This is a genomic window from Aliidiomarina haloalkalitolerans (genome assembly GCF_003987315.1).
Taxonomy (GTDB): Bacteria; Pseudomonadota; Gammaproteobacteria; order Enterobacterales; family Alteromonadaceae; genus Aliidiomarina; species Aliidiomarina haloalkalitolerans.
The window spans coordinates 171,861-287,203 of the sequence record NZ_PIPI01000002.1 but is presented as its reverse complement, the minus strand read 5'-3'; the positions used below and the strand labels follow the sequence as shown (position 1 = coordinate 287,203).

Here is a 115,343-nt window from a genome sequence, read left to right as displayed (position 1 = left end):
TTGAAGGTGCGATTCAGGGAGTTACCCTGGACTTACAAGAAGTAGGTGCGTCAACGGTCGAAGTTGGGCGCGATTCTGAACTGACCGAAACGGCTGTTAAAGATTTCGTAAAGGCTTACAACAACCTGCAGTCCACTATGGCAGACTTGACGCGCTTCGGTGGTGAGGGTGGCGTCAGTGGCCAATTACTAGGTGACCCAGCGCTTCGGACTATTCAACAGCGTTTGCGGAATGTCATGGCAGGCGGAGTCGAAGACGGCGCCATGCGGATGCTGCGTGATGCGGGCATTGAATTAGAAATAGATGGCAAGTTAAAGCTCGACGAAAGCAAGTTGTCTGAACTGACAGCTAACCGCATGGTTGATTTACAGAATTTCTTTGCTGGTGCGAACACTGCCGGTGGATTGAGTGGCGCGTTGAACACGTCGATTGAGCAATTACTCCGTGACGATGGCCCACTGAAGAATAGTAAAAGCGGCCTTGAAGCCAATAATCGTCGTTTAGATGACCGCTTTTTTCGTATGGAAGAAAGTATCGACAAGTCCATTGAACGCTACCGAACGCAGTTCGCGCAGCTCGATAGCATGGTGGCACGCATGAATTCCACAAGTGCGTACCTGATGCAGCAGTTCGATATTATGAACGCCCAACTGGCTCGGAAGTAACGGAGGAATAACCTGATGTATGCAATGCGCGGTGCGGCCGCTTATGGTCGAGTGAGTGTAGAGAGCAACGTGCTTTCAGCGAGTCCTCATCAGTTAATTTCGATGCTTTTCGATGGCGCTCAGAGCGCAATTCGGGCGGCTAAGCTACATATGGCGAACGGCAACGTCGAAGAAAAAGGCAAGTCGATTGGTAAGGCTCTGGACATTGTGACGATGGGCTTGCTTGCTGCTCTCGATAAAGAGAAAGGCGGAGAGTTGGCAGAGCGGTTGGAAAGTATTTATGAGTATGTGGCGACCTTGTTGTTAAAAGCAAACGCGCGCAACGACGAGAAGCTACTCGACGAAGCTGCGCAATTGCTCAATGAAATTGGTTCGGCATGGAAGGAAATTGGTCAGCAAGCTGCTGCGGCACAGGGAGCGTAAGCATGGGCGCGCGCGCACATTTAAAACCAGTAATGGATGGAGGCGATGTGATAGAGTCTTATCAGCGCTTATTAAAGTTTTCAAACAGTATGCTTGCGCATGCGCGTAAAGATGACTGGGCCGCTCTTATTGAGAGCGAGATGGTGTATGTAGCAGAAGTTGAAAAGCTGCAGAACTACGAAATTGATGCCATGCTCGACGAGGGTCAGCAGGAACAGAAACTTGAATTGCTTGAACAATTGCTTGAGCAAGACAAGGAAATTCGCGAGCGCTTATTGGCGCGTCGGCAGGAATTAGAAAAGCTAATTTCGTCGGCTTCGCAAAAGAAGAAGGTTGAGGACGCGTACTTGTCGTCTTAAACCGGGTATCGCAACAAGGGGGTTCTAATGAGTGGCATTACACCGTTGTTAGACACCTTGTTGCATCAAGTGCTTGGCCCGAAAGGCGATATTTCGGCGCAAAAGCAGTTGAACCAACCTGTACGCAACGTCGAACCAGGCGAAGGCCCCCGAGCTCTACAAAGTGACTCCCGCACCGATTCCCGTCCTAACTCTCAGGCTCATGCAATTCTCAGCCAAGGCAAATATGCCGATACGCGGTTACGTGGGCAAGTTCCGCCACCTCCCGCAACACCAAGCTCTGCTGCGACTACATCGGCACAACTGCATTTAACGCAAACCGGTCGCACGATTGCTGAAATTATCGGCCAGTACCCGGCGTTAGCCAAAGCCGTGGTGGCGAAAGCACCATTAATCACGACAGCAGAAAATCCAACGTCACAGTTACTCGGAGTGCGTTTACAGCAGGCGGTGCAGCAAAGCGGTTTGTTTTACGAGCATGCCTTAAAGCAATGGTATCGTGGGCAATTACCGCGTGAGCAACTGGCTTTGCAACCGCAGGCGTTAGCCTTGCCACAATCACCGACCCAGACCGAAGCCAAAGTCATCGCGGAAAGTTTACAAACTACCGTGCGGCAACAGTTAGAAATGCTTGCGCAGCCAACGTTACGTTGGGAAGGCGATTTGTGGTCTGGGCTTTTTCTTGCACTAACGGTCACCATTTTGCAGCGTCGCGACGAAAGTCGTGATGAGAATAATGAAGAGCAACGCAAACGCCAAAATGAACGCGGCTGGAAGACCGAAATGGTGCTCGACGTGCAAAAACTAGGACCGTTGCGGCTTGCGTTTCAACTCAAGAATAATTGTCTCGACCTTCAGTTTACTGCTGAGGAAACGATTATCGACCAGCTTGAAGCTCACGAGGAGTCGTTACGCAAACGCATGCAGCGGCTTGGCCTCGATGAAGTGCAAATTCGTACGACCATCGAAGAGGTTGTTGTGAGCAAAACAGTTGCGGACTCGAGCAGTGGTTTTGACGACGAATCGAGTCATTTGCCAGCTTCAGTAGCAACGGAGGCAAGCCATGAGTGACGAGAAAAAACGTCGCAGCGCCGTGGCACTTCGTTATTTTGCTGGAACGGATGGTGACTCGCAGCATAGCCAAATTCTTGCCCAAGGCTACGGTGATTTTGCCGAGCGCATTGTCGCTGAAGCGGCAGCCCACGATATTTATTGTCACAACGCGCCGGAGTTAGTCGCACTTTTAATGCAATTGAACCCGGACGAATACCTACCTGACTCTTTGACCCAGATCATCGCCGAGCTCGTGCTTTGGCTCTATGATGTCGCCGAAAATCATCCCGAGCGGTGATGATTTTTCACGCTGTTGGTTAATCACTTACAATTCTGGCTATAGACAAGAGCGAATTAACCCTCCATGATGACTAAAAATAATAGTTAAGACGATATCTGCTCATAATTTAATACACTTTTGGTGAATAATTGATCACCGATCATCAAGTACTTAGCGATCGATCGGGGATCATTTACATAGTTAGGGGTTTCCCCCTAAATATCTTTCGTCTATATTACTATATAAAGTAATCGTAAAGATGAAAAAAAGTCATCAAATTACTGGTAAGGGAGCTGAGCACGTGACCGAGCCAGTAATACAAAATAATAAAAATAAATACTGATTGCGGTTGTCCTCCGCTCGGAGATTCGAGGAGATAGGGTTGTGTCATTTGCGAAAACATTGGAAGAGTTCCAAGAATTAAACGTGGCTTACTTGTTTTTAATGCAGCGGATGTTAGCCGAAGACCGTGAAGCAGCGATGTTTCGGTTGAAGTTAACCGCTGAAATTGCTGACTTGTTTGAGTCTTTGTCTGTTCGCGAGATTAGTTGGTTAGCCGCTCAGGGGCAGTTCATCATGCGTCCTTGTGCTGAAAACGCCCAACAGCTCGAAGCGATTTTGCGCAATAAGCGTGAAACCGGCCTGACTGAAACGCACCTAGCTATGTTAATGGCTGCAACTCGATAAGACTGAACGTAATTATGTCTGAGAAAAAGTTATTAGAAGAAATGAACGAGGTTAAGCTAGCTATCGAGTTAATCGAGCTGGGTGCCCGTTTACAAGTATTAGAATCTGAAGTAGCCCTGAACCGCGGGCGTCTTGTGCGTTTGTACAAAGAAGTTCGCGGTGAATCCCCCCCAAAAGGTTTGTTGCCGTTCTCAACTGACTGGTTTATGACCTGGTTGCCGAACGTGCATTCGTCGCTGTTCTATTCGATTTATCGACAGCTGCGCGAAGATCAAGGTATCGACCGCATGCCAGCCTTTACGAAGGCCTATCGTTTATACAACGAGCATGTTGAAAGTACTGGCGGCGAGCAAGTGCTCGGTTTAACACGCGCTTGGACACTGTTGCGCTTTTTTGAAAGCAATATGTTTCAGTTAAGTAAGTGCAAGTGTTGTGAGCTTGAGTTTGTCAACCATGCCCATACGCCAGACGAGAATTACCAATGCGGCATTTGTAATCCGCCGTCGCGCGCTGGAAAGCCGGGTCCGGAAAAGAAAAAAGCACGTAAAAGTAAGCAAGAATCTGTGATTTAGTCATTAAGTTTTACCGCCACTGGCCGATAACCCCAGTAGATGCAGCCTGACAGTGTTTGCGAGCAGGCGATGATAAGAAGGGGTTCCATGTGTTAGTAGCGCTCGGGTTTTTAATAGTCACGTTTTCTGTATTTGGCGGCTTCGTGTTTGCCGGTGGTAGCCTCGGCCCGCTCTGGCAACCGTTCGAGATTCTGATGATCGGCGGTGCAGGCGTTGGTGCATTCATTGCAGCGAACAATGGCAAAGCGATTAAAGCGACCTTTAACGTCACCAAAAAGTTAAAAGCCAGCACCAAATACAATAAAGAAGTTTACATGGAGCTGATGTCTCTGTTGTACAAACTCCTCAACAAAATGCGCCGCGACGGTATGTTAGCCGTAGAGCGCGATATCGAAGCACCTGACGAAAGTCCAATCTTTAATGAGCATCCTATCATTCTCGAAGACGAGATGATGCGCGACTTCCTGACTGATTATCTGCGTTTAATGATTAGTGGCAACATGGATCCGCATGAGCTCGACGAACTGATGTTGCACGAAATTGAAACCTTTGAAACCGAAGCACACGTGCCCGCCGATGCGATTTTCAAAGTCGGTGATGCCATGCCTGCATTCGGAATCGTTGCTGCGGTACTTGGGGTAGTAAAAGCGCTGATGACCGCCGATGCGCCACCTGATGTCATGGGTCAAATGATTGCTCACGCACTAATTGGTACCTTCCTTGGTATTTTGATGGGTTACGGTTTTATTAACCCATTGGCTAGCCGTGTTGAACGCCAAGTGGCAGAAGCAGTAAAAACACTCCAATGTATTCGGGTCACGTTACTCGCGAGCATGGGTGGTTATGCGCCGCAACTTGCCGTCGAATTTGGACGTAAAGCCTTGCATACCGTAGAACGTCCAAGCTTTAACGAACTTGAAGACCACGTTCGTGGCAATAACCAAGCTGCGGAATAACGGGTATGGCAGATAACGACCGTCGCCCCATTGTCATTCGCCGCAAAAAGGTGGTTCACAAGCACCATGGTGGCTCGTGGAAAATAGCCTTAGCGGATTTTATGACGGCTTTAATGGCGCTGTTTTTGGTCATGTGGATATTATCCATGGCCAGCGATGAACAGCGCCAAGGGGTGTCAGAGTACTTCCGTGCGCCTTTAGCCGTGGCTATGGCGGGCGGTGACCGGATGACTTCTGCCAGCAATGTCATTCATGGTGGTGGTCCAGACCCGATGCATGCGGAAGGTGAACAAGCGCGTATAGATTATCGTATGGAAACACGCCCCGCCGACGTCCGTCGTCACTTCCAAAATATTCAGCGACAAATTGAGCAAGCGATTCAAGAAGATCCAGTCTTGCGCCAACTACGCCCGCAATTGCGTCTTGATTTAACCCGCGAAGGTTTACGTATTCAGTTGATGGACACCGAGCAGCGGCCGATGTTTGAAGTGGGCAGTGCCAAAGTTGCGCCCTATATGGAACGCTTGTTGCGTACACTTGCTCCAATTATCAACCAAGTCGAGAATAAGCTGACGATTACTGGCCACACCGATAGCTTGCCTTATGCAGACGGTTATTCTGGTTACAGTAACTGGGAGCTTTCTGCGGATCGAGCCAACGCATCGCGTCGTGAGCTGATCGCCGGCGGCCTAGAGCCAGACAAACTAATTTCGATTTCTGGTGTGGCCGATCGCATTCCATTAACCGGCGTAGAGCCACGTGACCCGATGAACCGTCGCATTACGTTAGTCTTGCATACCCAGCAGTCGGCGGAATTTATTCAACGCCAGGGACTATTGCCGGGTGACGAAGAAGCTTTCCAACAGTTACTTGAGTCTGAGCTTGATGAAGCGACATTAGAAGGCAGCATGAGTCAGTTTTTCCTCTAAAACACCTCCTTTCGATTGAAAAGCGCCCCTAAACCGGCGCTTTTTTTCCATTCAAAATCATTTGCGCTCTGCGACAATAGCAGCTAACTCCCGAATAGTGCCTGAGCAAGAGCGAGCATGGCTGAGCAAAGTACAAGCGACGATTCCGAAAAAACAGAACCCGCCACACCCCGAAGGTTGCAAAAAGCTCGGGAAGAAGGCCAGGTTGCTCGATCGCGCGAACTTACCACCTTTGTGCTTTTGCTTGGCGGGCTGATTGGTCTTTGGGGCATGGGGTCGGTGCTGTATTCACAAGTTGGCTTTGTGATGGAACAGTCATTTTTGTTTGAGCGGCAACAAGCCTTTGAAGTGGGTCCCATGCTCATGAATGTGCTGTTGTTGGCGCGCACGGCATTACTAGCGTTGATGCCCTTGTTCATGTTGATGGTTGTCTTGGCTTTAGTGGCACCGGCGTTACTTGGCGGTTGGGTGGTTTCTGCGAAAGGCATGAAGCCACAATTGTCGAAATTAAACCCGGCGAAAGGGTTAAAGCGAATCTTTTCGAGTCAGGCCTTAGCGGAACTTGGCAAGGCGATTGCGAAAACGTTGCTGGTAGGTGGTGTTTTGGTGGTCTTCTTAATGTCGCGCCACGGTGAGTACATGAACTTAATGCAGCAGCCGGTGCAGCAAGCGCTTGCAAATGCATTGCAGCTGGCGGCGCAAGCGGCATTGTTAATGGTACTGACGCTGATCGTCGTGGTGTTGATTGACGTGCCATACCAGCTGTACAGCCATGCAAAAAAACTGAAGATGACCAAAGACGAAGTGAAGCGGGAGCACAAAGAAACCGAAGGTGACCCGCATGTCAAAGCGCGAATTCGTCAGCAGCAACAAGCCATGTCGCGCAACCGGATGATGTCGAAAGTACCCGAAGCGAACGTTGTTATTACGAACCCGACGCATTACGCGGTGGCATTGCAGTATGACGAGCTCAGCATGAGTGCGCCGCGTGTTGTGGCTAAAGGTGCTGATGCTGTGGCTGCGAAAATTCGAGAATTAGCGAGCGAGCACCAAGTGCCAATGCTCGAAGCGCCGGCCTTAGCGCGGGCTCTGTACTTTAATGTGGATTTAGATCGGGAAATTCCCGGAACTCTGTATACTGCGGTCGCTGAAGTATTGGCTTGGGCATTCCGTTTGAAACAAGTGAAAAGTGGTCGCGGCGAAGTTCCGCCGAAACCAAAGGCGTTAGATGTACCGAAACAGATGTCGGAAGGCAAAGTGCATCCACGCCAGCAGGAGGATAGCGAATGAAAGGTTTCCAGCTGACCCTGGGACAATTAAGCAAATCACTCGACGGGCGCATGCAGCTGTTCATCGGGCCTGTTTTGATCCTGCTGATCTTGGCCATGATGGTCTTACCATTGCCGCCATTTGTGCTCGATATGTTGTTTACTTTCAATATCGCCTTAGCCCTGATGGTTTTGTTAGTCAGCATGTTTGCCGAAAAGCCGCTCGACTTCGCTGCTTTCCCAGCAGTTTTGCTCTTCACCACCTTGTTGCGATTGTCGTTAAACGTGGCCTCGACGCGTGTGGTATTGATTGAAGGTCACAATGGTGGCGATGCTGCTGGTAAGGTTATTGAATCGTTTGGCCAGTTCTTAGTCGGCGGTAATTTCGCTGTCGGTTTGGTGGTCTTCCTGATCCTCGTTATTATCAACTTCATGGTTATCACCAAGGGTGCGGGCCGGATTGCTGAAGTTGGTGCGCGCTTTATGCTCGACGCTATGCCCGGCAAGCAAATGGCGATTGACGCCGACTTAAACGCGGGTCTGATTGGTGAAGAAGAAGCTAAACGTCGTCGCCAAGAAGTTGCCCAAGAAGCTGATTTTTACGGTTCAATGGACGGTGCTAGTAAGTTCGTTCGCGGTGATGCGGTTGCTGGCTTGGTGATCATGGTGGTGAATATCATCGGTGGTTTGATGATAGGTACCATGCAGCACGACTTGAGTTTCTCACAAGCGAGTCATACCTACATTCTGTTGGCAATTGGTGACGGTCTTGTTGCGCAAATTCCAGCGTTAGTGATTTCTACCGCGGCAGGTGTCACGGTGTCGCGGGTCAACACCGAGCAAGATGTTGGCGCGCAAATGGTCAGCCAGCTGTTCGTGAACCCGAAAGTCATGATTCTTGCGGCCTGTGTGATTGGCTTGCTCGGTATGGTGCCGGGTATGCCAAATTTTGTGTTCTTGTTATTCACTGCTGGTTTAGGCTTTATGGCTTGGCAGCTGATGAAGAAACAAAAACTAGCAGCGGCTGCGGCAGCGCACGTGGAAAAGCCGCCGGTGGCGCAATTTGAATCCCCGGAAGCCACCTGGGCCGATGTTCAGTTAGTTGATACCTTAGGGATGGAAGTTGGGCATCGTCTCATTTCGTTGGTCGACGACCGTCAACAAGGCGAACTACTTGGTCGCATTAAGAGTGTGCGGAAAAAATTTGCTCAAGACGTCGGCTTCTTGCCGCCGGTGGTGCATATTCGCGACAACCTTGAACTGAACCCGAACACCTATGTGATTACGCTGAAAGGTGGCGAGGTTGGTCGTGCAGAAATTTACCCGGAGAAATGGTTAGCGATTAACCCGGGGCAAATTACCGGTGAAGTTCAGGGTATTGCGACGACAGACCCGGCCTTTGGCCTCGAGGCCGTTTGGATTGATGCAAGTGAGCGCGAGCATGCACAAATTTATGGCTACACAGTGGTCGATGCGAGCACTGTGGTGGCGACACATTTGAACCACTTACTGCAGCGCTTTGCCAGTGAATTGCTGGGTCGCCAAGAAGTTCAACAGTTGGTGGACAAGTTGGCTGAAGAGAATAAAGCCTTGGTTGAAGACGTGGTACCGAAGTGCGCAACGCTCACCGTTCTGCAACGTATTTTGCAAAACTTGCTCGACGAGGAAGTTTCTATTCGCGACATGCGCACCATTTTTGATACCCTTGCAGAGTTTGAAGGGCAGAATGTTGATGCTCACGAGTTAACGGCGCAGGTGCGTTTAGCTTTGGGTCGGGCGATTACCCAGAAATGGTTCGGTGGCGCCAAAGAGTTGCATGTGATTGGCTTAGACGTGCGCCTAGAGAACGTCTTAATGCAGGCAATGACCAGTGGCGGCGCTCTTGAGCCGGGCTTAGCGGCAACGCTACAACGTGAGTCTGCGAATGCGTTGCAAATGCAAGAAAACATGGGCGAGCCGCCAGTGCTCGTGGTCCAACACAGCTTGCGACCGTTAATTGCGAATTTCTTGCGTCGTCAACTGCGTTATTTAGTGGTGATGTCGCAGGCGGAGATTCCGGATGACCGGACGATGAAAATTACCGCCATGATTGGAGAGAGTAAATGAGTGTAAGGCGCTTTGTAGCGGCCAACAACCGAGAAGCTATGAAGCAAGTGCGTGATGCACTTGGCGCAGATGCCTTGATTTTGTCGTCGAAGGCGACGGAGGACGGCTATGAAATTCTGGCCATGGTCGAGGAAGAGCTCGAAGAAAAAGTCGCCGAAGTCGATGCGCCACCACAAGATTTTGCCGCTCTTGCCCAGCGTTTACTGCATGAAGTGAATGACATGCGGCGGATGCTGCAAAACGGGCAAGCAACAGGCAAGGCAGCGGCGAGCAGCTCAGCTATGTCCTCTGCTAGAACCGCGCCAAAGCATGCGGTGCAAGAGCTCGCGGCAATTATGCAACATGCGGGTTTTTCAACTCAGCTGATTCGTGAATTAGTTGGTCAAATTTCGCCGCTCGAACGTGATGTGCGTAGTTGGCTGCAACGTGAACTACAACAGCGTTTACTGCAACCTGAATTTCCTGCTGAATTATTTCAGGACGGTGTCTTGGCCTTAGTCGGTCCAACGGGTGTTGGCAAAACCACCACAACTGCGAAACTAGCTGCAAATTACGTCATGCAGTTTGGTTCCGACTCGCTGCTTTTAGTCACGACCGATAATTACCGGGTTGCCGCGCGCGAACAGTTAAAAGTTTATGCAGGCCTGCTCGATGTTGACATGTATGCGTTGGAAGAAGGTGAGTCACTCGACAAGCTCGCGGAACAGATTAAAGGCAAACGCTTGGTGTTAATCGACACCATCGGCATGAGTCAGCGCGACCAGCGCTTAACGAATCGGATTGCTGAACTGCAAGCAACAAAGGCCGAGGATGTGCCGTCGACGCGGTTAGTTTTGTTGTTGAATACGGCCAGTCAGCTCGGCACTCTAAATGAGACGGTTGAGCGCTTTCAAGCCTCAGCCCGTGCGGCCGGCAATCAAATTCGTGACTGTATTCTGTCGAAAGTTGATGAGTCGGTCTGTTTAGGTGCGGCGCTCGATGTTGTGATTCGTCATGGCCTGACCGTTCACTTTGTTGCCAACGGCCAACGAGTGCCGGAAGATCTTGAGCTAGTCGATCCAGCCCAGCTCGTTGCACAAGCGTTACCAGAGCTGAGCGCGGAAGACCTCGACTTCAGCCAATGGCTGCAAAGTTTTATGCCAGCGTCGACGGTGCAACCTGCACAACGGACATTACAAACGCAGGGCCAGACGGTTTCGCACATTTATCAGCAACTGAGTCAGTTGTTACCGGGTTTCTCTGCGCTCGAATCGCTTTGGCAACTCAGTGAGCAGTCGCCGCACGAGCAAGCTGCGTTGTATCAACGTTGGCTGCATCAGGCTCACGAATGTATGGCTAAGGTGCAAGCGAACGCAATTCTTTGGATTCAAGACAAGCCGGTCAGTGGGCGCAATTGGCGATTACCGAATCTTGCGCTTGGTAGCGACGCTGAACTGTTACCTTTGCCACTTACCGAACAATTGAGCCCAGTGCACTATGCGCAGGCGCTCGAGTTAAAGCGCCATGTGTTTGCGAGCTTGCCCGCAAACGAGACGTTACATGAGCTTGCTGCCCAGCATCAACATTGGCTTGCGGTACTCAATCGTAATCATCGGGTTTGGCATGAAAGCAGCGATGGTTGGCTACGCCAGTCGGTGTTGCAACTGCGCGACACGTTAGAGCCGATGCCGCGTCAAGCGATTCGCTATCGTGGCGAAGCCGCACATTTACATTTGCAACGTGGGCATGTGCGCTTGCAGCAGGAAGACTTTGCGGTTGAATTGGTTTATGGTGAAGTTCGACTCGATGGCAAGAAGACTGTGATCGTTCGCCGCTTTTGGGTGCTGCCTGCGGGTTTAACCGAAGCCACACAGCTGAGTTTAATTCGCCAGCAATTGTTGAGTGATGAAATCGCTAGCTTAACGCGTTTTGTGCAAGGTCAGTTGACCCCAGAAGATCTGCAGAATATGCCAGTTGACGTTGCCACGATGCTAGCGACAACGTTAGCTGCGACGGCTTTGTATCTTGAGCAAAGTCGCGAACCGGAAGCGGGCGTGCTGCGGGGCCGACTGTTTGCCTTAGCTGGCAAGCGCGGTAAAGCGAATGCGCGTAAATTAGCTCAAGGTGTTCTACAGTTATTTAGAACCAGTGCCGCTTTGCGAGTGATGTCGTTAGGTGCCAGTAATCAACAAGAGGTGGCTTCGTGAACGCAGCAGTAGGCGATGATCAAGCAGCAGGATTGCGGCAGTGGGCCGGGAAGCAGAAACGTCGTGAAACAACCGAGCCTGCGACAGCAGATGTCGCATCAGCGGCGGGTGAAGGCAAAAGTATAGGGACCAAGCAGACGCTAGTGGTGGTTGGTTTGCCGAGTGCTAGTTATGAAAACTCGCAATGTGTTGTTGAGCAGCTCGAGCGCTACGCCGCTGCCGGTAAGCAGTGGGTCGGTGACCCGCAGCAATGGGACATCGTGGTGGCCGAAATGGCACGCCAACCGTTGCAGCAACTCGCGGCTGAGTGTCAGCGTTGGGTTTTGTGGGTTGAACCGGACATCAATGGTTTTCAACGCGCTTATTATGGGTTAAAAACGTTACAACAAGCTGGAGCACCAAAGCGTGTATTGCTCATGCATCCGCCAATTGCGTCAAGTCGCGGCTTGATCACTAACGTAGAAGGCGTTGCGGAACGATTTTTTGGTACCCAATTAATTCGAGTGCAGGTGCCGCATGACATGGCATCGACAGTCAATGAATCCTAACTTAACGAGTCAGGAGCATTCTAGGTAGGCATGTATACGGCTCAAGGAAAATTGAATCGCGAATCAGTGGTTCGACAATATTACCCGACTGTTCGGCGGCAAGCGCTGTCGCTGCAGGTGCGCTTGCCTGCGGGCGTTGATATTGATGATTTGATTCAAGCGGGCCTAGAGGGTTTGCTCGATGCTTTAGGGCGCTTCGACCCGCAGGCCGGCGTCGCGTTTTCGACGTTTGCCCACCAACGGATTCGCGGTGCGATGATTGACGAATTGCGTTCGCGCGATTGGTTGCCGCGCAGTGTCCGGCGCACCGCACGTGAGGTGGAAGCCGCCGTACACAAATTGCAGCAGCAGCTTGGTCGACCGCCGGAAGAGCGAGAGATCGCTGGTGCGCTTAGCATGGAGCTTGAGGACTACCGCAAGGTTCTACTCGATACCAATAATGGTTTGGTGCTGTCCTACGACGACGTTGTGACCGAACAAGACGAACCGCATGCCGGCGATGACGAGCAATGGTCGCCGGCCGATGCACTGTTTAGTGGCGAGCGTAAAGCCCTAGTGGCGAAAGCGATTGGCGCCTTGCCAGAAAAAGAAAAGCTGGTCATGGCTTTGTATTACCAAGAAGAATTAAACCTGAAAGAGATTGGTGCGGTTCTCGACGTCAGTGAGTCGCGGGTGTCGCAATTACATTCGCAGGCGATTAAGCGCATTCGTGCGGTGGTTTTAGCGGACGACCTGTAATTTGTACATAGCAAAGATTTGAGCAAAAAGAAAAGCGCCGGTAAGGCGCTTTCTTGATCGGGCTAACTATCGTTTACTCAGCTTGGCGTTTTAGTTCACTCGCTGAAAGCTGGTATTGCGATAATAGTTTGTCGGGTAAATGCCAACTTGAGTGAGCACCGGGCGTAATGTCCAAGTCACTTCGAGAGTTGCTGCATTGCCGTCACGATCACGGGTGAAATGTACGAACTTTTCCCGTTGTGCACGATTGCGATAAGACGCCCGCCAGGTGTCATGATGCCAGTGCTCAAGGTCGAGAATCGATACACCATCGTCCCAAAAATGTAGCGCCAAGCCACCATTCTCGGTAGCGAAAACTTCTACCTCGCCATACTGTGCATCGTGATAGCGGCCAAGTAGTTGTTCGTGACTAAGGCTTGGCTTTGTGCCGGTTTGGCGAGCGGCGTGAATGGCTTCGCGTTCTGCCATGGCCGCGTCATAACTACGTTGGTAGCGAGCTAGCATGTCGGCCGACCAGTCGCGCCGTTCAAGGCCAGCAATGCGGTCGATAATGTCGTTGGCGACGGCAACTTGGTAACTTGAGAATGTATTTGTTACCACCACGATACCGAGATCAAGTTCCGGTACAAGTACGAGGTTGGTATTGAAGCCGTCAGTTGCACCACCGTGTTGGCTGCGTTGTAAGCCCCGATAGTTATCGAGCGTCCAGCCTAAACCATAGGCACGAATGGGTTCGCTGCGGTCACCGCGTCCGGTCGCAATTTGCGGATGGTGCATTTCGCGCATCACTGCTTCACTCAGTAAGCGTTGGCCCTGATAAACCCCGGGCTCGCCAAGTTGCAAGCGAATCCACTGCGCCATGTCATTGACGCTGGTATTCACCGACGCAGAAGCGCCAACATTGTCAAAATTGCGACGTTGAATTTCGACTAATTCGCCGTCTATCCATTGGTGTGGCCAGGCGATATTGGCGTCGTTCGCAGCAAATTGGGTAATTGAGGTGTTTGAGCGTTGCATGTTTAACGGTTTAAACAAACGCTCAGCCATGAACTCGTCCCAACTCATGCCACTAATAGCGGCAACGACTTCACCTGCGACTGAGTACATGACGTTGCTGTAGACATAGCGTGAACGAAATGGCGCTTCGAATTCGTGGTGGCGCATGGCTTCAATCACGGTTCTGCGGTCAGCGGTTGGCATGAACTGCAAGCGATTACCGGTCATGCGACCGACGCCGACCCGGTGAGTTAGCAAATCACGAATGGTGACTTCGCGGGTAACCCATGGGTCCGCGAGTTGGAACCATGGTAAGTAATCAATGACTTTATCGTCCCAGTCGAGTTTTCCTTCGTCGACTAACATTGCCAGCGCTGCGGCGGTCATGGCTTTGGTGGTCGAGGCCACACCAAAAAGAGTGTCCGCATTCACGGCAGCGGCTTCGCTCTGGCGTAACACACCATAACCTTCAGCATGAATCACTTGATCGCGATGAACAATGGCGACGGCCATACCGGGCACACCCCAATCTTGCCGGCCTTGTTCAATTTGTTCGTTTAACCCTGCCAAAGCGTCAGTACTAGCACTAGCCTGAGTAACTTGTGCAGAAATGGCAGTTGCTGGCGTTGTGCTGGCTGCAGAGCTTGCAGCTGGGCTTGCACATGCAGCTTGAGTGCTCGCGACTAATACACCCGCGATTAATATCGAAATCGTTTTGAATCGTAGCATGACATTATCCTTTTTCTTTTCCGCTAGCCTATCACATTGTGGACCGTAGCCGGAATGCCATTCCAGCTACGGTCCCTGCCGGGCGCGCACAATGAGGAATTAGAGGCGGTAGCGGAAGCCGACTTCGAGGATGACGCTGCGGCCCCAGCGGGTTTCGAGCTCGGCTTTAAGTTCGCGCATGGACGCTTCGTCGAGTGGCTGGCTGCCAATGGTGTCGGCGCGCAGGTAAATTGCATGACGACGAGCATTGACTTCTATATTGGTGAATTCGATGCGTTGATTTTGGTAAACAAACTCGAAAGAGCTAATGTCGCGCTCAATCCGATAGTTTTGATAAATAGACGAAAAAGCAAATGCCAATGGAATGGTGATAATGCCAACCGACACTAATGTCACGATTAAGCCTTTGCGTGCGCGTTTTACTGGCGCATAGCCGAGCACTAAGAAGGTTAATGCGGCGGCACCGGCAATGCCGACGAGGTTGGTCGCAAGCAGCAGTCCTGCACCCCAAATCATACTGATACTGCCCCAGCCTAAACCGATACCCGCAACACAGAGTGGCGGTACGAGAGCAACGGCAATGGCAACACCGGGTAGGCTACGCATGACGCTAGCGCGAGCATAGGCATATGCACCGGCGATACCACAAGCGATTGCAACACCGAGGTCGAGCAAGGTCGGTTGCAAGCGCCCAGCAATTTCTGGGGTGATTTCTTTCACGGGCACGAGCATGGCCAGCGACGCTGAAACCAGTAGCCCAAGCACCACGCCAATGCCAATGGTTTGCAATGCTTGCGTAGTAAGTGAGCGGTCACTTCGGAGCAGTCCCATAGCGACTGCAACAATAGGGGCCATGAGCGGAGCAAGAACCATGGCGCCGATGATCACGGCTGTGCTACTTAAGAACAAACCGAGTGTGGCAACCACCGAGCTGAGAATCATTAACGCAATGTAGTGAGGATGTGCAACCGCACTGTCTCGAACCTGCAAAAAGAGTTCGCGAAAGTCTTCTTCAAGAGCATGCGTAAACAAAGGCAAATGCCGCGTGATCATGGAGATTCGTTCTTCGTTATGCGGCAAATTATCAGTGCGCATGGTGTCTTTGTTATCGTCGATGGGCTCATGAAAATCATGATACTCATCGCTCATATTAATGCGCACAGCACGCGGGTACATTTCCAGTTCGACGGTGTCGGTTTTGCGCAAACGACCGTCTAAAACAACTCGGACAGGCTTCGGTGTGGTTAATGTCAGCCGCTTGGTTTTGATATAGCCAATGCAGCTCGGTAATTTACGTTGATTCTTGCGCCGCAAAAGCGAGCCGAACAGAAATTCCAGGTACTGCACAACCGACTTTGGTGCGATGGCAACACAAGAAACCCGATTATCTTGTACTGAAATGGTGGTGTCGAGTAGCCGCGCGGCTGCCGAGTAGATGTCATTTTCAATCGCGACCATGCCGGAAATAGCGGTGTGTAATTCTTTTTTCTCAGTCGTTATGGTGACCGGGAATACGCTAATCGTGAATAGGTTACGGATACTTCGCCACAGCAGCGCAAGCCAATACATGGCATAACGCCAAGGCGACTGTTCGCGTTGCAGCCAAGTGCTGCTGCGCTGGTTGACGAACGGTGTATTACCAATGGTCACCGAGCCCAGCACAACTTCGTTGTTGCAACGTAAAATGTCGATGGCTTCCGGGTCGTCTTCGAGCGCTAGGCGAATCGCTGCTTCGGTGTCTTTCGGCAAGCTAAACCAGGTTGCCAACGGCCCGCCTTGAATCAAAGGCACAAAACCGAGTGACAAGTTCAAGGTTTTCGCAATATCGATAAACTGGTGGGCCGTTTGGTCGGTCACCAAGGCGACGACATGGTCAGCTTGATCGCTAAACATGCCCGGCGTGGCCAAAAATTCGTCGAGAGGCACGTCGATCAATTTGATATTATGTGTCAACGCAAAGGTATGAATTTTTTCAAGCAGTGCAAACTGGTCAGCGGGATACACGACCAGTGCCTTTTCCATAAATGCCATAGAATCAATCCAACAGTGAGATTAGCTATGGTTATAGCGCAGACAAGCACGACAATAAAGCGCTTTCAGGTTAATCTATGCGGCAGACAGAGAGTTACAAGGAGCTCACGTGCTGAGTTATCAACATGGTTACCATGCCGGCAATGCTGCCGATGTACACAAACATTTAATTTTGCTCGCGACTATTTTGCGCATGCAGCAAAAGTCGAGCGCCATTCATTATTTCGATACCCATGCCGGCAAGGGCATGTACGATTTGCGCGATGCACAAGCGCAAAAAACTGGGGAATATTTGCACGGCGTGCAACTGGCTCTGAACTTAAGGGATGATCTGGCGACACAACCACAGTGGCAGCATTATTTCTCGGCATTGGCGGCAGTCAATCAGGGCGATGACAACACACTTGAGTTTTATCCTGGCTCTCCAGCTTTGGTTGCAGACTTAACTCGCGAGCAAGACCGCCACACGGTATTTGAGTTGCATCCGCAAGAGCATCAATTATTAACCGCACAAGAGTCTCGACAAACCGGTTATGTCATATACGGTGATGGCCTGCAGGGCATCTTGCAGCAGCTGCCACCAAAAACGCCGCGGCTGTTGGCATTGATCGACCCAGCGTATGAAAATAAAGACGAATACGCTGCGGTGGCAACAACCGTAAGCAAAATCATGCAGCGTTGTCGTCATGCTGTCGTATTAGTTTGGTATCCCTTATTGCCTGCTGCGCGCCACGAAGAGCTTTTGCAACGACTCGCGACGGAACTACAACAGCCGATATTGCAAAGTGAATTCCATTACAAAGCCATGAGTGGCGAACGTGGCATGTATGGGTCAGGGATGTTGGTGATTAATCCGCCATGGCAAATTGAAGCCGAAATTGAAACATTGTTGGCGCCTTTGTTACCGGCTTATGCACCGATTTATGGTGCACCAGCGCAGCTTCAGCAAACCTGGTTACGCAAAGAAAACGACTAAAAACGGACAGCAATATGAAGAAGTATCAAGTGATGTTGGCGGCATTAGCCGCTGCAGTATTAGCCGCTTGTGGTGGTCAATCACCAACGGCTGAGCCGATTGCCGCGGGTACGCAAGTGCAAGTGCGAATCATGGAAACAACCGATTTGCATGCTTATATGGTCGGCTATGATTATTTTCGTCAGCAGCCAACGGCAAGCTATGGTTTAGCCCATACAGCAGCGCTCATTCATGCCGCCCGCGCCGAACAGCCGAATAATTTTTTGGTCGACAACGGTGACTTAATTCAAGGCTCGGCACTGGGTGACTGGGTTGCTGCCCAAGGCAGCGCATACGTTGATCAGTATCGCCATCCGATTATGCGGGCGTTTAACTACTTACAATACGATGTTGGTAACTTAGGTAACCATGAGTTTAACTTTGGCCTTGAATTCCTTGAGAGCACAATCGCAGGCGCCGATTTTCCCTATGTGAGTGCCAACGTATTTTGGGCTGATTCGGCAGAAAATGCAGGGAAACAATCTCAGGGTTGGGATAATCCGTTGGTTGAACCCTATGTGATTGTGCGCAAAGAACTGGTTGCTGACGATGGTACCCTGGTACCTGTTCATGTCGGTTTTATTGGCTTCTTGCCACCGCAAATTATGCGTTGGGACCAACAACACCTCGAGGGACAAGTGCGGGTGCGCGATATGGTGGCGGCCGCCGAATATTATGTGCCGAAGATGCGTGCGCAGGGCGCCGATTTAGTTGTCGCTATCCCTCACTCTGGTTTACGACTGTACGACACGTACCCCGAATTCGCTGAACAAGCAACCTACCAACTTGCCGGTGTCAGTGGCTTAGATGCGCTGATGTTCGGTCATCAGCATCAATTATTTCCGGGCTCAGCGGCCTATGATGATTTACCTGAAGTCGACAACGAACGCGGTTTCGTCCGCGGCGTACCGGCTGTATCTCCGGGTTATTGGGGTGACTACCTTGGTATTATCGATTTCCATTTAGAATACGATGGTACTGCGTGGTCAGTGATCAATAGTCAGGTCGAAGTGCGCCCCATTAGCGAAGCAAAAGACACCCGACTTGAAGCAATGATGGCCGCAGAACACGAGGCAACAGTGGCCATGCTTAATGAGCCTTTGGGCGAACTCGAAACCGCAGTCACGAGTTTGTTTGGCCGCATCCGCCCAGGCTCAGCCGTGCAGATGATCAATGATGCACAACGTTGGTTTGCAGAAGGATTACAAGCCACGGGCGAATTGCCAAGTGACTTACCGCTATTGAGTGCAGCCGCGCCGTTTCGCAATGGATTCCAAAGTGCTGACGATTACACCATGATCGCTGCAGGAGAATTCACTTTGGGCAGTCTCGTCGACCTCTACGTGTATCCGAATACCTTGCAAGTGGTCGAGTTAACAGGGGCCCAGCTCATTGAATGGTTAGAAATGTCGGCATTGGCATACCGTACCATTCGTGCAAACGAAGCAGAAGCGCAGGAGTTATTCAGCCGCTACCCAAGTTTCAATTTCGACGTGATCGATGGCTTGTCCTATCGCTTTGATCTTTCACAACCTCCGCGTTACTCAAATCAAGGTAAATTAATAAATACGCAATCCCGTCGCGTACATGACGTGCGTTATCAGGGCGAGCCAATTGATCTGGAACGTAAGTTTTTAGTGGCCGTGAATAACTATCGAGCGGGTGGCGGTGGTAACTTCCCTGGGCTTGATGGTCGTTCAATTGTCTACTCGACAGGCGAAGAAGTGCGCCAAGTCATTGCTGCTTACGCAAGAGCTAAGACATTGGAAAATAATGGAAATCTTGCGGTAGCAGTGGCGGATAATTGGTCTTTAAAATTGCCCGAAGGAGCAACCGTTCGCTTCCGTGGTAACGGGTCAGAACTTGCCGCAGAAGAAGCACAAAAAATTCCCGGATTGCGAGAAGTTCGCCGAGGTGATGATGGTTTTGTTTGGTATGAACTAAACGTTCAGCCTTAACTGCCGATAAATCCTTCGATGGGTGGCGTGAGGGTTTCCACGCAATTTCCTGAAAAATGCAGAAAATTAAAGGGTTCACGTTGATCTTCAAGGCGCAAATGTTATACTCCGAAGTGGCGTGCATGTTATTAAGTTATTGAATGCATCGAGTAGCGCGGTACATTTGTTGCGCAGATATCGTTAAGTTTTGGTAAAACAGTGGCAAAAATTCACTGTCGCGCCAGAATAAGGGTTTACTACCCCCCCAAGCCTCCCGGGTAAGTGGAGCGGCTAAAAGGAAAGAAGGATATACCCTTATGAAAAAATTTGTCGGAATCGCACTACCTGCAGTGATTGCTGGTCTGCTTGCAGTTAGCCCACAAGCAGCTGCAGATGACGGTTACTATGCTGGAACGGAAGATATCTCAGTAGGCTTGCGTTTACACCTTACCAAGTACAGCAATAAGCGTTTTCATGTCGACGGCATGGGCAACTTAACGCCGTTCAGTGGCAGCCTACAGAGCCCTCAGCCAGGTTTAGAAATTCAGGTTCCTTTGACGAAGCGTTTTGCTGTTCGTTCATACTATGACTACGTAGACGTTGAAACTGATAACGCACAAAACAAAGGCTATGGCCGCATGATGGGTTCAGACGTTTTGTTTTTTGCTAATCACAACTGGTATTTCGGTTTAGGTATTAATCAAACCAAAGTACAAGAGCATCGTGATCGCATGGTTCGCGGAACCTTAGGTTACCGTCATGAAATTTCTGACCGTTTGTTCTTAAAAGCAGAATATGCGGCGCAAACAAAGTCAGATTTTAACGACCAATCGTTTATCTTAGGTATGGCTTACACCTTCGGTAACAGTGGCCCGTTGTTTGACAACACACGCGATCGTCGCCGTGCAGAGCAAGTCGTTGAAGAGCCAACAGAAGACCGCACTACCGATACAGATGGTGACGGCGTTCCAGATTACCGTGACGAGTGTCCAAACACGCCACGTGGCCATGTTGTCGATAGCCGCGGCTGTACTGTGTACACCACTCAGCAGGTTTCTGAAGAATTACGCGTTGGTTTCGCATTTGACTCAGCTCGAGTCACAAGCGATTACCAAGGTGATATCCGTCGCTTAGCTGACTTCATGAAAGAGCACCCAGACACACAAGTCGTTTTACACGGCCACACCGACTTAATCGGTACTGCCGAGTACAACCAGCGCTTGTCAGAGCGTCGTGCTGCAGCGGTACGTGACATCCTTGTCAACGAGCATGGTATTGCACGTAGCCGTGTACAAACTCGCGGCCACGGTATGAGCCAGCCAGTTGTGAACGAAATTAGCTTACCAGCTAACGCTCGCAACCGTCGTACTGAAGCGCGTTTGTCAGTAGAAATTCGAGTTCCACAAACTCGTTAATTCTAAATTGACGCACAAATCAAAAATCCCTCGCTCCGGCGGGGGATTTTTTTTTGCATTTTTTATCTCGACTGTGCATTAATAAAAGCCCATTCCAAATAAAAAGAACAACAATGGAAAAACATGCTTCTCGATTTCGAGCCTTAGGCCCGGGTTTACTGATGGCGACTGCCGCCATTGGTGGTTCGCACCTAGTCGCCTCAACGCAAGCTGGCGCGTTGTTTGGCTGGCAGCTTTTCGGACTGATCATTTTAATTAACGTGCTGAAATATCCGTTCTTTCGCTTTGCTGTGGATTACACCATGAATCAGCGCGAAAGCTTGGTGCATGGGTACTTTCGCCAAGGTCGCAGCTACCTTGTTATTTTTACGGTACTAGCAGTTGTTGCCGCCATCGTGAACACCGCAGGGGTGTTGTTACTAACAGCAAATCTACTGAAGTTTATGCTGCCCGGTAATCTAGATATTGTGGTGGTGAGCGCCTTACTTGTGCTGGGTTGCGTGCTCTTTCTTTTGCTTGGGGAATACCGTTCGCTCGACCTACTTGCCCGAGTCATGATGGTCGTGCTGTCGCTTTTAACCGTTGCTGCGGTGCTTTACGCTCTTGTCCAACTTGGGCCGCAGGGGAATGTACCAACTGACTATGTTAGCCCATCGCCGTGGAATTTCGCTGCCTTGGCATTCTTGGTCGCGATGATGGGGTGGATGCCTGCGCCCATCGAAATCTCGGTGATTAACTCAATTTGGTTGCAAGAGAAACGTCGCGTTGTGCCCTTGTCACGGCGTGGTGGCCTGTTCGACTTCAATGTTGGCTTTTGGGCAACTGCGGCTTTGGCACTTTGCTTTTTGGCGCTCGGTGCGTTAATTCAACACGGATCAGATCAAGAAATTGCCATGGGTAGCAGTGCCTTTGCGGAGCAGTTGGTTGGCATGTATGCAGCTAGCCTTGGTGAATGGACGCGCTGGCTGGTGATACTCGTCGCCTTCTTTTGTATGTTTGGCACGACACTGACTGTCCTCGACGGTTATGCGCGAGGACTGCATATTGCGACACAGCTACTTTGGCAGGGCAAAACGACCGATCGAGTGCATGGTTACAGCACAATCTTGCTCATGCAAGCGCTCGCTGGCCTAGGTATTATCGCTTTCTTCCGTGGTGCACTTGCACCCATGTTAGCGTTTGCGATGACCGCCGCATTCTTAACGACACCGCTATTCGCTTGGTTAAATTTCGTACTAGCGCGGCGAGCGGCAACACCACAACAAAAAACCACGAAGAAATATAAACTTTTGCATGGTTGGGCATGGCTTGGCCTCATTTACCTGGTCGGTTTCGCCGCCTTCTACCTCGCTTGGCTGCTCTTCTGGCGATGACTAAGTAGCTGAAACACCGCATTAGGGACCGTAGCTGGAATGGCATTCCAGCTACGGTCCCTAATGAGTTTTATTTGCTGTGCTAGTATGAGACGCTGTAAATTATTGGAATTCACATTGTTAACTAGGGATTTAAGACATGAATAAGTTCATGCATTGGCTGTATTTGGTGATTATTTCTGTATTGGTGATTTTGCTTTGGCAAAGTCGCGACAATGCAGTACCTGCTGAAGATACGGTAGAAATCGAAGAGGTTGTGGTCACCCAGTCAGATGACGAAGCGCGGAAGATGATCGGCTACTTGGAGGCTCTAGTTGCTGAACTGCAGGCCGAGAACCGTTCGCTGACTTTGATGCTGACGGAGCGCCTAGAAGCGCAAGCCGCCGCGCGGGCACCCGCGGAGCCAGAGCCAGAGTTAGAGCTGGACTCGGAACTTGATGTGCAGTCAGCAGCGGACGAAGCGACGAACAACCGTAATAACGAACGAGCGTTAGAGCGTGCTTTGCGCAATGCCGCCGACGGATTCTTAAGTGGGGACGATTTCGCACTACGTGCAGAACATGAGCCGGTTGACCCGAATTGGGCGTATCCGCTCGAGCAAAACCTGCAAGATTTGTTTATCACCGATGAGAGCTTGCGCGATTTCAATATCGACGAGCTGAAGTGTTACACAAGTTTCTGCGAACTGAAGGTGTCGAGTTTAGGCGACGCGCGATTCGACTCGAGCGCACTGCATCGTTCGATGCGCGATCAAGAATGGGCACCAACGAACATTCGTATGATGTCCTTGACCACATCAGAAGGCCGCAATGCAACGGTCTATTTCGATTTTAGTGGTGACGGCGATGAGCAGCCTTAATTTCCGACACCTTGCTGCGGCAGCACGCCACAAGGTTAAAAACTAACGGCATTGCAGGGGTTTACCCTGCATTGCTGCTTAAATTGGTCTTATCTGTCAACTTCTGTCCTTTCTTGCTAGGTATTCCGCTGTTAAACTCGATATAATAAGTTGTGTATGCAACTTGCTATTATGCGAGTTCTACCCGAGCAAATTAACCCCAAAAAAATCTGCTAACCCCAGAAGAGGACGTCATGAGTAAACGCGCTGCATTTAATTGGCAAGACCCATTCCTTATGGATTCGATGTTAACGGACGAAGAACGAATGATCCGTGACAGTGCACACGCCTATTGTCAGGAAAACCTGATGCCGCGAGTGCTGATGGCGAATCGGGAAGAGCGTTTTGATCGCGAAATCATGACCGAAATGGGTGAAATGGGTTTGCTCGGTGCAACGATTCCAGAAGAGTTTGGTGGTGCGGGTGTCAACCACGTGTGTTACGGACTTATCGCTCGTGAAGTTGAACGTGTTGATAGCGGCTATCGTAGTGCCATGAGCGTACAGAGCTCGTTGGTCATGTACCCAATTAATGAATTTGGTACGCAAGCGCAAAAAGAAAAGTATTTACCGAAGCTTGCCAGTGGTGAGTGGGTCGGTTGTTTTGGCTTAACCGAGCCAGATGCTGGCTCAGACCCAGCAAGCATGAAAACCCGTGCGGTGAAGGTTGACGGCGGCTATCGCTTAACGGGTAGCAAAATGTGGATTACCAATAGCCCAATCGCCGATGTCTTCGTGGTTTGGGCCAAACTCGACGGCGTTATTCGCGGCTTCGTGTTGGAAAAGGGTATGGACGGCTTGAGCGCACCAAAAATCGAAGGCAAGTTCAGCTTGCGTGCATCGATCACGGGTGAAATCGTGATGGACAACGTTTTCGTACCCGAAGAGAACATGTTCCCAGAAGTGACGGGTTTGAAAGGTCCTTTTAGCTGCTTGAACAAGGCGCGTTACGGTATTTCATGGGGTGCGCTAGGTGCTGCAGAATTCTGTTGGCAGGCGGCTCGTCAATACACCATGGATCGTATCCAATTCGGTCGTCCGTTGGCAGCCACTCAGCTGATTCAAAAGAAATTAGCGGACATGCAAACTGAAATCAGCTTAGGCCTGCTTGGTTCTTTACAAGCCGGTCGTTTAGCGGACCAAGGTTTATTAGCCCCAGAAACCATCAGCTTAATCAAGCGTAACAGCTGTGGTAAAGCGCTCGATATCGCTCGTGTAGCGCGTGATATGCATGGCGGTAACGGAATTGCGGACGAATATCATGTCATTCGCCATGTGATGAACCTTGAAGCAGTGAATACTTACGAAGGCACTCACGACGTGCACGCCTTAATTCTAGGCCGTGCGCAAACTGACCTTGCTGCATTCGGTTAATTATCATGAGCCAAACGGTGCAACCTTTACAGGAGCGCCTAAATACGGCGCTCTTTGGTAATCCTTTACCGCAAGTAGACGATTTACCAGACCTCGACGCGCTGGGCATTACCCCAGCGCAACTCTTTGACTGGGTAGACACGCAGCTAACCAGTCGTGTGCTCGACCTCCATTCCCGCGAACTACAAGCAGCCGGCGAAAGCTTCTATACCATTGGTTCCGCTGGCCACGAGGGTAACACCGCAATAGCGGCTGCCTTTCGCCACAATGACATGGCGTTTCTCCATTACCGTTCCGGTGCGTTTTTCATTCAGCGCTTGAAGCAGGTGCACGGCAGCACGCCGATTTACGACATGTTGTTGAGTTTTGCCGCGAGTAAGGACGATCCTATTTCTGCTGGCCGCCACAAAGTACTCGGTAGCAAAGCAGCGTTTGTACCACCGCAAACCAGCACAATTGGCTCGCATTTGCCGAAAGCGGTGGGTATGGCGCACAGCATTGGTTTGGCTAAACGCCTAAACCATGACGGTGAAGTGCCACATGACGCTGCGGTACTGTGCAGCTTCGGTGACGCATCGGCCAACCACTCAACCAGCCAGGGGGCGATCAACACTGCCTGTTGGACTGCTTATCAAAGTATGCCGCTGCCGCTGGTGTTTGTTTGTGAAGACAACGGCATTGGAATTAGCACAGCCACACCGCACGGTTGGATTGAGCAAAGCTTCAGTCGGCGCCCCGGCTTAAATTATGTCAGCTGTGATGGCCGCAACTTACTGTCGGTTTATGCAGCGGCGAAAGAAGCCGAGCGTATTGCGCGCAAACGCCGTCAGCCAGTGTTCTTGCATATGAAATGTGTGCGCCTTTATGGCCATGCAGGTTCTGACGCTGAAATGACCTACCTCAGCAAGGATCAAATTGCCCATAATGAAGCCAATGACCCGTTGCGTACGAGCTTAGCGTTGCTTGAGGCCTATGGCATTGCCACCCGAGCGCAAATGCAGGACTACTTGAATGCGCTCTTTACGCGCGTGCGAGCGGTCGGCCGTGAAGCGATCTATCGTGACAAGCTGAAGGACAGTCGCGAAGTCATGGCTTCGATTGCGCCACAGCGCTCGGAGCAGCCAATTCCGCCGCCACTAAGCGGTGAACAACGGCAACAGCTTTTTGCTCATGAAAAACATAACATCGGCAAACCGCAAACACTGAACAAGTTGCTGAACTGGGCGTTGCATGACCTGTTTGCGCAATACCCTCACGCCATCATGATGGGTGAAGATATTGGTAAAAAAGGCGGCGTGTATGGTGTGACGAGTCGCTTAGTCAATCAGTTTGGTCCTAACCGCATTATGAATACCTTGCTCGACGAGCAAAGTATTTTAGGCATGGCCATTGGTGCAGCTCACAATGGCTTCTTGCCAATGCCGGAAATCCAATTTTTGGCCTATGTGCATAATGCCGAAGACCAAATTCGCGGTGAAGCGGCGACCTTATCGTTTTTCAGTTCTGGCCAATACACCAACCCCATGGTTATTCGTGTTGCAGGCTTGGCTTACCAACGTGGTTTTGGTGGTCACTTCCATAACGACAATAGCTTTGCGGTGTTTCGTGACCTACCTGGCGTTGTCGTTGCTTGCCCGTCGAATGGTGCGTCAGCGGCTAGAATGCTGCGTGAAGCGGTTCGTTTAGCGGATGAGCAAAAGCGGGTGGTGATCTTCCTTGAGCCCATCGCCTTGTACAACCAAAAAGACTTGTACGAAGCGGGTGATAACGGCTGGATGTTTGATTATCCAGACCCACATGAGCGCATTGGCTTAGGTGAAGTTAGTGTCCATGAGAGCAATACTAAAAGTGCGAGCGGAAAGGCTGACTTATGTATTGTCAGTTATGGCAATGGCTATTATCTGTCACGCCAAGCGCAAAAGGAGCTGGCTGATAATGGCGTGAAAAGTCGTGTCGTTGATTTAAACTGGCTGCATCCATTACCCATGGAAAGTCTGCTGATGGCGATTAGCGATTGCCCGAATATTCTGATTGTTGACGAATGTCGGGAAACCGGCTCGGTGTCTGAAGAATTGTGGACGCGGTTGCAAGAAGCCGGTGTGCAAGCTCGACTTGGTCGTTTATGTGCGGATGACTCATTTATTCCATTGGCGAAGGCCGCTTACCATGTGTTACCCGCAAAAGATGGCATTGTCCGTGCTGCACAAGCGCTGATTTGGGGGCAGGACTCTCCAGATGCCGATACGATTGCAGGCTTGCGAGCAAATTCGAGCAAAGGCGGTACGTTAAAGCCGGGCGCTAAAATCGGTAGTAAAGGGCAAGCAGGAGAGAAGTCATGAGCCGTGAAAAATTACGTGCTTTAGTCGTTTGCCCTGGGCGGGGAACCTATAACCGTGCTGAGTTGGGCTATTTGGCGACTCATCATGGTGACCGTAAGGATATGCTGGATCGGTTAGATGCCATCCGTAAAGAGCAGGGCGAAACCCCTATTCAAGAGCTTGATAGTGCCAAACTGTTTAAGAGTCGCGAGCATTTGGCTGCGAACAACGCTGCCCCCCTAATTTACGCCTGTTCGTACAGTGATTTTTTAAGCATTGATCAAGACCGTTTTGAAATCGCTGCGGTGACGGGTAACAGCATGGGTTGGTACATTGCTTTAGCGTGTGCCGGCGCCCTCGATGCTGAAAAAGGCCTTGAACTGGTTGGCGGTATGGCCGCGCTTACTGGTGGTCAAGAAGGGGGTGGTCAAAACTCTGGCAGCCAAGATCTGGGAGGTCAGTTGATTTACCCAGACGTGAATGACGACTGGCAAGCGGATGCTGAGCGTCAGGCACTGATAGAGTCGCTGCTGCACCATAGTGACGACGATAAGCGTTTATACCGTTCCATTCGCTTTGGTGGCTACCAAGTACTGGCGGGACCAGACAGCGCAATTAAGCACGCCATGACGGTACTACCGCCGCTGGATGATCGTTATCCGCTGGTATTGCCGGGCCACAGTGCCTTCCACACGTCACTGATGGCGGATGCAAGCAAAAAAGCACTCGAAGTTTTTGCGAAGGACTTCTTCAGCGCACCTAAAGTACCGATGATTGATGGCCGCGGCGTTATTTGGCAACCGCTTGGTACCGATGTTGAAGCGTTGCGCCAATACACCTTGGTCCACCAAGTTTGTGAAACCTACGATTTCAGTCAAGCAATCCTGACTGGGGTGAAAGAGTTTGCACCGGATGTGATTATTTTGACCGGTCCAGGTGCGACCATGGGTGGTGCGGTAGCGCAAGCATTGATTGCCGAAGGTTGGCATGAAATGCACAGTAAAGCGGACTTTATTGCCCAGCAGAAAGATGCGCAGGCGAAAGAAGAATACCCGTATATCATCTCGCTAGGCATGGAACAGCAGCGCGCGCTCGTGAGCAAATGAGCACGCTGATGCCCCACAAGCGTTAGCGCATACAAGCCACAAGCGCGTTAGCGCTTATAAGGGACAAGCGTTAGCGCTTATAACGGACAAGCGTTAGCGCTCACGAAGGACAAACGCGCTAGCGGTTATAGGGGAATAATACAGTCCACCGGACAGACCGGAATGCACTGAGGTTGATCGTAATAACCTTCACACTCAGTGCATAAATCTGGGTCGATCACATAAATACTGCTACCCATAAAAATTGCTTCGTTTGGGCACTCCGGCACACACATATCGCAGTTAATGCAGTCATCAAGAATTTGTAACGACATTAAGACACCTCGGTGATTTGTATCGGCACTGTCGTTTGTGGCTCAGCAACAGCAAATAATTGACGAAGTAACATCGCATGTTCAAGTGGCAGGTTGTCGTGATCAGTAGGTAATGGCAGCCACACCACATGTCCAGAACCCGGTGCAGCCACAAGTTGCATACCGTGCTTGTCTTGCAGGTTTTGCAAAGTAAAGCTGTGGTTACCCGCTGTGGTCATCAGGACTAAGGCGTCACCAAGCTCGAAGCGATTTTTAACGTCAACTTTCGCAAACGTTACACCACTGCGCACGTCAATATTGCCGGTAAATTCACCGACAAACTGTTGCTCGCCTTCGCTATGGCTTGTTGCATAGTTCTGTAACTCGGATTGCGACACATGGCGACGCAGAAAGCCTTCGGTAAAGCCGCGATTGGCCATACCATTGAGCTCATGCAATAACGCTTCATCGAATGGTCGGCCAGCGACGGCGTCGTCGATGGCGCGCCGATAGACTTGTGCGGTACGAGCAACGTAATAGGGCGACTTGGTACGGCCTTCAATTTTCAGTGAATGCACGCCCATAGCGGTCAGCTCGGCCACATGCTGTACCGCTCGTAAGTCCTTCGAGTTCATAATGTACGTGCCATGCATGTCTTCAAACATGGGCATGTATTCGCCGGGTCGCTGCGGTTCTTCAAGCACCACGGCATCCTGTAGTATTTGCGGTAGCGGGTTAATTTGGCCAACGGCGTCTTCGATTGCCGGTGTGACCTTGTATTGCCAACGACAGGAGTTGGTGCAGGCGCCTTGGTTCGGGTCGCGCTTATTGAAATACCCTGACAATAGGCAGCGCCCGGAGTACGCCATGCATAGCGCACCGTGGACGAAAATCTCAATTTCCATGTCGGGTACTTGGCGACGAATTTCGGCAATTTCTTTTAGGCCGAGCTCACGAGAAAGAATGACCCGTTCAATGCCTTGTTGTTGCCAAAACTTAACCGCTGCCCAATTGACGGTATTTGCTTGCACGGACAAGTGCAAAGGCATGTGTGGGAAATGTTCACGGAGCAGAAAAATAACGCCAGGGTCAGACACAATCAGCGCATCAGGACCCAATTCAACAACTGGGCGAATGTCTTCGACAAAGTTAATCAGCTTAGCGTTATGCGGGGCAATGTTGCAGACCACATAAAGCTTTTTCCCCAGAGCATGAGCTTCTTGAATTCCAATCGCTAAGGTATCGAGATCGAACTCATTATTGCGCACGCGCAAACTAAACCTTGGTTGGCCGGCATAGACTGCGTCTGCACCATAGGCAAAAGCCATGCGCAAGGCATTGAGGTTGCCGGCTGGCGATAATAATTCTGGAATATGTGTCATGGTTTAACTCGTAGAACTCACCCTAGCTTACAATTGCGGCTATTTTAAGCAGGCCCATGAGAGACATGTTGATCTGGCGCAAAGCAGGGAGCGTTAGCGCTGAAAAATACCCCTGTCGAGGTATGCCTCCACCCCTTTTCGGCTATAAACTAAACTCAGTAAAACGCATACCATGTGTGTGTACGCCGAGCTGCGTTATCTAAACCTTCCAATATTGAAGGCATGATGCGACAGCCGTGGCAATTCCGCCACCAGGGTGAGTTTGGAAACGAACTGACCTCCCGAAATTTGGAAAGGTGTGAACATGCTCACAGATAAATATTCGCGTCGCTTTACGTACCTGCGCCTGTCGGTTACGGAAAGCTGCAACTTCCGCTGTAATTACTGTCTCCCTGACGGTCCCGATTGTGTGTCTCGGAAAGAGGAACTGACCCTCGAAGAAATTCGTCGAGTGGTCACTGCTTTTGCCCAAGCCGGAACGCGAAAGGTGCGCATTACTGGAGGCGAGCCGGCGTTGCGCAAGGATCTCACCGAAATCATCGCAACCTGTAAAGCGGTGCCAGGCATTGAGGAAGTTGCGATTACAACCAACGGTTATCGCTTAGAGCGAGACCTCGACCGTTGGATCGACGCCGGGCTTGATGCCATCAACGTGAGCGTGGACAGCTTAGACGCTGGCACCTTCCAAATGATTACCGGTGATAGCCGCCTCGATAGTATTTTGCGAGGTATCGACCTTGCCCTTGAGCGTGGCCTGAAACGGGTCAAAATTAACAGCGTATTGCTGCGAGATTATAACGCTGCTGAGCTACCGCAGTTTTTAGAGTATGTAAAAACTCGTCCGGTTGCTCTGCGGTTTATCGAGCTGATGCAAACTGGCGACAACCGCGCCTACTATCAGCGTAATCATGTTCGTGGCGAAGACATCAAACAGCAGCTGCTCAATGACGGTTGGGTGCAAACCATTAAGCCAACCACAGCTGGCCCTGCACAGGAATTTACTCACTCGGACTTTGCCGGTCGTATGGGTTTAATCATGCCCTACAGCAAAGACTTTTGTGATGACTGTAACCGTTTACGCGTGTCGTCGCGCGGGCAATTATTTATGTGCTTGTTTGCCTCAGAGCACAATAATTTGCGCCCGTTTTTGCAACAGGATGACCCCGCTGCACTGATTCAGCATCTGCAAGATGTGTTGCAAGGCAAAGCTGCGAGCCATCATTTGCACGAAGAATTCACCGGAGCAACTCGGCACTTGGCGATGATCGGAGGCTAAGCATGCAACCGTTCAGCTGTATTCTTCTCGCTGGGGGGCTCTCCTCTCGGATGGGGCGTGACAAAGCCTTGCTGCAGTTACCGAACACTACCGATTCGGCTTCGAATGATGTCAATGACTTGCTGCAACATATGATGCATCTTGCACAACTTAGTGGTGCGCAGCAAGTTGTGGTGAGTCGCGATCCCAACCTCCGGGTTGCGGCCCATGCGGACTACCAATTCGTTGCTGACCAATTTCCGCGTTTGGGTCCTTTAGCAGGACTGCATGCTTGTCTACCTCAGTGTCACTACGAGCGCGTGTTAGTGTTGCCTGTCGATATGCCCTTGCTATCGGTCGGATTACTTACGAACCTGGCAAGCAGCACAACTTCAAGTTATTTCGCAGGTTATGAAATGCCATGTCTGTTGTATCGAAGTGACGCCTTGCAGCATTTTTTATTGGAACAGTTAACTTCGCAAACAGCACGTCGCTCGGTGCGCAGTCTTTTGCATTGGTTAGATGCGGAGGCGCTGCCCATTCCAAGTCACACCATTCCAAGTCACACCATTCCAAGTCACAACATTCCTAGTGACAACAATGAGTTCACCTTGATGAACACCAATTCACCGAGTGACTGGCAAATGTTTATCGAGTTACGAGCGCACCAGCGAAACACACAAAGCAGAATGCAGGACGGAGAACGCGGGAGGAACGAACCATGAGTCACAAAGTAAAATCATTTTTACCGCTAAAAATTGCAGTTATGACGGTGTCTGATTCGCGTACAGCTGCGAACGATAGTACCGGTGACATGCTTGTGCAAGCGCTCCAAGAACAAGGTCATGAACTGGTAGAGCGGACAATCACAAGCAATGACTGCTATCAAATTCGTTATCAGCTGAGTGCGTGGATCGCGAGTGCCGAAGTACAAGTGGTACTGATTAACGGCGGTACCGGCTTTGCTGCGAACAATGCAACTGTCGCAGCAATTACGCCTTTATTCGATAAAGTCGTCGATGGCTTTGGCGAGATCTTTCGCCAGCTAAGTTTCCAAGATATTGGCAGCGCAGCTTTGCAGAGCCAGGCGATAGCGGGCCTCGCGAACGAGACTTTAATTTTCGCCATGCCAGGTTCAGGCGGTGCAGCGAAATTGGCTTGGGAACAATTGATTAAGCCGCAACTCGACGCGCGCCAAGGACCATGCAATTTTGTCGCCCACGTAAAGAATAGCCCGGTAAATAGCTGCAACCCCACTCAACACCTTTTGAATGGATAATTCATTTATGAACGACAACAAACTGACCCACTTAGACGCTGCTGGCGCTGCGCATATGGTCGATATCACCGACAAAACCGTTACTCGCCGTGAAGCCATCGCGGTTGCGCGGGTCATAATGAATGGCGATGTGATGGCGCAACTGCAACAAGCTGCAGCTAAAAAAGGCGACGTACTGGCGACGGCGCGCATCGCTGGCATCATGGCCGCCAAAAGAACGAGCGATTTAATTCCGCTTTGTCACCCATTAGCCCTGAACAAGGTTACCGTCGATTTTGAACTCGACAGCGTGAATAACGAAGTTCGGATTCTGACTCGCTGCGTGGTTGAAGGGAAAACAGGCGTGGAAATGGAAGCGTTAACAGCTGCTAGCGTGGCAGCGCTAACCATTTATGACATGTGCAAGGCCGTCGACCCAGCGATGACAATCACAGATATCGGTCTACACGAAAAGCTTGGCGGTAAGCGCGGTCATTGGCAACGAGAGAGCGAGGGGAGTCGTTAACATGATTAAAGTATTGTTCTTTGCAGTTTTGCGTGAACGCTTAGGCACCAGTGAAGTCGTCGTCCAAGACTTTCACGGCAGTACGGTTGCAGACCTTATTCAGCACTTACAGCAGCGCTCGCCAAAGTGGCAACAAGAGCTTGCTTCACAAGACGTTTTAGCCGCAGTGAATCAACAACTCGTGAGTCATGCGCATGTTGTAGAAGCGGGTAGTGAAGTGGCATTTTTCCCACCGGTGACGGGTGGTTAACTCGGTTGCTTAATAACAGTTACTAATATGGAAGCGAGAAGACATGCAAGATGTGAAGATTCACGTACAAGAAGCTAACTTTGATGTCGGAGACGAGTACCGCTACCTCGCTGATGACGCGAAATTTGGCGCTGTGGTTACTTTTACGGGGCTTGTCCGTGAACTTCAAAGTGGCAACTTAACCGCTATGACGTTAGAGCATTATCCCGCCATGACTGAGAAAGCGTTGACTGCAATTGTTAGCGAGGCGCAAGAACGTTGGCCACTCGGTCGCGTAACCGTGATTCACCGGGTTGGTCGCTTAACCTTGAATGAGCAAATTGTGTTTGTTGGGGTCGCTAGTGCACACCGTAATGCGGCCTTTGCAGCTGCTGAATTCATCATGGATTTCCTGAAAACTCGCGCGCCGTTCTGGAAGAAAGAACACACAAATGACGGTGAATACTGGGTGGCCGCCAAAACCACCGATGACCAAGCAGCGGCTCGCTGGCAGTTACAGGCAAAGAAGGATTAATCCGATGCGCATACGGGTTTTCGCTATTATCATAACTGTATTACTTAGCTTGAGTTATGCGCACGCCAATGAGTTAAGAGTGGCGGCGGCTTCCGATTTACGCTGGGTGATGCCGCAGCTCGTGGCAGAATTTTCTCAGCAAAACCAGCTCACAAGTGGTCAGGTTCAAGTTATTTATGGGTCTTCCGGACGCTTGTTTGGCCAAATTCAAAATGGCGCACCATTTCATATTTTCTTCGCTGCCGATGAAAGTTTCCCAGTTGCATTGGTTGCCGGTGGTGGGGCTGAAGGGAACGTTTTTGTTTATGCACAAGGCGGATTAGCGCTATGGTCACGCCGACAAGCATGGGATTCAGAATTAGAAGCAGGAGCCGATTTACTCCGCAGCCGCGGTCGGATTGCGATAGCGAACCCACAACATGCACCTTATGGTCGTTTGGCATTCGCATGGCTACAAAGCTTAGCCGAGTGGCCGCAGTTGGAAAGTCGTTTGGTGTATGCTGAAAGCGCGGCGCAAGCAGCGCACTTTGTCCGCAGTGGCAGCGCCGAGGTTGGCGTGCTTGCAAAAGCGTTAACCGAGCATGAGGAAATGCAACATGGCCATATTCGTCAGCTTCCCGAAGCACCAAAAGTACAACAAGCTATGGTGATTACCCGAGCGGGAGCAGACAACGAGTTAGCGCATTTATTCTATGCCTTTATTGCGAGTGATCAGGGACAGGCGATCTTTGCCCAAGCTGGGTTTTATCCGAGTAAGGAGCAAGAATGAGCGCAAATGATCTGCAAGCCATCTGGTTAACCTTGCAACTTGCGGCAGTGTCGACGGTCATTCTCTTGATTCTATCCTTGCCCTTAGCTTGGTGGCTCAGCCAAACCACGAGCCGCTGGCGAGCTCTTGTGGAGGCGACTGTGGCTTTGCCGCTGGTCTTGCCGCCGACCGTACTTGGTTTCTACTTACTGGTTGCTCTGGGACCAGAAGGCTTTATTGGTGGTAGTTTAGAAGCACTCGGTATGCAGCATTTGGCGTTCAGTTTTACCGGTTTGGTCATTGGTTCGGTGGTGTATTCGTTGCCGTTTGCAGTGCAGCCATTGCAAAATGCGTTTGCCAGTGTGCCCCGCGAGTTATTGGAAGCTGCCGCGTGCCTGCGCGCTCGCTTTTTTGACCGCTTCCGGCACTTAGTGTTGCCGCTCGCAAAACGCGGCTTTATCACCGCCGCAGTACTTTCGTTTGCCCACACCATTGGCGAGTTCGGTGTCGTCCTGATGATAGGTGGCAATATCCCGGGTGAAACGCAAGTGGTGTCAATTGCTATTTATGATCATGTTGAAGGGCTTAATTACGGTGCAGCTAATCAGTTGTCGTTGTGGCTGCTAGCGTTTTCACTGGTGGTGTTGTTAATTGTGTATAGCCTCAACCGTGGTCAGGCGGTAATGAAGTTGCGGGGGGCGTAGTGATGCAGAATGCAGAGACTCATGCAGACCTGCATGAAAACCAGAAAACGAACCACACAGCGAACGCAGACTTGCAAAAGCAAGAATTCCTGCGCCTCGACATTGACGTTCACCGTGGTGATTTTCACTTACAGGCGAAACTCGATTTACCCACGACAGGTATTAGCGCGATATACGGCCCATCAGGCTGCGGTAAAACAACGTTGCTTCGCGTGATTGCAGGGTTAGAAACACAGGGTGTGAATGGCCGCATCCAGTTTGCTGCAGAGTCTTGGTTAACCGCACAGCAAGTTATGGCGGTCGAAGATCGCAACATTGGTTTTGTTTTTCAGCGACCCGCTTTGTTTCCGCACTTAACTGTATTGGAAAACCTTGAATTCGCTTGGTGTCGAGCGCCGCAAGCGCGCAAGCAGCACTTACGTTCTGGCCCGTTATGGGTTGCCGAGCTCACCGGTATCAATGAATTATTGCAGCATAAGCCAGCGCAACTGTCGGGCGGGCAGCAGCAGCGCGTGGCCATTGCGCGGACGCTGCTCAGCTGCCCCCAGTTACTATTGATGGACGAGCCGCTTGCAAACCTCGATCGCAAGGCTAAGCTCGAATTAGTCCAGGTGCTCCAACGTGTACAAAACGTCCTGCAAATTCCAATTCTCTATGTTTCTCACAATGCCGAAGAAGTGCTCAGGCTAGCCGACTATTTAGTCTTTATGGAAAAGGGGCAGGTGATTACCCATGGTGAGTTCGTGTCTGTGTTGCAGTCTGACGAAGGCTTTGCCCGCTTAGGTGGGGAAAATGTATTGGCGGCCACAGTAGTTGAGGCGGTGTCGGATGCACCGGTGGAAGGGTCTGCAGGGGTAAACGAATTGCTCCACCTAACCATCGCTGGTCAGTCGATGCGACTGCCGAACCCAGATTGGCAGCGGAACCAGATTGCGAGTTTAAAGCAGCGACGCCTGTTGATTGCGGCCGAATCGATTGGCCTCGCCCGCACGCCACCCAGTGACACAAGCATTAGCAACGCGTTGCCCGCACAAATTATCGCTCTCAAGCCAGCACTGCATCCAGCCGAAAGTCGAGTATTACTTGAGCTCGCGGATGGTCAGCGCTGCAGCGCGCTAATTACCAAACATTCACTGCAACGCCTGCAATTTCAAGAAGGCGAGCAGGTAGTCATGCTGATTAAAGCCGTTGCCAGTCACTAAAGAACCGTTTGAATTATGGGGCTGGAAGAAATTGCTACGAAGAATGTAAATCTATTTTTGAAAAGTTGTTACCAACGGTAGAATTTACCCTGATCTAAACCTATAGTAGTAGTCTCTCGGCCAGTAACTTAACGGCCAGTAACAACAAGCAGGTACAGGTGTGGCAGGGAATATTTCAGCAGAATCGATGTTTCTGCGACTGGCCGATGCGTTAACGCGTAGCGGTTATAGTGACTTTTTCAATACCTTAGTTCTCGAGTTGGGGAAAATACTCGACGTCGAGTATGTGCTGATAGCAGATACAGTCGAAAACCCGATGACCGCCCGAACTTTAGCCTTGATGTCGCATGGTGAATTACTCAACAATATTTCCTATAACCTCAAAGGCAGTCCGTGTGAAACTGTGCCTGAACGCGAATCGTGCGCTTATGAGGGCGGAGTGGCGGAGCTCTTCCCTGATGATCATTTGTTGGTTGAATTAAACGTTCAAAGTTATATCGGCATGCCGCTGCTCACGTCCGATGGCCGCAAACTTGGAATTCTCTCGGCCATGTCGACTCAAGCGGTTCACTTTGATGAATTGGCACGGGAAGTACTTCGGATTGCTGCCGCTCAAGTCGGCTCAGAGCTGGAGCGCTCGAGTCAACAGGAGCAAATCAAAGCGTTAACTTATCGAGACTCATTGACCGGCTTAACGAATCGACGCGGATTACACGAACTGCTTTTAGACCATCATCCAGAGACGATCTTTCTCGCGGATGTGCGTCGTTTTAAGGCCATTAACGACGTGTATGATTCCGGTGTTGGCGATGAGGTGCTGCGTGCAGTTGCCGACCGTCTGCGCCAGTATGTCAGTGCTGAGACTATCGTTGCGCGAGTTTCGAGTGATGAGTTTGCGATTTTGCCAGCGGCAGCTGATTTAGCCTCGCAAGTTACGGCAGGCTTGTCCTTCATTGAACAAGCCGAAGCCTATGGTAGAGAAATTGCCTTGTGGTTCGAAGCCCCTATTTTGGTCGATAACAATGAGTTTCATATCGATTTTACAATCGGCTGTGCCAGTCAGCCCGCGGCCATGTCAGAACACGACAAAACTTTGACGGGAGCTGAAATTTTGCGGCGTGCAAGCGTCGCTGTCGCCGACGCGAAGGCGCGCCAACAAGATTTTGCATTTTTTAATACCAGCATGATGAGTGCTATGGAGTATCGTCAGCTGTTGTTTGAGCGCTTTCGCAAAGCGCTGCGAGAAGAGCAGTTCGAACTCTATTATCAGCCTGTCTTTGCTTTAGATGAACGTAAAGTAGTTGGCGCTGAGGCATTATGTCGTTGGTACGACGATGAATTTGGTTGGATTAGTCCGCTCGATTTTATTGCAATTGCGGAAACTCGCGGGTTGATGCAGTCGCTGGGAGATTGGGTATTAAAAGAAGCGTGCCGACAATTAGTCGCGTGGAATACTGCGGGTCATCCATTACCGGGTCGCCTGGCGGTCAACATTTCCAATAAACAATTGGAGAGCAACGATGTGGTTGAGCGCTTCCAAGCCATCACCGCAAACGTAGCCAAAGAAAACCTGCTGTTGGAACTTACCGAAACCGCAATGATGCGGGCGCCAGAGTTAAACTCCAAGCGCATTCGTCAACTTCACGACGTCGGCTTTCATTGGGCAATTGATGACTTCGGAACAGGCTACTCGTCACTTTCCTATTTAAGCCAGCTCAAAGCTTCGGTGTTAAAAATCGATCGGTCATTTGTGTCAAAAATTGGCAACAACCCTCAAGATGAAAGCATTATCCAAGCGATTATCGCAATGGCAAAAGCATTACAGATTAACCTTATTGCCGAAGGCATCGAAACGGATGCGCAGCTTGAGTACCTGACAAAACATGGTTGCAACGATGGGCAGGGCTATTTACTGGGTCGCCCAGTCCCTGCGAGCGAATTCGCGCAACTTTGGCTTACTTAAGGGCTTACTTAATCGGCGCAGTTAGCACTTCAACAGAAACTTGCTCACCCGGTTGCACTGAATCTTGCTCCTGACTAAGCAGGATTAAGCAGTTGCCATGAACTAATGAACTCAGCATCCCAGAGCCTTGTGCTCCAGCGCTGTAGACTCGGTTTACGCCATTTTCGCAGCGTAATATACCGCGTTGAAAATCGGCACGGCCGGGCCGTTTTTTCAATAACTCACCAGCTTCCGCAGTGATGATCATAGGTTTATATTCACGCTCACCTGCGAGCCGGCGCAGGGCAGGTAAGGCAAGTTGTTGAAAGGTCACGGTTGCGGAAACAGGATTTCCAGGCAGGCCAAAAAACCAAGTGCCGTTGACTTTACCAAAGGCAAAAGGCTTGCCTGGTTTCATGGCGACTTTCCAAAAGCCGACAGCACCGAGTTCATCAATGACTTGCTTTGTGTAGTCGGCGTCACCGACAGAAACACCACCTGAGCAGACAATGGCATCGGCTTTCGCAGAGGCTGTCATAAAGGCATCGGCAATTTCTTGTTTATTGTCGGGAATCAGCCCCAAATTCAAAACATTAAAGCCCATGCGTTCGATCATGGCGTGCAGAACGAAACGGTTGCTGTCGTAGATTTGGTCAGCGCGTTTAGGCTGGCCGGGCTGAACGAGCTCGTCGCCAGTTGAGAACAAGGCAATAGTGAGCTGTTGCTTGACTGCGACTTCGGCAATCCCGAGTGATGCTAACAGGCCGATATCGACCGGTGTGAAGCGGTGACCAACGGCAAACACTGCGGCACCAATTTTGAGTTCTTCACCTTGGCGGCGGATGTTCTGGCCGACTTTGGCATTCACTTGAAAACGAATTTGCTTCGGACTGCCTGCTAAAACCTCAGTGTCTTCCTGAGGAATAACAGTAGATGCCGAAGCCGGAACTTGTGCACCAGTCATAATGCGGATGCATTCACCGGGCTTTAATTCCCCCTGAAATGAATGCCCAGCGAGCGCCTGGCCGACTAAGGTTAATGTGCTACCGGGTTCGCTTAAATCATCCGCACGCAATGCATAACCGTCCATGGCCGAATTGTCGTAAGAGGGGATATCGACGGTCGAGTCAATCGGTTGAGCTAAAATGCGATCGACGGCGTCGCTGATCAATACGGTCTCGATTTCTGCGGTCGGTTGAATGCTGTCCAACATTTGTTGCACAGCTTCACGAACAGATAGCATACTAATTCCTTAACTGCCTTGCTGATTAACCATCCAAACTGCAGCTTCAACGCGCGAACGTAAGCCCAGTTTTTTCAATAAGTGCTTCACGTGAACTTTCACCGTACCGTCAGAAATATCCAACTCGCGGGCGATTACTTTGTTGCTCATGCCTTTGGCAATCAGCGAGAGAATTTCATATTCACGATTCGTCAGATTGTTTAAATCGGCTTGCTGACGCGGTGCCGGTTTACGAATTGCGGTCGCCAGAATTTCAGTCACGGCTTCACTTAAAACCATTTTACCGTCTAGTGCGCGACGCAATTGCTCGAGCAACTTTTCTGGGTCCATGTCTTTTAATAAATAACCGTCCGCACCCGAGCTGATCGCTTCGACGACGTCTTCGTCTGCATCGGAAACAGTCAGCATAACGATCCGTGAAGTCACGCCAACTTTACGCATACCTTTGAGTGTTTCCAGTCCGTCCATACCGTGCATATTCAAATCGAGTACAATTAAATCTGGATCGAGATCTTCCGCAAGTTGAATCGCATCTGGCCCGTTGTTGGCTTCGGCAACCACCTCTATGTCACTTTCAAACTCAAGGAGTTGTTTTAAGCCTTTCAGTAACAGTGGATGATCGTCCACTAACATCACACTGGATTTGTCTGTCATGTTTCTATCCCCAATTAAACTTACCGGAGGTATATCCTCGGTGCCGCCTATTACCTCTTAGTGTGGCCTGTAAAACTTTGACCTATATCATAGTTTTTGACCATATCCACACTAAATATAGGGATACCTCGCTTCCTTGAACTCGTTATTAGCTTAATATAAATATCTGAAAATTAAAGGCTAATTACCAACTTATTGTGACAATTACCTACTAGTGGGTACTCCATCATTGGCGGTTGCCCCTCTCCTCGGGAACATTGTGATAACCCCTCGTAAATCGCACACTTAGCGTCGCCAAGAGAATGGCTGGAGTGAGGAGCAAAACATGTCTGATTTAAAACGCTGGGAACCCGAGAACGAAAAGTTCTGGGAAAGCGAAGGAAAACGCATTGCGAACCGAAATCTATGGATTTCGATTCCAAGTCTATTGTGCGGCTTCGCCGTATGGATGTACTGGAGCATTATCACGGTTCAGATGATGAACCTCGGTTTTCCATATAACCCAGGAGAACTTTTAACCTTAACGGCAATTGCTGGCTTAACCGGTGCGACATTGCGAATTCCGGCAAGCTTTTTTGTGCGTTTGTGTGGTGGCCGTTATACGATCTTCTTGACCACTAGCTTACTCATGATTCCGGCATTTGGAACGGGCTTAGCCTTGCAGAACCCAGACACACCATTGTGGGCATTCCAATTGATGGCGTTACTGTCGGGGATTGGTGGTGGTAACTTCGCCGCGTCAATGTCGAATATTAGCTTCTTCTTTCCGCGTAAGCAGCAGGGCTCTGCACTTGGTATGAACGCCGGTTTGGGCAACTTTGGCGTGACAACCATGCAATTGCTCGTGCCCTTGGTCATGACCTTTGGTGCGTTCTCTTGGCTAGGTGCTGGCGACTCCATGATCCTGCAAAAAGCGAGCGGGACGTTAATTGGTAGTATTCCTGCTGGCAGCGAAACTTGGATTCAAAACGCTGGCTATGTCTGGTTGGTTTTACTCATTCCGTTAGCATTTGCCACTTGGTTTGGCATGAACAACATTAACACTGAAGAAGTCACACCGAATTTGCCAAAGGCACCGGTCTCGTTTGCGATTATTTTAGCCATGTACGGCATTGGCTTTTTAACTGCAATCGTCGGTTTATGGTTAATGTTGCCAGCCGACGCGAATGGCTCTGGCTTTGGTGTGCCGAAAGAGCTAGTGCTGGTTTTAGTATTGGTCAGCACGGTTATGCTGCTGAAACTCTTACCGGGCGCAATTCGCACTAGCTTAAATCGGCAGTACAAGATCTTTAACAACAAACATACTTGGGTCATGAGCGTTCTGTACATTATGACTTTTGGTTCGTTCATTGGTTTTGCGGCAGCCTTCCCGTTGTCGATTCAGGTTATCTTTGGTTACAGCCATATTATAGTTGACGGTGTCATGACGCATAACACACCGAACCCAAATGGCCCGAGTGCATTAACTTACGCATGGATAGCGCCATTTATCGGAGCCTTAATCCGCCCAGTGGGTGGTTGGTTATCGGATAAACTTGGCGGCGCGTTAGTGACACAAATCTGTGCCTTGATCATGGTGATCTGTGCGTTAGGCGCAGCTTATTACATGCGCTTGGCGTATCAATCTGAAGCGCCAGAACAGTATTTCATGCAATTCTTCCTGCTGTTCTTAGGTCTTTTTGCAGCGAGCGGAATTGGTAACGGCTCAACTTTCCGTACAATTGCAGTGGTATTTCCTAAAGAACAAGCGGGTCCAGTGCTTGGTTGGACTTCAGCAGTTGCTGCTTACGGTGCATTCTATATCCCGCAAGTGTTTGGTGAGCAAATCAATGCTGCTACACCGGAATATGCGATGATAGGTTTTGCGATCTTCTACGGTTTTTGTTTAATTCTAAACTGGTTCTATTACTTGCGGAAAAATGGCGAGTTTTATAATCCGTAAGTCGCATCAGTCTGACACTTGAACGTAAAGTCCCGCTTTCTTGAAAAGCGGGACTTTCTTTTGTGTACCGAGAACGAATATAATCAAGGAAGTTGATAAAATTAGCATCTTCTAATATAATAGGTTTCCGAAAACAATGAACATTTCAGTTGAGCAAATGCAGATGAACGCAACAAGCGCTGAGAGCTTGCTAAAGTCTCTCGCCAATAGCCATCGATTGATGGTGCTGTGCCATTTGGTCAATGGCGAAATGTCCGTGGGTGAACTTGAGAAAAAACTCGGGTTGTCGCAATCGTCGTTATCACAGCATTTAGCCAAATTGCGCGAACAGCACATCGTTGGTTTTCGCAAAGAAGGTACCACGGTGCTTTATCGTATCGAAGACGAGAAAGCGATGAGGGTGCTCGAGACACTTTATGGAATCTATTGTTAGGCAGGATGCAAGAAAAGGTCGTTCGCGGTCTTTTTTTAGCTTGATTATATTAGAACAATCTAATATAAAGAGGTGTCGCTGACTTCGCTGAAAATTAACTTACAAACAGAGAGTTACTGCTCAGTAAAGTACGCGAGTTCGTCAATAATAAGCTAGTCTAGTTCAAGCTAGGCTATGCGTTTGAGTCAAGGCGTTGGTCTGAAGAGAGAGGTTTAGGCTATGAATATCGATCGTGCCGTAATGGCTTTTGCTGGAACCGTCGTGCTTGTTTCGGTTTTACTTGCATGGCAAGTGTCACCAGCTTGGTTATTGTTAACAGGGTTTGTTGGCTTGAATTTATTACAAGCAGCGTTCACAGGTTTTTGTCCATTGGCCAAGATTTTGGCGAAATTCGGACTTAAGCCAGGCAACGCATTTAAATAAATAATAAGAGTTCGCAGTCGAGGAGTAACGCATGGCGATACAACAAGGTCGTGGTAAGCCACAAGGCAATATCATTGGTTGGTTCCTGAATAGCACGTTTCCACCAATCTTCATTGGCCTTGCGTTACTGCTCGGTGTTGTTGCACTCATTCTGACACCGCGCGAAGAAGACCCGCAGATCATTGTGCCAATGGCCGATGTGATGGTCACGGCACCGGGGCTGTCAGCTCGCCAAGTGGCAACACAGGTCACTGAACCGCTTGAGCGTTTAGTGTCACAAATTGATGGCGTTGAATACGTCTACTCCTCTTCGCATCGCGACCAAGCGGTCGTCACCGTGCGTTTTTACGTGGGTGAAGACCGCGAAGACTCGTTGGTAAAGCTCTATAACAAGCTTTATTCAAACCAAGATATCATTCCGGCTGTGGTCTCGAACTGGGTCGTTAAACCGGTTGAAATAGACGACGTGCCAATTGTTGTCGCTGCCATCTACAGTACCGATCCAGAACAACAAGATGCTTTTGCACTGCGCCGCGTTGCTGAACAAGCGACCCAGCGGCTGAAATCCATTCGCCAAACCAATCGGGTTGAAGTGACGGGTGGTCAAGCGCGGGTCATTCAAATCGAACTCGATAGTGTTGCTTTAGCCGCCCACAGTACAACCTTGGCGGACATCTCACGGGCAGTTCAAGTGAGTAATACCCAAGTCACCGCTGGGCAGCTTCATCAGCAAAACCGAGTAATTCAGATTGAAAGCGGGCAGTTCTTTGCGAGCGCGCAGGAACTGGCAAATTCGGTTGTCAATGTGGTCAACGGTAAGCCCGTGTATTTGCGCGATGTCGCCCGCGTTGTCGACGGTCCAGAACAAGCAAATAGTTACACTTTCTTCTATCCAGGCATGGCATTTGCTGGCGCCGAGTCAGCGACGGTTGCTGACAAATACCCAGCGGTGTTTATTTCGGTTGCGAAACAACGCGGTTCAAATGCGGTGCGAGTTGCTGACAATGTCCTCGCAGAGCTCGAAGCGTTGCAAGCGGAGTGGCTTCCTGCCGGTGTCGAATACTCGGTCATTCGTAACTATGGTGAAACCGCGGACGATAAAGTCAAAGAGTTAGTCAGTAGCTTGGTGGTTGCGATTATCGTTGTGGTTGTATTTGTCGGCTTATTCTTAAGTTGGCGAGCAGCAGCTGTGGTTGCCATTGCCATTCCAATTGCCTACGGGGCAACGCTTGGCATGGACTTGCTCTTTGGTTACACGATTAACCGCGTCACCTTGTTCGCCTTGATTCTCGCGCTGGGGTTAATTGTCGACGACCCAATCGCAGCCATTGATAACATTGAACGTCATATGCGCGAGCAAGGAAAAGCCACCAAGCGCGCGGTGATTGCAGCTATGGTTGAAATTCGCAGTGCGCTGTTAATGTCAACGCTAGCAATTATTATCGTCTTCACCCCGATGTTCTTTATTACCGGCATGATGGGGCCGTATATGGCGCCAATGGCATTTAACGTGCCGGTAAGCGTTATTTTCTCGACGATTACGGCGTTTTTGATTACGCCTTGGTTGGCCTGGAAAATTATGGCGGGAGCGAAACAAAAGGGCGCCTATGATCCGAGCTCTTCGGTGCTATACAAAGGCTACAGAGCGATCCTCGAGCCCCTCTTGGCTAGTCCGAAACGCAGCAAGATGTTCTTGTGGGCGGTCGCCGGTTTGTTTGTTGTTGCCGCGATTTTGCCGGCAATGCGGTTGGTGCCTTTGAAATTGCTCCCGCATGACAACAAAAACGAATTCCAACTCGTGGTCGACTTGCGCGAGGGTGAAACACTTGAATCGACAGCCATGGTACTTGAGCAGTTTGCCGATTACTTGCAGCGCGTCCCAGAAGTGGCCTCGGTGTCGAGCTTTGTCGGTTTAGCGTCGCCAATGGATTTCAACGGCATGGTTCGTCATTACTTTCATCGCCAACAACCTTGGCAAGGCGAATTGCGTGTTGTTTTAGCACCGAAGCAGCAGCGCAAAATGCAGTCACATGAAATGGTCAATCGACTACGCGATGAGCTTGAAGCGATTGCTGCGCAGCATGATGCTCGGCTCAAACTTGTGCAGATGCCACCAGGTCCGCCTGTACTAGCGACGGTCGTTGCCGAGATCTATGGCGACCAGCAAACAGATTATCGTGAGCTTGAGCATGCCGCACAGGTTGTTGCGGATCGTCTTCGTCGCGAAGATATGGTGAGTGAAGTCGATACCTCGGTACCTTACGATTACACGGTTTGGCGCTTTGTTGTTGACCGTGAGAAGGCGGCTCTGTCAGGCATTAGTGCGACCGATATTCACCAAAGTATTCATGCCGCCACTGCTGGCTGGGTGATTGATTACTTGCAGCAGCCAACGGAGATTAATCCGTTACCCATTGAAATTCGCTTACCACCGGGCGCACGTGATAATCCCGATCATTTGCTGTCTTTGTATGTTCGTGGCCAGCAAGGGATCGCACAAATCGACGAAGGTCAGGGGCTGCGCACAGCTCCCGCTCCGTTAGTGCAACTGGCCGAGCTTGGGCGTTTTGTTGAAGTGAATGCTGACCGACCCATCCTGCACAAAAACTTACGGCCAGTCACTTATGTCTATGCCGAAGCAGTTGGTCGTGTGCCGGCTGATATCGTGGCAGATGTCATGGTTGACCAAGGTAAAGAAGGCGACAACTTTGTTCCGCATTGGCGTCGCCATTACTTTAATAATGGCTCGGGTTTGGGCTGGGATGTCCCAGACAATATCAATGTGGTTTGGAGCGGCGAAGGTGAGTGGAAAATTACGTTGGACGTATTCCGTGACCTCGGCATCGCTTATGGCGTAGCGTTGCTCGGCGTGTATTTAGTGATGGTCTTACAAACTGGCCTTAAGGGCGTGTCGGGCATCATGATGCTGTCTATTCCTTTAACTATTATTGGCATTATGCCGGGCTTCTGGTTCTTAAATATGTTTGCCGCAGATATCAATGGTTATCCCAATCCGTCGCTATTCACGGCAACGGCAATGATAGGGATGATTGCGTTAGCGGGGATCGTAGTTCGTAATGCCTTAATTCTTATTGAATTTATTCAGCAACGATTGCGGACACCATGTACTTTGAAAGAAGCGCTGTATGATGCTGGCGCGGCGCGTACGCGACCTATTTTGTTGACCGCCGGAACGACTATGTTGGCAAATATTGTGATTACCCTCGATCCAATCTTTAATGGTTTAGCGTGGGCGATTATTTTTGGAATTACCGCATCAACAGTCTTCACCTTGTTGGTTGTGCCGGTGGTTTATCACTTAATGTATAAAGATGCGGAAGGCCATGGTTTACCAGCTAGTTTGCCGCAAGAGAAGGAGAGTCTGTCATGAAGCGTACGCGTATTGCGATTATTGTTGCTGCGTTCTTGGGTCTTGCGTTAATTTTTGTCTGGCTTGCTGGCGGCTTCGTTAGTAAGTTGCCCACCGAAACGGTATCGGCTGGAACCCAAGCCGAAAGCATCGACAGTGCTGAAGTGATTGCCGCACGAGTGCCGCAGTTCCGCAATTTCAGTGGTAGTTTGCAAGCTCGACAGCAGTCATCGATTTCGGCCCGAATTACAGCGCGCGTCGCTGAAGTTTTAGTCGATGCCGGTGATATTGTGCAGGCCGGAGATATTCTTTTACGCTTAGAAAGTGATGACCTCAGTGCCCGCGTCCGGCAACAGGAACAGTCGCTTGCCGCGGCTCAAGCGCGAGTTAACGAAGCCCGGTTAAACTTCCAGCGTACCGAAAGTGTGGTGCAGCAGGGCGTGTTGCCGGAGGCTCGCCTTGATGAAGCACGAGCCGCTCGTGACAGCGCTGAAGCTGAATTAAATCGAGCGCGTGAAGCATTATCGGAAGCGCGCACGAGCGAAGGTTTTAGTGTCATCATGGCGCCTTTCGATGGGGTGATTAGTCGTCGGGCGGTATTTACGGGCGATACGGCTACACCGGGCATGTTATTGGTGAGTGTCTATCAACCAGAAAGCTTGCGTCTTGAAGCCGCTGTTAGTGAGTCTGTGCTCGCAAACGTGCGGATTGGCGATGAATTAACGATGAATCTAGATGCGTTTTCCGACCCGTTTAGCGCTCGCGTTGTCGAAATTGAGCCGGCAGCAGATGTTGCCTCGCGGAGCTTCATTGTGCGCTTAGCACCAAATAGCACTGCGGCAATGTACCCAGGCATGTACGGCAAAGTCGCGGTGCCAGCAGGTGAACGTGATGTGTTGCTAGTGCCTGCAGCAGCAGTGCTCCAGGTCGGTCAATTGTACTATGTTCAAGTTGTAACGAGCTCAGGTTCTGAGCGCCGCCTTGTGCGCCTTGGTGAGGCGACACGGTGGCAGGGTCGGGACTATATTGAAGTCGTCAGCGGGCTGCGAGACGGAGAGCGAGTCGCTCTCCGTCGTTAACCATTTGCTGGTCGCTAAACCATTTTGGCTAAATGGGATTTATCGTTCAGCTGTTCTTTTTGCAGATATTGCGGCACAAAACGGAAATAAACACCGGTGCCGCCTTCTTCTCGGCGCTTAATTTCAGCGTCGCCGCCGAGGTGGCGTCCGCGTTCCTTGATGATCACTAAGCCATAGTGGTTAAGCTTCTCTGGGTCCGTCGGAATACCGACGCCATCATCTTCGACCGCTAGTTCAATTTTATCGTCTGAATTCGCTAAGTGTGCCATGCGAATGACAACATACTTGCCTTCACTGTGATGCATGGCGTTCTGCACAGCTTCACGTACCATTTGCAGCAAATGAATCTCTTCGTGTGGTTCAAGCGGCACGTCGGTAATGCGGTAGTCGAGTTGAATCTCCATGTCCGTTTGGTTCTGCAATTGCTTAACTGTGGTCTCGAGTGCATTTAATAAACCGCCACCGTCTACTTTCAATCGGAAGGTTGTCAGAAGCTCACGTAATTGCCGATAAGCTGAATCTAAACCTTCCCGCAGTTCCTGTGAGACATCGCGAATAATCGCTTCGTTTTTAATGTCGATCGCCTTGTTCAAACGCGTCACCTGAATTTTCAGATACGACAAGGCTTGCGCAAGGGAGTCATGCAATTCACGCGCAATAACGGTTCGTTCATTCACCATGGCTAAACGTCGAACTTGGTCTTCCTCGGCTTTTAAACTCAGTGCTAACGCAAGTTGATCCGAGACTGACTTCAATAGCTGTTGTTGCCAGTCGTGTAAGACTTGGTTTTCTTTACAGCGGGCAACCATGACGCCAAAGCGTTTTTGTTCGCGGCTGAGTGGATAATAATACTGCCGTACGCCGTCTTCGACGGTAATGCAGTCGTCTTTGCGAATACACTCAGCACAGTTCACCGCATGACAGGGGTCACGCTCAGGCTCGGCGGCTTGGAATTGCAAATATGGCGCTTTGCCTTCGTCAGTCAGTAGGCAGAGCTCGAGGTCGTCAAGGTCAAGCACATCACAGAGTTTCCGCGTGGTGTCACGAAAGTCGTTGTAATTCAGGGCGTGCTCGTTAATCCGTTTGGAAATGTCATACAGCAGTTGCAATGTAATGTGACTGCGTTGCAACTGATGCGTCTGTTCATCAACTCGGGTTTCGAGGCGACCGTACATAAAGCCGATGGTGTCGCTCATTTTATTGATGGTTTCAGCGAGCATGCCCAGCTCATCACGATTATTTTTTAAGTCGACGCGGGTGGTGAAATCACCATGACCAATTTTCCGCGCCGCTTGCTGTAATTTGATTAACGGAATTTCGAAGCGGACGCGCAGCCAATGCAACACAATGATTGCCAAGATAACCGTTAAGAACAATGCCAATACCAGCACCAGGCGCAGTTGGCCAACGGAGCGCTCGGCATCTTGTTGAATGAGAAAGACCAACTCGTCAATGTAACTGACCTGATCGACTAAGCGACCATAGAAACTAACTGATTCCACAGTCTCTGAGCGCAGAACACGTTCAATTTCGAGCCAGTTGGCTTGCGCTTGTCGGAAATGACTGTAAATCGTTGTGTCATTGTGTGCAAAGCGGCGAAACGACGGATGATTCCAACTCTGATTCAGACTTTGAATCGCGCTGTTGAGACGTTCTGGGTCATTCTGCGTCGCAACAATCGCAATATGATAGGTTTGCCAACGTAAAGAACCAGCCACATTCAGTGCTTCCGGGTCACGGTTCACTTTCTCAGACAGCCAATAACTCGTCAGGAGTGTCACCAATGACAATCCAACTATGGCAAATAGTGCCAAACTGATACTTCCTGCGAGAGATGAAGGCCGCTGTTTCACGTGGAATACCCCTTTTTACCCATAGGTATCTGATTCGCCTAGATTCCGGCGCTTTAAATTATAAGTACTACTTACAATTCAGTTAGTTACGATCTAAACACGCATACCACCATGGTGGTAATTCGGCCAGATCGCGGCAAATTTGCAGGGTGGCTGCATTGACGCAGATCAAGCACAATTTCCCTACTTTACCATAGTGTAGACGTCGAAACATGAATGCAGTAGCTGGACTGGAGTCTGAAAAATGAGTCATTTACTCGATAAACTGCGCTTCTTCAATTTGAAGAAAGAACCCTTCGCCAATGGCCATGGGGTTGTGACAAATGAAGATCGCACCTGGGAACAAGGTTATCGCCAGCGTTGGCAACACGATAAAATAGTACGTTCTACTCACGGAGTAAACTGTACTGGTTCGTGTAGCTGGAAAATTTACGTCAAGGACGGCCTCGTTACTTGGGAAACGCAACAAACGGATTACCCACGCACGCGGCCTGACCTACCTAATCATGAACCACGGGGCTGCCCACGTGGAGCCAGCTACTCTTGGTATATTTACAGCGCCAACCGCTTGAAGTATCCAAAAGTTCGTCAGCAATTGATGAAGCTGTGGCGTGAAGCGAAGCAACAACATAATGACCCAGTGAAAGCTTGGGAGTCGATTGTTTCCGATCCGGCAAAAGCGAAGAGCTACAAAGAACGCCGTGGACTCGGTGGTTTTGTGCGTGCGTCATGGGACGAAGTGAATGAGCTCATTGCTGCTTCAAACGTGTACACCACGAAAACTTACGGCCCTGACCGGGTAACTGGTTTCTCGCCAATTCCGGCGATGTCGATGGTTTCCTATGCTGCTGGCGCGCGCTATTTATCACTGATTGGTGGTAACTGCTTAAGCTTCTATGACTGGTACTGTGACTTACCTCCGGCGTCGCCACAAATTTGGGGTGAACAAACCGACGTGCCTGAGTCAGCCGACTGGTATAACTCAAATTACATTATTGTTTGGGGCTCGAACGTTCCGCAAACCCGTACCCCAGACGCTCACTTCTTAACGGAAGTTCGCTACAAAGGCACGAAAACTTGCGTGATTACTTCTGACTACTCAGAAGCCTCGAAATTCGGTGACACCTGGTTAGCACCACGCCAAGGTACTGACGCTGCGTTAGCCATGGCATTTGGTCACGTTATTTTGAAAGAATTCCACGTTGATCAACCGAGTGCGTATTTCACCGACTACGTTCGTCGATATACCGACATGCCGATGCTGGTCATGTTGGAAGAAGAAAATGGCAAACTTACGCAAGGTCGCTTCTTGCGCGCAGCTGACTTGGTCGACAACTTAGGTGAAGACAATAACCCTGACTGGAAAACCATTGCGATTGACCGAGATGGTGACCGTTTGGTTAGCCCGAATGGTGCGATTGGTTATCGTTGGGGACAAAAAGGCAAATGGAACCTTGAGCAAAAAGATAATCAAGGTGATGTTGACCTGCACTTGTCATTAAAAGACCACGCTGACGACGTTGTTGACGTTGCATTCCCATACTTTGGCGGCAAGCCGCATGAGTATGAGTATTTCCAACATACTGACCACGATGAAGTGCAGATGCGCAAGATCCCAGCGAAGCGAGTACAGCTTGCTAACGGTGACTCTGCCTTAGTTGCAACCGTATTTGACTTAATGCTTGCGAACTACGGTGTTGATAATGGCTTAAACGACCCGAACCGGGCGCAAAGCTATGCAGACGACGTACCGTATACACCAGCATGGCAACAAAAAATTACCGGTGTTGACCCGCAAGACGTTATCCGAATTGCTCGTGAGTTTGGTCGCAACGCCGACAAAACCAAAGGCCGTTCGATGGTTATCGTTGGTGCTGCATTGAACCACTGGTACCACATGGACATGAACTACCGCGGTCTCATCAACATGTTGATGATGTGTGGCTGTATCGGCCAGAGCGGTGGTGGCTGGGCGCATTACGTCGGTCAGGAAAAACTACGTCCGCAAACCGGTTGGGCGCCATTGGCGTTTGCTCTTGACTGGCAACGTCCACCGCGTCACATGAACGGTACATCATTCTTCTATAACCATTCGAGTCAATGGCGCTACGAGAAGTTAGAAATGACTGAAGTCGTTTCACCGCTGGCGAATCCGAACAAGTGGAAGTCGAGCATTATCGACTACAACACGAGAGCGGAGCGCATGGGTTGGTTACCGAGCGCACCACAATTAGGCACTAACCCACTTGGCTTAGCAGATGCTGCTGCGAAAGCGGGTATGGACGTGAAAGATTACGTGGTTGACCAATTGAAGAGCGGCAGTTTGAAGTTTGCTTGTGAGCAACCAGACAACCCGCAGAACTTCCCGCGGAACATGTTTATTTGGCGTTCTAACTTGCTCGGCTCATCCGGTAAAGGCCACGAGTACATGCTCAAGCATTTACTCGGTACTAAACACGGTCTGTTAGGTAAAGACCTTGGCGACTTTGGTGGTCAGAAGCCAGAAGACGTCGAGTGGGTCGATAACGGTGCGGAAGGCAAAGTTGATCTGTGGGTGACCCTCGATTTCCGTATGTCGACCACCTGTTTGTACTCTGACATCGTGTTACCAACTGCAACTTGGTATGAAAAAGACGACATGAATACATCGGATATGCATCCGTTTATTCACCCGCTAACTGCTGCTGTTGACCCAGTTTGGGAAGCACGTAGTGACTGGGAAATCTTTAAAGGCATCGCGAAAGAGTTTTCGCGGGTTTGCGAAGGTCACTTAGGTGTTGAAAAAGACCTCGTCACCGTACCGATGCAACACGACACCCCGAACGAGCTAGCGCAGCCATATGGCGTGAAAGCGTGGTGGAAAGGTGAGTGTGATCCAGTACCGGGTAAAACCATGCCGAACCTCGTTGAAGTTGAGCGTGACTACCCGAATACCTACCAGCGCTTCACCTCGCTTGGTCCACTCATGGACAAGCTTGGGAATGGTGGTAAAGGCATTAACTGGAATACTCAAGAGGAAGTCGATTTCCTCGGTAAGCTCAACCGCAAGCACGTGGAAGAAGGTGTCAACAAAGGTCGGCCGAAGATCGAAACCGCAATTGATGCGTGTGAGGTGATTCTGTCGCTGGCGCCAGAAACCAATGGTCATGTGGCGGTAAAAGCTTGGGGCGCTCTCAGTGAGTTCACTGGACGCGACCACACGCATTTAGCGAAACCAAAGGAAGAAGAAAAAATCCGCTTCCACGATATCGTGGCACAACCGCGGAAGATTATCTCTTCGCCGACTTGGTCAGGACTTGAAGACGAGCATGTGTCTTATAACGCTGGTTACACCAACGTTCATGAGCTGATTCCATGGCGCACCATTACCGGTCGTCAGCAGTTCTATCAGGACCATGAATGGATGCGCGATTTCGGTGAAACACTTTGTGTTTATAAGCCACCGATTAACTTGAAAACCGTTCAACCGATTCTCAACAAGAAGCCAAATGGCAACAAAGAGATCGTGCTGAACTGGATTACACCGCATCAGAAGTGGGGTATTCACAGTACGTATTCCGACAACTTGTTAATGCTGACATTGTCTCGCGGTGGCCCAATTGTGTGGCTGAGTGAGATCGATGCGAAAGCAGCAGGCATTGAAGATAACGACTGGATTGAAATCTTCAACGTCAACGGTTCGATCTCAGCCCGTGCGGTTGTTTCGCAGCGGGTGCCGGAAGGCATGAGCATGATGTACCACGCGCAAGAACGGATTGTGAACGTACCAGGCTCGGAGATGACAGGTACACGCGGTGGTATTCATAACTCGGTTACTCGTGCGGTCATGAAGCCAACTCATATGATTGGTGGCTATGCCCAGCAGAGTTACGGCTTTAACTACTACGGAACAGTAGGCTGTAACCGCGATGAGTTTGTCATTGTCCGTAAGATGGACAAAGTTGATTGGCTGGATACCAAGTGATGAGGCGGCGCTTGCGAGTGCATCGCGAGCGCCCATCCTGCACCAGATTTTAGGAAGACGATTATGAAAGTTAGAGCTCAGATTGGCATGGTGTTAAATCTGGACAAGTGTATCGGTTGTCACACTTGTTCGATCACCTGTAAAAATGTCTGGACCTCACGTGAAGGTGTGGAGTACGCCTGGTTCAACAACGTTGAAACCAAGCCTGGCGTAGGCTTTCCAAAAGAGTGGGAAAACCAAGACAAGTGGAAAGGCGGCTGGGAACGCACAAGCAAAGGTAAGTTGCAGCTCAAAATCGGTGGCAAACTGCGGATTTTGGCGAACATCTTCGCGAACCCAGATTTACCCCAAATCGACGACTATTATGAGCCGTTCGATTTTGACTATCAGCACTTACACAATGTTGGTGATACCAAGCACCAACCGGTTGCGCGTCCGCGTTCATTAATTAGCGGCCAGCGCATGGAGAAAATCGAATGGGGTCCAAACTGGGAAGAGATCCTAGGAACCGAGTTCGAGAAGCGGAAGAAAGACAGCAACTTCAATGAGGTCGTGCAAAAAGACATCTATGGTCAGTTTGAAAAGACCTTCATGATGTACTTACCGCGTTTGTGTGAGCACTGTTTGAACCCTGCATGTGTGGCAGCGTGTCCTTCTGGCGCAATCTATAAGCGTGAGGAAGACGGAATTGTTTTGATTGACCAAGACAAATGCCGCGGTTGGCGGATGTGTGTTTCGGGTTGTCCGTACAAGAAGATCTACTACAACTGGAAAACTGGTAAATCGGAAAAATGTACCTTCTGCTATCCACGAATTGAAGCAGGACAGCCAACAACGTGTTCAGAAACCTGCGTAGGTCGGATCCGTTACCTAGGTGTGTTGTTGTATGACGCTGACAAAATTGAAGCGGCAGCAAACACCCCGAACGAGAAAGATCTGTATCAGGCACAGCTCGACTTGTTCCTTGACCCATTTGACCCAGAAGTCATTGCGGCAGCGAAGAAGGAAGGGATTGCTGACAACTGGCTGAAAGCAGCGCAGCGTTCACCGGTGTACATGATGGCGATGGAATGGAAAGTCGCATTACCATTGCACCCTGAATACCGCACCCTGCCAATGGTTTGGTATGTGCCGCCATTATCACCAATTCAAACTGCGGTGGAAGCTGGCCATGTTGGTATGAACGGCGAAATTCCAGACCTGAAATCGCTACGGATCCCGTTACGTTACTTGGCGAACATGTTGACCGCTGGTGACGAAGCTCCGGTTGTTCGTGCGCTTGAGCGGATGATTGCTATGCGCGCTTACAAACGTTCGCAAAATGTCGATGGTGTCGAAGATTTTGAAGTTCTGAAGCAAGTTGGTTTAACACCAAACCAAGTGGAAGAGATGTATCGCTACATGGCATTGGCGAACTTCGAAGACCGCTTTGTTATTCCAACAAGTGCGCGTGCCTATGCACAAAACGCCTATGACTTAAAAGGCGAATGTGGCTTTAGCTTCGGCAATGGTTGTGGTGGTGGCGAAAGCGACCTCAATCTTTTCGGTGGTGACAAGAAAGGTGTTCGTAAAGTCATTCCAGTCGTTATGAAGGATTAATCATTATGCAAATCGCACGAGTTTTATCGTTGCTGCTTGATTATCCTCACGATGGATTACTTGCAGCACAGGCGGATATCGATGCAATCATCGCTGATTCGCCCTTGTCGGCAGAGCGCAAGCAAGCACTAGCGGCGTTTGTTCAACGCCGCTTTGCGGGCCAACTAATGGACTGGCAGTCTGAGTACGACGGTCTATTTGAGCGTGGACGTTCACTGTCACTGCTTTTGTTCGAGCATGTCCACGGCGAATCCCGCGACCGCGGTCAAGCCATGGTCAATCTTATGAACCAGTACAAAGAAGCAGGCTTGGAAATTGGGGTGCGCGAGCTTCCCGATTACATCCCTCTTTACCTTGAGTTTCTCTCCACTCAAGGTGAAGAGAACCTGCGCCTTGGTTTAGAAGAAGTTGCACATATCCTAGCGCTGCTTGCAGCACGGTTAGAGCAACGCGACAGCGACTATGCAGCAGTGATGCATGCGTTACTTGAATTGTCTGGTGTTAGCGTTGATTTAGGCGATGTGCGTGAACAGATTGCCAATGAAAAGCGCGATGACACAAAAGAAGAACTGGACAAAGTGTGGGAAGAAGAAATGGTCAAGTTTGGACCGGACTCGCAGTCGGACGGCTGTAGCTCGGGAGTTAATAAGCCTTCTGAAACTCAACGCAAAGACCAGTACGTCCCGATTAACTGGGCTGACATTACCGATGCAGCTCAGACTGAAGCTCAGCGAGGAAACTGATCATGAACTTCGTCGACATGTTACTTTTTGGGATTTATCCCTATATCGCGTCTGTCATCTTTTTTGTCGGCAGCGCGCTTCGTTACGACCGTGAACAGTTCACTTGGAAAGCGCAATCGAGCCAAATCCTCGACAAGAACTTCTTCCGAGTAGCGAGTGTGTTTTTCCATGTTGGTATCATCATGATTTTCTTGGGTCACTTTGGTGGCTTGGTGATTCCATATGAAGTTTGGGACTTCTTTGGTGTGACCTTGGCTCAGAAGCAAATGATTGCGATGGGCGTGGGTGGCTTCTTTGGAGTCATGTGCTTCATTGGTTTAAGCATGTTGGTTTACCGTCGCTTATTTAACCCTCGTGTGCGGGCCAGTAGCTCGGTGATGGATACCTTGATTCTGTTGTTAATCTACTGGCAGCTGATTTTAGGCCTCATCACTATTCCGGTGTCGACCGGTCACATGGACGGTTATGTCATGAAAGACCTGATGAGTTGGAGCCGTTACTTATTGACTTTCCGTCCTGCGGAAGCCATTGAGTTTATGTCTGAAATTCACTGGATTTACAAAGCTCACGTATTCTGGGGTGTGACACTGTTTGTACTGTTCCCATTCAGTCGTTTAGTGCATATCTGGAGCGTGCCGGTGAAATACTTTGGCCGTAGCCATCAAATTGTTCGTCGTCGCTACTAATTCTAAATTAGCAACGACTAGCCTGTAGTCTAGGTGTGAAGAGTGAGCAGTAGGCTCTTCACACTTCTATCGGTCGGGGGCCTGGAACTCGTGGTCGATGCAAGAGAGGTTGATATGATTCGTGTCAATGACACTACTATTGAAGAAAAATCTGTGTTGGAAGAAATGCAATATCATCCAGCAGAGAGTCAGCAAGAAGCGATGAAAAAAGCAGCTGAAGCGCTGATTATTGGTGAGCTGTTTAAACAAAGAGCCCGCGAGCTTGGCTTTAAAGTCACTGCGCCAAGCGCTGAAGCCGCCGAGCATGACTTTGTTGAGCGCTTAATTGACCAAGAGGTTCACATTCCTGAAGCCAAAGACGAGGAATGCGAGCATTATTTTCAAGCCAATCGCGAGCGCTTTACCACGTCACCCTTGCTCGAAGTTCGGCATATTTTGCTCGCTGCAGCACCGGATGACAACAAAGGTCGGATGGAAGCGTTAAGCTTAGCTGAAGAAGTGATTAAACAGCTGCAAACCGGTGGTGACTTTGCTGGGCTTGCCCGCGGACATTCGTCGTGCCCTTCAAAAGAAACAGGTGGCAGCTTAGGGCAACTGAGCCGTGGTCAAACCGTACCTGAATTTGAGCGAGTGGTTTTTGCGTTAGAGCCAGGCTTGCATGATTCACCGGTAGAAAGTCGCTATGGTTTTCACGTTGTTTGGGTGGAACGTAAGGTTCCAGGTCAGCCGCTTGACTACTCTGCTGTGAAAGAAAAAATTCGCGATTACTTGAACGAAAAAGTGCGCCACAAAGCGATTGCACAATACATTCAAACTTTAATTGCGGATGCCGAAATTGAAGGGTATTCATTTGAGGTAGACGGCTCACCACTCATGCAATAATGGCATTGGAACAGTCGTTTTCGGAAAAACCGACCAGATGGTCGGTTTTTTATTGCTGACAGACTAGTCAGCAATGAACTTTGCGTATACTCTCAATAGATTGCCAGAGAGGCCTAAGTATGCAAACACAAGCTACTGAAATAGAAAACAATTTCGACACGGTACTGACGCGACCCACGCGCTATTTTATTGTTGCATTAGCAATTGTTCAGGCGGTTGTCTTGTATGGCTTAGCCCAAGGACTTGAACGCGACTGGTGGTGGCTCACGTCCTTGTCTGTCTCTTTTCCGCTGTTTACTTTGGTATTAACGGTACCGGCCATGTTGATGCTCACCATTCGCAGCATCAATCAACGATTGCTGTGGTGGAGCAGCGCGGGCTTTTTGGTATTTTTCTTAGCTCTTTCATGGCTAGCTACGTTACTTGCAAATCCCACGAGCTTTAGCGACAACACACACGTGCTCATGCCATTTGCCTTGTTGGTGGCAGCCTCGGCGTTCATTTTAACGGCGTTTTGGCAAGTCTGGTTACAGCAACCGCAAAAATGGTACCCGGAGTTATTTAGTCAAGCTTGGCAAAATGCCTTAACGCTTCTGCTCATGCTCGTATTTGTCGGTATTGGTTGGGCGCTCATTTCGCTTTGCATTTCGCTGTTTCGTTTATTAAGTATTGAGTTTTTTGCAGAATTCTTCCGTGCTGAACCGGTGCGATATGCAACCACAGGTTTATTGATTGGCTTTGGGATTTTAATCGGTCGCAATGAGCCGAAACCCATTCAAATGACTCGTAAGATAGTGTTTGCGGTGTTTACCTGGCTATTACCGGTACTTGCGCTCATTGTGTTGCTTTTCGTCATCGCCTTGCCATTTGGTTTTGCCGAACTTTGGTCCGGCGAACGTTCGGTGTTTAGCGTAGCGTTCCTGCTGGCCTTTTTAATCGGCGCTTTCCTGCTGTTCTTTAATGCGGTGTATCAAACGGGTGAATCTCCGTTACCCTATCCATATTGGCTACGTTGGGTTGTGCGGCTGGCAACTTTGTCGTTGCCGATTCTTGCTGCAATTGCCTTGGCAGCCATGATCACACGTATCGGTGAATATGGCTGGACACCTCCGCGCTATTGGGCACTTGTGTTGGTTTTGGTTCTGAGTGCTCACGCCATTGGTTACGCTTATAGCGCCATTCGCCAGAATGGTGGCGAGTTGCAATTGATTCCACGAGTCAATGTCTTGATGGCCGCACTGTTAGTAGCGGTGGTCACGTTAAGTCACTTGCCAGGGATTAACCCCTATACATTGTCAGCGCAGTCTCAAGCTCAGCGGTTAGCTCGTGATTTAGCGAATATGCCCTCCGCTGACCTCACGTGGTTGCGCTTTGAAGTGGGTAAGCCGGGTGTCCAAGCTTTGCAGGACCTATCAGCTCAGGCCTCGGCGGCAAATGAAGCGGAGCAAGTAGAAACAATCACTGCGTTACTTAATCGCGAACAGCGTTACTGGTACCAAGCACAAGAACGACAGGCTGAAGGTGAAGTCAATTGGGACGATGTTCAGCAAGTAGTGGAATGGCGTTCGACAAGCGATGATGTTATTCCACAGTCCCTATTAGTCACTGTGCACCAAAGTAACATCAATGTACTTGAGTGTGTCCGAGATGGCGCTTCGTGTTACGGTTTTGAATTGATGATGACAGAAGTCGATCGTGCGATTTTATTGTGCGTCGACCGAACTTGGTTTTACGGAGTGACGTGCGCATTAGCTGTGCAAGACGCAGGCTCAGCCAACGGAGATGAGTGGGAAATAGTACTCACCCGTTTTTTGCCACGCTCGGATGATTTAATTCGTGCTCTGCGACAAGGGCAGATAGAACTTACCCGACCGTGTCTACCCAATGTGGAAATTGGTGGTGAAATACTGAGTTTGTCGACTTATCGCTGCGGATAAATAATCATCAGAAACTTGGTAAGTTAGTACAAAGTGCATATAATTCAGCCCCTAAAAATAAAATGTAAGATATTCATGTATTGCCGAGAATTAGTGCAAAAAACAAACTGTCGGCAAATGCAAGATAGTACTCTATACTAATGTGTTCAATAATTAAGCGAAATTGCTGGGCACTATCATAACAGGGTTTACAAGGGATACGAGTAAATGGACGACCTAGCGACGTTACCTATGTGGGTGTGGGTGGCTATCGCGGTACCTTTGGTTATCGCGCTTGTGCTGTGGTTGCAAAAACGCAACTTACACCGACAGTTTCAGCATTTGACCATGCTGTTCAATACCAAACAGCAAGAGCTCGCAGAAAAACAGCGAGTTCTTGAGCAATTACAGATCCTCGACCAGGTCACGGGCGTGTTTAATCGGAAACACCTCGAAGATCGACTCGAGGAGGCGTTTTCGCACGGCCGTCGCTATAAACGTCCCATGTCAATTATCATGTTTGAAATTGACCTGTTACAACGGATTGCGAACGAGTTCGGCCAGCAAACATGTAATCATGTACTGTATGAATTCGCCGCACTGGTTTCGCGGACGACTCGACGCAGTGATATTTTCGGCCGGTGGGATTCGTCACGATTTTTGCTGATTTGTCCGGAAACCTCGGCGAGTCAGGCGGAAATTTTAGCGAACAAAATTCGTGAGCTGGTACTGGAAACTCGCCTTGACTCGCGTATGCGGGTGACAATTAGTGGCGGCATTCAAGACTTAACCAATATTGAAACCGTTGACCGCTTGCTTGTAGGTGCCGATATCGCACTGCAAGAGGCTAAAACGCAGGGCCGGAACCGCATTTGCCTTCTTTAACCCAAAAGGAGAGCTTATTGATGGAACGCCCAACCAATCCGACCTCGAAACGATTGCGAACGCATTTCGTAATGATTACTGCAGGCATGATACTCACACTAACTCTAGTCTTGAGTGCCATCGCCAACCATTCTGCCGCACGCGCATTACAGGACCAAATTGGTAATGCGCTGATAGACACTAGTCTTTTGCTTAGCCATAACCTCGACCAATTTATGTGGGCGCGGTCGGTTGAGGTAGAGCTTCTCAGTCAATTTGGCATGGGTTTAGAACAACCAGACCAAGTGCGTGACTTACTCGAAGCCGTGCAAGAGAAAGTGCCGAGTTTTGCTTGGTTTGGGGTGACGAATGCAGACGGAGTTGTCCAAGTCGCAACGGGTAGCTTACTTGAGGGCATGAGTATTGCGCACCGCCCGGTGTTCTTAAATGCTCAAGAAGACGTCTTTTACGGCGACGTGCATGAAGCACAACTGCTGGCGTCACTGCTCCCGAATCCTTCAGGTGAAGCAATGAAATTCGTCGACATAAGCTTCCCATTATTTGACGATAATGGCGAGTTTCGAGGCGTTTTGGCAGCCCACTTAAGTTGGGACTGGGCACGTGAACTGCAAACAACAATCATGGAGCCGCTCCGCAAGCGTCATAACATTGAACTGTTTGTAATCAGCCCCGAGTCGGGAGCCGCACTGTTAGGCCCCAGGGGCTACGTTGGTCAGACTTTCGACTTGGATAGTATCGAGCTGGCCATCCGCGGTGAGAATGGCTTTCTTTTAGAAACTTGGCCAAATGGACAGCGTTACGTGACCGGCTATACCACCACTGCCGGTTATCGCGACTTTCCTGGATTCGGTTGGGTTTTGCTTTTGCGTGAGAACGAACAGAGCGCACTTGCGACGGTGTCGAAATTACAAACAATCATTTGGTCCGCAGGCGGGGCTTTCACGTTGCTGTTTGGCTTTTTCGCTTGGCGTGTCACGCAAGCAGTGACGGCGCCGTTGCAAGACATTACATTAGCGGCGCAACGACTGTCTCGTGGTGAAATAGTAGCGATTCCTCAGCATCAAGGTATTCGTGAAATTGAGTCGTTAGAACATTCCTTGCAAAGCCTTGTAACGAACCTCACACAAGCAGAATCTGCATTGGGGCATATGGAATCGCAAGCGCATCGTGATGCACTGACCGGACTTGCAAATCGTAATGCACTGAATAAATATATGAAAGTTGCGCGGCAGCATGCGGAGCAGCAACATAAGTCATTAACCGTCTTGTATTTAGATCTCGATAAGTTTAAGCCCGTAAATGATACCTACGGCCATGCAGTTGGCGATACGCTGCTGAAGCAAGTTGCTGAGCGGCTACAACAGCAGATTCGTCAAGACGAGCTCGCAGTGCGTTTGGGGGGTGATGAGTTTTTACTGGTGCTGACCACCGACGACCGCTGCCCGCAAGCAACGGGCGCAATGGTTGCGGAACGGGTTTTGAGTGCTTTAAATGAGCCATTTAGCATTGATAACCTGCGTCTCAACATTGGCTGTACGATTGGCATTGCAATTTGGCCGCAAGACAGCCAATCCATTGAAAGTGTATTGGATTTAGCGGATCGAGCCTTGTATCGCGCCAAGGAAGCTGGTCGTAACCGGTACTTGTTTGCGCGTGAACAGCAGGGTGAGTCAAACTGCGCCAGTTAATTCACTGTCGCGGCGTTTCATGGATTGGTGAAAACGTGAAAAAAGAAAGCGCGGTAGATACCGCGCTTGAAATATCATCCAGCCAATAAGATTGGACATCCTTGTCCGGGGCTGGAGTAGAGCCTTCCGTTTAGTCTTTAATGTGTTAAGCGTTTTGCTCAGCAAGAATTGCTGCTTCTTTGTCTTTGAAGAACACACCTTTGGTGATCTGCCAACTGACCGCCAATGCACCGACGATGAAGATGACGTCACCGACAGTCCGCACCCAACGCAGCATGTGCAGTAATGGTTGCTGCATGAACTCTTCGCTACGGGCGTACCACAAGCCTTCTGTTGCACTGGCGTGGAACTGGATAAAGCCAATCGGTAGCAAGCTGGTGAAGAGCATGAGTACCAAGCCCCAGTTTAACCACCAGAACGCTGTTTTCATGAGCTTCTCGTCAAATTGGAAGTTCGGCTTGATATAGCGTAAGACCAGTAGACAGAAACCAAGCGCCAGGAATCCATACACCCCAAACAGTGCAGCATGTGCATGAGTTGGTGTGGTATTCAGACCTTGAATGTAATAAAGCACGATCGGTGGGTTAATCATGAAGCCCATGACGCCAGCACCGAGGAAGTTCCAGAATGCTACGGCAATGAAGAACATCAATGGCCACTTCACGCGATCCATCCAGTCTGCACGTGCTTTCAAGCGCCAGTTTTCCCATGCTTCGTAACCTAATACCACCAGAGGAACAACTTCAAGTGCAGAGAAGGTTGCGCCAACTGCCATAATTGGCGTAGTGGTGCCAGAGAAATACAAGTGATGGAAAGTACCCGGTACACCGCCAAGCAGGAACAACGACGCTGACGCTAAGCTCGCTGCAGTGGCCGTGGTGCGTGAAACTAGCCCCATGTTGTAGAAGATAAAGGCGAACGAAACAGTCGCAAATACTTCAAAGAAGCCTTCTACCCAAAGGTGTACAACCCACCAACGCCAGTATTCCATGACCGACAAGTGAGTGCGCTCGCCGTAGAAGAAACCAGCGCCGTAGAATAGACCTACTGCAATCACCGAACAGATGAATAGCACCAGCAGGTTCTTGTCGCCATCTTTCTTCAGCGCAGGAAGCATGCCGCGTAACATCAGAACCAGCCACAATAGAATGCCGACGAACTTGAGAACCTGCCAGAAGCGGCCGAGGTCGAGGTATTCGTAGCCTTGGTGACCAAACCAGAAACTTAAGTGCTCAGGCATGACTTGTGCAATCGCTAACCAGTTACCAATGAAGGTACCGGCAGTAACGAGAACTAATGCCCAGAACAGAACGTCGACACCAAGTTTTTGGTATTTCGGGTCTTTGCCACCATTGATAATCGGAGCAAGGAAGAGACCGGCGGCAAGGAACCCAACAGCAATCCAGAACATGGCGGCCTGCAAGTGCCAAGTACGGACCAAGGTATACGGTAGGATTTGCGTGGTATCAATGCCATAGAAGCCACTACCTTCAACGGTGTAGTGCGCAGTAAAGCCACCGAGGAAAACTTGTAGCGTAAACAAGGCAACCACAACAAACAAATATTTGCCGAGTGAACGTTGTGACGGCGTGAGCTTCACTAAGCTGATAGGATCTTTCTTCGGCGCAACTGGTTCTGCATGTTCCTTCCGTAGGAATGCCCAAGCCCAAATCAAGGCACCCACACCGGCGATCAAGAGAATGATGCTGACCAACGACCAAATCAGGTTTTCCGCTGATGGCGTATTGCTGATTAAAGGCTCATGTGGCCAGTTATTGGTGTAAGTGACGTTGGAGTCAGGACGCTCAGTTGCAGCGGCCCATGAGGTCCAGAAGAAGAAGTGAGTCAACTCGATGCGGCGACGCTCCGACGGCAAGGTGTCATTCTTCATCGCGAAGTTGTGACGAGTTTGCTCGAATGCCGGATCGTTACCAAACAAACGGATGTAGTAGTCCGCGGTTTGTTTGATAGCTGCGTAGCGAGTATCGCTTAGAACGAGAACATCACGGGCTACATCATAGGTGTTGGTGCGGTACTCGACTTCGAGATCATGACGCAACATGCTTTGATCGCGGGCATCAAGTTCGTCGTAAGACACACCATAAAGTTGCTGAGCGGTTAGGTCTAACCATGCCAACAATTCACGACGGAGCCAGTCCGCTGTCCAGTCGGGTGCTTGATAGGCACCATGTCCCCAAATCGAACCAAGCTGCATGCCACCAACCGACTGATACGCCGTCTGACCATTGAGTATGGTCTCATTGGTCATGATTAGGTCGCCCTGAGCTGAGACCACTTGATCAGGAATGGGTGGTGCCACTCGATACACTTCTTTACCGAAGTAGCCCAAAATACCAAAGGTAATGGCTAAAATCGCAATTAACGTCCACCAGAGTTTTTTATATTCACCCATGGCAGCCCCCTTTTTTGAGTTGATTATTGTTAAGCATGCGCTTACTCCCGTTTACTAAACTCGCCCCGGATCATCCGAGTGATTCATGGTGGTAAGAGCAGGAATCGTGCCAATTAAATAAAGATCAATAATAACAATGAATTAGATGATTTCTGTGGTTGTTGATGCGCTCGGAAAGTGCTTTTCACCGCTTGGAACCAAGGTAGAAAACACCCTCCGGGTTAAATCAACCATAACCATCCTCACAGCGCGGTAATTTCAACTACTCCAACTGGAATATCTCCTTATATTCCCCTGTAAAAACTAGGGATATTGTAGAATTCAGTCAGATTTCTGAGTGCGGAGTCGCTGACCACGATGACGCCAAAGTCGGTGACCAGACAAGCGATGATGTCCACGGGTACCACTTACTTTTTTGACTGTATGAGGTGATGTATGGCGAGCAAGCGAACGCAAGTTTTGGGAATAGTGAAGCTAACGGTTGTCGCTGTTGCAGTGGCATCTGCAATGGCGTTTATCCCAAGTAGTCTGGCGGCAGAGTCAAACCTAGACGATGAGATTAAACTTTCCTTACGTTATCGGTTAGAGCATGTTGAGCAAGATAATCCGCTGCAAGATGCGTTGGCGAGCACGTTGCGTACACGTATCACAGCACTAAAAGCTATTTCGACACGTTGGAGCGCACATGCAGAGGTAGACTATGTCGAGGTGCTCGGCGGCGATACCTACAATTCCACGGTTAATGGACGAACTCACTATTCGACCGTAGCAGACCCACGCGGCACCGACATTAATCAAGCATTTGTGCAGTATCGTCACGAGGACTACGGAACTGTTGTCAGTGGCGGCCGCTTCCGCATGAATCATCTCAATCAACGTTTCTTGGGTGGCGTGGGTTGGCGTCAGAACGAGCAAACCTTTGATGGTTTGCGGCTGCAACAGAAAATCGGCAGCGACATGACGCTCGACGTTGCCGCTGTGCACAATGTGAATCGAGTATTTGGACCGAAAGGGCCACAGGCAACGCAACGTGGTGACCTATACACAGCGGTCTTAAGTTGGACTGTCGCCGATGGGCACACTTTAAGTGCTTTCACTTATGATTTCGATTTTCGTGACTGGCAAGCACAAAACAGCCGAACGGTTGGTATGGATTACCGCACAAGCTTACCAATTGCGGAGCAAGCGCCACTCGTTTTGCATGCGGTATTTGCTCGCCAAGAGGACGCTCATGCTAACCCAAATGAGTATCGGCATCACTACCATCGGCTCAGTGCGGCGTGGAAATACCAAAACCTCGGACTTGAACTTGGACAAGAGCGGTTAGCGGGTAACGGTACGACTGCATTTCAGACACCATTAGCGACGCTTCATGCGTTTCAAGGGTTTACCGACTTGTTCTTAGTGACACCGGTGGATGGTGTGCGTGATCACTTTGTTAAATTCAGTCACCCTGCCGGTAAAACGCAGTTGAGCGTCGGTTACCATTATTTCAAAGCGGACCATAATTCTCGCAAGTATGGTGAAGAATGGAACTTAACGGCCAGTCGCAACTTCGCCTACGGTATTGGCGCGCAATTCAAACTAGCTGATTTTCGTGCGTTAAATCGGACACAAAATTTTGCTGTAGATACCACCAAAGCATGGTTGATGCTGACCTATAACCTTTAACCACACCTTTTAAGCGCAGCGTAGCCGGCTGGCCGCGCTGCGCTTTGAATACTGATTATTCAATTCCTACCAAAACAACCGTTCACCATCCCGAAAGTAGGCGATTACCACTGACGAGGTAAAGGATCGCTGCGCACTGCGGCTTTGCGCAGCATGGCAAATTTTGCCAATGCCAAAGTTTGATCCAGATCAAACTTTGGATTTTACAGATCGTTACTGTAACCACTATATATTGTGCTAACAATAAAAAACCAACACAAGATATGGTGTTATGTCAGATTCTACCGGTTATTTACGTTACAGCGAAGAGCAAGTGGTTTGGCAGGAGGTGCCAGGTGAAACGGCGCTTGCTTACACCATTACCGGTTGCTCAGTCGGCTGCAAAGGTTGCCATAGCGTGGACACCTGGCCAAAGGGCAGCGGCACATTGCTAACGCCAGATTACTTTCAACAACGACTCGATGATTACCAAGGCTTACTCACTTGTGTGGTGTTTCTCGGCGGCGAATGGCAGCCACAAGCGCTTCTTGAATTACTCGTGTTAGCCCAACAGGCAGGGCTGAAAACATGCCTATACACCGGCTTAGAGGACGTTTCCGACGACCTTCGTAAGCATTTAAATTTCTTAAAAACGGGACCGTGGATAGCGGAGCGGGGCGGCTTAAATAGTCCGACAACAAATCAACGATTTGTCGACTTAAGCCGAGGGGAACTGCTGAATGTTCGTTTCCTGGGATAGGTCCTAACTTAAAAACAATGCAATAAGGGGATGGATCATGTTGCGCATGAATGAAGAACAAATTACGGGAAAATTAAACTTTATTGACGACTACCTGCGTGCCGAAAATGCCGCAGATGGCTCAAAAATGGATGCAAACGCGAACGTGACACAGAAGAATGTGGCCACATTGGAAGCGGAGCTCATGAAGGACTTTTTTGTGCAGGTAAACCGAGCCCAAGTGAGTCGCAAAATCACTGACCTGTTCGGCCCGGAACTGGCGGCTGAGTATGTTCGGCAGATTGAAGACCATGAGATTTATGTTCATGACGAAACCAGTCTCAAACCTTACTGTGTTTCAGTCACTATGTATCCATTCTTGCGCGACGGCTTAACGAAGCTGGGGGGCGAATCGTTAGGTCCGAAGCACATTGAGTCCTTCTGCGGCACCTTTGTAAACTTTGTTTTTGCGGTGAGTTCGCAGTTCGCGGGTGCTGTGGCGACAGTCGAGTTTTTAACTTACTTCGATTATTTCGCGCGCAAAGACTACGGCGATGATTATCTGACAACGCATCGCCATGAAATTGCCAATCATTTGCAGCATGTGGTTTACGCATTGAACCAACCTGCAGCAGCGCGCGGTTACCAAAGCGTATTCTGGAATATCTCGATTTACGACCAGTTCTATTTTGACAGTATGTTCGGCGAGTTCGTTTTCCCTGATTTCACCAAGCCAAGCTGGGAGTCGGTGTCCGCTTTACAGGACTTCTTTTTGGATTGGTTTAACCAGGAGCGGAGTAAAACAATTCTGACGTTCCCAGTGGTGACGGTTGCCATGCTAACTGACCAAGGGCGCTGCAAGGACCAAGCGTTTGCCTACGATATGGCAGCGCATATGCAGAAAGGTAGCTCGTTCTTTGTGTACCTTTCTGATAGTGCGGACTCGTTGGCCTCATGTTGTCGCTTGCGCAGTGAAATTGCCGATAACACATTCTCTTATACGCTCGGAGCAGGCGGCGTCGCAACCGGCTCAATTAACGTGATTACCATTAATATGAACCGACTCGTGCAAGATGGTCGCGACCTTGCGGTGGAAATTGACAAGATCCATAAGTATCAGGTGGCTTATCGACGGTTAATGGAGGAATACAAAGAGGCCGGGCTACTGACCGTATATGACGCAGGGTTCATCAGTCTCGATAAGCAGTTCTTGACGATTGGTATCAATGGTATGACCGAAGCGGCTGAGTCACAAGGGCTACAGGTTGGCAATAACCAGGCTTATAAAGACTTTGTCCAACGTCATTTGAAAGTCATTTATGACGCTAACAAAGCGGCGAAGAAAACTTACGGTTATATGTTTAATACCGAGTTCGTGCCGGCCGAAAACCTTGGGGTAAAAAATGCCAAGTGGGATCGCAAAGACGGCTACTTCGTGCCGCGTGATTGTTACAACTCCTATTTCTATACGGTTGAAGACGACAGCATTAACTCGCTCGACAAGTTTGTTCTGCATGGCAAAGAGCTCATTGAATACCTTGATGGTGGTTCTGCGCTGCACTTGAATTTGGAAGAGAAACTTTCGACAGAAGGCTATCTTGCGCTCTTCAATGCGGCGGCCTCGACCGGCTGCAATTACTTCTGCATTAACGTGAAAATCACTATTTGCAATACCTGTGAGCACATTGATAAACGGACTTTGCCAGCCTGCTCGGATTGCGGTTCGGACGACATTGATTACGGTACCCGCGTGATTGGCTACTTGAAGCGTGTTTCGGCATTCAGTGAAGGACGCCGTCGCGAGCACTCACTACGCCACTATCACCGCGAGCGTCAGCAATTGGCGAACAACGCTAAGTTCGGCAAAGCCAGTTAAAGCCCGTTAAAGCCAGTTGAAACTACCTATTAAGGGGAGGTGTTCCTCCCCTTTTGGCAGAAAGAGGGCGACGGGGGAATGTGGTAAGCTGCTCCCATTCATTATGTACGGAGCCGCACCATGTTAAGTAGTTATGACGATTTTATTGACGCAGCGCAAAACCAGCCTGAGCCGCAACGGTTATTGTTTGTGTTCGCGAAGGCCGAAATGCCAGAGAAAGCAACGGCTGAGCAACAAGAACGCTTTCAGCGCGGCGAGGGCGGCAACTTAAATCCGGTTTTGTGTGTCGACAAACTCCCGGAAGAAGTAAACGATTTTCAAGTGTTGCTGCAAGAGTCACAGCACACAGGCGTTGACTGGGACATCGCTTTTGCCGCCAGTATGAGCGGTTTAATTGGTGTTCCGCCGACTCCGGAACAGGCGGATCAACCATTAAAAATGATGGTGGAAAGCATTAAAGGTGGGAATATTGCTAACTTTCTCGCTTTTAATCGTCAGGGTGAATTGCTCCGAATTCTCTGACGTCTTTTACCGCTCAGTGGGTTGCGCAAGCAACACACGCTGAGCGGTTTTCTTTTGGGCAAACGCTATCGTTTAGAAAGGACGCAAAGCTGACTTCATCAGCCTTGTGTCGTTTGCGAGCGTGTTAATAACACTTCTGCGGCGATGTCTTCTGAAAGTTGATACAGCGATGCTGGCAGTCGTTCACGCAACTCAATCGTGTCGAGATAGTTTTTCAATTCCAAACCCAATTCAGTGTCCCCAATTAACATGAGTTTGCGGCGAAAAAATAGGGTGTCTGGATCGACTTTCTGGGTGACGAGTAAAAACAAATCATCCATGTTGCCGCGAAAGAGAATATCAGCATCCTGATTCGCCATGACAACCTGCAAGCGTGGCGCCATCTGCTGCGGGTTTAAGGTCACGATAAACTCAAGCTGAATATCGCTGACGACCACTTTTACCGTCCGGTTACGCAGAAAGTCGAGTCGACCTTGTTGTAAGTCGGTTTTGAAAAACTGATTCAGCGTGAATTGCAGTGAATGCTTGGTCATCGTTGACGGCAGTAAATCTACCCCTTTTTTGACCACGTTGGGCGCCTGCGCTACCACTTTTTGGATAACTCTATTTTTGCTTAACATTCAATTACTTCCGATGAATATATGGGTTAAATTTAGCATCCCTACACGGTAGCAAAAGTTTGTCGCGCTGCGTTAATCTAAATCAACTTTTTGACGGATAGTCTGGGGTATGGTGCGGCGGTGATAAACGACTTAATTTTCTCAACGAGTGAGGCCCTTTATGGAACTCTTATGCCCTGCAGGGAGCATTCCCGCGCTCAAAGCCGCAATTGAGCATGGCGCCGACGCAGTTTACGTTGGCTTAAAGGATGAAACGAACGCCCGTCACTTTGCCGGTTTAAATCTTGATGCGAGTAACTTACGCGACGCGGTGCATTACGTGCACCAACATGGTCGAAAGCTGCATGTCGCGATTAATACCTTTGCCCACCCAGACACTTTTCAGCGCTGGACAGCAGCTGTCGATGAAGCGATTCAAGCCGGTGTTGATGTACTGATTGTCGCGGATATGGCGGTGTTGAGTTATATCGCCGCCAACTATCCTGAGCAAGAAGTGCATTTGTCAGTACAGGCTTCAGCAACAAACGCCGCTGCCATTGAGTTTTATCAACAAGAGTTTGGGGTTACTCGAGTAGTGTTGCCTCGGGTGTTAGCGATGAACCAAGTGAGGGCCCTCGCGCGCACAACGACGGTCGACTTGGAAGTTTTTGCCTTTGGCAGTCTGTGTATTATGGCGGAAGGCCGGTGCTATTTAAGTTCTTACATGACCGGTGAGTCTCCGAATACGGTTGGTGCATGTTCACCTGCGGCTTACGTCCGCTGGGACGAGCAAGATGGTGTACTGGAGTCACGTTTGAACGGGGTATTAATCGATCGTTTTCAGCCGGAGGAAACAGCAGGCTACCCAACGCTGTGTAAAGGCCGCTTTGAGGTTGCTGGTGAAGTCTACCACCCGCTCGAGGAACCGACGAGCTTAAATACCCTCGGGCTGCTCCCAGAGCTGCACAAAGAAGGGATTGCGTCGTTAAAAATCGAAGGTCGCCAACGTTCGCCGGCGTATGTCGCGCAAATCACGAAAGTTTGGCGTGCGGCAATCGATGCAGTGCTGCATGACCCGACGAAATTCCAGGTACAGGACGAATGGAACGCCGTTTTGGCGGGACTTTCAGAAGGCAGCCAAACCACCATTGGTGCCTATCATCGCAGTTGGAAGTAGGAGGATTAAAGCATGCAATTTTCATTAGGCCCGGTGCAGTATTTTTGGCCAAAAACAAAAATGCAGGCGTTCTATCGCGATGCGGCTGCCAGTGATGTTGACGTTGTTTACCTCGGTGAAACCGTTTGTAGTAAACGGCGAGAATTCAAGCTCGATGACTATCTCGCCATCGCCCATGAGCTCCGCGAAGCGGGCAAACAGGTGTGTCTGTCGACGATGACATTACTGGAAGCGCCCTCAGAACTGCGCGAGTTAAAACGCTACTGTGACAATGGCGAGTTTTTGGTTGAAGCGAATGATGTTGGTGCAATTGGTGTGTTACGCGAAAATGGCTTACCGTTTATCGCTGGCGCTGCGATTAGTGTGTATAACCAACATAGTGTCAAGCGGTTGGTCGATATGGGTATGCAACGCTGGGTTATGCCGGTTGAGTTGTCGCGTGACTGGCTCCGTGAACTTCTGAGTCATGACGAAGTGACAGCCGTGCGTGACCAGTTTGAAACCGAAGTCTTTGCCTTTGGTCATCTGCCACTCGCATGGTCGGCACGCTGCTTCACGGCACGTTCTGAGAATCGCCATAAAGATCAATGCGAGTTATGCTGCATTAAATACCCGGACGGTCGCCGAGTTGACAGCCAAGACGGCCAACGTGTTTTCGTTCTCAATGGTATCCAAACCCAGTCGGGCGACCGTTACAATTTAATCAATCAGCTGCCGCAAATGCACGGGTTAGTCGATATGGTGCGCTTAAGTCCGCAAGCTGAAGGGACTTTTGACTGGCTGCAAAAGTTTCGAGACAATGCCCATGGCAACGCCCCAGTGAAACTACCCGCTGGTGACGTGAATGGTTATTGGCTTCAATTAGCAGGAATGGTGCAACACGCATGACAACAAAGAAAGCTCGAATTGGTATCGTCACTGTCAGTGACCGCGCGAGTGCTGGCGTGTACGAAGATATCTCTGGCAAAGCGATTATCGCAACGCTGCATGATTATTTGACCTCTGCTTGGGAGCCAGTCTACGAGGTCATTCCCGATGAGCAACCAGAAATCGAAGCGATGCTGAAGCGCATGGTGGATGAGGACGGCTGTTGTCTGGTGGTAACGACTGGCGGCACAGGGCCAGCAAAGCGCGATGTCACCCCCGAGGCGACCGAAGCTGTGTGTGACCGCATGATGCCCGGTTTTGGTGAGCTGATGCGCACAGAATCGTTGAAGTATGTGCCGACGGCTATTTTGTCGCGGCAAACGGCAGGGCTGCGTGGGTCAAGTTTGCTGATTAACTTACCGGGCAAGCCGAAAGCTATTCGTCAATGCCTCGATGCGGTTTTCCCAGCCGTACCGTATTGCATTGATTTAATGGAAGGTCCGTACTTAGAGTGTGACGAAAGCGTGATACAGCCTTTTCGGCCAAAGGCCAAGTAATCAGCCGCGGTTGATCACAAACAGATAGATGACCAAGAGCAAGGTGACAAACCAAAACCCCGACAGTAGCTGCCAGAACAGCAAGCTACTGCCGCGGGTGCTTTGCTTGACTTCATCGCGCAAAAACTCCGGGTTGGGTTGGCGAATATCGCGGAGGAAGCTGGCAAGCGTGGTATAGCGAACTTGCAGGTCGAACGACACGCCTTTCTCGAGTGCGCGGTCGAGCCATACCGGAACCGCTGGATTCGCTTTACGAGCACTGATATAGCGCAAGCGGTCATAGTCACTCGGAGTTTTGCACTCTTCAATTTTGCTGCCATACGGCAGTTTGCCAGTAAATAATTCATAGGCGATGGTTGCCAATGCATAGACATCGCCCTGAATCGCAGAGTTTTTACCGGTGAGGTACAAAGGGTCTGAGTAGGCTGCAGTGCCTAAAACGGACTCTTGGTCGATGGGAATAAAAATCTCGGCAACACCAGCGACAAACACCGAACCAAAGTCGACGATTTTGGCGGTTTCTTTCCCGGTGCCAGGCTCTTGCTGAATGATAATGTTGCCTGGCTTCAGGTCTTGGTGAATAGCCTCACAATCATGAAACGCCTGCAAACCGGCAGCGACCTGTTCCAAAATATGCAGCGCCCGAGCAGGTTTAATAGGTTGGTTAATTTCCAACCAGCGCTCCATGTTGACGCCTTCTACGTACTCCATTAAATAATAGAGGAAACTCCGCGGCCGGTTTTGCCGAATAATTCTCGTCACATGCGGGCTTTCAATGCGACTGCCGATCCACTCCTCGCGAATAAATCGTTCAATGTAAGCGGTGTCGTCGGAAAAGTTTTCCGACGGTGTTTTCATGACCATTTCGGCACCGCTTTCGCTGTCACGGACGAGGTACAGATGACTACGAGAGCTAGCAAATAGTTCGCTGATAATCTCATAACCGTCAACTTTCATGCCTGGGCTAAAGGCTGGCGGGAAGGGCAGTTTGGTCAGTTTCTCGTGATAGTCGTCAATGTTTTCATTTGGTAATTGTTGGATATCGACGACGATAATACTGACATTGTCGTCACAACCGTTTGCCAGTGCCAGCGCGAATAATTGTTCCGCCGTTGCTTGCGCCGACAGTCCCGCACTGAGTGCTTCTTGTATCGCTTCAAGGCTAACAAACTCGTGTAAACCGTCTGAACTCAGCAGCAACTTGTCGTGGGTTTGCAAATTAATCCGTTGGTGGTCAAGTTGCAGATTACTGTCCATCCCCAAGGCACGAGCAAGAAAGTGGCGATCTTGACTGAGGTGAGCCGTGTGGTCGTGAGTGAGTTGTTGGCATTGACCATTGCGCCAATGGTAAACACGACTGTCACCGACGTGAAAGATATGCGCCGAATGGGACTTAATAATCGCTGTACTAAACGTGCACAGCTGGCCTTTCATTTCATTGGCAAAGGCATGACTGTGCCGATACAAGCGCAAATTGATGGTCGAAAGTACTTGCCCAGCACTATGACTGACTGACCAAGTGTCTGGGGTTTTCGGATAATCTTGGATAAATGTGCGTACTGCCGTGGTGCTTGCTTCTTGACCTGCTTCGGCGCTACTGACGCCGTCTGCGACGGTGAAAATAGCGCCTTTATAGGTCAATAAATGAGCACTTTCAGGCACCAAGGCGGCGGCTGCATCTTCGTTGCCTTGTTTACCGCCTTCGTTACAGAGAACGAAGTAATCAAGCTGTAGTTGCTGTGATTGCTCCGGCCCTGCCATCGGTGCCTGTGTTTCCATTTATTTATGGCCTACCTCAATGGTGTGAACAGTGCCATCTGGCATGACTTCAGCAATGTGGCCTTTCGGATTATCCATAAAGAACACCGCTACTAGCCCAATTAATGCTGACGCTGCAATGACATAGAAGAAGACACTGTATGAAACAAAGCTGAGCACGGTCAAGTAAACAACTGCGCCGACGTTACCGTATGCACCTGCCATACCGGCGATCTGGCCTGTCATCGAGCGTTTAATCAACGGAATCATAGCAAACACTGCACCTTCACCCGCTTGCACGAAGAACGAGCAAGCCATGGTGACTAAAACGGCGATGAGAATCCACCAGTGACTGTCGATTAGACCCATCATAAAGTAGCCAACCGCTAAGCCAGCAATCATGATGATAAGAGTGCGGCGGCGGCCGTAGCGATCAGAGAACCAGCCACCCATCGGCCGTGATACCAAGTTCATGAAAGCGAAGCCCGATGCAAGTAAGCCAGCGGTAACTGGGTTCAATCCTTCAAATGTCTGCAAGAAGTACAGCGGCAACATGGAAACCACAGCTAATTCAGAACCAAACGTTGCGAAGTATGCAATATTTAGAATACCGACTTGTTTAAATGAATATTTTTCGAGCTCCGGCACGCCTTCACGGAGGTGCTCAGCATTGATTTTCCACGTTTGCCAAGTGTGATAAACAAACACAACACTGAGACCGACCCAGAAAGCGTACATAGTTGTTTCGGAATAAAGGTTCACGCCACCTGGTGCCAAACGCCACGCTAGTAACCCGAGCGCAAGATACATTGGAATGTTCATAAGAATCAGTGCCCATAGAGCACCCCATGAAGAGACCAGCATCGCGCCAGATTTTTTCGGCTTAAAGTAAATCGAGCCTTTTGGTGTATTGCGAGCGAGCTTATAAAATACTAAACCATACACACCGCAAAGTATCCCGACGAGCGCGATAGCGTAGCGCCATCCATCATCGCCACCAAACGCTAAGGCAAGAGCCGGTAAGGTCATCGCTGCTGCCGCAGAACCAAAGTTACCCCAGCCGCCGTAAATGCCTTCTGCTGTGCCGACTTGGTGGGCAGGGAACCATTCACTAACAAGGCGAATACCGATAACGAAACCAGCACCCACAAAACCGAGTAGGAAGCGGAAAATCGCTAAGCTGGTATAGGTGTTGGCAAAGGCGAAACCGATACACAGGAAAGCGGAGATAATCAGTAGGCCCGAATAAATCAGCCGCGGACCTAGTTTATCCACCAACATACCCACGATGATGCGAGCGGGGATGGTAATCGCCACGTTGAGAATGAGTAGCGCACGCACTTGCGCGTCGGTTAAATCGAGCGTTTCCTGAATGGACGAGAGCAAGGGAGCATGCGCAAACCACACGGCAAAGGTGAGGAAAAACGCAAACCAAGTTAAATGCAGCGTCTTTATTTTTGGATCGCTAAAGCGAAACAAGTTTAAGCTAGTAGCAGACGACATGATGACCTCATTACAAGTAGGGGTTTATTCTGAGTGCATTGTCTTTATGTATAGGCCTAGCTTGCTTGATCTACATCAAGAAGGCGACGGCGACCATTTCGAATTAAATTTCATAGATACCCCATAAGGAGTATGGTGAGTAAGCTTGTATGGCTTGCTTTATAAGGAGTGTCTATCTCTTTCGGCTTATTGTCAGGGCGTCATGGTGGTATTCTGGCGTTGTAGAGGTATCCCTTGTGGTTAAAAGCAACACAGCTAAAAATCGTTAATATAGAACTATCGATGCCATAGGATCATGAAATGGACGCAACACTTCCGGGCGCTTGGCGCGCACTTTGGCTTGCAACGCTGGCGTTTGCAGCAAACTTTTCGGTGTGGATACTGTACGCCGTTCTCGGTATTGATATTCAAGAACAACTGCAGTTGTCGGGCACCGAGCTGGGGATACTCCTCTCGGCACCAATTGTATCCGGCGCATTACTGCGTATTCCGGTTGGTATTTTGTCGGAATACTATTCGGCTCGAACGCTGTGGATCTGGCAGATGATCATTACCATTCCGGCGTTATTGTTATTACCCTTTATCGAAACCTACGCCGGCTTTATCTGGATGGGACTTTGGATCGGCTTGAGTGGTATCTCGTTTACCCTAGGTGTGCGTTATGTCACCGACTGGTTCTCGCGCCAACAGCAGGGCCTCGCACTTGGAATTTTTGGCGCTGGCAATGCGGGCGCTGCTATTTCGTTTATTCTGCTGCCGCTCTTGGTAATGTGGCTAGACTGGCAGTGGACAGGGCCATTCTATGCTGCCGGCCTATTTCTCATGTTGCTATTGTTTATCGGGCTAGCGCCGAAAGTACCGTCGTTTGTGCCTAAGTTCCAACCTGAGTGGCGCACGCAGCTGCGGCCTTTAAAAGACTTGCGGGTTTGGCGCTTTAGCCTCTATTACTACTTCGTGTTCGGCAGTTTTCTGGCATTGATTCTGTGGTTGCCTAGCTATTACATGAGTGCTTACCAGCAGAACTTTCAACAAGCGATGGGCTTCACACTCTTTTTTGTGACGACCTCTAGTATGGTTCGTGCGCTCGGTGGTTGGTTAGCAGATCGCTATGGCGGCCAATTGGTCAATTGGAGTGTCTTTTGGGTTTGTTTGGTGTGTCTATTTTTCCTGAGCTATCCACCAACCACCATGACGATTCATGGCCTCGAGCGCGACGTCGTCCTATCGGTTGAAATTAATATTTGGGTATTTACCGCGTTAATTTTTGTCATCGGTATTGCTCAAGGGCTCGGCCGAGCTAGTGTTTATAAAGTTATCCACAACCACTATCCGCAACAGATGGGCTCTGTGGGTGGAATTATTGCTGCGTTAGGTGGACTCGGTGGTTGTACGCTACCTGTCTTGTTCGGTGTGGCACAAGATTTGCTTGGTATCAGTAGTGGTGCATTTATGGTGCTTTACGCCGTGTTAGCCGTTTGTATGACGGTGATGTTTTTTGCCATGCGTGCGGAACGTTATCGCAAAGAGCTCGCGGCAGCACAAGCGCACGATTTTTATCAAGAGACTTAATAACGCACAAATTCGTGCAGAAAGGGGATTGTAGTCATGCAAATCACTGATTTAGCTAAAGAACAAGCGTTAGCGCCCTTGTTGCGGCAGGCGTTTCGACCCATGTTCTTGTTCGGCGCAGTTTACAGCGTCATCGCTATGGCGTTGTGGGGCCTCGCATTATCCGGGATGGTTGAGTTGCGACCGTACTACAACGTGATGTTCTGGCATCAGCATGAAATGGTTTTTGGGTTCGTGGCGGCCATCATTGTCGGATTCCTGCTCACCGCAGTGCAAAACTGGACCGGCATGCGCGCAACCCATGGCAAAACCTTATTCATCCTGACCGCGGTGTGGTTAGCAGGGCGGTTACTCATGCTGTTTGGTGGCGGCTTGCCGCAATGGCTTGTGGCTCTGGTCGATTTGGCGTTTTTACCGCTTGCAGCCATTCTTTTTGGGGTCATCGTGATTAAAGCAGGGCAAACTCGGAATCTATTTTTTGTACCCGTTCTGTTGTTGTTGACGCTTTGTAATGCACTCATGCATGCGGGCGTAATCTGGGGGCAGTTTCAGTTTATTCAGCACGGAAGTTTGAACGCAATTTGGTTAATCACGCTGATCATGGCGATTGTCTCGGGGCGGGTTTTGCCGATGTTTACTGCCAATGGTACCGGTACTCCACGGGTTAATCCGGCGCCTTTGCTCGATAAGTTGGCTCTTGGCTCATTGTGGCTAATTTTTGTCCTGCACTTCTTTTTACTGACGTCTTATATCCCGCACTGGGCCTTGGCTACTTTGTTTGCCTTTGCTGCCGTGGTGAACCTGATTCGTTTGGTTCGTGTCCGCTTTTGGGTCACGTTTAAAGTGCCACTGCTGTGGTCATTGCACATCGCAGTTGCTTTTATTCCGCTTGGACTCGCTTTATTTGCGCTGCGTTATGCCGGCTTTTCGGTAACGGTTAGTACGGGCGTTCACGCGCTGACGGCTGGTGCGATGGGGGTGATGATCTTAGCGATGATGGCACGGGTGTCACTCGGTCACACCGGTCGTTTATTACAGCCCAAAGCAGTGATGAGCGTCGCATTTGTACTGGTTATCCTTGCCGCACTCCTGCGCGTCTTTGCCGGTTGGTTACTGCCAGGTTTCCCATTAACTTGGTATAACGTTGCTATTGGCGCATGGGTGGTGTCTTACCTGCTTTATATCATCGTGTACTTCCCCGTTTTAACGGCACCGCGTGAAGATGGCCGGCCTGGTTAAAATTTAAGCAGAATTATGATTTAAATCAAAGTCGCTGTACTCTTTGGGAGTACAGCGCAGTTTCCTTTCTGAGATTTGATTCATATCAATCCGAAAATCAGCAGACGCTCTAAACTCCGCCTTATGGTCCGCACAAATGAAGTGATATGCGGCGGTAGGTTTTCGTAAGGAGAGTCTCATGGCAAATGCTGAATTAGCAGAAAAGCCACTGGTTTATTCCTGTTCAGGCTGCTCGAATGTTGCCCAGTTAGCGAATGACATCGCAGTTTGGATGAGCCGCGAAGGGGTTGCTGAAATGTCCTGTATTGCAGGCGTCGGTGGTGGTGTTCGGTCGTTGGTAAAAACAGCGAAGTCGGGGCGTCAAATTATTGCGCTCGATGGCTGCCCTTTGGCGTGTGTGAAACATACGCTGAAGAAAGCAGAAGTTGAACCAACCTGGCACATTGAATTAACCCGTTTAGGCTTGAAGAAGAACGACCAAGAAAATTGCACCTTGGCCGATACCTTTCATGCCCTAGAATATGTCTACCAACAAATTGGGCTGGCGCCACAACAGGTTAAGCAGCCGAGTTTGAGCATCCCGAACAAGTAGCTGAGCGTGCCACTTGCAGCCTTTGCCAAGTGGCGTGAGCAGCGTCATACAGTAAGATAGAACCGTTTAGTGAGTCGCCAACTTGGGCGATCAGCTTTAATGTTTCCGTTGCTTGCAACGCGCCAACCACGCCCACTACCGGCGAAAATATGCCGGCCTCCATGCAGGTTAACTGTTGCTCGCCAAACAACTGGCTAAAGCATTGATAGCAAGGCGTATCCGCACGCATAGGATAAACCGCAATTTGGCCTTCAAAGCGAATTGCGGCGCCAGAAACGAGCGGTATTTGCTGTTGCCAACAGGCTTGATTAACTAAGTTGCGCGTCGCCAAGTTGTCACAGCAGTCAACGACCACATCCACGTCTTTAAAGAGGTCGTGGATATTTTCTGCGTTCAGCCTTACGGTTACAGCGGCTATGTCAATTTCGCTATTCAGTTCGCGCAGTCTTGCCGCAGCAGTCGTTGCTTTCGCGGCACCAATATCGCTTTCCCGATACAGCACCTGACGCTGCAAGTTGCTGCGGTCAATTACGTCATCGTCGATTAGCGTTAAGCGGCCGACGCCACTACCTGCTAAATAAGGTGCGACAGCACAACCAAGTCCACCCATGCCAACGACCACGACGTGACTGCTTAGAATTCGCTCTTGGCCGGCAAAATCAACACTAGGCAACATGACGTGCCGGGAATAACGCAGTGCTTGTTGGTCGGTCATTGGTTCTTGTTTTTTGCTCATGGAAACGTCCGATTGACTCTCGTTAAGCGAATACGCTGCAGATTGAGTAGGCTATTGTGCCACGGGCTCGGGGCGAGACCAAAGCCAAATGGCAACCGCAGTTAAGAACAGCGGCAAGATAACTTTCATGACCATAGGGGCCGGTGACAGCAGGGTCAATCCAATACTGGCCGCCATCATCACCGAAGCGAGCCATTTCGCGCGCCGGGACACGGCGCCGTGCTGGCGCCAAGCACGGATGCTGCCACCGTAACGTGGATGGTGTAGCAACCACTGATCTAGTTCTGGCCAGCCCTTTCCTGCTGCCCAGGCAGCGAGTAATACAAAGGGCACAGTTGGTAAGCCCGGCAACGGTATACCAAGCAGTGCGAGCTTGAGCGCGACGACCGCGAGTAAGCGCCATAGTAACCGTGGCAGCCAGCCCATTTACGCGTCCTCGGTGGCTTTCGCTGAGCTCGCTTTTAAACCGAGTCGACCAGCAAGTTTGTGCAAATTACTCGCATCAATGCCGAGCAAGCGTGCTGCTTGAGCCCAGGACTGGTCGGTGCGGTGCAGTGCCTGACGAATCAGCGAGCGTTGGGTTTGTTCAACCGCTTGCTTTAAATTCGGTAGCTCTTTACCACTCTCAGAGACAGCAACTTCTGCTGGTATGACACTCGCGGTTGCTGTTCCTAAACCATCAAAACAGTCGGGTGTTAAGGTTACGATGTCCGAACGTACCACGCCGCGGCTTAGCGCTTTAATCGCTGCACGGCTGACAACATGCTCAAGCTCGCGAACGTTTCCTGGCCATGGGTAGTTGAGCAACAGCGACTCCGACGTGTCGGCAATACGTAAGCTACGAAAGCCTAGTCGTGTGCGGTTTTGTTCGAGAAAAAAGCCGGCCAGAAGCAGAATATCATTGCCGCGATCACGCAAAGGAGGAATGTGTAAGGGGTACACAGACAAGCGATGATACAGGTCAGCGCGGAATTCACCTGTTTTCACTTGCTCGTTCAGTTTGCGGTTCGTTGCGGCCACAATCCGGACGTCGACATGACGGGTTTTGTCGGTACCTAAGCGTTGAACTTCGCCGTTTTGCAGCACTCGCAACAGCTTCGCTTGAATATTAAGTGGCAGTTCACCGACTTCATCAAGGAAAATAGTGCCACCGTCGGCGCTCTCGAAACGCCCTTGACGTTCACTGGCGGCACCAGAGAATGCACCTTTGGCATGACCAAATAATTCACTTTCCGCTAAGGTTTCAGGGAGCGCCGCGCAGTTCACATAGACCATAGGCTTTTTCGCCCGAGGTGATAAGGCATGCAGACGACGAGCAAATAGCTCTTTACCGGTACCGGTTTCGCCTAACAACAAGACCGGTAGCTCCGAGTCGGCAACGACATTCAATTCGTCGAGCACCGAAGTTAACTGCACGCTCTGACCTATAATCCCTGCTTCAGCTTGTAACTTACGCTCCATTTGCGCTTCGTCTTGGCGCCCTTGGCGCAAAGCTTTGTTGTCTTGTTCGAGTCGGGTCATGCGCAGCATGGCTTCAATCACTAGCGCACAGCGCTGCAATTCAACCCGGTGAGCTTCGGTAAAGGTACCAGGAATGAGCGCGTCGAGGGTGACCACGCCCCAAGTATCGCCCTCGATAAATAATGGCATCCCCATGCAGTCATGAACCGCCAGTTGCTCACCCGGTTGCACTTCAATCAGACCATCGTAAGGGTCTGGTAGCGGGCTATCAGGTTCAAATCGAATGGCTTGACGTGCAGAGCATAGCATTGCTAGCCGCGGATGCTTGGCTAACTCGAAGTGACGACCGAAGGCCTCTTTAACGAGTCCATGGTTCGCAACGGGAGTTAGAGTGTCTTCGTCACGTCGCAAGAGAACGACGGCACCGCAAGCGAAGTAGTTTTTCAATGTCGAAACGAGTTTTTGTAAGCGCACGGGACCCGGCTGGTCGGTCACGAGGTCGGCGAGTAGACTTTCTTGAATCATGGTTTTTTGCACCTTCGGTGGGTAAATTTTACCCTTACAACTTAAGGTGAAAGATACCATGGGGGGGTAGGCTGGCTCTATTCTCCACAGGAGGTACTCCTTCTGCCCTTGCGCTCTGGGCATGACTTTCCCATCACTATTGTGGATAACTCAATTGTTGGCATACGGATTGCAAAACTACCTGCAAGTGTACGATTCATTTATTGAGGAGATATTCATGCAGTTATCCGCAACGACCCAAGCGCTAATGAGCCGCTCGCTGCACCAATGGCAAAAAGCTGATAATCGAGAGCTGATTGAGTTCATTCTCGAGCGCTACCATGCCATGCATCGTGAGCAATTACCGCAAGCCATTCAACTCGCTCGTCGTGTCGAGCAAGCGCACGCAGGTGACTCGAATTGCCCGGAAGGCTTAGCGGAGCATTTGAGCGAGATGTACCAAGAACTCGAAAGCCACATGATGAAAGAAGAGCAAATTCTGTTTCCAATGTTGGAGAGCGCAAGTTATCCACAAGGCCCTATCATGGTGATGGAAAGTGAGCACGATGACCATGAGTTAGCGCTGCAGCATATTGAAAAACTCACCAACAATATGACCTTGCCAGAGGGTGCCTGTGGCACTTGGACAGCGCTCTATGATCTACTTTCTGAGCTTGTGCAAGACGTTCGCGATCACATTGAATTAGAGAGCCGGGTGTTGTTTGTCCCGGAAGAGCAACTTGCGGGTCGTTGTTGTGGTGGTTGTCAGTAGGGGGCGGCTAGTACAACAACACTCACGAGAAGGGCTGCAATTGCAGCCCTTATTTTTTACTGTAACGTACTTTTTATTGCACTGATGCACAGGAACGAAATTGGTTTAGACCACCTTTGAATAACTTTGCTGGCCATCGAGCAAATAAGCATCGAACGTACTGCAAATACTGCGCACCCATAAACGCCCTAACTCGGTGACAACCAGTTCGCGCTCGTTGAGAAGAACTAGGCCGTCCTCAACGAAAGGAGCGAGTCGGGGGAAACTTTCAGCAAAGTACTGATTAAATGTAAGTGACCACTTACTTTCAAACTTCTTGATGTCTAGCTTGAAGTGGCAAATCACCTCTGCAATTAGATCGGCGCGAATCCGGTCGTCGTGCGTTAAGCCGACGCCTTTAACAACAGGTAGTTTATTGGCTTCGATGGCTTGATAATAGTCCGGCAAATCCTTTTCGTTTTGCCAAATGACCCCATTAATCTGGCTAATCGAAGAGACGCCAAGGCCGAGCAGCGCATCAGAACCATGGGTCGTGTAGCCTTGGAAGTTACGCTGCAGTTTGCCCTCACGTTGGACCTTGGCCAGTTCATCATCGGCACGAGCAAAATGATCCATTCCGATAAATTGATAACCCGCCGCAGTAAAGGTCCGTATTCCCATTTCAAGCAATTGCAGTTTCATTTCAGGGCTCGGTAAAGCGCCTTTATCGAGTTTACGTTGCGCGGCAAATCGAGCCGGCAAATGTGCGTAGCTAAATAAGGAGATGCGGTCAGGATTTAAGGCGACAACTTTATCAAGAGAGCGTTGGAAACTCTCAGGGTGTTGATGCGGTAAACCATAAATCAGGTCGAGGTTAATCGATTCGAAACCAAATTCGCGTGACTTTTGCACTAAGGTCTCGATCATTTCGTCATCTTGCACGCGATTAATGGCGATTTGCACGGTTTGGTCGAAGTCTTGCACACCATAGCTCACGCGATTGAAGCCAAGTGTACGCAAATGCTTTAGTTTCTCGAGGGAGCAACTCCGCGGATCGATTTCGATACTGATCTCGTGCTCACCATTAGCAACCAAACCTAGGTGTTCGCGCAACATATCCATCAATCGAGTTAATTGCTCTTCGGTGAGAAATGTTGGTGTGCCACCGCCTAAATGTAATGGGCCTAACCGACGACCACGCAGCAATGGTTTGTAAAGCTTCATTTCATTTTCGAGGGCATCTAGATAAGTGTCGGCTTTGCCTTGATGCCGAGTAATCACTTTGTTGCAACCACAGTAGTAGCAAAGCTTGTGGCAAAAAGGTAAATGGATATAGACACTTAATGTGCGATCGTCCGCGGCTAAAGCAGAAATAACTCGGTCATGCGCAAAAGGTGAAGTTAATGCGAGCGCTGTCGGGTACGACGTATAACGCGGCCCATTAATGTTGTAGCGTGCAATAAGTTCGGGATCCCAACGGAAACTTGTCATAACCTGTCCTGCCTATTCGTCTATCGAATGCGGAGTATACTGATTTATAAGGTGACAGGCATTGATCTACCACAATCGTTGGCGCGTTATTAACGATTGTTTAGCTTGAATTTTTCTTCTGTAAATAATTGTTATTAATATATTTTATTCGATCTAGTGCGGGCTTATTGATGATTCGTAAGTGCTGATTTTAACCCTTTAGAGGTAAGCAATTACCCCAACATAACCGCTATATCCTAAGGTGTTTTTAGCGCACCTTCACAGATTGCCATACAGTAGCAATTGCAGGTATGCTGCTTACTCATTGATTGACGCCGCTTTCGACTAAAAAAGAGAGATTCCACAATGGAAATGTATTTACCCATTAAATCGATTCACATGCTTACCGCATATATCACTGCTTTTCTGTTTGTATTGCGCTTAGTTTTAGACGCAACGGGCAAAACCACTTGGCGGAAAACGCCACTACGTTGGATACCGCACGTGAATGACACGATCCTCTTGATTATGGCTGTAAGCCTGATTGCACTGGCAAAATTCCCAGTATTTTCAATGTCGTGGCTGACTTTGAAAATCGTATTTTTGTTCGGCTATATTGCTACCGGTGCGGTCGCCATGAATATGGCGCGGCCGAAAAATGTGCGAATTATTGCGGCAGTTTTAGCATTGGCGCAATTGTTGTTTATCTTCCATTTAGCCGTCGCAAAACCTATGTTTTGGTAAGTTTGAATGGCAAACTGAATGAAGGAGATCGAGTTACTCGGTCTCCTTTTTTTGTTTGAGGAGACTGGCGACGCGATTGCGTCCTTGTTGTTTGGCCTCGTACATGGCCTTATCGGCGCGGTCAACTATAGGGTCCCAAGTCGTATCATTTTCAAAATGAGCGACGCCAATACTCACAGTGACTTTTGGCAATTTTGGCCATTCACCTTCTGCAACTTTCCGGCAAATGCGCTCAGCAAGATGTAAGGTATCTGGATAGGTCGTTTCCGGTGCAATGATCATAAACTCCTCGCCTCCCCAACGTCCTAAAATATCGGTTTCCCGCAGCGTGCCTTGAATCGTGGCACAGACTTCTATGAGTACATCGTCGCCGGCATTGTGACCGAATGTGTCGTTAATGCGCTTAAAGTGATCAAGGTCTAACAGCAGTACACCAAAGTGACGCTTGTAGCGCTGTGATGTATTTAAGAAAGTGGTGAGGTGCTCTTCCATGCGCCGACGATTGAGAACTCCTGTCAGGTCATCGTAGCTGGCTAGTTTCACGAGCTTCTCATTGAGAATCGATAATTGTATGGAGTCGGCAACTATCAGCAAATCACGGGCTAAATCGCGTGCAGCGTATAGCTGGGCAGTGCGCCATGGCATGCTTTTACCGCGTACTTCTTCAGCCCACAGCGAAAACGATTTGCGCGGGCCGAGCATGGTGCCCGCATTGGTTTCAACTTTCATCTTTTCTGGTGAGCCTGCCCACTTACGCTGCAACTTTTGTTCTTTTCGAAACAACAATAGATAGGAAAAAGTATCGGCATGGACTTTTAGTGGGATGGCTAACAGTCCGGCGAAAGGCGAGTCACTTTTTAACAAACCGGGTACAGAGTCTTGAAGCTCGTGCGTATACCAAAAGAGGTGATCACCATTGTTTTTTTCGAGCCATTGGACCAGCGCCTGAATTTCTGGCTCGGATGGGACAGCGCCACAAAGGGTCGCTTGATCGCCGCGTATATAGCAAAGTCCATCACTACGCAGTAGCTCGAGCCAACGCTCGGCGTGTTGTTCGACTAGATCATGCGGCGAACTTTGTACCGGCGATGATTGTGCTAATGCCTCACGGGCATCGTGCACACGGCGCAAATAGCGTTCGACCTGACGAGAGTGCAGCAGCCACAAACGCTCGCTTGCATATTCAACTAAACGCAATGCCAATAACCGCTGGCGCGGCTGTATCACGAGTGGTTTGCTGTTATGGCAGGCTAACAGCCCCCATAGTTTCTGGTCCTGAAACACAGCGATCGAGGCAGATGCCGCAACCCCTAAGTTTTGCAAATACTGCATATGCAGTGGCGATACGGCTCGTAACGAGCCGCGACTCAAGTTAAACGGCGGTCGCTCCGCAGAGTCAATAATCAATGGGATGGGCGCAGAATGACTGTCGGGAATTAAACGTACTGGATTCTGGTAGTACATCGCCCGTGCCTGCGGCGGAATATCGCTCGCAGGGAAATGGTGATGCAGCATGCTCGTAAGCGAGCCTCGCAAAGTTTCAGCAATGACTTCGCCATGCCAGTCTTCGTCGAAGCGATAGAGCATGACGCGTTCATAACCCGTGTATTTCTGCGTGACGTCGGTCAATGTTTGAATTAATTCGTGGTGGCTGTTGCATTTTTTTAGTTTGGCGAGCCCGCGCTGAAGTTGCACGTCAAACCAATTATGGCGATCAGCAAGATAGGTCTCGACTTCCACAACCCAATGATTTTCTTGCTTCCAAGCGAAGTAACTGAGGTTTTCGCATACCTCCCAAAATACATCGACATTGTCCTGCTCAGCTAGACTTGCAGCTTGCCAAAAAACGTCAGGTAAAATTGCTTGTGGTTGCTGTGCAAACGGCGAAAGTTCACTAGGTGCAACCCAAGGTAGGTATGTCTGAATGTTATCACTATAGGCGATGACTTTGCTCCAGTCGGCAGAAACCACGAGCAAAGCCCCAAACGATTGAATGGCCTGAGGGATATGAATCGGTTCTTTTTCGCACGCATCAATGAGAGCGCCAAGCTCTGCATCAATATGAGCGTGATTTCCTTGGCTCATTCTACAAGTCCTATGTAGCTAGGTGGGGCGACTGCAATTGAAAAATCGCCTGAAGTTCATTAAAGGTAGCATTCGCGTGCGCAATAATGAAATCAAATTGACATTTATTCAATAAGTTACTCGCAAGTTTTTGATCGATATGAGTGCTCCATTGTCGCCAAGCTTGCCAAGTATCTGGTTGACGTTGCCAGATGTTAAAAAATTCGCAAGGCAAACTAGGCTGGGTTTTTGCGAGTCTGCGACTAATAATCTGCCCTCCGGCGGTTGACCCCTCGATCACGTACAAGCTAGCAAAAGCTGCTAACTCGCGCTGTAAGCGCGGTAGTGTTTGCATTTGTTGCGCAAAGCACTTTTTATCAACTAAGGGTGCACTAATGTCAAGGTGTTTTAGATCAGTAAGTAACGCTTGTGAGCGAGAATGATAGGAATAGGGGGCAAACTCACGAATGATCGGTTCAAGTGGCGCATAAAAATGATAAAAAGCTAACAAGATAGAGCGGTATTCTACTGTGGATAAATCATGATTTAGCAACCGAGCGAGTAACGGCACTTGTTCGAGATTTCGATGGGCAACTTGAGTTGCGGAGCGCAATTGCCCCGCGATGGGAGCGCTAATAGTCTCAGTTTCCGATATGGTTTCCGATACGGTTTGCGAGCGAGTAGCCAAAGTGGGCTCCATGTTTTAGGCCAGTTGCCGTGACAAATCGGTGGCTAATTTTGCCACAAATGCGTAAATGCTCAATTGCGGGTTTGCGCCGACACTGGTTGGAAAAATTGAACCATCAAAAACCCAGCAGTTTTGTAGTTGCTGATGGCGACCATCAGGCCGCGTCACACTATTTTTGGGGTCACTACCCATGCGGCAGCCGCCCATCACATGGGCGCTCGACAGGCGGACACGCAATGGCTCATAGGCCAATTGATCGAGCAGCTTGGCCAACGCTTGCGGCGACGAAACGTAATCTGCCGAGGTGTGCAATGGCATTACCTTGGTCGCACCGGCAGCGAATTGAATTTGCCCCATGTGCCAGAGAGCTTCGCGCACTGTTCGCCACATTGCCAAGTGGAACGGGTAGTCTAAAGTGGCATCGCCGTTACTGCGTAACTCTACCTGGCCACCGGCGCAGTCCGGCAAAAAGCCGTCACGCATGAGTGCCAACATAATATTGGTTTGCCCCAGTTGCTGCATGCGTAGCCAGTTTTCATTGCCCCAACTGCCAAGTAAAGCGGCAACAACGCTAGGTTGCATGGGAGGTACTTCAAGCTTGTAGCCGAGTCGCTCTTGATTTGCGGGCGTTTCGTTAAAATGGTCCGAATAAACCGATTGTGGGGCGCCGTAAAAACCGTCGATTGCACGTTCAAACTGAGCCGCGGTCATGCATACCGGATGCAAAAAAGTTCGACTGCCAAGCAACTGATAAGGATCGGGCGCTCGCGACCGCAGCAGCAATGCCGGGGTATTGATGGAACCACCGGCACAAATGACGTGGTCCGCCAGCAACAGCGAACGCGCACCGTCACTGAGAGTCAAACTCGCATTCATACCACGGACATGCACGCCTTCCACCTTATCACCGCGAATTTCCAACTTCTCTGCGCGCATGCTATGAATGAGAACCGCATGATTCTCGAGGGCAGTTGGCAATGTGGTGACGAGCATGGATTGCTTGGCGTTGACTGGACAGCCGGTACCACAATAGCCGAGATTCCAGCATCCGGTGACGTTGCGCGGGATGATGTCCCAACCCCAGCCTAACTGTTCGCAGCCAAGCCGGATTACATCATTATTGGCATTCGGTGCCATACCCCAGCGCTGAACGTTTAAGCGTTGCTCAATTTGTTCGAACCAAGGTGTCATTGCTTGTGTATTGGCATAATCGATGCCAAAGTCATTTTCCCAAACCGCTAAAGTCGACGCTGGCGTGCGAAAACTACTGGTCCAGTTCACCGTTGTGGTGCCGCCGACCGTACGCCCTTGCAAGATGCTAATACTACCGTCTTTAGTCGTCCGCAATGCGCCTTCTTGGTACATTTCTGTGTAGGCTTTGATTTCGTCGTTGTGAAAGTCCGACGAGGTTTTTAAACTGCCTTCTTCGATAATCGCAATGCGCAAGCCAGCTAAGGCTAGGATCTCAGCCGCGGTGCCACCACCGGCACCGCTACCAATAATGATGACATCAAAGCGTGGCAGTGCGGGTAGTGGTTGCGAGCCGTCGTAGACTTGCCAGCCACGACGCATACCCTGACGAAATATATCCGGAACTGGCATTATGTGTGACTCCGAAACAACGGGGGCGGGCCCGGATAACCAATTGCAGCCCAAGCAGGTTCGGAGCCATACCAAGCCATATGGCAGAGTTGGCAAAGGCCTTGATAACCAAAGCGCAGCAGAGCAACGCGGCTATCACGCCAGCGCAGCAAAAACTGTTGTATGTCGGCAGTTTTGGCGGTTGTCCAATCGCCCCAATAGCCAGTGACTGGTCCCTGCGTTGCTTTAAACGTAATGAGGTCGAACAGGTCTCGCAGTTCGGCTTGTTTCGTAGGGCTGCTATGGTGCAGCAGGCGATCGATTTGCGTCAAGGTGGTATTCAGGTGGCCCGCAAACTGAGGGTGGTTGCCGATAATCAACGGCAGCACAGCGCTAAGAAAGGCAACGTCTTGAGCTCGTAACTGCTGATAACCGTTCAGAGCTTGCCTACGGCTACGCTGAAACCAACGCGCCCCGGTACCTGCCGTGGTGAGCAGAATTGCACCGCCGACACCAAACTGCAGAAAACGACGACGTGTTATAGCCATATGGTGACTCACAATGTCAGACCTCAGCGAATAAACAGTTTATAAATCATCCCTAATAATTTCCCGCCATAAGGTGGGTAAATTAGTTTGGCGCTATTCAGCTTGCCTTTACTTAAAACGGCGCGCGCATTGCTGAATGTGAGAAAACCTTCGTCACCATGGTAGCGACCCATACCCGATGCACCGACGCCCCCAAACGGTAGGTCGTCTTGAGCAACATGAAAAACAGCTTCATTAAAACAAACACCACCTGAATGGGTACTTTCGAGCACCTGCTGGCGCTCGACTTGATCATCACCGAAATAGTACAAAGCGAGTGGCCGATCGTTGCCACGGATATGTTTGAGAGCTTGGTCAAAATTATCGTATGCAACAATTGGCAAAATAGGACCGAAAATCTCGTCCTGCATAATCTTCATGTCACTATTGACCTGGTTGACGATTGTTGGCGGAATCAGGCGAGAGCCTGTAAACGTCTCGTTCTTCGGGTTAACGACGTGCACATCGGCGCCGCGACTGATTGCGTCTTGTAAGACAGAGTGCAAACGATCAAATTGCCTCTGGTTAATAATCCAACTGTAGTCGGGATTGTTTTGCAAACTTGGGTATAAGTTTTTGAAGGCAGTCTTTAGTTCAGCAATGAGTTCGTCTACTTGCTCACGTGGGCAAAGAATGTAGTCCGGCGCCACACAAGTTTGGCCGGCATTGAGGGCCTTAGCAAAGGCAATGCGCTCAGCTGCAGCGGGCAGATCACAGTAACGCGAATTGCCGATTATGGCCGGTGACTTACCGCCAAGCTCGAGGGTGACGGGCGTCAGGTTTTTGGCCGCCGCTTGCATGACGTGACGACCAATGTTGGTGCCACCAGTAAACAGCAAGTGATCGAATGGTAACTCTGAAAAAGCTTGGCCGATATCGACATCACCAGTCACGACGCTAACTTCTCCGGGCGTAAAACACTCAGCAATCAGTTCTTGTATGGCAGCTGCGGTGGCTGGCGTGAACTCACTCATTTTAATCAGCACCCGATTGCCCGCGCTTAAGGCAGCAACGAGCGGGCCGATCGCAAGGTACAGTGGGTAGTTCCAAGGCACAATAATACCAACCACACCAAGGGGCTGATATTCAACGCGAGCGCGAGCCGGTTGGAAGGCGGTGCCGACTTTTCGGCGCGACGGTCGCATCCAGCGCTTAATGCGTTTTTGTGCGTAGCGAATTCCTTCAACCGATGGCAATAACTCAGCTAACCGCGTTTCGTCCGCACTGCGGCGGCCGAAGTCTTCGTCAATTGCCTTAATTAAGGCTTCTTGATGTGCTAACAAACCAAGCCGGAGCTTCTCGAGGTTCTCGATACGGGTGTTCGCTGTTGGAAACGGTGATGCAGCAAAAGCGGTTTTCTGTGCAGCGAATAATTGGCTTAGTTCTTCTACTGTGGTCATTTCGAACCCTTAACCTTAGTAAATTGTCGTTGCATCAGTTTGGCGTATAAACCACGAGGTAGCCAGCGTTTCAATCGCCAAATTCGGCGCCCAGTAGCGTGCGGAAGGACATAAAATTGACGTTGCGAAACAGCTGCAGCCACTTGTTTAGCAATGTCTGTTGCAGTTAGGTCACTTTTGCTCATCAGTTTGTCGAGCGTTTTGTCCATGTTTGGCACGGTGCTGCGCATTGAGCTACCGAGGTTGGTGCGGAAAAAGGAAGGGCACACCACGGTCACACCAATATTGCTTGGTGCTAATTCATGTTGCAGCGTTTCCGACAAGGAAACCACCGCTGACTTGGTGCTGTTGTAAGCTGACATATTCGGCACGTCGAGCAGGCCGGCCATGGACGCAATATTAACGAAATGACCTTGTTTCTGCTGTTTGAAGATTGGGGTAAAAACCTTACAACCACGAACAACGCCAAGTAGATTGATATTTATGATCCATTCCCAGTCTTCTAAGCTGACGGTTTCGATCGCTCCGACTTGTGCAACACCGGCATTATTTACCACCACATCTACCCCTCCCCATGCCTCTGAAAGGGTATCGGCAACGCGTTGGAGATCCGCTTCTTTGGTCACGTCGCATGGCAAGAAGCGAGCATCCGAGGTGAGTTGCGCTAACGCTTGCTGAGCTTGCTGTCCTGCTTGCTCTTGAATATCACCGATGGCGACTCGCCAGCCTTGTTGCGCATAAAATTCGGCTAAGGCGAAGCCAAAACCGCTCGCGCCACCGGTAATAAAAATTCGTTTTTTCAGGTCGTTATTTGTGCTCACCGACTACCCACCTTGAGTTATTTTTTTAACCTTATGATCCGCAGGGGATACTCCCGAAGCCCTCGTGAATAAAGGGGTTATTTTAGCTACAGTGAGGGCAGTTAAGATGAAGTCAGATTGAATTTGCGCCCCCCCAGGAGATCTACTGTACAGCAAAGTGACTTCATGAACAGCTCTCACTTGGTGTTATTCACTTGTCTTGGAGGACAAGCTTATGAAAACTACTTCTAAACGTTCAGCCTGGCGCAAGCCAGTGTGGTTCTCGGCCACAGCTGCTGGCATTATGCTTGCCATCAGTGGCTATGCGGGAACCGCTGCCGCTGCAGATATGGACGCGGGTAAAAAATCTTACGAGCGTCATTGTGCAGCATGTCACCGACCAGATGGGTCAGGAATGCGCGGTGCCTTCCCTCCGCTGGCGAACAACCCTAACCTCAAAGCAGAGCCAGCACGTGTTGTCGACTCTATTCTGAAAGGTGTTTCCGGTCCACTGGAAGTGGGTGGTGTCACTTATAACGCAGTCATGCCGGCTATGGCTCACCTAGACGATACTGAAATTGCCAATATTTCGAATTATGTTCTGAATAGTTGGGGTAACAGTGGCCCACAAGTAACCGCGGCGCAAGTCAAAAACGTTCGCGATGGTGGTGGTCTGACGGATCGTGCTAGTGGGCAGGCACACAGCACAGCGACAGCAGCAGAAGTCGGTTACAAAGGAGCACCGTCACCGGTAGAAGGTGGCAAGATGGTGATTACACCGGGTGCCCCTGACATGACGGAAGAAGAATTCGCCTCGTCGCAGCAAATCTATTTCGAGCGCTGCGCTGGTTGTCACGGCGTATTGCGTAAAGGTGCAACAGGCTTACCTTTAACCACTGACTTAACGCAAGCTAAAGGTACTGACTTCTTAAAAGCCTTAATCGCATATGGCTCGCCAGCGGGTATGCCGAACTGGGGAACGTCAGGTGAATTAACCGACGCCCAAATCGATGCGATGGCGCGTTTCCTGCAACATGAACCGCCCATGCCGCCAGAGTGGGGCATGAAAGAAATGCGTGACTCGTGGATTGTTCACGTCAAGCCAGAAGATCGACCAGCTCAACCACAACACAAGTACAACGTTGACAATATGTTTGCGGTGACGTTGCGCGATGCCGGTGAAGTAGCGATTATCGACGGCGATAGTTATGAAGTCATTTCTTATGTGCCAACCGGTTATGCGGTGCACATTTCACGGGCCTCAAGCTCTGGCCGTTATTTCTCGACCATCGGCCGTGACGGTAAAGTTGATTTAATCGACTTATACATGGACCCACCACAAGTGGTGGCGGAAATCAAAATTGGTATGGAAGCACGCTCTGTCGAGAACTCACGCTATAAAGGCTATGAAGACAAAATTGCAATTGCTGGTGCTTACTGGCCGCCGCATTATGTCTTGATGGACGGTGAGAGCTTGGAACCACATAAAATCGTCTCAACTCGTGGTTATGTAACGGGCACCCAAGAATATCACCCAGAACCACGGGTTGCCGCAATTGTTGGCTCGCATAAACACCCAGAGTTTATCGTTAACGTGAAAGAAACCGGCAAAATTCTCTTGGTGAACTACGAGAACATCGATGCTTTACAGGTGACCACAATTGATGCTGCACCTTTCTTACATGATGGGGGTTGGGATCGCAGCGGTCGCTACTTCTTAACCGCTGCGAATGAGTCAGACAAAATTGCAGTCATTGACGCTCAAGAGCGGACGTTAAAAGCCTTAGTACCGGCGGAACGTATCCCGCACCCAGGTCGTGGCGCAAATATTGAACACCCGAAATACGGCCCGGTATGGATCACCAGTGCGCTCGGTAATGCCGACATTACGCTCATTGGTACTGACCCAGACAACTATCCAGAGCATGCGTTTAAAGCTGTGGAAGTATTACAGGGACAAGGCGGTGGTTCATTATTTGTGAAGTCACATCCGAAGTCGACTAACTTGTGGGTAGACACCACTTTCCACCCAGAAGCGTCGATTAGCCAATCTGTCGCGGTGTTTGATATCAACAATCTCGATGCGGGCTATGAAGTGTTACCAATCGCCGAGTGGGCAGATTTAGGCCCAGGTCCGAAGCGTATTGTCCAGCCAGAGTACAACATGGCAGGTGATGAAGTATGGTTCTCAGTCTGGAGTGGCATGGAAGAAGAGTCTGCGATTGTTATCGTCGATGACAAAACCCGGACACTGCGCCATGTCATTAAAGGCCCTCGGATGATTACTCCTACTGGTAAGTTTAATAACTACAACACCCGTAACGAAGTTTACTAAGACCACGGTAGTAAACTTAGTAAGACCACCGGCCTAGGTAGCTAGGCCGGTTTCCCCCCAGACCTAGGAATTGGATGCCCCCTATGCAGAAGTCTCCTCGTCGTTATTTTGCCCGTCATCGTCTCGCATTAGCGATAGCCAGCCTACTTAGTGTCCCTGCAGTGGGCTATGCCGTAGTTGCGGATAAACCAGACGCTGACAGCTATGAAGTAATTACCGTTGTTGCCCATCGTCAAGCCCGTCAACAAAGTGAGGTCACGGGCACAGTCACTGTGATTGACGAAAATCGCATGCAACGAGAGTTAGCGTTAGATATCGCCGATTTAGTCCGTTATGAGCCGGGTGTCGATATCGACCAAGGCGGCAGTCGCTTTGGTCATGGCGGTTTTACCATTCGCGGAATTGGTGGTAATCGCAGTGTGATCGTCGTTGATAACATTCCTCTCGCTGATGGATTTAGTGTCGGTAATTTCTCAGACAGCGGACGCGGTTTAGCTGAACTCGGCTTAGTTAGCCGTGTTGAAGTTTTACGCGGGCCAGCATCGACCTTGTATGGAAGTAAAGCGTTAGGTGGCGTGGTGTCGTTTGCGTTACTTGATGTTGATGATGTTTTGCAGTTTAGTGACTTCGGTGGTTTTGTGAATGTCAGTGGTAATAGCGATCGCGACCGCTATCGCGGAACCGTTGCGACCGCTTGGCGACAAGGCGATTATGGGGTGCTCGTCGCGGGTGCTCACCAACGCAGTGCGGAACCGAATCTCGCCCAAACGCCTAGTGTGCAAGATCAGCTCGATGTTGAGCAAAATGCAATGTTAATTCGATTTGCGAAAGAGACGGATCGGACTCGTCTGCGCTTTAGTATCGATACCACCGAAGAGCGCCGTGACAGCGACATATTGGCTTTATTGGGGCAAGGGCGCTTTGCGCTAACGACCTTGATGCAAGGTGATGATTGGCGCGAGCAACAGCGCTTTGTCGTCGATCAATACTTTCAGGATATCGCTGGCATTGACCGCGGGAATTGGCGAGTATGGCGTCAGTTGGTGAACACGCAGCAAGCCACTTATGAAGAGCGGCAAGCGGCACCAACACCTATCTCAATCGCCCGTAATTTTGAACTGCAACAAAGCACTTGGGGCGTGGGTGCAGACTTAGAGAACGACATCCAGCTACTTGGTTATCAGCAGCGTATTGGCTATGGCTTTGAGCTCGTGCAAACGAGCGTATCGGACCGTCGGGATGGCGTGCAGACGAACCTTAATACCGGCGCAACAACCCAAGTCATTCTTGGCGAGCGTTTTCCGCTGCGAGATTTCCCGAATAGCGATATCACCGAGCTCGGTGTTTATGTGCACGATGAAATTGCCTTGTGGCAAGGTGGGCCGACGCTAAGTCCGGGGTTGCGTTATGAGTATTATCAGTTGAAGTCGAAAGTCGATGCGCTTTATGCAGAAGCGTTTCCCAGTGCACAAGTGACCGACTTAACCGAAAGCCATTGGCTACCTAAGCTGGGATTAATGTGGCCGCTAGCAGCCAACGTTGACGGTTTTATGCAATACGCCGAAGGCTTTCGTGCGCCACCATTTTCCGATGTGAATATTGGTTTGTATATGCCAATGATGAATATAGTGGCGATTCCAAACCCAGATTTAAAGTCGGAACGGGGCAGAACAATGGAAGCTGGCTTACGCTGGCGTGGCGATAGCGCGCAATTGGAAGCTGTGGTATTCCGTAATCATTATCGCGATTTCATTGAAACTCGAGCGGCACTCGGCTTTGACCCGGCATTGGGGATGCTTGTATTTCAATCGCAGAACCGTGAGCGAGTGCGTATCGAAGGCGCTGAACTGCGTTATCGACAGGCATTGAGCGACAGTTTTGAACTTAGCCTAGCAGCTGAGGTGACCCGCGGTTACGAGCAGGGCACGGACACAGCTGAAAATCGGCATTTGAGCTCGGTTGCACCGGCGCGGGCGACAATTGAACTAGTTTGGCTACCGTCGCTAATGTGGGAAAGTCGCTTGTTCATGCAAAGCAGTCGCGGACAACGAGAACTGCATGATGCTAGCGGTGCACTGCTGTTTTCTGCACCCGGATACACCACGTTTGACTGGGTAACGCAGTGGTTCCCAAACGAACGATGGGCGCTTAGTTTTGGCGTGTTCAACCTCGGCGACAAAACCTATTGGCGTCATGGTGGTTCACGTTCACGCTTAGCGAACGACCCATATGTTCCGCTATGGGCTGAGCCTGGTCGCAGCTTCGGTGCGGCTGCCATCTTCCGTTTCTAATTCGGAACCGGGGCTGGAATGTCATTCCAGCCCCGGTCCGCAATCCTTCGCAGCATTGTCCTCACGCTAGTAAATCGTTTGGGTTCTTGGTAAAAAGGAACTCGGTTGGGAACGATCTTAGGTGGTAATCATGCGCGATGATCAGCAGGCAACGAAACTGTATATTCAGTTTTTGTATGTTGTGACCTTGCTGGTTTTTATCGCGAGCGCCTTCTTTTATCGTGCCGAACCTGAGGCTGGGGTTGACCATTTTTGGCTGACGCTGGCGCTTTTTACCGTGTTGACCGCCGTTGCAACGGTAACTGAGCAACGAGGCACAACCACAGCGCAAGTGCTCGGGTTGGCCGTGCTCTGGGTGATAGGTCTTAGTCATGCCGGCGGGGTTACGAGCCCGGTCAATGCCCTGTTACTCATTCTGCTCGTCGTTGCTTTCCTACAGTTACGTCCAATTGCGGCGTGGGGCATTCTGGCGTTTATTTTGAGTGCGCAAGGTTACTTTATCGTCTTGCTGGATCAAGGTGCGCATGGGCATAGTGAACACCGCGACCATTACTTGGGAATGGGCTTCACTTTTATTCTCGCGGCTATTTTACTTGCCATCACTTTGCGGCTGATGCGCAATCGCCTTGAGCGTAGTCAACAACAGTTGCAGAAGATGCGCGAAACCCAGTTGCGCCGGGAGCAAATTGTTGGCTTAGCAACCGCTTCAGCGCAAATCACCCATGAAATCGCAACGCCACTAGCAATGCTCAGCCTTCTGCATGAAGAGTTGCAAGAGAGCTTTGACGATAACCCCGCAGTGCACGATATGCGCGAGCCACTGGCGCGGGTAAAAGCGCTACTTACCGATTTACGCTCCGTTAGCCAGTCCTTGAATCAAGATGAATTACAGAAACTGCCGCTCCAGTCTGTATTAAAAGAATTGAAACAACACACGGCATTATCCATGCCAACGGTTCCGGTCAATTTTGCTATTGACGACTCGCAAAACCATCTAGGCGTCTTTGTTTACGGTGACCGGACTCTGATGCCGGCGCTGTTAAACTTGATCCGCAATGCCGCCCATGAAGTCGAACAAACAGGTCACGGTGAGGTGGTTATTCAAAGTGAAACTCGCGATAATAACTGGCACTTAATTATCCGCAATCCAAACTATTCCTTAACCAAAGAGCGCTTAGCACAATTGGGGCAGGGGCGAGTCGTTAGTCAAAAAGGGCTTGGTATTGGTCTCTTGCTTAGTCATGCCACACTTGAGCGAATGGGCGGCACATTAGAGATGTTACTGCTTGATAATCATGACAAAAATAAGCATAGTTTGGATGCAAGCCGCAGCCGCGGTTTTGTTGAGCAGCATGTCCGCATGCCATTGGTTAAATAGGAGTTTTAGGGTATGGCGGAAATACGCCTCCTGATGATTGACGACGATGACGCTTTTGCCCGCGTATTATTGCGGCGCTTAGAGCATCATGGCTGGAGTGGTGCGCATGCTGCATCTGCAGAAACTGCGCTAAAAGAGTGTCGAGACCTCGAGCCAGAAGTGATTCTGTTAGACCTCAACTTAGCAGGTGAGTCGGGCTTGAGCCGTTTACAAGAGATTCAAAAAGCTTGGCCGCAAGCGAGAGTCGTTATTCTCACCGGTTATGCCAGTATTGCAACGACGGTGCACGCGATCAAACAAGGTTGTGATGACTACCTGACTAAACCGGTGGAAATGAATATGCTCCTTAAAGTTTTGGCCGGCGATGAGGAAGAGCCGCCAGTTTGTGATGAGCCAGTGAGTGTCGACGCCCTTGAGTGGGAGCTGATTCAGCGCACGCTGCAGGAGCACGAAGGTAATATTTCAGCCACTGCGCGGGCACTTAAAATGCATCGGCGGACGTTACAACGCAAATTGCAGAAAAAGCGCGTTTAATACTCTAAAACTAGCGTCGCAACAAAATGTCCGGTGTAATTTCGGCGATGCTGCGACAGCCAGTGAGAGCCATAGCGACGTCCATCTCGGCTCGTAATATCGCCAGCACTTCACTTACCCCTTGTTCGCCTTTGGCGGCCAAGCCATAAGCCCACGCGCGGCCAAGCATGCAGCCGTTGGCACCTAAAGCGAGTGCTTTTACAATATCAAGACCGCTGCGAATGCCACCGTCGACTAACACTTCGCAACGCCCAGCAACAGCGTCAACACATCGAGGCAATGCATGAATGCTCGCCTCGACATTGTCGAGCTGGCGGCCGCCGTGATTCGAAACAGCAATGGCATCAAAGCCTATACTCGCGGCAATACTTGCGTCTTCGGGGTCAAGTATTCCTTTTAGAACAATTTTTCCCTGCCAATGTTCACGCAACCAATTGAGGTCGTCCCAAGTTACGGACGGATCAAATTGGTCATCAACCCATTGTTTAAAGGCCGGTAGACTTTTTGCGTTCGGTACCGCTGCCGCGAGATTACCAAACACCAAAGGTTTGCCTTTAATCGGCGCGTCCCATAGCCATTGAGGATGCGAGAGAAGATCGACGACTTTACTAAGTTTTGCCCGCAGTCCAGAGGACCCAGCGATACCATTCCGGACGTCGCGATAACGCGCACCAAGCACGGCTAAATCGACGGTAAAAACCAGCACGTCAACTCCTGCTCGCTGTGCTCGTTGCAATAACTCAATAGCGTAGCCTCGATCTTTCAGCATGTAGAGCTGAAACCAAAGCTGGGCGTCGGTTGCAGCGACTTCTTCGATACTGCACAGGGAAACGGTCGACTCGCAAAATGCGACACCGGCGGCCTTTGCCGCTCGCGCCGCTTGTACTTCGCCACGACGAGCATTGAGGCCCGCAAGCCCAACGGGTCCTAGCACCACTGGCAGAGCAAATGGCTGCCCAAGCAGGGTGGCAGACAGGTCCCGTTCACTGACATCTTTTAACACCCGCTGGCGCAAATGAATTTGACTGAATGCCGTGATATTCTCACGACAGGTTTGCTCTGCGTAGGCGCCGCCTTCGAGGTAATCAAAAAATTGTCGAGGCAAACGCTGTTGCGCGAGGGTCCGATAATCCTCAATACTTGCCGGGGCAATAAATCTCGCCATTGATTCTGTTTCCTCTAACGCTCACGCAACTTGAGAATCACCTCGATTTGGTCGCGAGTGAGCACGTGATAACTCGGTTCAGCCTCGGTGTAAATTTCGCGGGCAAGCTCAAGGCCCTCGGGCGTTGCTGCAAGTGCAGCATAAACTGGCCGAATAAAGGCTAGGCGACCCATACTGGTCAGCATGTCACGTACGCGCGGTAGTGCCGGTTGGTAATTGTGCTGGATGGCGATCACTAGCCATTGGGACAAAATGGCATTATTGCGCGTATTCGTCAGTTCGAACTCTGCGTCCATGCGCGCTAGGTCTTGTTGTGATACGTCGTCTGGTAGTTGCGACAAAAAGTAGGCTCGCTCATGAATCGACCAGTTGCTAATGTCGATGTTTTCGCCGGCAAACCAGCGCTCCTGAGCAGCAGCCACACGATCAAAAGCGGCAACTTCTGGAGTCGGTGCCGACTCTGGTAAGCCTGGCGAGTAGAGCCATTCTTCAACTTCGGCAATGCTAACTAAGTTAGGCTCGAGGGCGAGTAGATTCGCTTGTAGATACTCGACAAACTCAGCTGTCGTAATCGTTGCAAAACTATAGTCGGCGAAGTACTGACGGACGAACGGGTCAAAACGTTCACGGCCAAAACGCTCTTCTAAGAAAAAGAGAAATAACTGGGCTTTGATGTACGGAATGGAGGTAAATGCCGTGTCCGGGTCACGCTGCTCCAATTCAATATGCAAGACTTGCTGGCGCTCGGTTAGGTTCGGTAGCGATACAAGCAGTGACTGCGCATCTAGCATTCGCTCCATGAGTGCTCGCTCTTCACCATATACCGCTTCCATGATTCGATTTTCGACGTACGACGTAAAGCCTTCGTTTAACCACAAATCGCGCCAAGTCGCATTGGTGACTAAATTACCCGACCAAGAATGAGCAAGCTCGTGAGCAATGAGACTGACGAGGCTCTGGTCGCCGGCAATAACTGTTGGCGTTAAGAACGCTAACTGGGGGTTTTCCATGCCACCAAATGGGAAGCTTGGAGGCAGAACTAGTTGGTCGTAACGATCCCAAGCAAAAGGGCCAAAGAGTGATTCGGTCACCGCCATCATATCAGTCGTGTAGGCAAATTCGGCGACTGCGTCGGCGAGCACAGAAGGCTCGGCATAAATTGCCATACGGTCGTTGAGTGCGTAAAAGTCGAGATCGCCGACGGCAATAGCCATCAAATACGATGGAATTGGTTGTTCACTGCGGAACTCGTAATAGCCGGTTCGCTCTGGATTTGGCGGGTTGTTCGCGCCCATCAAGCCAATTAAATACGGTGGCGTATACAATTCGCCGGTGAAGGTTAAGCGCTCCGTTGGCGTGTCCTGAATGGGAATCCAAGTACGCGCGTAGTGCGGTTGTGATTGGCTGTACAAAAATGGGTATTGACCGCCCGCAGTGCCAACCGGGTCAACCCAGTCGAGCCCGGTTGCTTGTGGCGAACTGGAGTAATGAATGCGGACTTTCTCCGCGCCTGCGGTGACACGAACGGTTAAAGGCGTCCCTAAAATGGGGTCACGCTGGCCGAGCGCAAAAGTTGTATCGTGCCAGTCACCATGAATGTGTTGCTCTACGCCATAAATGTTTAATTGTTCAGTATCAAAGACCACTTCGGTCGCGCGTGCATCACGAAAACTCAGATCGTACTCCGCATAACCGGTGAGTTTTTTCTGATTAAAGTCGACTTGTAAGCTCAAATGCAAATGCGGTGTATGGACTTGATTACTATTCGCAAAGCTATGTTGGTCGATGGTCGGGGTGAGCACACGAGTATGTTCGGACAGTGGGGTTTCGGCGGGCGCCGGTGCTTGTGGTGAACAGGCGATAAGTGCAAATGGCACAGCCAGCCAAGTCAGTTGTTTTAACGAGAACGAATACACATCATGCTCCTTCATAGCAATGATTATTTAGGCCTTTTATAGCAGATTCACGGGCGAACCACTATGTTGAATTGTGGTCACCTGATGAATGTTAAAAGCAGATAGCTGCCGACAAGGCTGATGATAAAAACCGGCACACTCCAGCGATGGAACTCACCCCAAGTGGATTGTTGCGGCGCTAGTGACTTTCGTACTAGACGTAACGCAATGAGGTTGGCCATTGAGCCAAGAATGAAACCAAAGCCGCCGACATTGACGCCGTAAGCAACTGCGAGCCACAATTGAGGAGAGTCTTGTAGTAGCGCTGACTGTAAATAGATCGTCGCTGGGACGTTGGAGATAAACTGGGAAAGCAATGCAGAACCAACATAGGAGCCTTCGGGTAAAGCCTGAAACACTTGTAACACAGCGTGTGTTAACGGTAGTTGGGCAAAAAGGCCTAGATTGATAAACATGAGCGTAAATACCAGCAGCAATTGCCAGTCTATTCCCAACAAGATCGGTCGGTTCCGCACGCCATAAGCCGCAATAATAGCAATGACGCCAAGGAGCGCGACATTGAGCTCGAGTGCGGCGATAAAAATCGGATAGCCTAGCAACGAACCCCAAAATAGACGTCGTCGCTGCACACCAACGACTGTGTCTTGCGCTGCTTTTGCAGGAGCCGGCAGTTGTGAACCAAAGGCAAAGTAGACAAACACAAGTACAGTGCCCAAGAACAGTAAACCTAATGGCAAGAGGTAGGCGGTAAATTCGATAAATGACAGGCCCCCCGATTGCCACAACAACAAATTTTGCGGGTTACCAATGGGACTCGCGGCCGAGCCAGCATTCACCGCAAGGGCGAGGAATATCACCACGCGAAGTAACGGCAATTGCAAGGAACGGCAGAGTAATACAGCTATTGGAACGACAATAAATAGTGCGACGTCGTTGGTGATAATCGCAGCAAGCCCAGCAGAGTAAACCACTAGCCAAGCGACTAGGCGCCGTTCTGAATAGCGCCGAGCCAAGAACCAATCGTTCAAACGTTGGAAGTAGCCACTGTCTTCGATACCACGACTGAGCAACATTAAGCCAGTTAGCGCTAACAAGGTATCGATATGAACCAACGCGAGAATGTGCGCCGGTAATTTTGCCGACGACAGCGGGCTAAGCACAAGCAGTAAAGGAAAGGTCAGCAAGAGAAAGACAAGTAGTCGATCTTCGCTGACCTTGGCAAACGTCCGCCGGAGCTGTCTCATTAACGGTTAGGCACGCTCACTGTACCACTAACATTGGTGTGACTGACTTTACCAGAGCCTTTACTGCGCAAGGTGAAATCACCGGCAACATTGGTCACGGTAATTGCCCCTGAACCACTCGTATGCACTAAAACATTTCCCTCAATGTCTTTTGCTGTGAGCCGACCAGAGCCAATGCTGCGAACCGTGACGTTACCGCCAATATCTTCTAGCGCTGCGCGACCACTGCCGATACTTTGAATCGAAACATCGCCTTTGACGTTATCTGCCTCGAGACGTCCGCTACCGATACTGCCAACTTCGACATCGTTGGAAACATGATCGATTTCAGCTCGGCCACTGCCAATTGCGCCAATTTGCACTTGCCCTGCGCGTTCGATGTCAACTTTACCACTGCCAACTTGAGCGGAAACTAGGCCGCGAACCTGGTCAACCTCAAGCTCACCGCTGCCCACAACGGCACTAACCGCTGCGACATTTTCGATTTCAGCTTTGCCTGATCCAACCGTGACGTCGATAGTCCATGACTCGGGAACGCGACCTTGAATCTGGAAATAGCCATAATCCGAACTGCGAAAAAGGCCGGTGCGAAAGACATTACTGCGACCACCGTGGTCGAGCTCTAACATTAATTGATGACCGCGCTGACTGGTTTTGGCTTCAAGCGCATCCAAGCGGTTTTGGTCAGACGCACAATAACGAACGCGCAGCTCGCCTTGATTGCTGGCGTGCCCTTCTAAGTCGAGGCCATCGGGACCGAGGCTAACTTGAAATTCTTGAATATCTGCACTTGTCAGTTCGAGAGTCACATCTTTTGACATCTTGCAGGGCGTATCGGCATAAGCTGCTGTTGAGCAGAGTAATACGCTCAATGCTGGGAGCAGGAATTTGTTCTTCATCGTAAAACCCCTATTTTTGGAGGGATAGAATTCCGCTGACTTGGCAATTTTGTAGTCAGCGGTACCGTCTAGCAACGAGGAATTAAGTATCGTTGAAGTTGCTATTCCCGGCAAGCATTCGCATTAAATTCATAAGGTGCTAATATTGCGGCAATTCTCGCCGCATTTAGGAAATCTGTGCATGCAAGTTATTGCGCTCAAACATATCGTGTTTCTATTTGTTGGGCTCTTGTGCCTCACGCCACTGATCAGCTCACCCTTGGCTCTCGTGCTTGGTATTACTGCAGCATTGCTTGGCTGGGTGCCAAGTCATGTAAACGTTGGGGCGATCGTGAAAAAGCTATTAGCAATTTCCATCGTCGGCCTCGGCTTCGGTGTCAATTTAGAGGTTGCCGCAAGAACGAGTGGTGAGAACCTAATACTCATCATTTTTTATGTCGTTGTTACGCTCGGTTTAGCGCTCGGGTTCGCCAAGTTATTACGTTTGGATAATCGCAGTGCGACACTCATTGGCTCAGGTACGGCTATCTGTGGTGGCAGTGCCATTGCTGCCATGGCGCCGACGATTCAAGCCCGTGCCGAGCAAATTGCTGTTGCGCTCGGCTGTGTGTTTATTTTGAATGCTTTGGCTTTACTCGTATTCCCACCCTTAGGCCAATGGCTCGGTCTGAGCCAGTATGATTTTGGCGTCTGGGCTGCCATAGCTATTCACGATACGTCATCAGTCGTTGGTGCGGCGGAAGTGTATGGTGATGAAGCGTTAATTGTCGCGACCACGGTAAAGTTAACGCGAGCGCTGGCGATTGTCCCCATGGTGCTCATAACCGCATTGGTTTATCAGCACATGCAAAGGCGCCGCAACGTCGATGTGCAGTCAAAATTACCCACCGTCCCGCTCTTCATTGTCTTCTATGTGTTGGCAATACTGATCGCTGAGTTTCTGCCGCAAGGAGCGCCAGTGTACGAGGTAGCGTTTGATTCTGCTAAGCGGGTCTTAGTGGTTTGTTTGTATCTAATCGGTGCCTCGATGTCCCTCAATACAATTCGTAAAGCGGGATTCAAGCCAATGCTGTTGGCCATACTTTTATGGCTATTTGTGTCGATCAGCTCACTTTGGTGGATCATGCTGTAAACACCTTGCCTCGAGACTTTGCGATTCATCGAAGCAAGGTGGCTGTATGGCGAGCAGTTTAGGCTTTTGCAGATTCGCGGCTATCAATGCGGTCATGCCAGGCTTGTAGGTGTGGATGCTTGTCTTTATCGACACGAACGCCCACAACTTTGGCAAACTGCACGGAAGTGTAAGCGTTAATATCGGCACAAGTGAATTTGCCGCAGCACAAATACTCTTGCCCCTGCAGTTGTTCATTTAAGAAGTCGAAGAATTTTGCGACTTTTTCTTTGCAATCGGCACCCCACTCAGGGAAGCACTTCATGCGGTCTTTGAAATATCCGCTGCCGTGCTGGAATGCCATGCCGGTTGGCATAAATAGATAGAAGTCAATCCAACGCAACCATTGCTCAATGAGCGCAACCTCTTTCGGGCTATCACCAAGTAAGGTAATGGTTTCGGGGTGCGAGCTTTCGACGAAACGACAAATTGCCATGGTTTCGGCGATACAGGTGCCATCGTCAGTTTCGAGCACGGGTACCTTAGTCATCGGGTTTTTACTGCGGAACTCTGGCGTTAGATTCTCGCCTTTTTGCAAATCGATTTCGACCCGCTCAACTTGGTCAAGCAGTCCCTTTTCAGCTAAAAACATGCGCACACGACGAGGGTTGGGCGCAATTGCCATTTCGTACAATTTCATGGGTAACTCCTAAACAATGCGACGAGGTGTGCTCAATTTACGTTTTATTTAAGTTCATTTCACGGAAAATTACATATAGTTAAAGCATCAGTAAAAAAACGTTCCAGACACCAAAGGTAATTGGAGGAGTTTTCATGTTACATAAATTATTAATGACATCGATTTTTGCGGCGGGGCTAGTGACCCTGCCAGTGGTTGCAGACCATCATAGTGCAAACACGGTCAAACTGGATATTGAGGAATGGGAAGTGCCCTATGAAGGGCCTCGTTCCCGCGACCCTTGGGTTGGTGGGCCAGATCAAATTTGGTTTGTTGGCCAGCGTACCCATTATGTTGGCATGCTGACCCCGTCAACCGGGGAGTTTAAAAAGTATGACCTCGATGACGGCGCTGGACCTCACACTGTCATTTCTGATCACCGTGGCGCTTGGTATGCGGGTAATCGTGCTAGTCATCTTGGCTTCCTCGACCCAGAAACCGGTGAAATCAGCAAATACTATCCACCAGGTGATGGGCCACGTGACGTGCACACCATGGACTGGGATAGCCTAGGTAATATTTGGTTCACTGAGCAAGGAGGCAACCGTATCGGCTATTTTGATACGGAATCAGAACAGTTCACCATGTATGAGGTGACAACACCGCGCGCGCGTCCATACGGCATCATAGTCGTCAATGACCAACCATGGGCGGTGACACTGGGCACGAATCAACTACTCACGGTCATTGACAATGAGCTCGTGGAAATTGACTTACCCCGTGAGGTTACGCGTTCACGCCGTTTAGCGGCTGACTCCGTGGGCAATATTTGGTTTGCCGATTATGCAGCAGGTTACATTGGCCAATATAACCCTGTTACAGGAGAGGTTGCTGAGTGGCAAGCGCCGTCATTAGACCGTTCTCGCCCTTATGCCGTGGCAATGGACTCCGACGATCGTTTTTGGATTGTCGAAACCGGCGTGCAGCCAAACCTCTTTGTTGCATTTGATACCCGTAATCAAACGTGGAGCGAACAATTCTCGGTACCAAGCGGCGCAGGCACGGTTCGCCATATGGTTTACGATGAGGACTCCAATAGTATTTGGTTCGGTACCGATATGAATACCATTGGACAAGCCCGGATTAAAACAGAGTGATGCGTTTTCCTTATAAGCTCTGCGGTGCTCTAGCCGTCACAGTTTATGCAATCGTGTATGCTGGGGCGGCTCATGCTTTTCCAGAAGGTCCGCCTCCCGGTCATACAGGCGCAATGCTTGGTGGTGGCCAGCAGCCGGATTGTAGTACTTGTCATTTTGCTGGGCCCGACGCTAGCCACCTCAGCGGATTAACTTTGCATGGTTGGCCGCAAACAATAGAGCCGAATGCTGTTTACGAGCTGAAATTGCAATTACTCGACCCGGAGGCGAAGGTCGGAGGCTTTCAAGTAATTATCGTAAATAGAGAGGGTGACTCAGGGCGGTTCACAGCATTGGAGCACCAAGAGGTCGTTAGTCATGATGGCATTGACTATCTGGGCCATACTGAGCCGACTTCGAGCACACAAGACGAGCAAAGCGGCGAAATGAAGGTTGTTTGGCGCGTGCGCTGGCAAGCACCAGCTGAACAAGGTATTTTTTCAGTATTTGCAGCCGCAGTTGCAGCTGACGATGATGACTCGCCGCTTGGCGACGCTGCTTACACCTTGTCAATCCAGCCTGAATAAGGCACTTGTCCACTCGACTCAAGGTCATCCGTGATTGAGATCAATACCGCGATACTCCTATTGCGGTATTTTTATTTTCTGTACGTTTAGATCGAAACAATTCTGCCGATAAATAAAACAATACTAATATTTGATTGCCTCACCTCGCGTTCGCAGTTGGATTACTAACTGTTGGAGTACAAGTTGTTGCAAGACAAGGAACTGCCATGAATTTATCAACCTTACTCGGAATGTTGTCCGGTATTGCTATCGTCTTTTTTGCAATTTTCCTGACGGCACAAGACGCTTGGGCTTTCGTGAATTTGCCTGGCCTAGCAATTGTCCTGGGTGGCACATTCGCGGCAACACTTCTAGCCTACCCACTGCGCGAAGTGGTTAATGTCTTCAAAATCTTATGGATTGTCCTACGCAATGAGAAGCTCTATGCGAAAGACGATCAAGCAGAGTTGGTCACGGTGGCCCGGCAACTGATGCAGGGTAATTTGGTGCATGCAGAAAACCAACTTGAGCAGGTTAAGAACCCATTTTTGCGCACTGGACTTGAGCTGATTATTAACAATACGCCGATAGAAGACATTGCTGAGCTTTTAGAATGGCGAATTCTCAAAATGAAAATTCGTGAGCGCGCTGAGGCGCAGATCTATCGAACCATGGCCGTTTTTGCACCGGCATTCGGTATGCTCGGCACCCTTGTCGGGCTTGTGAATATGCTGCAAGGTATGGGCGACAGCAGCATGGCGCAAATTGGTGCTGACATGGCCTTTGCGTTGTTAACAACACTTTATGGTGTTGCGCTCGCGAATCTATTTTTTAAACCGATTGCAATTAAGTTTGAGCGTCGCACCGAGCGCCGTGTGCAATTGATGAACATGATTCGAGAAGGTGTATTGTTGATTGCCAAAGGCCGCAGCCCGGCATATATCCGCGAATACCTGACGACCTTCTTTGCGCATGTCGAAGATGAACTGAAGCTCAATGGTGTGGGCGCGAACGGCAATAATGGGGGGATAAACCCGAACACTGCTGAGAAGCAATCGGCTCCGCGCAATAGTCCGTTTCAGTCGGGAGGCGGGCAGTGAGATTTGGTAGTCGTAACCCTCAACTAGCCGCCGAGAAAGCAGAGAAAATGCTGGCGGATCGAACTCTGAGCCAAAACTTTGTCAAACAGCGCAAAGAGTTCGCTGGATTAAACGATCCACCCGAGCCAGAGGAAGAGACTTGGGTTACCACCTACATGGATTTGCTAACATTACTGTTGGTTCTATTTGTTGTTCTTTTAGCCAACGCCGATTTTTCCGGGACGCCGGCAGAGCGCGAAGTTATTTCGCAGAAAAGTGCCTTGTTACAAGCGTTCGGCTTAGACCCTGAAACCGCGACTGAGAGTGAACTGACGACACTCGGCAATCGTTTAACCGGTGAGTTTAACGAAGCTGGCTTTGGTGACTTAGTCGATATCACGACCACGCCAGGCACACTCAATATCCGTTTGAATGATCAAATTTTGTTTCGCAGTGGCGAAGCGCACTTTGCCGATGAACAGGCAGCGGAGCTAATGAAACCCGTTGTCGCCGTGCTGCAACGCGGTGGCCATAGTATTAGCGTCGAAGGCCATACGGACACGGTGCCAATTAGTACAGAACGGTTTCCTAGCAACTGGGAGCTGTCGGCAGCTCGAGCCAGTTTTGTGGTGCGCTATTTGATTAGCGAAGGGGTCGCTCCCGAGCGCTTAAGGGCGGTTGGCTTTGCCGATAGTCAGCCGTTAGCAAGCAACGATAGTGAAGAAGGGCGCCGGCAAAACCGGCGCGTGACATTAGTTCTGAGTGTCGCCGACGAAAGTTAGTCGGCGTATTTCACGGTGCAGCCATATGGACGAGTTACTTGGCGCTCTGGTGTTTCACCGGCTAAAACAGCGCGTGCTGCATTGGCAAAATAGGGTTCTGCACGCGCAACGTCGTCATGGTTTGCCGTTGGGATACTGTCGATACCGCCTGCGTACTGCAAGATACCATCAGCATCAATGACGTACATATGTGGGGTGACTCGTGCAGCATAAGCACGACCCATAGTGCCGTCTTCATCGAGTAAGACTGCAGCCGGCGCCGCATTACGGTTGCTCGTGAGCTCATCCGCTTGCTCTGGGCTGACGTGTCCTTGCGTTCCAGGGGCAGACGAAATGACGGTCAACCAAACAACATCCTGTTCGTTCATTTCCCGCTGTAATGATTGCATGTTTTCCGTTGCATAATGTTTCACGACGAATGGACAGTCATGATTGGTCCACTCTAACACGACAACAGAGCCTTGATATTGCTCGAGGGTATGAGTTTCACCCTGAGTATCAATGACATTAAACCCTGGCGCTGGCTGACCGACTTCAGGATTTGCGAACGCCGTTGTTGCTAAGAGAGCTCCAGCTAAGCCGAGAAAGGCTTTACGAACAAACGGTTTAGTTTTGAAGTTCATGGCTAATTTCCTCGTTGTTTTAAATTGATTGCTTGGCTTGTTCAACAGCTTCACGGACGATGCTGTTGGTTAATATCTGTGGTAACACTTTGGGTTCTTGTCCTGGCCAATAAAGGACATATAGGGGAACGCCATTGCGTTGATAATTGGCTAAATACTCTGTAATTCTAGGATCTTGTAAGGTCCAATCGCCTTTCAAGTAGCGAATTTCATGTTCGGCAAAAAGTGCTCGCGTTGCTTCGGTTTCAAGTGCGACCCGCTCATTTGCCAAGCAAGTAATGCACCAGTCTGCCGTCATATTGACAAAAACAGGTTGCGTCTCTTGTAGTTCGCGCTGTAATTCAGGTGTCCAAGCTTGCCACTGTTGCGAAGTTGGCGCTGACCGCTCACCAACCTGTTGGTTTTGGATAGCGATGGTAAAAATGAAGGCAGTGACTGCGATAAACAACCAACTTAGCGCCATTTGGCGACCCTTACTGCTCGGCTGCAGTTGTCCTTTACCCCATGTCCATAGCGCGGTTGCAAATAGAATTAAAGCAACCAATAGCAGCGCAAGGCTATCGATACCTGCTTGACGCCCAAATACCCACAATAACCACACAGTTGTGAGGTACATGGGAATGGCCATCCACTCTTTGAAGGTGTTCATCCAAGCCCCTGGTTTAGGTAGCCAACGGGCGACCAGAGGGAAAAATCCAAGCAACAAGAATGGCAATGCCATACCGAGTCCTAATGCGGCAAAGATAGTCAAGGCAATGGGCGCGGGCTGGATAATCGCAAACCCGAGTGCGATTCCCATGAATGGCGCAGTGCATGGGCTAGCGATGACGACGGCAAGAACACCGGTCGCAAATGAGCTTTGTTGTTGCTGACCTTGGCCTAAGCGCATGAGTGACGTGCCAATTTGAAATACACCGGACAAATTTAGGGCGATAGCGACAAAGAGCAGGGCGAGTAAACCAATGAGAATCGGGTTTTGTAACTGAAATCCCCATCCTAAAGCAGCGCCGGTCGCGCGTAATGCAATGAGAACGGCCGCTATCAATACGAAAGTCATGATGACACCAGCGGTATACCATAGTGCATCACGTCGCGCATGGTCCCGATGATCGGCTAAATGCAGCGCTTTTAATGACAAGACAGGGAAAACACAGGGCATTAAGTTGAGGATAAAACCACCAGCTAATGCGAATAATAAAACCGTTGTTAGGTTTAATGATGATGGCTCTGAGGTTATTGAGCCGGCATTAACGCTAGCAGCACTTTGCTCAGCAACGTGAACCTCTAGTTGCACTGCGCGCTTATCATTGACCAAAAGCAGAGGGAAGTGCTCTGGATAGTCATGGAAATAGGTATTAAGGTCGCGACGAATAATGAGCTCAGACTCGGTACTTTGAATCGACCCTGGCGGTTGATGTTCCACCAACTCAGTGGCACCGATGAAAGCGTATAGCGAACCGTTGTCGAGACTAGCGGCCTGTTCATTGTTCACAATAATCGTGACTTGGCGATCTTGGATGTCGAAGTAGGCTTGCCAGTCAGCGGTCTCTGGTAAATTGTTGCGTGCTGTCGAGAACACGTCGATGTGACTCGCTGCTCGCTGAGGCGAACCTACATCGAGCTCGATGCTCAAGGTTGCTGAACCGGGAATGCAGTACTCTTCGCACACTAACCAGTCGACTTCAGCGGTTATCGGTAGAGTCGCTGCCGCATATGAGTCACTAATAGAGATGGTCGAGAGTAAATAGGTATCGCCCTCAAAGCCATAATTAGAAAGATGGCCAATATTATACTTCTCAGCAATTGGCCATTGAATTGAGCCGACACTCACACCTTCTGGTAACTGCCAATTGATGACAGTTGCTAACCCAGAGTCGCCGGGATTAATCCAATACGTGTGCCAGCCTGCGTCAGGAACCAGTTTGACAGCGACGTCGAAGGTCTGCCCGGCTTCAACTTGGCTGTATTCGGCAATCAGTTGCGCACGCAGATGCGGCTGCTCGACAATTTCGGACTCGCTCGCATTGGCAGTCATCACAAATGTCGCCAGAATGATAGCGACGAAGTACCGAATAGTGTTCTGGAAAACAGTCATGAAAACCCCAGTCCGATGTTAAAAGCGTAAAACAAATCGAGAGAAAATGAATCAACTCTGAACAATATACGCAGCAAGGCTGAATTGTGATGACTTGAGGGGGGTATTTGCGATAAAGCGCTAATGAAATAGGCATGAACGCCAAGCTCAATCGCCCATCGGAGCCTTATTTTATAAGATTAGATACGCCGCGCCATTCGCTTTCAGTAAAAGGAATAACAGACAGGCGATTGCCCATACGAATTAATGGATTTTCGCTTAAGGCAGTGAGGTTCTTCAATTTGTCCAAGCTCAGCACATTGTCGAATTTGGAGACAAAACGAAGGTCAATTGCATCCCAGCGTGGTTTGTCTTGAGTGCTTTTAGGGTCGTAATAAGGTGATTCAGGATTGAATTGAGTGGGGTCTGGATAGGCTGGTGTCGTTACTTCGACGACACCAGCAATACCAATTTTCTTGCAGCTTGAGTGGTAAATGAAGACCCGATCACCTATTTCCATGTCGCGGATAAAATTACGTGCTTGGTAATTCCGCACGCCATCCCAGCGAATGGTGGTGGCCGGACTGGCAGCAAAATCGTCAATGCTGCACTCATCCGGCTCGGTTTTCATTAACCAATAGGCCACAGACTACTCGCCATCAATTCGCATGGCTTTTAACCGACGGCCAGCGGCTGATTCATTGACATTCAAGATGTGATCGCCAATTCGCTCTAAGCGATTCAAAACGTCAATGAACACAACACCAGAACGGGTGGCGTACTCGCCCTTTTCAAGGCGGTTGTAGTGGTTGTCACGACATTCGTCACGAATGCGGTCGACTTCGTTTTCAACAGCGATCGCTTCGTCTAATTTCACCTGTTCTGGCTCACGAGCAGCATTGCGTTGCATAGTGTGAATCGCATTGTGAATCGCACTCATCATGGTTGCCATTTCAGCTGTAGCACTTTCTGGCCAGTTGTCCTTCACTTCACCCATGCGTTCGGTCAAGCGCGAAATCTGGTAGAAAATATCCGCGACCCGCTCAAGATCATTAACCATGGTTTGCATAAAGCGAATGCGTTCAGTTAACCAATGCTCGAGCGTCGTATTTTCGCTAATTCGCACGAGATAGTCAGAGATCTCGATTTCCATCTCGTCCGTGAGCTCTTCGTACTTCTGAATTTTGTCGAGCAACTTGGGTTTGTCAGCGTCGGCCGAGAACATAAGTTCATTCACCGCTTCATGCATCTTTTCGATGACGTCAGTAAACTGCTGAACTTCTTTGTGTGCTTGGTCAACTGACAAACCGGGTGAAGTCATGACGCCCGCACTGATATAGCGCAAGTGATATTCATCGTCTTCGCCACCGCGGTCTGGTTGAATGTATTCAACAAAGCGCACAATCATTGGCACAAACGCAAATAATAGTAAGACGTTAATGACGTTAAACGACGTATGGAACAAGGAGAGTGCAAGAGCTCCGTTCGATCTTGATTCAACAGCACCTGACATAACTGAAACGTCAGAACCGGTTCCTAATTGAATCGCCCAGTCCATCATGTGGAGGAATGGGTAAATCAATGCCAGCATCCAAATGACGCCAATCACATTGAAGAAGAAATGGAACCTCGCGGCCCTCTTTGCGTGCACATTACCGACAAGGGCGGCTAAATTCGCTGTCACTGTTGTACCGATGTTTTCGCCAAGAATCATGGCAGCGGCAATGGGGAAGGAAATCCAACCCTCGACCAGCATAACTAATGTGATGGCGGTCGCAGCAGATGATGACTGCGTCAGCAGGGTCAGGATGGTTCCGACTACGACAAATAGCAGCAGTGACAGATAACCGTAATCGGTAAAGCTATCTAAAAACGCAAACATTTCCGGATTTGAGTTAATATCCGGCACGGCACCTTTGATAAATTCAAGGCCGATAAACAAGATACCAAAGCCCACCATGGCTTCTGCGATATTGCGCAGTCGGTTGTTACGAGAGAACAAGAAGGCAAAAAATACCCCGATAATTGCGAGAGCTATCGGGGTAATTTGGACTTTGAATCCGAAGAGGGCCACCATCCAGGCCGTGATCGTCGTACCAATATTGGCACCCATGATCACACCGGTCGACTGCACAAACGTAAGTAAGCCAGCGTTAACGAAGCTGACCGCCATAACGGTTGTGGTTGTTGACGATTGAGTAATTGCGGTGGTTGCGAAACCGGTTACTACGCCAGTAGCGCGGTTACGAGTCATGCCGCTTAAAATGCCTTTAAGCTTACTGCCGGCAATTTTCTGTAAACCTTCACTGAAGATTTTCATACCAAAGATGAAAATACCCAATGAACCAATTAACTGTAGAAAATCAAAAATTGAATAGGACATAGGCGTCTTTGTTTGGATTCAGCGGTAAACAGTTGACGTTGTTAATGCTGAACACATCGCCGGACTGCCGCACTGAGATCGTAGTCAGTTGATTTAATGAAGGTGCATTATATCCTTGATTGTTTCGTGAGAAAAAGCATTTACTGAAAGTGATGCAGAAAGAATCGGAGGTACTCCGAAGTTTCATCATAGAAACATGGGGTTAGATGAAAACCGCCGACAAATTTAATACTCGTAAGGCGATTTCCTTATTGGGTTTAGCTCAAAAATCATACAGATCTTTGGTTTGTTGTTGAGCTTTCAGGCTCAGAATGAGAGCTAGATACCGTGTCGATTTAATCAAGATATAGTATTCTTTGCTCAACGAGAGGCTACGTGATTTTACAATGACTGCAGATACTGAAGTTCGACTGAATAAATTTATTAGTGACAGCGGCATGTGTTCGCGCCGAGAGGCGGACCGTTACATTGAAAGCGGTGCAGTGACCATTAATGGACGCCCAGCAGAGATGGGGCAAAAGGTCACCGCAAACGACGACGTACGTGTGAATGGCAAACGCATTGAAACCCAAAACAAAGACGGCTTTGTGTTTATTGCATTGAATAAACCCGTTGGTATTGTAAGTACCACAGATCCTGCTGAGCCAGCTAATTTAGTTGATTTTATTGGCCACGATAAACGTATTTTTCCCATTGGCCGCCTCGACAAAGACTCGCAAGGGTTACTATTTTTGACCAGTAATGGTGACCTAGTGAATAAAATTTTACGGGCTGGGAACAATCACGAAAAAGAATACATCGTGACGGTTAACCGACCGGTTACCGCTGAATTTATTCAGGGTATGCGCAGTGGTGTGCCTATTCTAGGAACCGTAACCAAGCGTTGTAAAGTTGAGAAACTGTCGAATTTTGTCTTCAAGATTATTCTAGTGCAGGGGCTTAATCGACAAATTCGCCGCATGTGTGAGCATTTTGACTATCAAGTTAAAAAGCTTGAGCGCGTGCGAATTATGAATGTTTCACTGGGTAAACTTGCCAGTGGCGAATGGCGAGACTTGACCGAGTCGGAGTTGCAGACGTTACTTGCTGCTACTTCTGAATCCTCGTCGACGGCTGCACCTGCGCAGAAGAAACAAAAACCAAAGCCGAAGCCAAAAGCAACGAAGGCATTCGGGCAGCGCCGCAAGCCAGACGCCAAGGCTTGGGAGAAAGCCAAGAAACGTATTCCGAAAGCGAAAAAAGTATAGAGTTAGCTGCGACATTATTTGTCGTATACAAAGTTGCACAGTTCCGGCATATTCGACCTATACTGTTAAAAAAGAACGGAATAACGACGATGGGAACGCATGTCTGAAACTGAGCATCGATTGTCATTTGCAAGAATGATAGCGCGAATTTCCGCGCGCTTCGTTGCGACTAAAGTTACCGAAATCGATCAAACGATTATTGAATCTCTCGCCAAAATTGGTTCCTTCTTTCACGCGGATCGCAGCTACATTTTTGAATTTAGCGATCATCTCGAATTTGCTGACAATACCTACGAATGGTGTGCCGATGGTATTCAGCCCGTTATTCAAGATTTAAAAAATATTCCCATGACGGGCTTCGATACCTGGATCGAGAGCTGGTATGCAGGCCACTCCATTCCCATTGCAGATGTTCTTGAATTACCAGAGCACAGCCCTGAACGGGCGTTGCTAGAGCCTCAAGGTATTCGAGCGCTGATAATGGTGCCTTTACCCAGTGAAAACTCCCTATTGGGCATGTTCGGTATTGATTTAACGAAACAGCCGTACCGCTGGCCGCAAGAGCAAGTGACATTGCTACAAGTCGTCGGTGAAATCATAGCTGGTGCGATACAGCGTAAGTATTCGAATGACTCCCATCGATTGCGTGAGTTGGTTGC

Annotated in this window: 98 protein-coding genes and 1 riboswitch (2 of these 99 cut by a window edge); of the genes, 68 read left to right on the top strand and 30 right to left on the bottom strand. The window is 49.8% G+C overall.

What is annotated here, in order from left to right; genetic code table 11:
• The 14 genes from fliD to CWE06_RS05540 all read left to right on the top strand — a co-directional run.
• A protein-coding gene (gene fliD, locus CWE06_RS05605; protein WP_126792006.1) for a flagellar filament capping protein FliD crosses the window boundary here: on the top strand, nt 1–665 show its end. Its footprint begins 691 nt before the window's first position; only the last 665 of its 1,356 coding nucleotides appear in the window; its start codon lies off the left edge, out of view; it ends in the stop codon at nt 663–665.
• Nucleotides 666–680: 15 nt separating this feature from the next.
• Entirely contained in the window at nt 681–1,088 is a 408-nt protein-coding gene (fliS, locus tag CWE06_RS05600; RefSeq protein WP_198679050.1) for a flagellar export chaperone FliS, read from the top strand.
• Nucleotides 1,089–1,090: 2 nt separating this feature from the next.
• On the top strand, nt 1,091–1,447 hold the full coding sequence (gene fliT / locus CWE06_RS05595) for a flagellar protein FliT (RefSeq protein ID WP_157981142.1): 357 nt from the start codon (nt 1,091–1,093) through the stop codon (nt 1,445–1,447).
• 27 nt (nt 1,448–1,474) lie between these two features.
• Nucleotides 1,475–2,518: a flagellar hook-length control protein FliK gene (gene fliK / locus CWE06_RS05590; RefSeq protein WP_126792002.1), complete on the top strand. Its 1,044-nt coding sequence runs from the start codon at nt 1,475–1,477 to the stop codon at nt 2,516–2,518.
• Nucleotides 2,511–2,798, top strand: coding sequence for an EscU/YscU/HrcU family type III secretion system export apparatus switch protein (locus CWE06_RS05585; RefSeq protein ID WP_126792000.1), 288 nt, complete (start codon nt 2,511–2,513; stop codon nt 2,796–2,798). Before fliK ends, CWE06_RS05585 begins: the two co-directional genes overlap by 8 nt.
• 366 nt (nt 2,799–3,164) lie before the next feature.
• Nucleotides 3,165–3,467 carry a flagellar transcriptional regulator FlhD gene (locus CWE06_RS05580; protein WP_126791998.1) on the top strand — a complete coding sequence of 101 codons (303 nt, stop codon included), beginning with the start codon at nt 3,165–3,167 and terminating at the stop codon, nt 3,465–3,467.
• Nucleotides 3,468–3,481: 14 nt separating this feature from the next.
• Entirely contained in the window at nt 3,482–4,039 is a 558-nt protein-coding gene (gene flhC, locus CWE06_RS05575) for a flagellar transcriptional regulator FlhC (protein WP_126791996.1), read from the top strand.
• A gap of 89 nt (nt 4,040–4,128) precedes the next feature.
• Entirely contained in the window at nt 4,129–4,995 is an 867-nt protein-coding gene (motA, locus tag CWE06_RS05570; RefSeq protein WP_126791994.1) for a flagellar motor stator protein MotA, read from the top strand.
• Between the two features lie 5 nt (nt 4,996–5,000).
• Complete coding sequence (gene motB, locus CWE06_RS05565; protein ID WP_126791992.1) at nt 5,001–5,924, top strand: flagellar motor protein MotB; 924 nt, start codon at nt 5,001–5,003, stop codon at nt 5,922–5,924.
• A gap of 117 nt (nt 5,925–6,041) precedes the next feature.
• Entirely contained in the window at nt 6,042–7,214 is a 1,173-nt protein-coding gene (gene flhB, locus CWE06_RS05560; protein ID WP_126791990.1) for a flagellar biosynthesis protein FlhB, read from the top strand.
• Nucleotides 7,211–9,298 (top strand): flagellar biosynthesis protein FlhA, encoded by a 2,088-nt coding sequence (gene flhA, locus CWE06_RS05555; protein ID WP_126791988.1) that lies wholly within the window; start codon nt 7,211–7,213, stop codon nt 9,296–9,298. The genes flhB and flhA overlap by 4 nt, the downstream gene beginning before the upstream one ends.
• A complete protein-coding gene (gene flhF, locus CWE06_RS05550) occupies nt 9,295–11,484 on the top strand; it encodes a flagellar biosynthesis GTPase FlhF (protein WP_126791986.1) in 2,190 nt (729 codons plus the stop codon). Before flhA ends, flhF begins: the two co-directional genes overlap by 4 nt.
• A complete protein-coding gene (locus CWE06_RS05545; protein WP_126791985.1) occupies nt 11,481–12,032 on the top strand; it encodes a hypothetical protein in 552 nt (183 codons plus the stop codon). Before flhF ends, CWE06_RS05545 begins: the two co-directional genes overlap by 4 nt.
• A 30-nt stretch (nt 12,033–12,062) precedes the next feature.
• Nucleotides 12,063–12,770 carry an RNA polymerase sigma factor FliA gene (locus tag CWE06_RS05540; RefSeq protein ID WP_126791983.1) on the top strand — a complete coding sequence of 236 codons (708 nt, stop codon included), beginning with the start codon at nt 12,063–12,065 and terminating at the stop codon, nt 12,768–12,770.
• A gap of 90 nt (nt 12,771–12,860) precedes the next feature.
• Here the strand turns inward: CWE06_RS05540 and CWE06_RS05535 are convergent, their stop codons facing one another.
• Nucleotides 12,861–14,495: a serine hydrolase gene (locus tag CWE06_RS05535; protein WP_126791981.1), complete on the bottom strand. Its 1,635-nt coding sequence runs from the start codon at nt 14,493–14,495 to the stop codon at nt 12,861–12,863.
• Between the two features lie 99 nt (nt 14,496–14,594).
• Entirely contained in the window at nt 14,595–16,526 is a 1,932-nt protein-coding gene (locus tag CWE06_RS05530; RefSeq protein WP_126791979.1) for a DUF389 domain-containing protein, read from the bottom strand.
• A 109-nt stretch (nt 16,527–16,635) separates the two neighbouring features.
• Here CWE06_RS05530 and CWE06_RS05525 point away from each other — a divergent pair, with 109 nt between their 5' ends.
• The 8 genes from CWE06_RS05525 (at nt 16,636) to CWE06_RS05490 (ending at nt 27,961) form a co-directional block, all read left to right on the top strand.
• The gene (locus tag CWE06_RS05525) at nt 16,636–17,502 is read left to right on the top strand and encodes a 23S rRNA (adenine(2030)-N(6))-methyltransferase RlmJ (RefSeq protein ID WP_126791977.1); all 867 of its coding nucleotides are present in this window, start codon (nt 16,636–16,638) and stop codon (nt 17,500–17,502) included.
• Between the two features lie 14 nt (nt 17,503–17,516).
• Entirely contained in the window at nt 17,517–19,499 is a 1,983-nt protein-coding gene (locus CWE06_RS05520) for a bifunctional 2',3'-cyclic-nucleotide 2'-phosphodiesterase/3'-nucleotidase (protein WP_126791975.1), read from the top strand.
• Between the two features lie 296 nt (nt 19,500–19,795).
• Complete coding sequence (locus CWE06_RS05515; protein WP_126791973.1) at nt 19,796–20,893, top strand: OmpA family protein; 1,098 nt, start codon at nt 19,796–19,798, stop codon at nt 20,891–20,893.
• Between the two features lie 113 nt (nt 20,894–21,006).
• Nucleotides 21,007–22,266 (top strand): NRAMP family divalent metal transporter, encoded by a 1,260-nt coding sequence (locus CWE06_RS05510; RefSeq protein ID WP_126791971.1) that lies wholly within the window; start codon nt 21,007–21,009, stop codon nt 22,264–22,266.
• Nucleotides 22,267–22,405: 139 nt separating this feature from the next.
• The gene (locus CWE06_RS05505; protein WP_126791970.1) at nt 22,406–23,125 is read left to right on the top strand and encodes a hypothetical protein; all 720 of its coding nucleotides are present in this window, start codon (nt 22,406–22,408) and stop codon (nt 23,123–23,125) included.
• A 233-nt stretch (nt 23,126–23,358) separates the two neighbouring features.
• A complete protein-coding gene (locus CWE06_RS05500) occupies nt 23,359–24,537 on the top strand; it encodes an acyl-CoA dehydrogenase (RefSeq protein WP_126791968.1) in 1,179 nt (392 codons plus the stop codon).
• 5 nt (nt 24,538–24,542) lie between these two features.
• Nucleotides 24,543–26,876: a dehydrogenase E1 component subunit alpha/beta gene (locus tag CWE06_RS05495; RefSeq protein ID WP_126791966.1), complete on the top strand. Its 2,334-nt coding sequence runs from the start codon at nt 24,543–24,545 to the stop codon at nt 26,874–26,876.
• Nucleotides 26,873–27,961, top strand: coding sequence for an ACP S-malonyltransferase (locus tag CWE06_RS05490; protein ID WP_126791964.1), 1,089 nt, complete (start codon nt 26,873–26,875; stop codon nt 27,959–27,961). Before CWE06_RS05495 ends, CWE06_RS05490 begins: the two co-directional genes overlap by 4 nt.
• 125 nt (nt 27,962–28,086) lie before the next feature.
• On the opposite strand, the gene CWE06_RS05485 is transcribed toward CWE06_RS05490, so the two are convergent.
• Both CWE06_RS05485 and trhP read right to left on the bottom strand, forming a co-directional pair.
• Entirely contained in the window at nt 28,087–28,275 is a 189-nt protein-coding gene (locus tag CWE06_RS05485) for a YfhL family 4Fe-4S dicluster ferredoxin (RefSeq protein ID WP_126791962.1), read from the bottom strand.
• The gene (gene trhP / locus CWE06_RS05480) at nt 28,275–29,636 is read right to left on the bottom strand and encodes a prephenate-dependent tRNA uridine(34) hydroxylase TrhP (protein ID WP_126791960.1); all 1,362 of its coding nucleotides are present in this window, start codon (nt 29,634–29,636) and stop codon (nt 28,275–28,277) included. Before trhP ends, CWE06_RS05485 begins: the two co-directional genes overlap by 1 nt.
• 171 nt (nt 29,637–29,807) lie before the next feature.
• Nucleotides 29,808–29,951: riboswitch (molybdenum cofactor riboswitch) on the top strand.
• On the opposite strand from trhP, the gene moaA reads away from it, so the two are divergent.
• The 10 genes from moaA (at nt 29,941) to CWE06_RS05430 (ending at nt 38,056) form a co-directional block, all read left to right on the top strand.
• Nucleotides 29,941–30,912: a GTP 3',8-cyclase MoaA gene (gene moaA / locus CWE06_RS05475; protein WP_126791958.1), complete on the top strand. Its 972-nt coding sequence runs from the start codon at nt 29,941–29,943 to the stop codon at nt 30,910–30,912. Its footprint overlaps the riboswitch before it by 11 nt.
• A 2-nt stretch (nt 30,913–30,914) precedes the next feature.
• Nucleotides 30,915–31,616, top strand: a complete 702-nt coding sequence (locus tag CWE06_RS05470) for a molybdenum cofactor guanylyltransferase (protein WP_126791956.1) — start codon at nt 30,915–30,917, stop codon at nt 31,614–31,616.
• Nucleotides 31,613–32,170 carry a molybdenum cofactor biosynthesis protein B gene (gene moaB / locus CWE06_RS05465; RefSeq protein ID WP_126791954.1) on the top strand — a complete coding sequence of 186 codons (558 nt, stop codon included), beginning with the start codon at nt 31,613–31,615 and terminating at the stop codon, nt 32,168–32,170. The genes CWE06_RS05470 and moaB overlap by 4 nt, the downstream gene beginning before the upstream one ends.
• Nucleotides 32,171–32,177: 7 nt before the next feature.
• Nucleotides 32,178–32,675 carry a cyclic pyranopterin monophosphate synthase MoaC gene (gene moaC, locus CWE06_RS05460; RefSeq protein ID WP_126791952.1) on the top strand — a complete coding sequence of 166 codons (498 nt, stop codon included), beginning with the start codon at nt 32,178–32,180 and terminating at the stop codon, nt 32,673–32,675.
• Between the two features lies 1 nt (nt 32,676).
• Nucleotides 32,677–32,925 carry a molybdopterin converting factor subunit 1 gene (gene moaD / locus CWE06_RS05455; protein ID WP_126791950.1) on the top strand — a complete coding sequence of 83 codons (249 nt, stop codon included), beginning with the start codon at nt 32,677–32,679 and terminating at the stop codon, nt 32,923–32,925.
• A gap of 43 nt (nt 32,926–32,968) precedes the next feature.
• The gene (gene moaE, locus CWE06_RS05450; RefSeq protein WP_126791948.1) at nt 32,969–33,439 is read left to right on the top strand and encodes a molybdopterin synthase catalytic subunit MoaE; all 471 of its coding nucleotides are present in this window, start codon (nt 32,969–32,971) and stop codon (nt 33,437–33,439) included.
• A gap of 4 nt (nt 33,440–33,443) precedes the next feature.
• A complete protein-coding gene (modA, locus tag CWE06_RS05445) occupies nt 33,444–34,208 on the top strand; it encodes a molybdate ABC transporter substrate-binding protein (RefSeq protein WP_157981141.1) in 765 nt (254 codons plus the stop codon).
• On the top strand, nt 34,205–34,891 hold the full coding sequence (gene modB / locus CWE06_RS05440) for a molybdate ABC transporter permease subunit (RefSeq protein ID WP_126791944.1): 687 nt from the start codon (nt 34,205–34,207) through the stop codon (nt 34,889–34,891). Before modA ends, modB begins: the two co-directional genes overlap by 4 nt.
• Before the next feature lie 2 nt (nt 34,892–34,893).
• Nucleotides 34,894–36,093 (top strand): molybdenum ABC transporter ATP-binding protein, encoded by a 1,200-nt coding sequence (locus tag CWE06_RS05435; protein ID WP_241972495.1) that lies wholly within the window; start codon nt 34,894–34,896, stop codon nt 36,091–36,093.
• A 160-nt stretch (nt 36,094–36,253) separates the two neighbouring features.
• Nucleotides 36,254–38,056 (top strand): putative bifunctional diguanylate cyclase/phosphodiesterase, encoded by a 1,803-nt coding sequence (locus CWE06_RS05430; protein ID WP_126791940.1) that lies wholly within the window; start codon nt 36,254–36,256, stop codon nt 38,054–38,056.
• A gap of 4 nt (nt 38,057–38,060) precedes the next feature.
• On the opposite strand, the gene moeA is transcribed toward CWE06_RS05430, so the two are convergent.
• Entirely contained in the window at nt 38,061–39,278 is a 1,218-nt protein-coding gene (gene moeA / locus CWE06_RS05425; protein ID WP_126791938.1) for a molybdopterin molybdotransferase MoeA, read from the bottom strand.
• A gap of 9 nt (nt 39,279–39,287) precedes the next feature.
• Nucleotides 39,288–39,932 (bottom strand): two-component system response regulator NarL, encoded by a 645-nt coding sequence (gene narL / locus CWE06_RS05420; protein WP_126791936.1) that lies wholly within the window; start codon nt 39,930–39,932, stop codon nt 39,288–39,290.
• A gap of 325 nt (nt 39,933–40,257) precedes the next feature.
• Here narL and CWE06_RS05415 point away from each other — a divergent pair, with 325 nt between their 5' ends.
• From CWE06_RS05415 to CWE06_RS05395, 5 genes are all read left to right on the top strand, one after another.
• Nucleotides 40,258–41,874: an MFS transporter gene (locus CWE06_RS05415; RefSeq protein WP_126791934.1), complete on the top strand. Its 1,617-nt coding sequence runs from the start codon at nt 40,258–40,260 to the stop codon at nt 41,872–41,874.
• A gap of 136 nt (nt 41,875–42,010) precedes the next feature.
• Nucleotides 42,011–42,307: an ArsR/SmtB family transcription factor gene (locus CWE06_RS05410; RefSeq protein ID WP_198679049.1), complete on the top strand. Its 297-nt coding sequence runs from the start codon at nt 42,011–42,013 to the stop codon at nt 42,305–42,307.
• Between the two features lie 219 nt (nt 42,308–42,526).
• Nucleotides 42,527–42,730, top strand: coding sequence for a YgaP family membrane protein (locus CWE06_RS05405; RefSeq protein WP_126791932.1), 204 nt, complete (start codon nt 42,527–42,529; stop codon nt 42,728–42,730).
• Nucleotides 42,731–42,761: 31 nt separating this feature from the next.
• Entirely contained in the window at nt 42,762–46,121 is a 3,360-nt protein-coding gene (locus tag CWE06_RS05400; protein ID WP_126791931.1) for an efflux RND transporter permease subunit, read from the top strand.
• On the top strand, nt 46,118–47,179 hold the full coding sequence (locus tag CWE06_RS05395) for an efflux RND transporter periplasmic adaptor subunit (RefSeq protein ID WP_126791929.1): 1,062 nt from the start codon (nt 46,118–46,120) through the stop codon (nt 47,177–47,179). Before CWE06_RS05400 ends, CWE06_RS05395 begins: the two co-directional genes overlap by 4 nt.
• Nucleotides 47,180–47,193: 14 nt before the next feature.
• On the opposite strand, the gene CWE06_RS05390 is transcribed toward CWE06_RS05395, so the two are convergent.
• Complete coding sequence (locus CWE06_RS05390) at nt 47,194–49,032, bottom strand: histidine kinase (RefSeq protein WP_241972488.1); 1,839 nt, start codon at nt 49,030–49,032, stop codon at nt 47,194–47,196.
• Nucleotides 49,033–49,276: 244 nt separating this feature from the next.
• Here CWE06_RS05390 and CWE06_RS05385 point away from each other — a divergent pair, with 244 nt between their 5' ends.
• From CWE06_RS05385 to CWE06_RS05350, 8 genes are all read left to right on the top strand, one after another.
• Complete coding sequence (locus CWE06_RS05385) at nt 49,277–52,996, top strand: nitrate reductase subunit alpha (RefSeq protein ID WP_126791927.1); 3,720 nt, start codon at nt 49,277–49,279, stop codon at nt 52,994–52,996.
• Nucleotides 52,997–53,059: 63 nt separating this feature from the next.
• A complete protein-coding gene (narH, locus tag CWE06_RS05380; protein WP_126791925.1) occupies nt 53,060–54,595 on the top strand; it encodes a nitrate reductase subunit beta in 1,536 nt (511 codons plus the stop codon).
• A 5-nt stretch (nt 54,596–54,600) separates the two neighbouring features.
• The gene (gene narJ, locus CWE06_RS05375; protein WP_126791923.1) at nt 54,601–55,338 is read left to right on the top strand and encodes a nitrate reductase molybdenum cofactor assembly chaperone; all 738 of its coding nucleotides are present in this window, start codon (nt 54,601–54,603) and stop codon (nt 55,336–55,338) included.
• A 2-nt stretch (nt 55,339–55,340) separates the two neighbouring features.
• The gene (narI, locus tag CWE06_RS05370) at nt 55,341–56,024 is read left to right on the top strand and encodes a respiratory nitrate reductase subunit gamma (RefSeq protein WP_126791922.1); all 684 of its coding nucleotides are present in this window, start codon (nt 55,341–55,343) and stop codon (nt 56,022–56,024) included.
• Nucleotides 56,025–56,138: 114 nt separating this feature from the next.
• Nucleotides 56,139–56,906 carry a peptidylprolyl isomerase gene (locus CWE06_RS05365; protein WP_126791920.1) on the top strand — a complete coding sequence of 256 codons (768 nt, stop codon included), beginning with the start codon at nt 56,139–56,141 and terminating at the stop codon, nt 56,904–56,906.
• A 119-nt stretch (nt 56,907–57,025) separates the two neighbouring features.
• Entirely contained in the window at nt 57,026–58,843 is a 1,818-nt protein-coding gene (locus CWE06_RS05360) for a DUF4153 domain-containing protein (RefSeq protein ID WP_126791918.1), read from the top strand.
• 207 nt (nt 58,844–59,050) lie between these two features.
• Entirely contained in the window at nt 59,051–59,707 is a 657-nt protein-coding gene (locus CWE06_RS05355) for a GGDEF domain-containing protein (protein WP_126791916.1), read from the top strand.
• A gap of 20 nt (nt 59,708–59,727) precedes the next feature.
• Nucleotides 59,728–61,395, top strand: a complete 1,668-nt coding sequence (locus CWE06_RS05350; RefSeq protein ID WP_126791914.1) for a sensor domain-containing diguanylate cyclase — start codon at nt 59,728–59,730, stop codon at nt 61,393–61,395.
• A 145-nt stretch (nt 61,396–61,540) separates the two neighbouring features.
• Here the strand turns inward: CWE06_RS05350 and CWE06_RS05345 are convergent, their stop codons facing one another.
• Nucleotides 61,541–63,808: a nitric-oxide reductase large subunit gene (locus CWE06_RS05345; RefSeq protein WP_126791912.1), complete on the bottom strand. Its 2,268-nt coding sequence runs from the start codon at nt 63,806–63,808 to the stop codon at nt 61,541–61,543.
• Nucleotides 63,809–64,243: 435 nt separating this feature from the next.
• On the opposite strand from CWE06_RS05345, the gene CWE06_RS05340 reads away from it, so the two are divergent.
• The 4 genes from CWE06_RS05340 (at nt 64,244) to CWE06_RS05325 (ending at nt 68,595) form a co-directional block, all read left to right on the top strand.
• Nucleotides 64,244–65,479 (top strand): alginate export family protein, encoded by a 1,236-nt coding sequence (locus CWE06_RS05340; RefSeq protein WP_126791910.1) that lies wholly within the window; start codon nt 64,244–64,246, stop codon nt 65,477–65,479.
• A gap of 271 nt (nt 65,480–65,750) precedes the next feature.
• Nucleotides 65,751–66,218 carry an anaerobic ribonucleoside-triphosphate reductase activating protein gene (gene nrdG, locus CWE06_RS05335; protein WP_126791908.1) on the top strand — a complete coding sequence of 156 codons (468 nt, stop codon included), beginning with the start codon at nt 65,751–65,753 and terminating at the stop codon, nt 66,216–66,218.
• A 37-nt stretch (nt 66,219–66,255) separates the two neighbouring features.
• A complete protein-coding gene (gene nrdD / locus CWE06_RS05330) occupies nt 66,256–68,073 on the top strand; it encodes an anaerobic ribonucleoside-triphosphate reductase (RefSeq protein WP_126791906.1) in 1,818 nt (605 codons plus the stop codon).
• A gap of 120 nt (nt 68,074–68,193) precedes the next feature.
• Nucleotides 68,194–68,595: a ribonucleotide reductase subunit alpha gene (locus tag CWE06_RS05325; protein ID WP_126791904.1), complete on the top strand. Its 402-nt coding sequence runs from the start codon at nt 68,194–68,196 to the stop codon at nt 68,593–68,595.
• A gap of 98 nt (nt 68,596–68,693) precedes the next feature.
• Here CWE06_RS05325 and ubiT read toward each other — a convergent pair whose 3' ends face one another.
• A complete protein-coding gene (gene ubiT / locus CWE06_RS05320) occupies nt 68,694–69,164 on the bottom strand; it encodes a ubiquinone anaerobic biosynthesis accessory factor UbiT (protein WP_157981140.1) in 471 nt (156 codons plus the stop codon).
• A 211-nt stretch (nt 69,165–69,375) separates the two neighbouring features.
• On the opposite strand from ubiT, the gene ubiU reads away from it, so the two are divergent.
• From ubiU to mog, 3 genes are read left to right on the top strand one after another with little or no spacing between them, the layout of a single operon-like run.
• Nucleotides 69,376–70,371, top strand: a complete 996-nt coding sequence (gene ubiU / locus CWE06_RS05315; protein ID WP_126791900.1) for a ubiquinone anaerobic biosynthesis protein UbiU — start codon at nt 69,376–69,378, stop codon at nt 70,369–70,371.
• Between the two features lie 12 nt (nt 70,372–70,383).
• Complete coding sequence (locus CWE06_RS05310) at nt 70,384–71,259, top strand: U32 family peptidase (RefSeq protein ID WP_126791899.1); 876 nt, start codon at nt 70,384–70,386, stop codon at nt 71,257–71,259.
• Nucleotides 71,256–71,795, top strand: coding sequence for a molybdopterin adenylyltransferase (gene mog / locus CWE06_RS05305; RefSeq protein WP_126791897.1), 540 nt, complete (start codon nt 71,256–71,258; stop codon nt 71,793–71,795). Before CWE06_RS05310 ends, mog begins: the two co-directional genes overlap by 4 nt.
• On the opposite strand, the gene CWE06_RS05300 is transcribed toward mog, so the two are convergent.
• Entirely contained in the window at nt 71,796–73,574 is a 1,779-nt protein-coding gene (locus CWE06_RS05300; RefSeq protein ID WP_241972487.1) for a bifunctional protein-serine/threonine kinase/phosphatase, read from the bottom strand.
• A complete protein-coding gene (locus CWE06_RS05295; protein ID WP_126791895.1) occupies nt 73,575–75,056 on the bottom strand; it encodes a NarK family nitrate/nitrite MFS transporter in 1,482 nt (493 codons plus the stop codon).
• A gap of 300 nt (nt 75,057–75,356) precedes the next feature.
• Here CWE06_RS05295 and CWE06_RS05290 point away from each other — a divergent pair, with 300 nt between their 5' ends.
• The 3 genes from CWE06_RS05290 to CWE06_RS05280 all read left to right on the top strand — a co-directional run bounded on the left by CWE06_RS05290 (nt 75,357) and on the right by CWE06_RS05280 (nt 78,456).
• Nucleotides 75,357–76,625 (top strand): nitrate/nitrite transporter, encoded by a 1,269-nt coding sequence (locus tag CWE06_RS05290; protein ID WP_126791893.1) that lies wholly within the window; start codon nt 75,357–75,359, stop codon nt 76,623–76,625.
• A 36-nt stretch (nt 76,626–76,661) separates the two neighbouring features.
• Complete coding sequence (locus tag CWE06_RS05285; RefSeq protein ID WP_126791891.1) at nt 76,662–77,864, top strand: NnrS family protein; 1,203 nt, start codon at nt 76,662–76,664, stop codon at nt 77,862–77,864.
• A gap of 178 nt (nt 77,865–78,042) precedes the next feature.
• Nucleotides 78,043–78,456: a putative zinc-binding protein gene (locus CWE06_RS05280; protein ID WP_126791890.1), complete on the top strand. Its 414-nt coding sequence runs from the start codon at nt 78,043–78,045 to the stop codon at nt 78,454–78,456.
• Here CWE06_RS05280 and moeB read toward each other — a convergent pair.
• The 3 genes from moeB to norR are packed head-to-tail and all read right to left on the bottom strand — an operon-like array spanning nt 78,422 to nt 81,178.
• Nucleotides 78,422–79,192: a molybdopterin-synthase adenylyltransferase MoeB gene (gene moeB / locus CWE06_RS05275; protein WP_198679048.1), complete on the bottom strand. Its 771-nt coding sequence runs from the start codon at nt 79,190–79,192 to the stop codon at nt 78,422–78,424. The two genes, CWE06_RS05280 and moeB, sit on opposite strands and share 35 nt — an antisense overlap.
• A gap of 51 nt (nt 79,193–79,243) precedes the next feature.
• The gene (locus tag CWE06_RS05270) at nt 79,244–79,618 is read right to left on the bottom strand and encodes a YbaN family protein (RefSeq protein ID WP_126791888.1); all 375 of its coding nucleotides are present in this window, start codon (nt 79,616–79,618) and stop codon (nt 79,244–79,246) included.
• On the bottom strand, nt 79,619–81,178 hold the full coding sequence (gene norR, locus CWE06_RS05265) for a nitric oxide reductase transcriptional regulator NorR (RefSeq protein ID WP_126791886.1): 1,560 nt from the start codon (nt 81,176–81,178) through the stop codon (nt 79,619–79,621).
• A gap of 217 nt (nt 81,179–81,395) precedes the next feature.
• On the opposite strand from norR, the gene CWE06_RS05260 reads away from it, so the two are divergent.
• Nucleotides 81,396–81,929 (top strand): hemerythrin domain-containing protein, encoded by a 534-nt coding sequence (locus CWE06_RS05260; RefSeq protein WP_241972486.1) that lies wholly within the window; start codon nt 81,396–81,398, stop codon nt 81,927–81,929.
• A 105-nt stretch (nt 81,930–82,034) separates the two neighbouring features.
• On the opposite strand, the gene hemN is transcribed toward CWE06_RS05260, so the two are convergent.
• Nucleotides 82,035–83,399: an oxygen-independent coproporphyrinogen III oxidase gene (gene hemN, locus CWE06_RS05255; protein ID WP_126791884.1), complete on the bottom strand. Its 1,365-nt coding sequence runs from the start codon at nt 83,397–83,399 to the stop codon at nt 82,035–82,037.
• Between the two features lie 345 nt (nt 83,400–83,744).
• On the opposite strand from hemN, the gene CWE06_RS05250 reads away from it, so the two are divergent.
• Nucleotides 83,745–84,122, top strand: a complete 378-nt coding sequence (locus CWE06_RS05250) for a SirB2 family protein (RefSeq protein ID WP_198679047.1) — start codon at nt 83,745–83,747, stop codon at nt 84,120–84,122.
• A 33-nt stretch (nt 84,123–84,155) separates the two neighbouring features.
• On the opposite strand, the gene CWE06_RS05245 is transcribed toward CWE06_RS05250, so the two are convergent.
• From CWE06_RS05245 to CWE06_RS05220, 6 genes are read right to left on the bottom strand one after another with little or no spacing between them, the layout of a single operon-like run.
• Nucleotides 84,156–86,207 (bottom strand): sensor domain-containing diguanylate cyclase, encoded by a 2,052-nt coding sequence (locus CWE06_RS05245; RefSeq protein WP_126791882.1) that lies wholly within the window; start codon nt 86,205–86,207, stop codon nt 84,156–84,158.
• A 10-nt stretch (nt 86,208–86,217) separates the two neighbouring features.
• Nucleotides 86,218–86,874: a biliverdin-producing heme oxygenase gene (locus CWE06_RS05240; protein ID WP_157981139.1), complete on the bottom strand. Its 657-nt coding sequence runs from the start codon at nt 86,872–86,874 to the stop codon at nt 86,218–86,220.
• 15 nt (nt 86,875–86,889) lie between these two features.
• Entirely contained in the window at nt 86,890–88,476 is a 1,587-nt protein-coding gene (locus CWE06_RS05235) for a GMC family oxidoreductase N-terminal domain-containing protein (protein ID WP_126791879.1), read from the bottom strand.
• Nucleotides 88,476–89,003 (bottom strand): twin-arginine translocation pathway signal protein, encoded by a 528-nt coding sequence (locus tag CWE06_RS05230; protein ID WP_126791877.1) that lies wholly within the window; start codon nt 89,001–89,003, stop codon nt 88,476–88,478. The genes CWE06_RS05235 and CWE06_RS05230 overlap by 1 nt, the downstream gene beginning before the upstream one ends.
• A 23-nt stretch (nt 89,004–89,026) precedes the next feature.
• On the bottom strand, nt 89,027–90,442 hold the full coding sequence (locus CWE06_RS05225) for a coniferyl aldehyde dehydrogenase (RefSeq protein ID WP_126791875.1): 1,416 nt from the start codon (nt 90,440–90,442) through the stop codon (nt 89,027–89,029).
• Complete coding sequence (locus CWE06_RS05220) at nt 90,439–91,263, bottom strand: SDR family oxidoreductase (protein ID WP_198679046.1); 825 nt, start codon at nt 91,261–91,263, stop codon at nt 90,439–90,441. Before CWE06_RS05220 ends, CWE06_RS05225 begins: the two co-directional genes overlap by 4 nt.
• 214 nt (nt 91,264–91,477) lie before the next feature.
• Between CWE06_RS05220 and CWE06_RS05215 the strand changes: the two genes are divergently transcribed.
• The 4 genes from CWE06_RS05215 to CWE06_RS05200 all read left to right on the top strand — a co-directional run bounded on the left by CWE06_RS05215 (nt 91,478) and on the right by CWE06_RS05200 (nt 97,780).
• The gene (locus CWE06_RS05215; protein ID WP_275065567.1) at nt 91,478–93,577 is read left to right on the top strand and encodes a cytochrome D1 domain-containing protein; all 2,100 of its coding nucleotides are present in this window, start codon (nt 91,478–91,480) and stop codon (nt 93,575–93,577) included.
• Between the two features lie 83 nt (nt 93,578–93,660).
• A complete protein-coding gene (locus tag CWE06_RS05210) occupies nt 93,661–95,868 on the top strand; it encodes a TonB-dependent receptor domain-containing protein (RefSeq protein WP_126791873.1) in 2,208 nt (735 codons plus the stop codon).
• A gap of 130 nt (nt 95,869–95,998) precedes the next feature.
• Entirely contained in the window at nt 95,999–97,246 is a 1,248-nt protein-coding gene (locus tag CWE06_RS05205) for a sensor histidine kinase (RefSeq protein WP_126791872.1), read from the top strand.
• 12 nt (nt 97,247–97,258) lie between these two features.
• Complete coding sequence (locus CWE06_RS05200) at nt 97,259–97,780, top strand: response regulator transcription factor (protein ID WP_126791870.1); 522 nt, start codon at nt 97,259–97,261, stop codon at nt 97,778–97,780.
• 10 nt (nt 97,781–97,790) lie between these two features.
• Here the strand turns inward: CWE06_RS05200 and CWE06_RS05195 are convergent, their stop codons facing one another.
• From CWE06_RS05195 to CWE06_RS05180, 4 genes are all read right to left on the bottom strand, one after another.
• Nucleotides 97,791–98,945 carry an L-lactate dehydrogenase gene (locus CWE06_RS05195; RefSeq protein ID WP_126791868.1) on the bottom strand — a complete coding sequence of 385 codons (1,155 nt, stop codon included), beginning with the start codon at nt 98,943–98,945 and terminating at the stop codon, nt 97,791–97,793.
• Between the two features lie 14 nt (nt 98,946–98,959).
• Entirely contained in the window at nt 98,960–100,861 is a 1,902-nt protein-coding gene (locus tag CWE06_RS05190) for a M1 family metallopeptidase (protein ID WP_241972485.1), read from the bottom strand.
• A gap of 77 nt (nt 100,862–100,938) precedes the next feature.
• Complete coding sequence (locus CWE06_RS05185) at nt 100,939–102,105, bottom strand: SLC13 family permease (protein ID WP_126791864.1); 1,167 nt, start codon at nt 102,103–102,105, stop codon at nt 100,939–100,941.
• Entirely contained in the window at nt 102,105–103,004 is a 900-nt protein-coding gene (locus CWE06_RS05180) for a DUF4097 family beta strand repeat-containing protein (protein ID WP_126791862.1), read from the bottom strand. Before CWE06_RS05180 ends, CWE06_RS05185 begins: the two co-directional genes overlap by 1 nt.
• A gap of 181 nt (nt 103,005–103,185) precedes the next feature.
• Here CWE06_RS05180 and CWE06_RS05175 point away from each other — a divergent pair, with 181 nt between their 5' ends.
• Nucleotides 103,186–104,136, top strand: coding sequence for a YeiH family protein (locus CWE06_RS05175; RefSeq protein WP_126791860.1), 951 nt, complete (start codon nt 103,186–103,188; stop codon nt 104,134–104,136).
• Nucleotides 104,137–104,194: 58 nt separating this feature from the next.
• On the opposite strand, the gene CWE06_RS05170 is transcribed toward CWE06_RS05175, so the two are convergent.
• Nucleotides 104,195–104,815 (bottom strand): glutathione S-transferase family protein, encoded by a 621-nt coding sequence (locus tag CWE06_RS05170; RefSeq protein WP_126791858.1) that lies wholly within the window; start codon nt 104,813–104,815, stop codon nt 104,195–104,197.
• Nucleotides 104,816–104,949: 134 nt separating this feature from the next.
• Between CWE06_RS05170 and CWE06_RS05165 the strand changes: the two genes are divergently transcribed.
• The 4 genes from CWE06_RS05165 to CWE06_RS05150 all read left to right on the top strand — a co-directional run bounded on the left by CWE06_RS05165 (nt 104,950) and on the right by CWE06_RS05150 (nt 108,357).
• On the top strand, nt 104,950–105,951 hold the full coding sequence (locus CWE06_RS05165) for a Vgb family protein (protein ID WP_126791856.1): 1,002 nt from the start codon (nt 104,950–104,952) through the stop codon (nt 105,949–105,951).
• Nucleotides 105,951–106,517 carry a choice-of-anchor V domain-containing protein gene (locus tag CWE06_RS05160; protein ID WP_338021482.1) on the top strand — a complete coding sequence of 189 codons (567 nt, stop codon included), beginning with the start codon at nt 105,951–105,953 and terminating at the stop codon, nt 106,515–106,517. The genes CWE06_RS05165 and CWE06_RS05160 overlap by 1 nt, the downstream gene beginning before the upstream one ends.
• Before the next feature lie 206 nt (nt 106,518–106,723).
• The gene (locus CWE06_RS05155) at nt 106,724–107,596 is read left to right on the top strand and encodes a motility protein A (protein WP_126791852.1); all 873 of its coding nucleotides are present in this window, start codon (nt 106,724–106,726) and stop codon (nt 107,594–107,596) included.
• Entirely contained in the window at nt 107,593–108,357 is a 765-nt protein-coding gene (locus CWE06_RS05150; RefSeq protein ID WP_126791850.1) for an OmpA/MotB family protein, read from the top strand. The genes CWE06_RS05155 and CWE06_RS05150 overlap by 4 nt, the downstream gene beginning before the upstream one ends.
• Here the strand turns inward: CWE06_RS05150 and CWE06_RS05145 are convergent.
• The 4 genes from CWE06_RS05145 to CWE06_RS05130 all read right to left on the bottom strand — a co-directional run bounded on the left by CWE06_RS05145 (nt 108,354) and on the right by CWE06_RS05130 (nt 113,437).
• Complete coding sequence (locus CWE06_RS05145) at nt 108,354–108,980, bottom strand: redoxin domain-containing protein (protein ID WP_126791848.1); 627 nt, start codon at nt 108,978–108,980, stop codon at nt 108,354–108,356. The two genes, CWE06_RS05150 and CWE06_RS05145, sit on opposite strands and share 4 nt — an antisense overlap.
• 19 nt (nt 108,981–108,999) lie before the next feature.
• Entirely contained in the window at nt 109,000–111,075 is a 2,076-nt protein-coding gene (locus CWE06_RS05140; RefSeq protein ID WP_126791846.1) for a protein-disulfide reductase DsbD family protein, read from the bottom strand.
• Between the two features lie 166 nt (nt 111,076–111,241).
• On the bottom strand, nt 111,242–111,700 hold the full coding sequence (locus CWE06_RS05135) for an EVE domain-containing protein (protein WP_126791844.1): 459 nt from the start codon (nt 111,698–111,700) through the stop codon (nt 111,242–111,244).
• Nucleotides 111,701–111,703: 3 nt separating this feature from the next.
• Entirely contained in the window at nt 111,704–113,437 is a 1,734-nt protein-coding gene (locus CWE06_RS05130; protein ID WP_126791843.1) for a Na/Pi cotransporter family protein, read from the bottom strand.
• 386 nt (nt 113,438–113,823) lie between these two features.
• Between CWE06_RS05130 and rluF the strand changes: the two genes are divergently transcribed.
• On the top strand, nt 113,824–114,684 hold the full coding sequence (rluF, locus tag CWE06_RS05125) for a 23S rRNA pseudouridine(2604) synthase RluF (protein WP_126791841.1): 861 nt from the start codon (nt 113,824–113,826) through the stop codon (nt 114,682–114,684).
• Between the two features lie 99 nt (nt 114,685–114,783).
• A protein-coding gene (locus CWE06_RS05120) for a putative bifunctional diguanylate cyclase/phosphodiesterase (RefSeq protein ID WP_126791839.1) crosses the window boundary here: on the top strand, nt 114,784–115,343 show its start. The gene runs 1,693 nt beyond the window's last position; only the first 560 of its 2,253 coding nucleotides appear in the window; the start codon lies at nt 114,784–114,786; the stop codon falls past the right edge of the window.

What these genes read in the sequence shown, in the direction of transcription:
- CWE06_RS05280 (WP_126791890.1), top strand. Translation starts at nt 78,043, where the DNA reads ATGGCAAATGCTGAATTAGCAGAAAAGCCACTGGTTTATTCCTGTTCA.
- moaB (WP_126791954.1), top strand. Translation starts at nt 31,613, where the DNA reads ATGAGTCACAAAGTAAAATCATTTTTACCGCTAAAAATTGCAGTTATG.
- CWE06_RS05160 (WP_338021482.1), top strand. Translation starts at nt 105,951, where the DNA reads ATGCGTTTTCCTTATAAGCTCTGCGGTGCTCTAGCCGTCACAGTTTAT.
- CWE06_RS05130 (WP_126791843.1), bottom strand. Translation starts at nt 113,437, where the DNA reads ATGTCCTATTCAATTTTTGATTTTCTACAGTTAATTGGTTCATTGGGT.
- CWE06_RS05505 (WP_126791970.1), top strand. Translation starts at nt 22,406, where the DNA reads ATGAATAAGTTCATGCATTGGCTGTATTTGGTGATTATTTCTGTATTG.
- CWE06_RS05395 (WP_126791929.1), top strand. Translation starts at nt 46,118, where the DNA reads ATGAAGCGTACGCGTATTGCGATTATTGTTGCTGCGTTCTTGGGTCTT.
- CWE06_RS05405 (WP_126791932.1), top strand. Translation starts at nt 42,527, where the DNA reads ATGAATATCGATCGTGCCGTAATGGCTTTTGCTGGAACCGTCGTGCTT.
- CWE06_RS05205 (WP_126791872.1), top strand. Translation starts at nt 95,999, where the DNA reads ATGCGCGATGATCAGCAGGCAACGAAACTGTATATTCAGTTTTTGTAT.
- motB (WP_126791992.1), top strand. Translation starts at nt 5,001, where the DNA reads ATGGCAGATAACGACCGTCGCCCCATTGTCATTCGCCGCAAAAAGGTG.
- CWE06_RS05535 (WP_126791981.1), bottom strand. Translation starts at nt 14,495, where the DNA reads ATGCTACGATTCAAAACGATTTCGATATTAATCGCGGGTGTATTAGTC.
- ubiU (WP_126791900.1), top strand. Translation starts at nt 69,376, where the DNA reads ATGGAACTCTTATGCCCTGCAGGGAGCATTCCCGCGCTCAAAGCCGCA.
- rluF (WP_126791841.1), top strand. Translation starts at nt 113,824, where the DNA reads ATGACTGCAGATACTGAAGTTCGACTGAATAAATTTATTAGTGACAGC.
- CWE06_RS05260 (WP_241972486.1), top strand. Translation starts at nt 81,396, where the DNA reads ATGCAGTTATCCGCAACGACCCAAGCGCTAATGAGCCGCTCGCTGCAC.
- nrdG (WP_126791908.1), top strand. Translation starts at nt 65,751, where the DNA reads ATGTCAGATTCTACCGGTTATTTACGTTACAGCGAAGAGCAAGTGGTT.
- CWE06_RS05510 (WP_126791971.1), top strand. Translation starts at nt 21,007, where the DNA reads ATGGAAAAACATGCTTCTCGATTTCGAGCCTTAGGCCCGGGTTTACTG.
- CWE06_RS05195 (WP_126791868.1), bottom strand. Translation starts at nt 98,945, where the DNA reads ATGGCGAGATTTATTGCCCCGGCAAGTATTGAGGATTATCGGACCCTC.
- CWE06_RS05355 (WP_126791916.1), top strand. Translation starts at nt 59,051, where the DNA reads ATGGACGACCTAGCGACGTTACCTATGTGGGTGTGGGTGGCTATCGCG.
- CWE06_RS05485 (WP_126791962.1), bottom strand. Translation starts at nt 28,275, where the DNA reads ATGTCGTTACAAATTCTTGATGACTGCATTAACTGCGATATGTGTGTG.
- CWE06_RS05470 (WP_126791956.1), top strand. Translation starts at nt 30,915, where the DNA reads ATGCAACCGTTCAGCTGTATTCTTCTCGCTGGGGGGCTCTCCTCTCGG.
- CWE06_RS05245 (WP_126791882.1), bottom strand. Translation starts at nt 86,207, where the DNA reads ATGAGCCAAGGAAATCACGCTCATATTGATGCAGAGCTTGGCGCTCTC.
- moaC (WP_126791952.1), top strand. Translation starts at nt 32,178, where the DNA reads ATGAACGACAACAAACTGACCCACTTAGACGCTGCTGGCGCTGCGCAT.
- CWE06_RS05495 (WP_126791966.1), top strand. Translation starts at nt 24,543, where the DNA reads ATGAGCCAAACGGTGCAACCTTTACAGGAGCGCCTAAATACGGCGCTC.
- CWE06_RS05345 (WP_126791912.1), bottom strand. Translation starts at nt 63,808, where the DNA reads ATGGGTGAATATAAAAAACTCTGGTGGACGTTAATTGCGATTTTAGCC.
- CWE06_RS05520 (WP_126791975.1), top strand. Translation starts at nt 17,517, where the DNA reads ATGAAGAAGTATCAAGTGATGTTGGCGGCATTAGCCGCTGCAGTATTA.
- flhC (WP_126791996.1), top strand. Translation starts at nt 3,482, where the DNA reads ATGTCTGAGAAAAAGTTATTAGAAGAAATGAACGAGGTTAAGCTAGCT.
- flhB (WP_126791990.1), top strand. Translation starts at nt 6,042, where the DNA reads ATGGCTGAGCAAAGTACAAGCGACGATTCCGAAAAAACAGAACCCGCC.
- narH (WP_126791925.1), top strand. Translation starts at nt 53,060, where the DNA reads ATGAAAGTTAGAGCTCAGATTGGCATGGTGTTAAATCTGGACAAGTGT.
- CWE06_RS05180 (WP_126791862.1), bottom strand. Translation starts at nt 103,004, where the DNA reads ATGAAGAACAAATTCCTGCTCCCAGCATTGAGCGTATTACTCTGCTCA.
- CWE06_RS05400 (WP_126791931.1), top strand. Translation starts at nt 42,762, where the DNA reads ATGGCGATACAACAAGGTCGTGGTAAGCCACAAGGCAATATCATTGGT.
- CWE06_RS05210 (WP_126791873.1), top strand. Translation starts at nt 93,661, where the DNA reads ATGCAGAAGTCTCCTCGTCGTTATTTTGCCCGTCATCGTCTCGCATTA.
- narI (WP_126791922.1), top strand. Translation starts at nt 55,341, where the DNA reads ATGAACTTCGTCGACATGTTACTTTTTGGGATTTATCCCTATATCGCG.
- fliK (WP_126792002.1), top strand. Translation starts at nt 1,475, where the DNA reads ATGAGTGGCATTACACCGTTGTTAGACACCTTGTTGCATCAAGTGCTT.
- CWE06_RS05295 (WP_126791895.1), bottom strand. Translation starts at nt 75,056, where the DNA reads ATGTCGTCTGCTACTAGCTTAAACTTGTTTCGCTTTAGCGATCCAAAA.
- CWE06_RS05325 (WP_126791904.1), top strand. Translation starts at nt 68,194, where the DNA reads ATGTTAAGTAGTTATGACGATTTTATTGACGCAGCGCAAAACCAGCCT.
- moaE (WP_126791948.1), top strand. Translation starts at nt 32,969, where the DNA reads ATGCAAGATGTGAAGATTCACGTACAAGAAGCTAACTTTGATGTCGGA.
- fliT (WP_157981142.1), top strand. Translation starts at nt 1,091, where the DNA reads ATGGGCGCGCGCGCACATTTAAAACCAGTAATGGATGGAGGCGATGTG.
- modA (WP_157981141.1), top strand. Translation starts at nt 33,444, where the DNA reads ATGCGCATACGGGTTTTCGCTATTATCATAACTGTATTACTTAGCTTG.
- narJ (WP_126791923.1), top strand. Translation starts at nt 54,601, where the DNA reads ATGCAAATCGCACGAGTTTTATCGTTGCTGCTTGATTATCCTCACGAT.
- CWE06_RS05530 (WP_126791979.1), bottom strand. Translation starts at nt 16,526, where the DNA reads ATGGCATTTATGGAAAAGGCACTGGTCGTGTATCCCGCTGACCAGTTT.
- CWE06_RS05410 (WP_198679049.1), top strand. Translation starts at nt 42,011, where the DNA reads ATGAACATTTCAGTTGAGCAAATGCAGATGAACGCAACAAGCGCTGAG.
- CWE06_RS05215 (WP_275065567.1), top strand. Translation starts at nt 91,478, where the DNA reads ATGAAAACTACTTCTAAACGTTCAGCCTGGCGCAAGCCAGTGTGGTTC.
- modB (WP_126791944.1), top strand. Translation starts at nt 34,205, where the DNA reads ATGAGCGCAAATGATCTGCAAGCCATCTGGTTAACCTTGCAACTTGCG.
- mog (WP_126791897.1), top strand. Translation starts at nt 71,256, where the DNA reads ATGACAACAAAGAAAGCTCGAATTGGTATCGTCACTGTCAGTGACCGC.
- moeB (WP_198679048.1), bottom strand. Translation starts at nt 79,192, where the DNA reads ATGAGCAAAAAACAAGAACCAATGACCGACCAACAAGCACTGCGTTAT.
- CWE06_RS05185 (WP_126791864.1), bottom strand. Translation starts at nt 102,105, where the DNA reads ATGAGACAGCTCCGGCGGACGTTTGCCAAGGTCAGCGAAGATCGACTA.
- CWE06_RS05415 (WP_126791934.1), top strand. Translation starts at nt 40,258, where the DNA reads ATGTCTGATTTAAAACGCTGGGAACCCGAGAACGAAAAGTTCTGGGAA.
- moaD (WP_126791950.1), top strand. Translation starts at nt 32,677, where the DNA reads ATGATTAAAGTATTGTTCTTTGCAGTTTTGCGTGAACGCTTAGGCACC.
- CWE06_RS05225 (WP_126791875.1), bottom strand. Translation starts at nt 90,442, where the DNA reads ATGACCACAGTAGAAGAACTAAGCCAATTATTCGCTGCACAGAAAACC.
- CWE06_RS05200 (WP_126791870.1), top strand. Translation starts at nt 97,259, where the DNA reads ATGGCGGAAATACGCCTCCTGATGATTGACGACGATGACGCTTTTGCC.
- CWE06_RS05540 (WP_126791983.1), top strand. Translation starts at nt 12,063, where the DNA reads ATGTATACGGCTCAAGGAAAATTGAATCGCGAATCAGTGGTTCGACAA.
- CWE06_RS05435 (WP_241972495.1), top strand. Translation starts at nt 34,894, where the DNA reads ATGCAGAATGCAGAGACTCATGCAGACCTGCATGAAAACCAGAAAACG.
- CWE06_RS05175 (WP_126791860.1), top strand. Translation starts at nt 103,186, where the DNA reads ATGCAAGTTATTGCGCTCAAACATATCGTGTTTCTATTTGTTGGGCTC.
- CWE06_RS05360 (WP_126791918.1), top strand. Translation starts at nt 57,026, where the DNA reads ATGCAAACACAAGCTACTGAAATAGAAAACAATTTCGACACGGTACTG.
- CWE06_RS05170 (WP_126791858.1), bottom strand. Translation starts at nt 104,815, where the DNA reads ATGAAATTGTACGAAATGGCAATTGCGCCCAACCCTCGTCGTGTGCGC.
- CWE06_RS05515 (WP_126791973.1), top strand. Translation starts at nt 19,796, where the DNA reads ATGAAAAAATTTGTCGGAATCGCACTACCTGCAGTGATTGCTGGTCTG.
- CWE06_RS05490 (WP_126791964.1), top strand. Translation starts at nt 26,873, where the DNA reads ATGAGCCGTGAAAAATTACGTGCTTTAGTCGTTTGCCCTGGGCGGGGA.
- CWE06_RS05140 (WP_126791846.1), bottom strand. Translation starts at nt 111,075, where the DNA reads ATGACTGTTTTCCAGAACACTATTCGGTACTTCGTCGCTATCATTCTG.
- CWE06_RS05285 (WP_126791891.1), top strand. Translation starts at nt 76,662, where the DNA reads ATGCAAATCACTGATTTAGCTAAAGAACAAGCGTTAGCGCCCTTGTTG.
- CWE06_RS05155 (WP_126791852.1), top strand. Translation starts at nt 106,724, where the DNA reads ATGAATTTATCAACCTTACTCGGAATGTTGTCCGGTATTGCTATCGTC.
- CWE06_RS05270 (WP_126791888.1), bottom strand. Translation starts at nt 79,618, where the DNA reads ATGGGCTGGCTGCCACGGTTACTATGGCGCTTACTCGCGGTCGTCGCG.
- CWE06_RS05310 (WP_126791899.1), top strand. Translation starts at nt 70,384, where the DNA reads ATGCAATTTTCATTAGGCCCGGTGCAGTATTTTTGGCCAAAAACAAAA.
- CWE06_RS05300 (WP_241972487.1), bottom strand. Translation starts at nt 73,574, where the DNA reads ATGGAAACACAGGCACCGATGGCAGGGCCGGAGCAATCACAGCAACTA.
- CWE06_RS05350 (WP_126791914.1), top strand. Translation starts at nt 59,728, where the DNA reads ATGGAACGCCCAACCAATCCGACCTCGAAACGATTGCGAACGCATTTC.
- flhA (WP_126791988.1), top strand. Translation starts at nt 7,211, where the DNA reads ATGAAAGGTTTCCAGCTGACCCTGGGACAATTAAGCAAATCACTCGAC.
- nrdD (WP_126791906.1), top strand. Translation starts at nt 66,256, where the DNA reads ATGTTGCGCATGAATGAAGAACAAATTACGGGAAAATTAAACTTTATT.
- CWE06_RS05290 (WP_126791893.1), top strand. Translation starts at nt 75,357, where the DNA reads ATGGACGCAACACTTCCGGGCGCTTGGCGCGCACTTTGGCTTGCAACG.
- CWE06_RS05500 (WP_126791968.1), top strand. Translation starts at nt 23,359, where the DNA reads ATGAGTAAACGCGCTGCATTTAATTGGCAAGACCCATTCCTTATGGAT.
- CWE06_RS05340 (WP_126791910.1), top strand. Translation starts at nt 64,244, where the DNA reads ATGGCGAGCAAGCGAACGCAAGTTTTGGGAATAGTGAAGCTAACGGTT.
- moeA (WP_126791938.1), bottom strand. Translation starts at nt 39,278, where the DNA reads ATGCTATCTGTTCGTGAAGCTGTGCAACAAATGTTGGACAGCATTCAA.
- fliS (WP_198679050.1), top strand. Translation starts at nt 681, where the DNA reads ATGTATGCAATGCGCGGTGCGGCCGCTTATGGTCGAGTGAGTGTAGAG.
- norR (WP_126791886.1), bottom strand. Translation starts at nt 81,178, where the DNA reads ATGATTCAAGAAAGTCTACTCGCCGACCTCGTGACCGACCAGCCGGGT.
- CWE06_RS05250 (WP_198679047.1), top strand. Translation starts at nt 83,745, where the DNA reads ATGGAAATGTATTTACCCATTAAATCGATTCACATGCTTACCGCATAT.
- CWE06_RS05230 (WP_126791877.1), bottom strand. Translation starts at nt 89,003, where the DNA reads ATGGCTATAACACGTCGTCGTTTTCTGCAGTTTGGTGTCGGCGGTGCA.
- CWE06_RS05385 (WP_126791927.1), top strand. Translation starts at nt 49,277, where the DNA reads ATGAGTCATTTACTCGATAAACTGCGCTTCTTCAATTTGAAGAAAGAA.
- trhP (WP_126791960.1), bottom strand. Translation starts at nt 29,636, where the DNA reads ATGACACATATTCCAGAATTATTATCGCCAGCCGGCAACCTCAATGCC.
- CWE06_RS05165 (WP_126791856.1), top strand. Translation starts at nt 104,950, where the DNA reads ATGTTACATAAATTATTAATGACATCGATTTTTGCGGCGGGGCTAGTG.
- narL (WP_126791936.1), bottom strand. Translation starts at nt 39,932, where the DNA reads ATGACAGACAAATCCAGTGTGATGTTAGTGGACGATCATCCACTGTTA.
- CWE06_RS05145 (WP_126791848.1), bottom strand. Translation starts at nt 108,980, where the DNA reads ATGAACTTCAAAACTAAACCGTTTGTTCGTAAAGCCTTTCTCGGCTTA.
- flhF (WP_126791986.1), top strand. Translation starts at nt 9,295, where the DNA reads ATGAGTGTAAGGCGCTTTGTAGCGGCCAACAACCGAGAAGCTATGAAG.
- hemN (WP_126791884.1), bottom strand. Translation starts at nt 83,399, where the DNA reads ATGACAAGTTTCCGTTGGGATCCCGAACTTATTGCACGCTACAACATT.
- CWE06_RS05235 (WP_126791879.1), bottom strand. Translation starts at nt 88,476, where the DNA reads ATGCCAGTTCCGGATATATTTCGTCAGGGTATGCGTCGTGGCTGGCAA.
- moaA (WP_126791958.1), top strand. Translation starts at nt 29,941, where the DNA reads ATGCTCACAGATAAATATTCGCGTCGCTTTACGTACCTGCGCCTGTCG.
- CWE06_RS05585 (WP_126792000.1), top strand. Translation starts at nt 2,511, where the DNA reads ATGAGTGACGAGAAAAAACGTCGCAGCGCCGTGGCACTTCGTTATTTT.
- CWE06_RS05365 (WP_126791920.1), top strand. Translation starts at nt 56,139, where the DNA reads ATGATTCGTGTCAATGACACTACTATTGAAGAAAAATCTGTGTTGGAA.